Source organism: Atlantibacter sp., assembly GCF_032062175.1.
Taxonomy (GTDB): domain Bacteria; phylum Pseudomonadota; class Gammaproteobacteria; order Enterobacterales; family Enterobacteriaceae; genus Atlantibacter.
Map to the genome: position 1 here is coordinate 1 of NZ_DAMBQK010000004.1, position 115343 is coordinate 115343.

Here is a 115343-nt window from a genome sequence, read left to right on the forward strand (position 1 = left end):
GGCCACAGCGCTACGCGCTGCGGCCACCTTCAAAGCTTAACTGACAAGCATTAGGGCGTGGCCCCGGTTAGCTTGAGTGATCGTTTTACCCGGCAAACAACCCGGTCGCCACGCCTATTGCGGCGAGGATCAGCAACAGCAGCATGGCCTTAACGGGCGATACCCCGCGCTTCGCCATCAGATACCAGGTGCCCAGCACCACAATCAGCGGTAACAGTTGTGGGAAGATCCCATCGAGCATTTGCTGAACGTGGATATTAACCCCGTCGTTAGTCACGAACTCCAGTCCGGTGCCCAACTTCACATAGCTTGCCGCTACGCCGCCCATGACAAACACGCCGAGCAGCGACAGGGCTTCACGCAGGCGTGTCGAGCGGCTACTGACCAGCATTTCCACCGAGCCGGAGCCCATCTGGTAGCCTTTGAGAAACAGAAACCACGAGCCGGGGATAATAATCGCCAGCCACGCCACGGCATAAAACAGCGGGCCGAGCATACTGCCGCCCGCCGCCAGCGCCATGCCGATACTGAGCAAAATCGGGATCAGCATGCCGGGGATCATTGAATCGCCAATCCCGGCCAGCGGCCCCATCAGGCCGACTTTCAGGGTGTTAATGGTTTCGCCGTCGATAGGTTCGCCGTTGGCTTTTTTCTCTTCCAGGCCCAGCGCCATGCCGTTAACAATCGCGCCAATCTGCGGTTCGGTGTTATAGAACGACGCGTGACGGCGCAGCATCTCGGTACGCGCCGCCGCGTCCGGGTAAAGCTTGCGGGCGACCGGCAACATGCTGAGGCAAAAACCAAAGGACTCCAGCCGTTCAAAGCTCATGGAAGAGAGATTGTGCATCATCCACGCGCGCCAGCAGCGGCGCAGATCTTTACGGGTCAGTTTACGTTCTTCCATCAGAATTCATCCTCATCATCGGCAGGCGACGCGGCTTTCACCGTAGGCAGGGCTTCCGGCTTGTAGTTGTAATGGATCAGCGCCAGCAGCGCGCCCACGATCACCAGGGCGACCATGTTCAGCTTCAGGAACACGATGCAGACGAAACCGACCAGAAAATAGATCAACATGCTGTAATTTTTGATGATTTGCTTAAGCAGGATCGCGATACCCACCGCCGGTAAAATGCCACCCAGCACGTTCATGATCGACAGCACCATGCGGGGCAGGCTGTCCATAAATTCGCTGATGTACTGCGCGCCAAAGTAGACCGCGATAAAGGTCGGTACAAAGCGCAGCAGGAAGTTGGTGGCCTGTGGGAAGATAGCGCTGTTGAGATAAATGCCGCGCTCGTCGCCACGCTCCAGCGCCACATCGGCGCGGTGGTTCCAGAACGAGTTCAGCACCATCATGGCGTTAAACAAAATGGTCCCGGCGATACCAATCGTGGCGGCCAGCGCCACGGCGACCTCCGGCCCTTTGCCAGAGAGAATGCCCAGCGCAATGGCCGGAAAAGCGACGAAGTTGAGGTCGGCAGGCATGGAGCCGCCCGGCGTCACCATCGCGATATATACCGCCTGTACCGCCACGCCGATAATAATTCCGGTGGTCACATCGCTGAGGATCAGGCCGACCAGCATCCCGGAAACCAGCGGACGGGTGATCAAATACCAGCCGCCCGTCAGGCCAAACAGCCAGGGGCTGCTTAGCGCCCCGAGATAACACAGAATGCCAATCAATGTGGCTTCAATAATCATAATGCGCTCCTCATTTTATTTTTTGCCGGGCGTCCTGCCAGCTATAGCAACTGGCATCGGGAACCAGCCGAAACTCAATGGCGTGACCGTGGGCAACAAGCCAGTCGAAGGCGGCGGTTTCTTCAGCATTCACCGACTGGTTGGGGCCGATAGTGGTGGTACTGGCGCGGGCGCTCATGGGGCCGACATTGATCTTGCCGTTGGCGTTTTTCAGGCTGATGCCTGCCATTTCAATACGCTGGAGCGTTACGGGTGATTTGCCGATCACGAAATAACGCTTTTCGCTGGCAATCACCTTTGGCAATTTTTCGATGGCGGTGGCGGTATCGAATAACCACACTTTGGTGTCCTGCACCGCGCCCTTCATCACCGAGGAGAGCAGGGGATCGGCCGCGACGGCATCATCAATGGCGATGATGCCGTCACAGGGCAGCTCTTTGGCCCAGCGTGTCACGAGCTGCCCATGAATGACGCGGTCATCAATACGTACAAATGAGAGACTCATAGCGGGCTCCTTAAAAATCGTCAGAAGTGGATGAAGAAACGGGGGCGGCCTTAATCAGCGTCGGCTGCGTCATCTCCAGTAAAAGCGCGGCGGCGGCGTGAACGTCGGTCCCCCCGGAAACCTCGTCGCTGAGCAGCAGCATCGGGAAATTCACGCCGGCGACCACGGCAACCGGCGGCACGCAGTCGGGGGAAAAGGCGTACACACAGGCGACGTTCCACGGCGTGCCGCTTTGCATATCGCACAACACCAGCACGCCGTCGGCACCTTCGCGGGCAGCGTTCATCACCGCCGCGAAGTCCTGTTTAAACCCGTCAATGCCACGCTGTTCATTCAGCGTAACCGTCGATACGTGCGGCAGTTCGCCATACACCATGCGGCTGCTTTCCAGCAGCGCCTCGGCAAGCGGACCGTGGCTGGCGACAATAAAATGAATCATGATTACCCCCTTACCCAGGCTTTCACCGTCGCCAGGGTTTGCCCGACGCTTTCACCCCAGGGCGAAATACGGTATTCCCCCACGGCGGCGGGAACGATAAAGGTCTCGGCGTAATTCACCACGTAAGGTTCGAATGCGCCGGTTGGGCTGTCGACCAGAGCCTGCGCGCCTTCGACAAGATTGAGAACGTTAACGCCGCCATGGGTGAGATGGGTAACCGGCGCGCTAAACCAGTGGCGACGGGTTTCAATAAATTCCCGTTCGTGCAGGCCGGTACGCTCTTCACGCCAGCCTTCGCCCCGGGCGACCGGCTCGATCCGGTTCACCAGATGTTTTTCCACCCAGCGGGTATCGCGCTGCCAGTCGATCACCTGAGCGCCATGCTCCAGATGCACCGGGCGCGGCAGGCCGTCCAGGCCCAGGCGGCCCCAGTCCCACAGTTTGAAAGTGAAAATGTACGGCGTGGCGCTGATCTCCAGCACCATGGTGCCCTTACCGGAACAGTGCACGGTCCCGGCGGGGATCAGGAAGTGATCGTGCTTGCGTGCCGGGATTTGGTTCACGAAGCGCTGGTCATCAAACGGCTTTTCACCGCGCTGGGCGGCATGGAGATCGTCCAGCATCGCCTGCGGCTGCGTCCCGGTTTGCGTTCCCAGATACACCACTGCGCCCGGCTCCGCGTCGAGGATGTAATAGCTTTCATCCTGGGTGTAGTGCATGCCGAACTGCTGCTGGATGTATTCTGTGAGCGGATGCACCTGGAAACTGAGATTCTGGCCGTCCATGGTATCGAGAAAATCGAAGCGAATCGGGAATTCCGCCCCAAAACGGGCATGGACTTTTTCACCCAGCAGCTGACGCGGCTGTAATAACACTAAATCCTGAGAGGGGATCTCGATCCGCACCGCGCCGAAACGCAAGAACAGGCTGTTTTCCTCGGGCACACAGTCAAAACACCATGCGTAATTCGCCGCAGAGGGATCGAGATCGAATCGCTGTTTCATCCACTGGCCGCCCCATACGCCAGGGTCAAAGAAAGGCACCACGCGAAACGGCTGGCGCGTTGCCTGTACAAGGCCGGCGCGCAGCCCATCGCCGCTCACCATCGTTGGGTGATCCTGCCGGGTGGTATCCAGCACAAAATCTGCCCGCTTCAGCAGCGGCGTTTTATGGCGATCGAACACCCGCCATTCGATGAAGAAGGCACGTTTATAGCGGCGCAGCATGTCTTCGTGCTGGTTATCAACGCCCCAGTTGCCGAGTTCGCCGCTGCGCATCCGCTGCTGGATTTCCCAGCGCGCCAGATCGGCATACACCAGCACATCGCCCGGATGCACCAGCGCCGCGCCGGGGCCGTAAATCACCACCAGGCCTTGCTCAACGCGATCAACCTCGTGGCGCAGTTGCGCCAGGCGCTGCGGGGAGAAGAATTCAGGTAACTGATGACAGGAGAGCACGCCAAACACCCGATCGTCAGTGAGATTGCGGGCCAGCAGTTCATGCAAATGCTGTTCATCCAGCCGGGCGGTTTCCACGTTGAACGTAAACTGCGGCGTAAGCCGGGCCAGGAGCTGAGTTTCCAGCTCCGCAAGCCTGACGCCGGGGTAACAGTCAATCACCAGCACCGTTTTACCCTGGGCGGGACGTTTCGCATTTAGCGCGGCAGCGACGTCATCCCATCCTTGCCAGGCCTGGTTGTCAAAGCCCGAAACCGTGATTTCCGGGTATTTATCATAGGCTGTCTGTTTCATATGCTCTCCCTTAATCCTTGCTAAAAGATTAATCGATTAACCGCTTCAGGGAAGAGTGGTTAACGCGATTAACCCGCCATTTATGGCAATAAAGCGCCAGTTACAGGCGGTCTTGTGAAACGCCTCACAGGATAATGTGCAAAAAACAGGTTATTCGATTAATCTGTCTGGAAAAAAGGGAGGAACCATGACGACAGTGACGCTGGCGCAGGTCGCCGAACGTGCGGGCGTTTCCACCGCGACCGTTTCTATGGTGCTGCGCAACCGGGGACGGATATCACAGGCTACCCGCGAGCGGGTGCTAAAAGCGCTGGATGAATCCGGCTATGTCTACAACCAGACGGCGGCGAATTTACGCAACCGCAGCAGCAATCAGGTCGGGCTGCTGCTGCACGACATCACCAACCCGTTTTATAGCGAGATGACCGCCGGGCTGAGCCATGAAATGGAGCGCCACGATCTGCTGCTGTTTCTTGCCAACAGCGAAGAATCCGGCGAGCGCCAGCAGCGGTTTGTCGACTCGCTGATGCGCAACAATGCCTGCGGCATGGTGTTGTGCGCCGCGCGCGACACGCCGCAGGCTTTTTTTGATGGCCTGAAGCGGCGCAATATTCCGGTGATCCTCACGGTGCGCACCTTCGGGGATGCAGATTTTGATTACGTCGGCACCGATAACTTTTTCGGCACCCAACTGGCGACCGCGCATCTGTTAAAGCTGGGCCACAGGAACATTGCGTTTATCGGCGGCAGCCAAAATTCTGGTACTCGCGCCCAGCGTATCGGCGGTTTCACCAGCAAACTTATCGAGCATGGCCTGTCGCCAAAGCCGGAGTGGATTGTCACCTCCCAGGCCAGCCAGAGCGATGGTGCGCGTGTGGCGGAAGCGCTGTTTACCCGGTATCCGGATATCACCGCCGCTGTCTGCTATCAGGATATTGTGGCGCTCGGCGTAATGCAGGCGCTGCGCAAAATGGGCCGTACGCCCGGCAAGGATTTTGCGCTGGTGGGGTTTGACGACATCACCGAGGCAGCCCTGGTGCAACCGGCATTGACTACCGTGTCCGTGGCGGCGAAGGAGATAGGCCGTAAAGCGGGAGAGCTGTTGTACAGCCGTATTCAGGGCAATGATGAACCGCCCAAGCGGATTATTTTGCCGCCCGCGCTGGTGATCCGGGGATCTTGTGGATTCCATCAGGCCAGCGGGGCGGAATAAAACCGATCAGGCCACCAGTTCAATCAGGTTGCCATCGGGATCGCGGATCACCGCCTCGTAAAACCCATCGCCGGTGGTGCGAGGCGGGCTGACCAGAATGCCGGTCTGGTCGGCGCGATCCGCCAGGGCGTCCACGTCCTGTTTCGCGCCAACGTTGACGGCAATATGCGCCCAGCCCGTCAACTCCTGCCCGTTATGCCCGTCACCCAGTTCGGGTAGGGTCATTAACTCAATCGTCGGGCCTTCGGGCAGGCTGATAAAATACGACTGGAATCCCGGCCTGTTTTTACTGACGTACAGCGTATTGCTGACGCCGCCGAACATCTCACGCCAGAATGCCTGCTGCGCCGCCAGGTCGCGCGTCCAGAGCGCGATATGTGCAATTTTCATGCGTTCTCCGCCGTCACGGTTTTATAACCGAGGTTAAGGGTAAGGGATAGCGCGCCGACCATCAGCATTAGCACCATGATCAGCGAGAAGGCGAAAGAGAGGGAGCTGTAATGCGCCACGTAGCCGATAAACGCAGGCCCGCTGAGCACACCCAGATAGCCCAGGGTGGTGATGGCCGGCACCGCCGCTGTCTGGGGCATCACGGTCTGGCGGCCTACGGCTGAAAACATCACCGGAACAATATTGGCGCAGCCCGCGCCCACCAGCACATAGCCTGTGAGCGATAATTCCCATGAAGGAATATACGTCACCAGCGCCAGACCGATTGCCGCGACAATCGACCCACCCAACACGACGGGGAGGCGCCCCAGCCGGGCGATGATGCGGTCACCGGTTAATCTGAACAGGGTCATGGCGATGGCGAAACAGGTATAGCCCAGCCCGCCGAGAGTTTCCGGGATATTGCGCGCGTCGGTCAAATAGACGGCGCTCCAGTCCAGTACTGTCCCTTCGGTAAGGAACACGGCAAAACAGACGATCCCCAGCAGCAGCACTGCGCCCCGGGGAATGGCAAACGCCGGGCCTTCGGCGGGATTCGCATAGTTGAGCAACCCGGAACGGCTCATCATGGTCATCACAATTACCGCCAGAGTGACCAGCAGAGTGCCAGTAAAAATCGTCATCCCCAGCGTTAGCAGCAGCGTCAAAAAGCCCGCACCGGCAATCCCGCCGACGCTGTACATCCCGTGGAACCCGGACATCAGCGGCACCGGCGACGCTTTTTCCACCAGGATAGCCTGAATGTTCATGGCGCAGTCGGTCACGCCGACGCCGACGCCAAAAAGCAACAGAACGCCTGCGAGTAACAGAGGATCGGACACGATCGACAGCAGCGGGGTGGTCAGCACGATAAACCCGACGGCACAGAGGATCACGCGGCGGCAGCCGAATTTACTGGTCAGCAACCCGGTTACCGGCATCGCAATCAGCGCGCCCACGCCGAGGCACAGCAGCAGCGTGCCCAGGGTCGCCTCGTTGACGCCGGTATGACTGCGGGCGAACGGCACGATCACCGCCCAGGCCGCCGTGACGAATCCGGCAATAAAGAAAACAAGGCGAGTCGCAAAGGTGGATGAAACGCCGGAACGGTGTTGGGACATGGGGATCCTCTTCAAAATTTTATACCGGAGCAGGCATGGCGACGTTGACAGCCGCGCCTGGGTGCAGGAGTATGCTCACTATAGCTCGTTTGTGATGATTTAAGGATTTATATGCTCGATTATGCAGCTTTTCCGCAGCAGCGACAAGCGCTGATCCGCCAGATCCTGCAAGAGAATGGCCGGGTGATCTGTAGCGATCTTGCCTTGCAGTTAGCGGTGTCTGAACACACAATTCGCCGCGATCTGCATGAACTCAGCAAAGAGGGGATCTGCAAAAAAGTCTATGGCGGCGCAGTGCTGCAATTGCAGGACGAGGCAAGTTTTACCCATCGAAAAGAGCACAATCACGCAGAAAAGGGACTTTTGGCAAAGCGCTGTGCGCAACTGGTGAAAAACGGCACCTGCATCTTTATTGATACCGGCACCACGAATCTGGCGATGGCGTCGGCCTTCCCGGAGGATTTACCGATCACCGTGGTCACCAATGCGCCGGATATCGCCGCCGTGCTGTTAAAGCACCCGCTGATTGAGGTGATTATGCTGGGCGGGCAGATCCAGAAAAATATTGGCGGCTGCGTGGGCAGCACCGCGCTGGATCAGATCAGAAATATTATTTTCGACCAGGCGTTTATTGGCGGATGCGCCATGAGCCCGGAGTCGGGGTTGACCGGCTTTGACTTTGCCGACTGCGAGTTCAAGAAAGCGGCAATCCGCCAAAGTAATCAAACCATCGTAGCGATGACGGCGAATAAAATTCCCGGTATCGCTCGGTTTACCGTCGCGAGATGCAGTGAAATCGACGTGCTGGTGATTGAAGAGACGCTGAGCCGTGAGACGCGCAGCGCGTTTGAGGCCGAGGAGATCACCCTCCTCACGGTATAACAGCGCTGCGCTTATTCGCGCAGCGTGTCTTTCAGCGAGCCGCCAGGCTGACCAGCATTTTCAGGCTGGCGGAGTAGTAATCTTCCTGGGCGGTGATTTGCGGTTCGCCCTTCGGCAACTGCCCCAATGTGAAATCGCGTACCGCCAGAATGCCGCCGTCCATACTATACGGGGCGGGATCGTTGGTAGTCACGTTTACCCAGGCAGGCGTCTGGCTGCGGGAATACTGGCCCCAAAAGGCCTTGTACGGATCCAGCAATGGGCTTTGCGGCGCATACCATTTGATATACAGCGGAACGCGGATGGCGTCATAGCTAAAACGCGCAGGCCACTGTTTGGCGGGCATCATTCGCCCGTCGGCATACAGCGACACCCAGTCCGCCGGAAGCTGTCCGTTGCCAAAACGCATTTTTCCCAGCAGTTTCTGGCCGTCATTGATTAACTCTTTCCAGACCATCAAATGGCTGCGGTTGCCTAAATCGCGCCAGGCCGGGAACACGAAGTAAGACGGGTTCAGATTGATATTGCTGTTAAGATTGAACCCCTTCGCGCCGGGCAGCATCACTTTGTAACCCGCGTAGCTGATCACGTTGTAAGCGACAATCGCTTTGGCGATAGTGTCCGAGGCGCTGAGATAAGTATTATCGCCCCATTTCTCGCCCGCTTTTAACAGCGCCCAGGCAATAAACGTGTCGCCATCGGTGGCGTTGTTTTTATCGGTGATGGGCTGGGCTTCCACCGGGTTATAGCGCCAGTAAAACAGACCGTTATCCGGGTTCTTTAACGTTTTATTGGTCCATCCCCAAATTTTGTCGAAGCTGGCACGGTCATCGTTCATCACCGCCATCATCATGGCAAAACCCTGGCCTTCGGTGTGGCTGACGCTGTTATTGCCGGTATCGATAATGCGCCCGTCGGGCATTAAAAACCGCGCTTTATAGCTATCCCACGCGCTACCGGCCAGCGCGCACTGGCTGGTAAGCAACACCATCATGGCGACAAACAGCGTTTTGCATCGCTGCAACATTCATTCACCTCATCGGCTATTTTGATATCTGAATATGACCTCAGTGGCCGACGGCGCGGCTTCGCGCCATAACGACACCGTGGGTTTCCCCCCCTGAGACTGCAACCAGCGCGCATACAAACCCTCCAGAACCGCGCTCATCGCGCTGCTCCATGCCGCTTGTTTGGCGTGATCGGGGGGAGTGGGTAGCGCCCTGTGTCGAATAAGCAGGGCGGTTTCGCTGGCTTCGATATCAATATACCCCCAGTTGAAATCCGCAAGTTGCTTATTTATCGCGACTTCCAGTTCACCTACCGTATTTGATAGCGGCAGCGGAAATCCCTTGCCAACATCGTCGCCCATCTGCGTCAGAAAGGCGTGACTCTGCGTTTCGCCTACGTTCGCCACCATGTTTTCCACCATGATGTGGAGCAGGGCAAACCATCCTGACTGGGTTTGTTGATTCTGGAAATAGTGCAAAAGTTGTGCGTCATTCATATTAGTTATTTCCCAGCAGATAACGGAAGTAAAGCTGCGCGGAGCTTTCGTTGTAGTCGCCGAAGGTGTCGTAACCCACCTGTCCGCCGATGGTCATGTCCTTATTGATCTTATAATCGGCGGCGGCACGCAGGTTATAGCCCAGGCCATTTTCGCTGTTGCCGCTGTAGTACGCCTCTTTGGCGAACCCGTTGGCGACGTAATCTTCCAACTGCGACTGCAAGCGTTTGTCGCCAGGGAAGTAAGCGCTCTTATCCTGAGTGTAGGATTGATAACCCAGCGACGCGCCCACCGACATTTTCCAGTTGTCGAAAGTTTGAGAATAATCGACGGGGAAAGAGACGCTGACATAATCCTGCGGGCTGAAATAACCCCCCTGGCCGTAGCTGAAGTAGCTCAGGTTTTTCGAGAAATCCATATAGGTCATGCTGATACCGGTTTTCAGCTCGCGGTCATCGGCGCGTAAAGGCCGCAGATAGACCCCGGCAGACCCGGTGACGTTGCTATTGCTCGGCACGTTTTCGCCCAAATAGTTATACAGGCCGAACCCCGCGTAAAAACCAGCGTCACCGTTGTCATAGCTCAACTGGGCGCTGCCGCCGTTTTTGGTGACCTGGCCCCATTTCTTACCGCTGTATTTATCTTCCACGCCGACATACGAGAGCAGGCTGTCCACCACGGCGCGGCGCTCGCCGGTGAGGATCAGCTTCAGATAATCGGTCAACTGCGGCGACCACTGGATCCCGCCCACCACGGTATTCAAATCCTGGCCGAGCGGCGTCGAACCGACGTCGATTTTGTACTGATCGCCAGTGAGCGCCATGCCCACCTCCACCCCGGAGGCTTTTTGCGAACCCTGGGACGGTACGTCAAGGGTGTCGAGATTAGGCCGGGTCGGCGGCGTGGTGGTAGAGGCGTTGTAAATGCCCTGGGCCACTTCGCCCTGGATCAATGCACCGGTGCCGAAGCGGGTGCTGGCCTGGTCGGATGAACTTCCGGCGTTCAGGCTAATGGGCGTGACGTTAATATCAAAACGCGAATCGCCAAACGGCACCGTCGACCACTGGAGCGGTGATTTGATTTCGGTGAGTTTGCTAAGCCCACTTTCGCCATCGCGCCCGCGCACGGCCACCGAACCCCGCGTCCAGGTGGCGGTTTTCTCGGTGAGCTGCTCGATCATATTGTCTACCTGGCGCAGCGTGCCCGCCTGAACGCTCTCTACGGGGAGATCGCTACGCACGGCAGCGGGTGGCGCGGTTTGCGGATTACGCGCCAGTTGCGCCACCTGCCACGGCATCGCCTGTCCATAGACCGACGGGGAGGTCGCTTCGCCGCGGCTGGCGGTGGTGATAAACGGGTTATCCGCCAGCGCCAGGCCGCCGAGCATCGGTGAGGTTTCCCCGCCCGCGCCCTGCAAGCCTAACAGCTTGCCGCGCGCGGAGCGCAGGTAGCTCATCGCCTGCTGGTGGTTGCCTTGCGCTTCGGCGACGCGCGCCTGAAGCAGCAGCCGGTCCGGCGTGTCGTTGCTGCGCAGCCCTGCTGCCAGCTGGCGCGCGCGGTCGGTATTGCCTTCCGCCAGCGCCACGTCAATGGCCCCGACCCGGGCATCCTGCTGCGGCGTGTCGCGGGTCATCAGGTAGTCGTACACCACGCCCGCTTCTTTGTTCATCTTTCCGGACTGATACAGCCGCCCCATAGCGAACATCAGATCGGTATTTTGCGGATCGCTTTGCATGGCGCGGATCAGCTTGTCATACGCCGCCGCATAGTTGCCCTGTACCCGCAGCCGGTCGGCTTCGTTGATCACATAGCCCTGCTGAATATTCGCCAGCTGTGTCGGCGTACTGCGCGCCTGTAACTCCGGGTTTGCCAGCCAGGACTGCGCTTCGCTGCCTAAACCGGCCTGGTTCAGCACCGTAATTTGATCGGCATAGTCACCGGCGTTGCCCTGTACGCCGCGTCGCATGTTGTCGCGCACCACGGTTACCGCGCCGCCCACATCACCGGTTTCCGCCAACATCCGCGCCAGTTTGCCCGCATCGGCGGGGCTTTGCGGCGGACGGGAGGCCAGCGCTTTTAAGGTATTGGCGGCGGCAACCGTATCGCCCTGCGCCAGATACCGCTCGGCAGTGGTCATTTGCAGGTTGTAGTTCACCCGCTGGGCCAGTTCGCGCATATCGCTATTCTGGCTGGCGGCAGGAATACGCGACAGCAGGGTTTGCGCCTGCTGCCAGCCGTTGTTTTCGCTGGCAAACAGCGCGGCGGAGTAAAGCTGGGTATGGCTGGCACCGGGCCGGAACGCCGGGGCCATTAAGTTGGTGGCTTCGGCGCTGCGCCCCTGTTTTTGCAGTTGGCGGGCCAAATCGAGACGCAGCCACGGGTCGGAAGGATAGCGCGCCACGCCCTGCTCCAGCAGCAAAATGGCCCGCTGCGTATCGCCGCTGGCCACTGCCTGTTGCGCCTGGCGGCGGATCGGATCGGTGGGGTTGCCGCTGGAGACGCGCGGCTGCAAACGGGCCTGTAAGCTGGCGGGTAGGGTTTGCAGTACCGATTGCGCCTCAGCGGTTTTATTCTGCTCGCGCAGCACGTAAAAGAGGTTTTCTCGGGCCGGGGCGTTATCGGCCTGCTCGGCGAGCACGCCGCGCAGGGCTTGCTCCGCCTCGGCGTAATTTTTATTGCGGCGCAGCACGTCGGCGCGGAACAGCTTCGCCGCGATACCCTGTTCACCGCTTTGCTGGGCGAGCGGGGCGCTCAGGCTTAATGCCTGGTTGACGTTGCCCTGCTTTAGCGCGTCCTGGGCGGCGGCGAGCTGGCCGTAAAACGCCGCGTCTTCCGCCTGCTTTTTACGTTCAGCGGATTGTTCTCCGCCCAGGCTTGCCGCCCGGTTCAGGTATTGGGCGGCGGCGGCGTAATCGCCACGGCGTTGGGCGACATAGCCCATCCCCGCCAGCGCGTCGGCGTCTTCTGGATTTGCTTGCAACACCTGCTCGAACTGTCCGCGCGCAGCATCGGTATTGCCGGTGTTCAGGGCTTCGAAGCCCTGTCCTTTGGCAGCGCCGCCGATGTTGGTGCGGTAATAGTTCTGAACGTCGGTATCCTGCGGATGGCGCTGCAAAAAGGTTTGATAGTACGGTTCATCGCCCGCGCGCGGCCCCAGCCACAGCAGCGCCTGGCGCAACGCGGCGTCAGCGTCTTTGCTGCCGCTGGCCATGTTTTGCAGAATGTCGATCCCTTCCCGGCGCGTGGATTCCTGGTAGGTCAACACCTTGCCTAACGCGATGCGCGCCGCGTTATCCTGCGGATAGTGGGTGGTTATCTGGCGCAGGCCGCTGACCGCTTGTGGGTACAGCGACTTATCCCCGGCCATGGTCAGATAGTATTCCGGCGCAAGGCTTTGCGGCGGCTCGCCACCCTTAAACATCGTGTTCCAGGTGTTGAGCGCCGCCGGAATATTGCCGCTTCTGGCCTGCTGGCGCGCCAGATCCAACTGGCCGCGCGGCACTTGCTGGAGCTGTCTGGCGTTATCCAGCGCCTGGAGATTCGGGTCCTGCGGCGATACCGCCGCCAGCCGTTCGCGCCACTGGGCAGCGGTTTTCACGTCGCCCGCCTGCTGCGCCCATAGCGCCATCAGGTACATCGCCTGGGTGTTATTGGCGTCCACCATTAACACCTTGCGCAGCGATTCTTTCGCCAGGTCGTCGTGGGATTTTTCATGCCAGTAATTGGCCTGATCGAACAACGCCTTAAGGGCGGGATTATTGTCCGCCGCCTGGGCGGAGATCGCGCCTACGGTCAGCCCGCCGAACAGGCAGAGCGTCGTCCATGGTCTGGCGGTATTTTTATTGTGATTCATATTGTTACCACCTTTACTCACTGTCGTAATCCTGCGGATTAAGGCGTTTATGCGCACGTTTTTTCAGTAACGCGTACAGACTCAAACCAATCACGGTGGCGAACAGCAGGCCAATCAGCGCCAGCAGCGCCGAATGCTGGTTGGCGTACCACACCACCATCATGTACCAGGGCATCTGCCCGCTGGGGAACTGCTGGCCGACGCGGAAGCTGCGCACGCCGTTTTCCTCGGTGATGATGGCGACATCACCGCGAATACCGGCGTTAATGCGCGCCGAGTTCAGGTCACCAGACAGGCGGGAAAGCTGATCGCCATTGCTGCCAATCGCCATGACCACCAGCCGCGACGGGTTCCACTGGGAGCGGAAGCTCACAAACCCGCGCCAGGCTTCGTTAGACGAGAAGTAGCGGTCGGCGTCAACGCCCGATGCGGTCCAGTCGCCTTCGAGATAACGCTGGGCGGTCTGCCACATTGTCGGCTCGCGCACCCCAAAGGTATGTTCATTGGCGGTGAACGGCGATTGCGCCAGCACGGCGCGGTTGAAGGCGTTCTGGTCGATGGTAGAGACCGCCAGCACGTCACTTTGGCTCAGGTGCACCAGGTTGGCACCGCCGGAGGGCAGGCCAAACATCACGCGGTTATGGTACAGCGCGGTGCCGGTCGCAATACCGGAACGGGCTGCCAAATCCAGCAGGGTGCCGACTTCGCTATCCGCCGGGGTTTCCGGCAGCAGCAGCACGGTTTGCGAGAAATCCGCCAGCCGGGTGAACGGGAAGGACGCGCCCACGAAGTAGGAGAGATTCGGCAGCAGCGAGAAGTGCCGCGTCTTGCTCAAATCAATCCAGGAATCTTCGTCGATGCGGCTCTTGATGTTGTTATTCAGCAGCACACTACAGGGCGCGGCCTCTTTGGTTTCGATATTGAAATAGAGCGATAGCTGGTTATCGCCGTAAATCAGATACGGTTCCAGCGGCACCCGGGCGCTCTCCTGGCGCGCGTCGCCACCCAGTTTATGCCACAGCATCTCCAGCAGACCCTGTTTATTTACCGACAGATTGCGCAGGAAGGTGCCGTTGAAGGTCATGGAGAGGTAGGAACGCTCGTCATCGATCCAGCTTTCCGACGGGAACCGGTAGCCGATTTGCATCGGAATGGTTTCACCGTCCCACAGGAACAGATCCGGTGCGGCGCGGAACGCCACACGCAACGGCTCGTGCCAGATCCCCGACACCGTCAGGCTTTGATCCTGGCGCATCAGCTCCACCAGGCGCACCGGACGGTCGGTGGCGATCCAGCGCGGTGCGTCATAGGGTTTGCTGGTGGGGATGGTCTGTACGTCCACCGGCATAAACGGCGACTGCACGTTGAAATCGCCACGGGTTAAGCGCGATGCCGCCGCGCGCAGTTGCTGGTCGTTATTCCCGACAACCAGCAGCAGCTTGTACACCGGGTTGCCCGGGTTATCGACGATTTGCAGGATGGGCGTATTGGTTTCCGGCATGGTCAGGCCGCCGATGGTATCGCCGGGTTTGCCGAACAGGATGCCGTTTTTCTCCGGCAGCTTGTCGCGCATCGCGTCGAAATTGATCCCACGGTAGTCGGCCTGGATACCCAGCCACGACGCGACAATCGCCGCCGCGCTGACCTGTTCCGGCAGCAGTTTCGCCGGGAATGCGAAGGTGAGTGTGGTCGGCGTCATCTGCATTGAATCAAAGAACGGGCGCGGGAAATGGCTGAGATCCGCGCCGATATTCAACTGCTGGCCTTCCAGATCCAGCCGCGTGTCCGGCATGATCGTCACCTGATATTTATCAGAGAGATCGCGCAGACACAGCAGGGCATCGCCGTCGTTGATCTTAAAGCTAATGTTGTTGCTCGACACCACCAGCGCTGCCGGGATCTCCAGTTGATAATTCGAGATATTGCTGTCCGACGTACCGAGCGGCACGGTGCCTAACGGCTGGCCGTTCATCATCATTTGCAGGGTGGTATTACGCGCGGCCATATCCGGGGAGACTTTCAGGTTCAGGTTTAACTGCGCGCTGGTGATCACCTGGTCAGAGGGCAGGGTAAAGTTGATGCCTGCCTGCAACTGCCCGCCGCTCAGGATCACGCCTTGCGGCTGGCCCATCTGCGCCACCGTTACGCTAACCGCATTGCCGGGGATTAACTGCGGCGCGGCGGGTGGGTTATCAGTAGCCTGGGTCGGGGGCGGTAAATCTAACGGGATGGCGGGAACCGGCGTGGTTTCTGGCGCGTCGGTTTGCGGCGCGGCCCCTTCCGGGGAGAGTGTCGCGGGCATGTCAGACGGCATAGCGCCGTCCGGTGATGGCGTGGAGAACGGCTCCGGCGCTGCCTTATCCACTGGCGTCGCGGCGGGCGCAGTGAAATCTGGCGCGCCCGGCTGTTGCTCCTGCGCCGGTACGGTCCGTGTCAGTACGCATAACGCCAGCAAAACCTGGCAGGCTTTGACGGTCATCCTTTTCATGCAGCGGTGTCCTCAGCTTTGAGGCGGCGCGCCTCTTCCTCGCGCAGGCGGCGGTTTTCATGGCGTGATTTCCAGGTCAGCCAGAACAGGTCGAACACGCTGCGGATAATAATAAACAGCGAGCGGAATGGGTTATCCTGCGGCTTCGGCGGACGGATCCACGCGTCGGCGCGCGCCAGTACCACGCGCACCAGTTCGCGGCGGCGGGACAGCGGAATATCTTCGAACATCAGGCGGATAAACTCGTCATCAGTGCCGATCACATTGACCGGGATGCTGATAGCGCCGGACTGTAGCTGTAACTCGATTTCTTCAATCTCGTCGGTGAGATGACGGTTATCCGGCACCACGATACGGCAGCCGCCCATCGACAAGTCCTGGGTATGGGTGCGCGACGAGATGCCGCTGGCGTAATGAACGATCACCGGCACGTCGACGTCGATACGGATGGTTTTACGCGTCTGGCGTGTTTCCCGCGCCACGGCAATTGCCGCCAGCAGGAACACCAGGCTGTAAATCCCCCATCCCACGTTCAGCGCGATAACCTTCGGATCCACCGCAAAGTAGTCATGGGCAAAAGCCCTGACCAGACCCGCAATAATGCCGATGGCGAGTAAAATGGCGACAATCAGATGCGGGCGTACCACGCTGAAATCGAAATAGCCGATATTGAGCAGGCCGCCTTTGTCAGTCACGTTGAATTTGCCGCGTTTCGGGAAAATCATGGTGATCGCCGTCGGCAGGACCAGATGAAACGCCAACACGATATCGTACACTTCTCCCCAAAAACTGTAGCGATAACGCCCGTTCATGCGGGAGTTGAGATAAATACTTAGCAGCAGGTGGGGTAGGGCGTAAGCGAAAATTAACCCTGCCGAAGAGTGAATGATATTCAGGTTAAACAGCAGGTAGGCCAGCGGCGCGGTTAAGAACGCCACGCGCGGCAGGGCGAACTGGAAATAGAGCATGGCACTCAGATAGCAACAGCGCTGCTGCCAGGTCAGCCCCCGGCCAAACAGCGGGTTATCCATGCGGAATATCTGCGTCATACCGCGCGCCCAGCGGGTACGCTGGATCACGTGCAGCACCAGACGCTCGGTTGCTAAACCTGCCGCCAGCGGGATCGCCAGAAACGCTGACTTCCAGCCCAGACGCTGCATTTTCAGCGCTGTGTGAGCATCTTCGGTCACGGTTTCCACCGCGAAGCCGCCAATCTCTTCCAGCGCTGAACGGCGGATCACCGCACAGGAGCCGCAGAAGAAGGTGGCGTTCCAGTTATCGTTACCCTGCTGGATCGGGCCGTAAAACAGCGAACCTTCGTTCGGGATATTTTTACCCCCTGACAGGTTGCGCTCGAACGGGTCGGGAGAATAGAAATAGTGCGGCGTTTGCAGCAACGCCAGCTTTGGATCCTGCAAAAACGCGCCCACGGTGGCTTGCAGAAAAATACGCGTGGCGACGTGGTCACAGTCAAAGACGCAGATCAACTCGCCTTTTGTCAGCTTCATGGCGTGGTTAAGGTTGCCCGCTTTGGCGTGAAAATTATCGTTACGGGTGATATAGCCTACGCCAACATCGGCGGCGAACACCGCGAACTCCCGGCGCTTACCGTCATCCAGCAGGTAAATGTTGAGTTTATCGCGTGGATAATCAATACACTGCGCTGCCAGCACCGTGTCGCGCACCACTTCCAGGCTTTCGTTATAAGAAGGGATATAAATATCTACCGTCGGCCAGGTCGAGATGTCATCCGGCAGCGGGACAATCCCTCTTTTCAGCGGGAATACGGTTTGCAGGTAAGTGAGTAATAAGATGACCCAAATATAGAGTTCCGCCAGAAATAACCCGATGCCGAGTATGGCTTCAATCTCGGAATTAAAATGCAGGGTTTGGGTGGCGCGGAAATAAATATAGCGCGTCGACATCAGCGCGGAGACCACCATCATCACCACGGAAATGCTGTGTTTTTTACTGAACCCTAATAAAAAAAGAATGCCAAGGCTGACCAGACCGAAGATATATTGTTTCTGGCTATCCATGGGCGTAATGATGATCAGCACCGCTACTGGCGCAAGCACCAGTAGCAAGAGATAAAACAGGACCTTCTTCATAGGCCTTCCTGGTAATCGTCAGAAATGTGATGTTTTTAGATTGGCGTGAACCGCACCGTCGCCAATATTTATGCCGAGCAGGCCTGCTACTCTTTTACTGATTAATTCAATATCGAATGCCGCAGCGGAAGCAGGGCTGAAATCAAAAATGGACTGCTGCGAGGCATTCGCCTCCGATACGCTTTCATCGCGATTAATAATGCCTATAAGCTGCTCGCCCAGCCGCTGCTGCATGAATGCGGTGACGTCGCGGCTGATATTCCTGCGGTTATCGCTCTGGTTCAGCACAAAGTAATAACCCTGTTTGTGGTTCAGCGGTTCACCGATCAAACGGTGGTTTTCAATGTGTGGCAGCAGCGACAGGGAAGCGGTATCCGCCAGCAATGTCACCAAATGCAGATCCGCCAGGTGGGACATGGCTTTCAGCGCCGGGCTCGGCCCGGGCGGGAAATCGGCGATGATCACCAGACCGGGATAATTCAGCAGCGTGCTTAACCCGCGCATCAGGAAATGCGGGTCGCTGGCGAGGTGCTGTTCAAAGATCAGGCGTTGCTCTTCGGTCACGTCGCCATAGGGCAGCAGAAACACGTTGCCGCCCGCCGTCAGCACAAACTGGCTCCAGTCGGCGGATTCACCCGCTTTCGCCACATAGCCGCGCCCATCGGACAACGGCACGCCAAAATGCAAACGCAGGGCGTTTTGTACATCAAAATCAATCGCCAGGACTTTGCTGCCCGAGCGAGCCAGCGCGTACGCCAGATTGGCCGTAACGGTTGTTTTTCCTACACCGCCTTTAGGCGAACAAACACAAACTAACGGCATGACGCAATCGTCTCCAGCAACGTTTGTAAGGGGATATCTTTCGCGTTTTGCCCAGTTGGCGTTGCGCCTTTGGTGGCAAATAACTGATCAAATCGCACGGGTTGAGTTTGCCCGGACGCAGGGGCATTAACCGGTGCGGCAGGGTGTGATAAAGCGGGTTGTGCAGGCGTGGCAGCAGAGGCCGGCGGCGGCACCTGTGAGAGCAGCGGGGGCTGCGCGGGCGTTTGACGCAGCTCAGCCTGCCCGGGAGCAAGGCTGCCAAAGATAGACGACGCTTTGGCGACCGGGCTGGGTTCAGTTTGCGCGGGTTTTGTCAGGCTGGCCTCGAAGGTTCTGGCATCAACGGCCTGGGGAACCGGGGCGGACACGCTGCCTCCTTGCGCAAATAACGTTTGCTCGTCACCTTCGGACGACAGCTGTTTAATGATGGCCCAGTTGCCGTTGCTGTGCTGCTGGCTTTGCGCCGACATATCCTTGAAATCGATAGCGCCGGTGCGTGTCTTATCCTTGAAACGCTGCAAATCATCATAATTTTTCATAGAGAGGCTCATGATTTACAAGTAATTATTTCATCTTCCACGCACAGGGGAAGCATAACGGTTAATTCAGACAATAAGACAAAGGTCGCATTTCATCAAATCTGTGAGCGATCCTGATAAATATTTATTATTCCGCAAGAGGGATAATTACCCGGCTTATCATTTTGTTTGTCATTTATTACGTACTGAGACGATACAATTTATCGTTTTTTGCGTGTTTTCCGCCACCGTTTTGCCTTTTGCGATAACAGAAAATCGCAGTAACCGGGTGACCCTCCATGGATTTTTATTTCGCAATAATCAAAACGTTTGGTTTAAAAAAACAGTTTAGCCGACAGGTATGGGTCCTCGCCTTATCGACAGGTTTGTTAGCGAATTAAAATTTTATAAGAATGTGATCGTGGTCTGCAAAGTGTATCTGTGCTTAAAAGGAACGCCGTTACATAAGAAGCTGTAAACAAATGGACAGCAAATCCACATAATAAGTAGGGTGCAATGTCAAAAGTGAATTAACCCTGTCACTGAGTAAGGGATTAATGGCATTTACTGATATCACTATGCTTTTGACGTAAATTTCTAATCATCGGTATTTTAGGTTGGCAGCGCGTTCTTAGAGCCGTTAACCTGAAACTCAGTACCCGGTCATTTTTAAACATAAAGAGTAACGATATGCATGATGCACAGGTTCGCGTAGCTATCGCGGGAGCAGGCGGCCGTATGGGACGGCAGCTGATTCAGTCGGCGCTGCAAATGGAAGGGGTAGTTCTTGGCGCAGCGCTGGAGCGTGAGGGTTCTTCGCTGCTGGGTAGCGATGCCGGAGAGCTGGCAGGCGCAGGCAAAACAGGTGTGCTGGTTCAGTCCAGCCTTGAGTCTGTGGTTAACGATTTCGACGTATTTATCGATTTCACCCGTCCGGAAGGCACATTGCAGCACCTGGCATTTTGCCGCGCGCATCAAAAAGGTATGGTGATCGGCACCACGGGTTTTGATGAAGCGGGCAAGCAGGCGATCCGCGACGCCAGCACGGATATCGGCATCGTGTTCGCCGCCAACTTCAGCGTAGGCGTAAACGTGATGCTGAAACTGCTGGAGAAAGCGGCCAAAGTGATGGGCAACTACACCGACATTGAGATTATCGAAGCGCATCACCGCCATAAAGTGGATGCCCCTTCCGGCACTGCGTTAGCTATGGGTGAGGCGATTGCGGATGCGTTAAACAAAGATCTTAAGGATTGCGCGGTGTATACCCGTGAAGGCCATACCGGCGAACGCCAGCCTGGCACCATTGGATTCGCGACCGTGCGCGCAGGCGACATTATTGGCGAACATACGGCGATGTTTGCGGATATCGGCGAGCGCGTGGAGATTACACACAAGGCATCAAGTCGTATGACGTTTGCAAATGGTGCCATTCGCTCCGCATTGTGGGTCAATGCTGAGAAGAACGGCCTTTTTGATATGCGGGATGTACTGGACTTGAACAATTTATAGTATTTTTTACCCATCGTGATGTGGTTATTACAATCGTAGTGCATTGATTGAAAGGGTGATATTTTATCACCCTTTATTTTTTATAGTGTTTATGTATTTAAATTGCTGAGTTGGCTGTTTTTCAGGGTTATCTCGTGGTTTGGTGTTATTTTATTGTAAATTTTGACCATTCGGTCCACTTTTTAGTGGCATCTGATGCAGATTTAACATTTAATACGCTTGTTAATCGGTTTCGTGACCAGGTTTGATCGGTTTTTTAGCGCTTATCCCTCTTTATTTCTCTGTGGTTGACAAAAATACCTGAAAAATCCCGTTTTCAGGGTAGACTTTTGCCCATCCTCTCCTTAGAATGCCGCCGTTTGCCAAAAATTCACCGGGCAAGCGTATTTGCGTTGATTCATTCATACTAAATGAATTAATATGCAGATAAATTGACTGTTTATTCCCTGGAGGACGTTTTGATTAAGTCAGCGCTGTTGGTTCTGGAAGACGGAACCCAATTCTACGGTCGGGCCATAGGGGCATCAGGTACGGCAGTAGGGGAAGTCGTTTTCAATACTTCAATGACCGGTTATCAAGAAATCCTCACTGATCCTTCCTACTCCCGCCAGATTGTCACTCTCACTTATCCCCATATTGGTAATGTCGGTACTAACCCGGCAGATGAAGAATCCTCCCAGGTACATGCGCAAGGCCTCGTCATTCGTGACCTGCCGCTGATTGCCAGCAACTTCCGCAATACCGAAGACCTCTCTTCTTACCTGAAGCGCCACAATATCGTGGCCATCGCTGATGTGGATACCCGCAAGCTGACCCGCCTGCTGAGCGAGAAGGGCGCGCAGAACGGCTGCATTATTGCTGGCGACAATCTGGATGCCGCACTGGCGCTGGAGAAAGCCAAAGGCTTCCCGGGCCTGAGCGGAATGGATTTGGCGAAAGAAGTCACCACCAACGAGCCCTACCGTTGGACCCAGGGAAGCTGGGAACTGACAAACGGTTTGCCGGAAGCCAAAACCGACGAGGAACTGCCGTTCCACGTGGTGGCTTACGATTACGGCGTGAAGCGTAACATCCTGCGTATGCTGGTGGATCGCGGCTGCCGCCTGACGGTGGTGCCCGCGCAGACCCCGGCGGCTGACGTACTGAAGATGAACCCGGACGGGATTTTCCTCTCCAACGGCCCAGGCGACCCGGCTCCGTGCGACTACGCTATCGAGGCGATTAAAACCTTCCTGGAAACGGATATTCCGGTATTCGGCATCTGCCTGGGGCATCAGTTGCTGGCGCTGGCCAGCGGTGCGAAAACCGTGAAAATGAAGTTCGGCCACCACGGTGGCAACCACCCGGTGAAAAACGTTGAAAACAACACCGTGCTGATTACCGCGCAGAACCACGGCTTCGCAGTAGATGAAGCTACGTTGCCTGCCACGCTGCGCATCACCCACAAATCCCTGTTCGATGGCACGCTGCAAGGCATCCATCGCACCGATAAAGCGGCATTCAGCTTCCAGGGACACCCGGAAGCCAGCCCCGGCCCGCACGACGCCGCGCCGCTGTTTGACCATTTTATTGCGTTAATTGAGCAGTACCGCAAGAACGCCAAATAATCAGGAGAAAAGAGCCATGCCAAAACGTACAGACATAAAAAGCATCCTGATCCTTGGCGCTGGTCCGATTGTCATCGGCCAGGCCTGCGAATTTGACTACTCGGGTGCCCAGGCGTGTAAAGCGCTGCGCGAAGAGGGTTACCGCGTTATCCTGGTAAACTCCAACCCGGCAACCATCATGACCGACCCGGAAATGGCCGATGCGACCTATATCGAGCCGATTCACTGGGAAGTGGTGCGTAAAATCATCGAGAAAGAACGTCCGGATGCGGTGCTGCCAACCATGGGCGGCCAGACGGCGCTGAACTGCGCGCTGGAACTGGAGCGTCAGGGCGTGCTGGCGGAATTCGGCGTCACCATGATTGGCGCGACCGCAGATGCTATCGACAAAGCGGAAGACCGCCGTCGTTTTGACGTCGCCATGAAGAAAATTGGCCTCGACACCGCGCGTTCCGGTATTGCGCATACTATGGAAGAAGCGCTGGCGGTCGCGGCGGATGTGGGTTATCCGTGCATCATCCGTCCGTCCTTTACTATGGGCGGTACCGGCGGCGGTATCGCTTACAACCGCGAAGAGTTTGAAGAGATTTGCGAGCGTGGCCTGGATCTCTCTCCGACCAACGAACTGCTGATCGACGAATCGCTGATCGGCTGGAAAGAGTACGAGATGGAAGTGGTGCGCGATAAAAACGACAACTGCATCATTGTCTGCTCCATCGAAAACTTCGACGCCATGGGCATTCATACCGGTGACTCCATCACCGTCGCCCCGGCCCAGACCCTGACCGATAAGGAATACCAAATCATGCGTAACGCCTCAATGGCGGTACTGCGTGAAATCGGCGTGGAGACCGGCGGCTCCAACGTGCAGTTTGCGGTGAACCCGAAAAATGGTCGCCTGATTGTTATCGAAATGAACCCGCGTGTGTCGCGTTCTTCTGCGCTGGCCTCGAAAGCGACCGGTTTCCCGATTGCCAAAGTGGCAGCGAAACTGGCGGTGGGTTACACCCTGGACGAACTGATGAACGACATCACCGGCGGCCGTACTCCGGCGTCGTTTGAACCGTCTATCGATTATGTAGTCACCAAAATCCCGCGTTTTAACTTCGAAAAATTCGCGGGTGCTAACGACCGTCTGACGACTCAGATGAAATCGGTGGGCGAAGTGATGGCGATTGGCCGCACCCAGCAGGAGTCAATGCAGAAAGCGCTGCGCGGCCTGGAAGTGGGTGCAACCGGCTTTGACCCGAAAGTGAATCTGGATGAGCCGGACGCGCTGACCAAAATCCGCCGCGAGCTGAAAGACGCAGGCGCCGAGCGTATCTGGTACATTGCCGACGCCTTCCGCGCCGGTCTGTCGGTTGATGGCGTATTCAACCTGACCAACATTGATCGCTGGTTCCTGGTGCAAATCGAGGAACTGGTTCGCCTGGAAGAGCAGGTGGCGGATGTCGGCATCACCGGTCTGACGGCAGATTTTATGTGGACCCTGAAGCGCAAAGGCTTCGCCGACGCGCGCCTGGCAAAACTGGTCGGCGTACGTGAATCGGAAATCCGTAAGCTGCGTGAACAGTACAAGCTCCATCCGGTATACAAACGCGTGGATACCTGTGCGGCGGAGTTTTCCACCGATACCGCCTACATGTACTCCACCTATGAAGATGAATGCGAATCGCGCCCGAACCCGGATCGCGAAAAAATCATGGTGCTGGGCGGTGGGCCGAACCGTATCGGACAGGGCATCGAGTTTGACTACTGCTGCGTACACGCCTCGCTGGCGCTGCGTGAAGATGGTTATGAAACCATCATGGTTAACTGCAACCCGGAAACCGTCTCTACCGATTACGATACTTCTGACCGCCTTTACTTCGAACCGGTGACCCTGGAAGACGTGCTGGAAATCGTACGTATCGAGAAGCCGAAAGGCGTTATCGTTCAGTATGGCGGCCAGACTCCGCTGAAACTGGCGCGTGAATTAGAAGCTGCTGGCGTGCCGATTATCGGCACCAGCCCGGACGCCATTGACCGCGCGGAAGACCGTGAACGCTTCCAGCAGGCGGTGGATCGCCTGAAACTGAAACAGCCAGCCAACGCCACCGTGACTGCCATCGAGCAGGCGGTAGAGAAAGCCGCGCAAATCGGTTATCCGCTGGTGGTGCGTCCATCCTACGTGCTGGGCGGCCGTGCGATGGAAATCGTCTATGACGAATCCGACCTGCGTCGTTACTTCCTGACCGCGGTCAGCGTGTCCAACGATGCGCCGGTACTGCTGGACCGCTTCCTGGACGACGCGGTTGAAGTGGACGTGGACGCCATCTGCGACGGCGAAATGGTGCTGATTGGCGGCATCATGGAGCATATCGAGCAGGCGGGCGTCCACTCCGGCGACTCCGCCTGTTCGCTGCCGGCTTATACGCTGAGCCAGGATATTCAGAACGTGATGCGCCAGCAGGTGCAAAAACTGGCGATGGAGTTGCAGGTTCGCGGTCTGATGAACGTACAGTTCGCGGTGAAAGACAACGAAGTGTACCTGATTGAAGTGAACCCACGCGCCGCGCGTACCGTACCGTTCGTTTCCAAAGCTACCGGCGTGGCATTAGCGAAAGTGGCGGCGCGCGTGATGGCGGGCAAAACGCTGACTGAACAGGGCGTCACCAAAGAGATCATTCCGCCGTATTACTCGGTGAAAGAAGTGGTGCTGCCGTTCAACAAATTCCCGGGCGTTGACCCGCTGTTAGGGCCGGAAATGCGCTCTACCGGCGAAGTGATGGGCGTGGGCCGCACCTTCGCGGAAGCGTTCGCCAAAGCGCAACTGGGCAGTAACTCGACCATGAAGAAATCGGGTCGCGCGCTGCTGTCGGTTCGCGAAGGCGACAAAGAGCGCGTAGTGGACCTGGCTGCGAAACTGCTGAAGCAGGGCTTCGAACTGGATGCCACTCACGGTACTGCGATTGTGCTGGGCGAAGCAGGCATTAACCCGCGTCTGGTGAACAAAGTGCATGAAGGCCGTCCGCACATTCAGGACCGTATCAAGAATGGCGAATACACCTATATCATCAACACCACCGCAGGACGCCAGGCGATTGAGGATTCCAAACTGATTCGCCGCAGCGCGTTGCAGTATAAAGTGCACTACGACACCACGCTGAACGGCGGTTTCGCGACGGCGATGGCGTTGAATGCGGATGCGAAGGAAAAAGTGATTTCCGTACAGGAGATGCACGCGCAAATCACAAAATAAGTGAAACGGCGCAAGCCGCACCCCGGAGGTTAATTAATCGACGGGGTGCGTGTTAAACGCCGTGGAACGCAATATCAAAGCCCTGTTCCTGCCAGTGGGATAACTGTTCCTGCTGACGTAGCGACAGGGCTTTGCCTGTCCAGACAAAGATATGCTGACCGGGAAACAGTTCCGGGCGCGGGGCTTCCAGCGGTTCCGCCAGTACGTCGATATTCCATCCCCGTTGTGAAAGCCGCCAGGCTTCCAGCCACAGCCGGGTACGATCGTCGCAGTCCCAGCCAATCAGTAACGCTTCTTTTGCCGATTTTTTGCGTGACTCTGCCAGTGATGACACCGCGTAATCAATCAGCACGCCATCTAACATGCTGCAAATTGCACGGGCGGTATTTTGATCGAGCCGAAGCCGTTGGCGCACGGGAATAATAATGTGATCGATAAGCGCGTCGGCGGAGTGCTGACGGCCTGCCGCTAAGATTGCGGCGCGGATTTTTGCGGGACGGGCATGGCGCAACACGGCCATCATCTCTTCCTGATAGGATCCCCAGTTGTCATGCTCAATGTTCTGGCTTTCTTCTAGCAGCGCTTTGACTTTCCCTACAGGAACGCCGCTCTGTATCCAGCGCTTTATCTCTTCGATACGCTGAATATCTGTTTCATCAAATTGACGATGCCCACCTTCACTTCGCTGAGGTTTGAACAATCCATAGCGTCTCTGCCAGGCGCGCAGTGTGACAGGATTTATTCCGCATCGTTCAGCGACTTCGCCAATACTGTAAAAGGCCATTGAATCACTCATACTCAAATCGGGACGTCCATGTTCCAAACTAACTAATTTGTACATCTTGTACAAATCATTTTCTGTTGTATAACCTTGAACTCTATTCGCTATCACGAACCGCCTCAGGTGTTATGAAAATTGGCACTAAAGAGTGTAATAAGATTCCTCGCGTCTTGCTGATGATTATCCCAACAAATTTTTCCTTTCAGACCACAACGCGAGGTGAGTTATTCAAAAACCAGCTTTTTTCTCCGGCCATGCCACGGCGGGGATCCCTGCAAATGCTGGACGGGCAAACAGATGCCCCTGAAACAGCGAAATGCCTGCTGACTCCAGCCACATCCACTCTTCCGGTTTTTCAACGCCCACAGCGCACACTGAAATCTCCAGCGATGTACAACTTTTGATAATGCCTAAAATGATCGCCTGGCGCGGGCCGCTCTTATGAACGTCCTCGATCAGTTCGCGGTTGATCTTAATACGCTCCGGCTGAAAGCGGGCCAACAGCGACAGGCCAGCAAAGCCAGCGCCGAAATGGTCAATTGCCACGCGAATACCGGCGGCTTTCAACTGGCGGATAGCCCCAGTGAATTCTTCAAGACGCGAGATAATCTCTTGTTCGGTGAACTCGACGATAATCTGATCCGGCACCAGCCCGTGCTGATGAATTTCCTGAACCAGAAATTCCACCGCGCCGGGGATCTTCACTAATGTCATCGGCAGCAGGTTAACCGACAGGCTTTGTTTGCCGATATTCAAGGCAGCAGCCATCGCAAAGGCGACGGTTTTGCTTTCAAGATCCGCCTGGTAAACCTCATCGCCAGCCCGCTCTGCAAACCAGGCCTGCGGCGAACCGCCGTCCGGTGTACGCAGCAACGCTTCCAGCGAGACCACTTCCTGGGCAAGTGGGTCGATAATCGGCTGGAAGGCGAAACTGCAATTCTCCGTTTGCGCCGCCGGTGATTGCGCGGTTACAGCGCTGCCATCAGGGATAAAATCCCAGGAATCAGCGGCCGGAATTTCAAAATAGTTTTCTTTTTCCCTGGCCTCGACAAAGGTGCGGAAGAATTGCAACGCGCGATCATCGTAGGTTAACTGGTATTTAGAGGTGCCTTTATCCAGCACCGTCTGAAGCACCTGGTTACTGTCATGCTCTCGTAAATCAAACAGTTCCATCCCCGACTTACCAAAACGCCGCGCGGGCGCGTAATCCCGCAGCAGTTCCACCACGTTGTAATGGCGCACGTCTTCGCAAATATGACGATAGATTGTCAGCACACTTTCTTCTGGCCCTTCAAGCAATTGAAAAAAGTGCGTGCCGTTAAACAGCAGAATGCCGGTAATGTCGGCATGACCATTTTTGTTATTTGCTGCGTCGACCATTTCTTCCAGCGTTTTAACCGGAACGTTGTCGCAGATATGGCTGCGATAAATGATGGTGGTGAGCATGACAATTCCAGGTAGGTGTATGAAGCGCCACAGTATCAGATGACTCACGCGAGGTCTTGTCATGATTAAGGCTTATCTTAATCAACCGGGGCGGATGCGCGGCGCAAAATGGCTTCATTTCTGATAGCTCGCAGGCAGCCCGCTTTTTATAAACAAATTTCTTACATCTTAATTGGTTGGCAAGCTAATTGTTAAATATCCCTGGATAAGATACAGGATATATTTTGAAGCGAGCTTTGGGAGATGTATCGATTTTCACCGTATACAACGTTGTACAATCCGCTCATAGAAAAAAAGAGTGGTTTTATCTGATTGAATTTAAGGATTTTTAATAATTTCGCTAAAAAAGCCTTGTGTGTTTGTACAATTTCGATGTACAACTTTAGTCATCTTGTATACTTTCCTTAAACTTTACTGATTCTGAATATTACTGGAGTGACATATGCAACAGAACGGTTACCTTCCGGGAAGCGCTAATGCCATTGCCCGTTATTTCAATAAGGCGGCATTGCCATCCCAGCAGGAAACGCTCGGGCAGATTGCAGTGGAGATCCTTCGGGATGGCCGCAATTTGAGCCGGAAGGCTATCTGCACCAAATTACTTCGCCGGCTCGAACAGGCATCCGGGCCGGAAGAGGAAAGTCACTACCATACGTTGATTGGCCTGCTTTTTGAGCGCCATGACGAAACCGCCTAATAGCGACTGGTTACCTGGTTATTAAGTCAATTCTGGCGGGAGTAATACTCAGGTTACACAGAGGTCGGCCGACCTGGAGCTGACCTTCTTCCCCGGGTAACTGCCTCAATGCCGCGTATCCGACCGGAAGAATGCGGCAATCAGAGACGCAGTTATGAACAGAAGTGAAATTGAGCAACTGACAGATGAAATTATTGGTGAGGCAGTTCTCTTCCTGCTTAAGGAAAACCTGCCTGTCAATTTTCAAGCCCTCATCAGGATGCTGCGGGCAATGACGTCCGGTGAAACCGACGTTCAGCGACGCAAGTTAATTGTTAAGGTTATCGCTGAAGTGAGTAATACCGTGGTCACAACGCGGCACAAGCCAGTTCCTGATGAAAACGCGTTGGGCAGGGATGCCAGAAAAAGCACGGGTAACGTTTACCCGTTGTTCAGCGACAGCCCGCAGCCAGGCAACAGTAAAAAACACTGACTGCATCTCATCACTCATGCATAAGGATGTAAGTAAATGAGCCAGGTAATGATTAAACAATCAGATGCCTATACCAACGTGCCCGATACTGCGCTGTCCAACTATTTCCGTAACGCTGGGGAAATGCTGGCCGAAGAGTCTTTACTGCTCGGTACTGTGGTAAACAGTATTATCGCTTCGCAAGAGCTGCTCACTAATAAAACTATTATCGTGCGATTGATGGCGGCGCTGAAAACCACCGAGGACGCGGTGAAGGGCGACATCATTCGTAAGACCCTGGAAATTGTCGTTAATCATACTACTGAAGATATTTAAGACCGGTATGTGTCAGGCGAAACCTTCACCGCGAAGCGTTTATATTATTGAGCATCGTCGCGGTGAGGCGTGGTTTTCGCGTTACTGATTTCCCTTCGTTATTATTTCCCCTACCAAATATGATGGATTTCCGGTAGCCGATTATTCCTCGGCTAAAATTATCGTGCCCGCAGGAATGCACTTATTAAGGAGATCATTTTGCAACGTGCACTGGTAATCATGTCGTTTTCCCTGCTGCTCGCAGGCTGCGCCGAATTCTCTTCCTCCGTTACCAATACGATTGATGCGATGGGGATGACCCCCGAGTATGCAAAGGGGACCACGCAGAAAGATCTGCAAAATCATAAATTAGAAACACCCTCCATTTCGGTGGCGGACAACGTACCGGAAGGAAAACTGATTGAGCGTTATGATAACGGCAATAAAAAATTCGAAACCGTAGTAAAAAACCGCTGCTTTAACGAATACATCGATCTTTATTATCCCAACGGTCAATTACGCACCCATACGCCGCTGGTGAATTGCAAAGCGGAAGGCAAATCCCAGGGGTATACCCAGGATGGTAAATTACGCACGGTCATTAATTATAAAAATGGACTCGCTGAGGGTGAAGTCTCGGCCTATGACGCGAATGGGAAAATCACCAAAACCGTTATTTATAAAGACGGTTATCCGGCGGATAAATCCTGATAACGCAGCGTGGCGCGCTAAGAGTGTTCTGTTTCCGCGCCACCGTTTCGTTCGGGCAACTATAGTTAGAGGGTAAATACGATAAATACACTGCAATGCACGGGAGAAAACCATGCGAGCGAAAATCCTTATTACCCCTATTTTAGCCGCCAGCGCGCTGTTGTTTATTAGCGGTTGCTCTTCTAACCAGTCGGTTAAAACCACCGACGGCAGCACGATTGTTACCGATGGTAAACCTGAAGTGGATAGCGATACCGGGCTGGTCTCTTATGAAAATGCCGAAACCGGTAAAACCGAGCAGATTAACCGCGATCAGGTTAAATCTATGAGTGAACTGGATAACTAACCTGCAAGGCGTATGGCAACTTACTGGCCATACGCCTTTATCTCCTTAAACCCCTGCATTCTACGCTGTTACCTTCATCGTTATTCTCATAAATGCAGCCTGTATAACTCTAAAGCGGTATTTGTGACATTATTGTCGTACTATTATCCATGAATCCAATGTGGTTATGGGCGCGGGTTAGTTTTACTACCTGATAATTTCATGGTGTGACGATAAATATGTGATAACGGTGTTATTATGAGTGAAGAAATTGTAGGGAAACCGCTTTATTTGTTAATTGCTAATTGGGTCATGGCGCAAAATCGTTGGGTGAGTGCAAAGGAAATTGCCGGGGAGTTTGATATTCCTCAGTGCAAAGCGATAAATACAATTTCTTATATTCTTTCGCAGGTTGGGGAGATAATGTGTGAAACCAAGACTATCCCTAATCAGCTTGAGGGCCGAGGTTGCCAATGCCAGCGATTAGTGAAAGTCAAACATATCGATTCGCATATTCACACTCGCTTCCAAAACAGCCCACAAAATAAAGACGAATTGGCGGTTGCATTACCTCGACAATCAACTCGGGTTGGAGAGGAAATGAACCGGGAACAAAAGTGGCTAATGATGCTTTCAAAATCGCAGCGCCGTTAAACTGACATAGCTGAAAGAGCCTGAATGCCAGGCTCTTTTGAAGACTGATTTCATAACGCTGTGGGTTTTACGTCGGTGATGCCCTTTAAACGGCGGCGTTGAGGCTCCTGCTCCGTCAACGGTGTTGCCTCCTGTAATCCTGCCAAACACCGTTGCACTAAGTCCTGGTACTCTTTGGTGTTTAATCTCTTCCAGTAAAGCTCCCGCTCGGTCACGTCCCGTCGATAGCTGGCCGGGCTGCCTATCAGCATTTGGCGAGGTTCGCCGATAAAGCCTGCTTTCACAAAACTCATCGCCGCCACAATACTTTCTTCACCAATAACAGCGCCATCCATGATAACGCTGTTCATGCCCACCAGGGTGTCACGTCCAATAACGCAACCATGCAATACCGCACCATGCCCGATATGGCCACCTTCGTAGACGATGGTGTCCATATCGCAATATCCATGCATGATGCAGCAGTCCTGAATATTTGAACCGGCTTTAACAATAAGCCGCCCATAATCACCACGTAATGATGCATGGGGTCCAATATAGACATTTTTTTCTATAATCACGTCGCCGATAATAACAGCGCTGGGATGAACATATGCGTCTGGGTGTATTACTGGAGTTAATCCTTCAAATGAATAAATACTCACATTGCGCTCCTTTACATTGTTATTAGCGACCTTTCCACACCGGCGAACGTTTTTCAGCAAACGCGAGCGGGCCTTCGCTGGCATCTTCTGAATGCAATACGGCGGGATAATGATGTAATACACCGCTGCGAATATGTCGGTAACCCTGTTCTACTGATAATTCGCGGGTTTCGCGATAGATTTCTTTTAATGCAGCAACGGCGAGTGGTGCGCTTTCAATGATCCTGGAGGCCAACTCTCTTGCACTTGCCATTAATTCGCCAGCTTCAACGACGCGATTAACAATGCCCCAGCGCAGCGCTTCTTCGGCATCCATATGTCGCCCCGTCATGACCATTTCATTGACGATAGCCGGAGGAAGTATTTTAGGTAAGCGAAGTATGCCGCCGCTATCGGGCACAATGCCAAGACGCGACTCGGGTAAAGCAAAGCGGGCATTGCTGGCGCACACAATGAAATCTGCCGCCAGCGCTAGTTCAAATCCCCCTCCGAAAGCGTAGCCATTCACGGCAGCAATTACCGGTTTATCCAGATCGAATAACTCGGTAAGACCGGCAAAGCCGCCCGGACCAAAATCAGCGTCCGATGCTTCGCCGTCGGCTGCTGCTTTTAAATCCCAGCCCGCAGAAAAAAAACGCTCTCCTGCGCCGGTAATGATTGCTACGCGTAATTGCGGATCGTCCCGAAAGCGCATAAAGAGTTCACCCATGGCGAAGCTGGTCTTTGCGTCAATCGCATTGGCCTTGGGTCTGTCGAGAATAATTTCAAGAAGAGATCCGTTACGGATAATATGCAGTGATGAGTTCATAGGGTTTGATATCCTTATAGATATGGGATCCTGAGAGGGGACGCCGGACAGGCAAGCCAGCGATTATTTCAGGTATTTTCTGATGATTTTCCCCGTACAATTGCGCGGGAGATCGCTGCAAAACTCGACGGAAGTGGGCACCTTAAATTTTGCCATCGCGTTTTCGCAGAACAGGAAGAATTCACTCTCATTAAGCTTTTCGCCCTCATTAACCACAACGAAGGCTTTTAGTGCCTGGTCGCGTAAGGCATCGTGTATGCCAATGACCGCTACGTCCTGAATAATAGGATGGCTGGCGATAATATTTTCGATCTCCGTACAAGAGATATTTTCACCGCCACGCTTAATCATATTGCAGCTACGGTCGATAAAATAAAAAAATCCTTCCTCAGTGACATAACCAAAATCGCCGGTATGTAGCCAGCCACGGTTGTCGAAGGTGCGCGCTGTGGCGTCGGGATGGTTGTAATACTCTTTAAACAGCGTCTTTCCAGGCTCGCCCTTAATGCAGATTTCTCCCGTCTCACCGTAGGGGAGCGGCTGATTCTGGTTATCGCGGATTTCCACCTGATAGCCAAACCCTACCCGCCCGATAGATGGCCAGCATCGTTTGTCGCCAGGGCGATCGCCAATTACGCCGACGATGGTTTCGGTCATACCGTATGAGGTCAGCAGCCTGACATTAAACCGTTCGATAAAGGCGTCTTTCTCAGCAGCCGAAAGATGAAGATAAAAAAGTATGTCTCGCAGGCAATGATGGCGTTCTTCCGGAACCGAGGGTTGCATCATCAGCGTTCTGATCATCATTGGTATACATTCGGTGACGGTAGCCCGGTACCGGCAAACTTGTTTCCAGAACGCACGCGCACTGTATTTTTCCAGCAGAACAAAAGTTGCCCCCACAGAAAAGGCCGCCATTGCGGCGGTGCACTGGCAATCAATGTGAAATGCGGGCATTGAGGTCAGATAGATGTCATCCTCACGCAGAGCGCACTGCCAGGAAGAGTAATAGCCTGCAAAACGTAAGTTGTAATGGGTGATAACGACACCTTTAGGCCGGGAAGTGGTGCCAGAGGTAAATAATATTTCCGCCGTATCCTGCGGACTGAGCGGCGGCAGAGTAACCAATGCTGTGGGCTGGCCTTGACGCAGGCGGTGAAAATCAATGGTATCGTCGTCAACATCGCACAGCGTTTCGGCGATCAGGCAAATACGTTGCAGTGTGGTTTGCCGGGTTGCTTTAATTTGCCGATACATCGGGTAAAACGGAAGGGATGTGACAACCAGGCGCGCCAGGCAATTCTTCAGTAGCCAACTGCTCTCATCGCCCATCAGGCGCGCATTGATGGGAACAACGATCGCGCCAATCTTTGCCAACCCAAACCAGCAAAAAATAAATTCCGCGCAGTTATCCAGATGCAATGCCACCTTATCGCCTTTAACTATACCCAGCGTGGTAAACAGGTTAGCCGTGCGGTTAATTTCGTCATTAAGCACGGCGTAGCTGTATTGCATGGCCTTGCCCTCGCAGGACTCAACTATCAGCGCAGTTTTTTCCCTGTATGTACTTGCCAGGTCATCCCACATCTGACGTAAGTCTTGCTCGCCGATGATATCCATTGCATCCCGATCCCTGTTGTTATAAAGCCAGCACGGGCCTCCGGCGGCCCGGGTATCTGGCTATGGTTAAGCGTTTATTTTTGCCAAGCCTTTTTCAGCAAGCGCGACGATCTCGCTCTCGCTGTACCCGATATTTTTCAGAATAGCGGCGGTGTCCATGCCATGTGAAGGCATGCCGCGCCAAATCTGGCCGGGATTATTTTTAAATTTAGGCATGACATTTGGACCGCGGCAGCTTTTGCCATCCAGCGTTTGCCATTGGGTAAGCGACTCCCGGGCAAGATATTGCGGGTTATGCTCAAGTTCCGGGATGGCTAATACTTTCGCGCTGGCGATATTCAATTCAGCAAGGCGGCCCAATACGTGTTCTATTGTGTGGGAGGCAAGCCAGCCGTCGAGTTTTTCTTCAATCAATTCCCCAAAGGGGCACTCGATACGGTGTATTAACTGCGTCCCCGACGGAACTTCCGGGGTGCCCAGGAGATGCGCCAGGCCTATATCTTTAAAAATTTCTTCAACTTGCGTGATGCCGACAATTTCCATCACGATGTAACCGTCCTGACAGCGGTACAGACCACAACCGGCGTAGTAGGGATCCTTTCCTTTCGTCATCCGGGGGCAAACCTCGCCGCCATTAAAATAATCCATCATGAAATATTGACCCATACGCAACATGACTTCATACATTGCCACATCAATGCTTTCGCCAACGCCTGTCTCCCGGGCCTTGGACAGTGCGGCAAGGGAGGCGGTGGTCGCAGTCATGCCAGAAAAATAATCCGCTGTGTAGGGGAATGCGGGCATCGGTTGGTCTTTATCGCCGTTCTGGATCAGGTAGCCGCTAAAGGCCTGGGCGATGGTGTTATACGCGGGTAGATGCGTGTATTCCTCGGTGCCGTATTGGCCGAAACCCGATAAATGGGTAATGATCAACTTTTTGTTGCGTTGCCATAGCACCTCATCGGTAATTCCCCGGCGGGCGAATGCCGGACCTTTACTGGCTTCTATGAAAATATCCGTGGTTTCCATCAGCTTCAGAAAAGCTTCACGACCCTCGTCTTTAAAAATATTGAGCGACAGGGCATGTAAGTTTCTGCGTGACAGTTGAGGGTAGTGCGGCTGAACGCGGATAGTGTCCGCCCAGGCGACGTTTTCTATCCAGATCACTTCTGCACCCCATTCGGCAAACATCTGCCCGGCAAAAGGACCGGCGATTTCAATCCCGGAAAAAACCACCCGCACACCAGAAAGTGGGCCGAACTCAGGCATAGATAATTGAGAAGTCATAATATTTCCTTTGACATTCACTTTTAACGGCCTGGGTTGAGAGATACCCAAAGCCGTTAGCAAGGCAGATGATTAGCGATATTTTTTCAATACCGCGCGGCCCAGCGTCAGGATCTGCATCTCGTCAGAACCGCCGGAGACGCGGTCAACACGCAAATCACGCCAGAAGCGGGTGATGCGATGATTGCCTGCAATACCTACGCCGCCTAAAACTTGCATGGCGGAATCCACCACTTCAAAAGCGGCATTGGCGCAGTAAAATTTACACATTGCCGCATCGCCCGAGGTGATTAAGCCGTTATCACTTTTCCACGCGGTCTCCAGAAGCATGTTTTTCATCGCGTTCAGTTTGATCGCCATATGGGCAAATTTTTCCTGAATTAACTGGAAGCGGCCGATCGTTTCGCCAAACTGAACGCGCTGGTTGGCATAGCGCGCGGCGTCTTCGAAAGCGCACATCGCCGTGCCGTAGTTGGTCAACGCAACCAGGAAACGCTCATGGTCGAACTCTTCTTTAACGCGATTAAAACCGTTGCCTTCACGACCAAAGCAGTCTTTTTCTTCCAGTTCCACCTCCTCGAAGACCACTTCACAGCAACTGTCCATACGCAAACCCAGTTTTTCGAGCTTGTTCACTTTAATGCCGGGTTTGGTCATATCGACGCACCATTCCGTAAAGATGGCGTTTTCAGGCGAGGCGCCATCGCGTGCCATGACCACCAGAAAGGGGGTATAAGCGCTACTGGTAATAAAGCATTTATTCCCGGTTAGGTAGACTTTGCCGTTTTTACGGGTGTAGGTGGTTTGCAGGCTCCCCACATCGGAACCCGCGCCCGGTTCGGTGATAGCGGAATTCCACATTTGTTTGCCGGTGCCACGGAACGCCATAATGTTATCAATCTGCTCCTGAGAACCCTCGCGCAGGAAGGTATTGAATCCGCCAGGCAGTTGGTACAACACATAAGTTGGCGCGCCAAGGCGGCCCAGTTCCATCCAGACCGCCGCCAGGGTAACGAAACCGGCGTCTAACCCACCATGTTTTTCGGGGATTAATAAGCTGTCGATGCCCATCTCCGCCAGGGCTTTGACGAAGCGCTCTGGATACTGACTGTCGCGATCGCACTGCGCGAAATAGGCTTCCCAGTTTTCACTGGCCATTAATTCACGAATACCGGCGACAAACAGTTCCTGTTCATCATTCAACGAAAAATCCATCTTTAAACCTCTTCAGTGTGGAGTCATGGGGCAGTAAAAATCACTCTTTCCAGTGCACTTTGGCGTCTTTGATAAACGAAAGCGTGACAAGAATATTGACGAAAAATAGGGGACATCCGCCGGCAATGATGGCGGTTTGAATGGGTTTAAGCCCGCCCAGCGCCAGCAGAATGATGCCGATGATTCCTACCAGAATTGACCAGCCGATACGAACGAGCAGTGGCGGTTCTTCACCTTCTTTTACGGCACGGCAGGTGGACATCGCCAGCGTATAAGAGCAGGCATTGATCAGCGTAACGGTGGCGATAAAGCACAGCATAAAGAAACCCCACATGGTCGCGGTACGCATCGGTAACGCAGCCCAGGTCTCGATAATGGCGCGTGGTACGCCGTATTGTTCAATCAGATGGGGAATGTTGATGAGGTTTTGATCCATCAACAGCAAAGTGTTGCTCCCCAGAATGGTCCATAGCAGCCAGGTGGCGGCAGAAAGGCCAGCGACCATGCCAAGGCACAATTCGCGAACCGTGCGGCCTTTGGAAATGCGCGCCAGGAAAATGCTCATCTGGATGGCGTAAATGACCCACCATGCCCAGTAGAAGACGGTCCAGCCCTGCGGGAACCCACTTTTGCCGATCGGGTCGGTATAGAACAGCATTCGGGGCAGGTACATCAACAGCATCCCGATAGAATCGGTGAAGTAGTTAATCATAAAGCTGGCACCGCCAACAATGCACACCCAGCCAAGCATCAACAAGCTCAAGTAACTCCGCACATCGCTGGCGATCTTGATCCCTTTTTGCAATCCGCAGGCAACGCAAATGGCATTTAGCACGATCCAACAGGAGATAATTATTGCATCCAGCTCCAGCGTGTGCGGAACGCCGAACAGATACTGGATACATTCCGTCACCAGCGGCGCGGCCAGCCCAAGACTGGTCCCCATCGCAAAGATCAGCGCCACCAGATAAAAGTTGTCGATGACAACGCCAAATAATCCGCGAGCGTGCTTTTCACCCACGAGCGGCGTCAATGTAGAGCTTGGACGAATCACATCCATTTTGCGGACAAAGAAAAAGTAGGCGAATGCCACAGACAGGAAGCTATAGGTCGCCCAGGGCAGCGGGCCCCAGTGCAATAAGCTATAAGCCAGACCAAATTCTTTAGCGGCAGTGGAGTTTGGCGCCAGGCCAAAGGGTGGGCTGGAGATGTAATAGTAAATTTCGATGGAACCCCAGAACAGAACCGCTGCGGAGGTGCACGAGGCGAACATCATAAAAATCCAGCTGGCGGTGCTGAATTCCGGCGGCCCGTCGCCCAGACGTTTTTTCGCATACGGGCCGAATACCAGCCAGAACCAACCGGCGAACATCACAACCATATACCACTCGAACGCCCAACCCCACACCGATGTCACGTAACTGAATACGGCATTGATGACGTTATTTGCAGCATCCAGATCGCTTACCGTCAGCCAGCATAATATGCCGACGATTATTAAGGGTGGGAAAAAAACCTTAGGTTCAATTCCTGGCTTTTTCTTTTCATTGATCATATTTAAATTCCAATTTTATTACATATTGGCAATATTATTTGTCACGTGTTTCCCTTTCATTTGGCGTGACTGAGGCAATAAATAAAACTTTAGCGAGAACGGTATGGCCTGAGCTTTAAGATATTGCCGGAAAATAATGAATACAGGGCTTGGTTTATTCTGTTAAATGGATCACAGAGTCGCGGGGTGGGGAGCCGGGTGAGAGGGGGTGTTTTTAAATTATAAAAATAAAATCAACGATTTATTTGTTTTTCTGGTGCGAGTGATGGGTAGGAGTTTTCAATATTGGTGAGGTGCCAGGCAATACTGAAAATACATTATTTGAATGCTGAATGGTCTTCAGTATTGGTGATGTAGATTTTATTTTTAGCCTTCTTTGCATGTTATTTATTTATTGTATTGCCGATGTGTTCGATACTTAATGACTATTCTGGAGATGTAATGAAGATAATTACATGCTACAAGTGCGTGCCGGATGAGCAGGATATTGTAGTAAACCACGCGGATGGCTCATTGGATGTGAGCAAAGCTCAAACTAAAATAAGCCAGTATGATTTGAATGCTATTGAGGCTGGATGCCAACTGCGTCAACAGATCCCTGATGCGCAGATCGTTGCGTTAAGCGTTGGCGGTAATGCGCTGAATAATGCGAAAGGCCGTAAAGACGTGCTTTCTCGCGGTCCGGATGAATTAGTGGTAGTCATTGATGATGCGCTTGAACAGGTGCTTCCGCATCAAACAGCCTCCGTGTTAACCGCTGCTGCCCGGAAAATAGGCTTTGATTTAATCGTCTGCGGCGATGGCTCAGCCGATCTTTATGCTCAGCAGGTGGGCTTGCTACTTGGTGAAGCGCTCAATATTGTCGCTGTCAACGGCATTAGCCATATTCTCGCGCTAACGAATGACGCCATCACCGTCGAACGAGAACTGGAAGATGAGATTGAAACGCTTATCCTCCCGTTGCCTGCCGTTATTGCAGTATCAACAGATATAAACGCCCCGCAAATCCCATCGATGAAAGCCATTCTTGGCGCAGCGAAGAAACCTGTACATGCCTGGACACTGGCCGATCTCAGTATCGGTACGCCTGAGGCACGTTCGACGCAGTGCGTTAGCGCACCCACTCAGTGCCAACGTCAGCGCTTGATTATCGAAGGCGATGGTGATGACCAGATAGCAGCATTTGCCGAGCATGTGCGCAAAATTATTCATTAAGAGGGAGCAAAATGAGCAAGTTTTCAAGCTGTTGGGTATTTACAGATGCTGCGGCTCGTCTGGCGGAATTAATTGGCGGGGCGCAGCAACTGGCGGAGCAGGTTCATGTATTCGCATTGACACAGGCTGAGGCTGAAAGCGCTTTTGCACTCGGCGCGAGCGAAGTATGGATATTATCCGGGAAACCGCAGGACCGAATGATTGAAGATTACGCCGATGCCATGACAGAGACGGTACGCGCGTACAGCGACTCAGGGCTGGTGCTGCTTCCTACGACACGGCGCGGCAAGCTCCTTGCCGCCCGCCTTGGAGCCAGGCTTACGGCAGCGGTAGCGAACGATACCAGCATGTTAACTATTGAGAATGGCTGTGCGGTGGCGAAGCATATGGTTTTTGGCGGTCTGGCGATGGGTGACGAAACGCTGCTCTCCCCCTGGTCAGTGGTGACGTTAAGCGCAGGCGCGTTTGAGCCTGCATCGCTCAACGGTGGCGTCAGCGGCACTGCGAAAACAGTGATGTGGAAATCGCCGAAAACGGCGGTGATTTGCACTGCGTCGCAGGCGAAACAAAGTAACACCGTCGATCTGGATAAAGCGAAGCGTGTGGTGAGTGTAGGCCGGGGTATCGGCAATAAAGAGAATATCGCGCTGGCCTCAGCGCTTTGTCAGGCAATTGGCGCGGAGCTGGCCTGCTCACGGCCCGTGGCAGAAAACGAAAAGTGGATGGAGCACGAACGCTATGTCGGCATCTCAAATCTGATGCTCAAACCCGACCTGTATCTGGCGGTGGGGATCTCCGGGCAAATCCAACATATGGTGGGAGCCAATGGCGCACAGACGATTGTTGCGATTAATAAAGATAAAAACGCGCCGATTTTCCAGTATGCGGACTACGGCATCGTGGGCGACTTGTTCAAGGTATTGCCTGCGTTAACCGCAGCGTTATCACGTTGATTACCAAAACAGGGAACCCGGAGGGTTCCCTGTTCACTATAAGGTTCCGGAGAACGTATGTCCGAAGATAACTTCGATGCCATTATTGTCGGTGCAGGGCTGGCGGGAATAGTTGCTGCGCTGATTCTGGCCCGGGAAGGCGCGCAGGTGTTAGTCATTGAACGCGGTAATTACGCGGGGGCTAAAAATGTCACCGGCGGGCGCCTTTATGCTCACACGCTGGCGCGCATTATTCCTGGCTTTGCCGATCATGCTCCCTTAGAGCGACTTATTACACGGGAAAAGCTGGCTTTTTTGACGGATACCGCTGCCGTCAGTATGGATTATCTAAACGGTGAGTCCGTCGATCCGGCCCAAGCCTCCTGGTCGGTATTGCGCGCCAAATTTGATCCCTGGCTAATGGAGCAAGCGGAAGCTGCTGGCGCGCAATTTATCAGCGGGGTCCGCGTCGATAACATCATTCAACGCGACGGCAAGGTTGTCGGCGTCGAGGCGGATGGTGATGTGCTGGAGGCCAGCGTAGTGATCCTCGCGGACGGGGTGAACTCTTTACTGGTGGAGCAGTTGGGCATGGCGCAGCGGGTAACGTCCAGGGACGTCGCCGTGGGTGTGAAAGAGCTCATCGAACTCCCTGAGGCAACGATCCGCGAGCGTTTTAATCTGCAAGGCAATGAAGGCGTTGCCTGCCTGTTTGCCGGTGCGCCAACAGATGGCCTGATGGGCGGCGGCTTTTTATATACCAACCGTACAACCTTATCCCTGGGCCTGGTTTGCGGCCTGCACCATATCAGCGCCTCATCAAAATCTGTTCCGCAAATGCTGGAAGATTTCAAACGCCATCCTGCCATCGCGCCATTAATTGCCGACGGCAAGATGATTGAGTATGCCGCCCATGTCGTGCCTGAGGCAGGTATCACTATGCTGCCGACGCTAACGGGTGACGGCGTATTGATTGCAGGCGATGCGGCAGGCATGTGTATGAATCTGGGCTTTACCATCCGGGGTATGGATTTGGCGATGAGCTCTGGCGAAGCGGCGGCCAAAGCGGTTCTAAGCGCAATGCGCAGTGGCGATTTCAACCAGCAGGGGCTGGCTGATTATCAGCGCCATCTTGATAACAGCGTGCTGCGAGATATGCGCGCTTATCAGCGTTTACCAGCGTTTCTTGATAATCCGCGAATGTTTACCGCTTACCCTGCCATGGCTGCTGGCGTGATGCATTCTCTGTTTACTGTTGATGGCAAATCGCCAGTGCCGCTACGTAAAACCCTCTGGGGGCACGCGAAACATATCGGACTCATCAATCTGGTTAAGGATGGCATTAAAGGAGTGAAGGCCCTATGAACGCCCCCGTTAATGTGGACGTCAAACTTGGCGTCAATAAATTCAATGTCGATGAAGCGCATCCTCACATCGTTATCAAAGGGCAACCGGATAACGCCGTGTTGGATCTCCTGACCCGCGCTTGTCCGGCCGGGCTATATAAAAAGCAGGAGGATGGTTCGGTACGCTTTGACTACGCTGGCTGCCTGGAGTGTGGAACCTGCCGGATCCTGGGACTGGATAGCGCCCTGGAAAGCTGGGAATACCCGCGCGGTACGTTTGGTATTGAGTACCGGTACGGTTAAGCCCAACCGCTCACCACTCGCTGATAATAACAGGACAACGCGATGCAACAGCCCAGAAATTTTGATGATATGCAATTTTCAGCCATCCACCGCCGTATCATGCTGTGGGGCAGTGGTGGCCCCTTTCTGGATGGCTATGTACTGGTAATGATTGGAGTGGCGCTTGAGCAACTGACGCCTCTACTGCATCTGGACGCGACATGGATTGGCATGTTGGGTGCCGCCACGTTGGCCGGGCTGTTTATCGGCACGTCTTTATTTGGCTATATTTCCGATCGGGTTGGGCGTAGGAAAATGTTTCTGGCCGATATTATCGCTATCGGCCTGATTTCTGTCGCCACGATGTTTGTTTCATCGCCTGTGGAGTTGTTGGTTATGCGGGTTTTAATTGGCATCGTTATCGGTGCCGATTATCCGATAGCCACCTCAATGATTACCGAATTTTCCAGTACCCGCCAACGCGCCTTCGCCGTCGGATTTATTGCGACCATGTGGTACGTCGGGGCCACTTGCGCCAATCTGATTGGCTGGTGCCTTTATGATATTGAAGGCGGCTGGCGTTGGATGCTGGGTAGCGCATTTATTCCTTGCGTCATTATCCTGATTGGACGGTTTGATTTACCGGAATCCCCACGCTGGCTGATTCGTAAAGGGCGGGTCGCGGAGTGTCAGCAGATGATGGAGAAAATTTTCGGCGAACCGGTGATGTTTGATGAAGAACCCCCGCAGCAGACACGATTTCTTCAGTTATTCAATAAACGCCATTTTCCCTTTGTGCTTTTTGTCGCCATTATCTGGACCTGTCAGGTGATCCCAATGTTTGCAATTTACACCTATGGGCCACAAATTGTCGGATTATTAGGCTGGGATCAGGGCAAGAGTGCGGCGTTAGGTAATGTTGTCATTAGTCTGTTTTTTATGTTGGGCTGTTTACCGGCCATGTACTGGCTGAACAGTATTGGGCGACGCCCGTTATTAATTGGCAGTTTCGCCATGATGACGCTGGCGCTAGCGTTGCTGGGTCTAATCCCTGATTTAACGATGTGGCTGGTGGTGCTGGCTTTCGCGATATACGCCTTTTTTTCTGGCGGACCGGGGATTTTACAGTGGTTGTATCCGAATGAATTATTTCCTACCGATATTCGCGCCTCGGCGGTGGGCGTCATTATGTCGCTTAGCCGGATCGGCACCATTATTTCCACCTGGCTACTGCCGTTATTTATCGCACAGTATGGAGTAAACCGCGCGATGTTGATAGGCGCGTTGATCTCCCTGATTGGTCTGGTCGTTTCTGTGATTCTGGCACCTGAAACCCGGGGGTTGTCATTACTGAAAACCGCGAATATGACCATATTAAAAAATAAACCCTAAATGAAGTGTGCTTTAGTGTTCATGTCGTTTTCTTTAAAAATCGCTTATCGTTATTGGATGCATTAGCGAAACGAGAACGACATGATTTTAATTATTTATGCCCATCCTTATCCGCAGCATTCCCATGCCAATAAGCGGATGATTGAGCAGGTGGAGGCGCTGGACGGCGTCGAAATCCGCTCGTTGTACCAACTTTACCCTGACTTCACTATTGATATCGCTGCCGAACAGCAGGCGCTGGCGCGGGCCGATCTGATTGTGTTGCAGCACCCGATGCAGTGGTACAGCATTCCGCCCTTACTCAAACTGTGGGTCGATAAAGTGCTTTCGCACGGCTGGGCCTACGGGCACGACGCCTGCGCGCTAAAAGGCAAAACCCTGATGTGGGCCGTCACCACAGGTGGTGGAAACAATCATTTCGACATTGGCGATCACCCCGGTTTTGACGTGCTGGCGCAACCGCTTCAGGCCACGGCGCTCTATTGCGGGATGCGCTGGCTGCCGCCGTTCGCCATGCACTGCACCTTTATCTGCGATGACGAGACCATTGCGGCTCAGGCGCGACACTATAAACAGCGGTTAATCGACTGGCAGGAGACGCATCATGGATAGCCATACCCTGATTCAGGCGCTGATCTATCTGGGTTCCGCCGCGCTGATTGTGCCGATTGCCGTGCGCCTGGGGCTTGGATCGGTGCTGGGTTATCTTATCGCTGGCTGCCTGATTGGCCCGTGGGGATTGCGGTTGGTGACCGATGCAGAGTCAATTCTGCACTTCGCGGAAATCGGTGTGGTGCTGATGCTGTTTGTGATCGGCCTGGAACTCGATCCGCAGCGCCTGTGGAAACTGCGTGCCTCGGTATTCGGCGGCGGCGTATTGCAAATGGCGGCGTGCGGGTTGGCGCTCGGCGGCTTTTGCGTGGCGCTGGGGCTTTCCTGGAAAATTGCCGTACTGATTGGCCTGACGCTGGCGCTTTCCTCTACCGCCATTGCGATGCAGGCGATGAACGAACGCAACCTCACGGTTTCCCAGCTTGGACGCAGCACCTTTGCCGTGCTGCTCTTCCAGGATATCGCCGCCATTCCGCTGGTAGCAATGATCCCGCTATTAGCCAGCAGCGGGGCCGCCACCACGCTCGGCGCGTTTACCCTGTCGGCATTAAAGGTGGTGGGCGCGCTGGCGCTGGTAGTGCTGTTAGGGCGCTATGTGGCGCGTCCGGCGCTGCGCTTTGTGGCGCGATCCGGTTTACGCGAAGTATTCAGCGCCGTGGCGCTGTTCCTGGTATTCGGCTTTGGTTTGCTGCTCGAAGAAGCCGGGCTGTCGATGGCGATGGGCGCGTTTTTAGCGGGCGTTCTGCTGGCGAGCTCGGAATACCGCCATGCACTGGAAAGCGATATCGAGCCGTTTAAAGGGCTGCTGCTGGGGCTGTTCTTTATTGGCGTCGGCATGTCTATCGACTTCGGTACGCTGATCGACAACCCGCTGCGCATCCTGGTGCTGTTAGTTGGCTTCCTGGTCATTAAGGCCGTAATGCTATGGCTTATCGCCCGGCCGTTGGGGGTGCCGCGCAAACAGTACCGCTGGTTTGCCGTGCTGCTGGGGCAAGGGAGTGAATTTGCCTTTGTGATTTTTGGCGCGGCGCAAACCGCGCAGGTGCTGGATGTGACCTGGGCGAAATCCCTGACGCTGGCGGTGGCGCTCTCAATGGCCGCAACGCCGATATTGCTGGTTCTGCTGACGCGGCTGGAGAAAAACGATTCGGCGCAGGCGCGCGAAGCCGACGAAATCGATGAAGAACAACCGAGAGTGATTGTCGCGGGGTTCGGGCGCTTCGGGCAGATCTCGGGCCGTTTGCTGTTATCCAGCGGTGTAAAAATGGTGGTACTCGATCACGACCCAGACCATATCGAAACGCTGCGTAAATTCGGCATGAAGGTGTTTTACGGCGATGCCACGCGGGTAGATTTGCTGGAATCCGCTGGCGCAGCGAAGGCGGAAGTGATCATCAACGCCATCGATGACCCGCAGGCCAGCCTGCAATTAACCGAGCTGGTAAAAGAGCATTTTCCAAAACTGCAAATCATCGCCAGGGCGCGCGATGTGGATCATTACATTCGCTTACGCGAAGCGGGCGTAACGCTGCCGGAACGTGAAACCTTCGAAGGTGCATTAAAAGTTGGTCGCCTGGCGCTGGAACAGCTTGGCGTGGGGCCGTATGAAGCGCGTGAGCGAGCCGATCTGTTTCGCCGCTATAACACCCAGATGGTGGAAGAGATGGCGCAGGGCGCGCACGACACGGCGGCGCGGGCTGACGTGTACAAGCGCACCAGCGCCATGCTGACAGAGATCATCAGCGAGGACCGCGCGCATCTGTCGGTGATCCAGCGCCATGGCTGGCAGGGCACCAAAGAGGGTAAACACACCGGGAACCCGGATGATGCGCCGGACAGCCAGCCGACACCGTAATTAAAAACGCCCCGGCATGCCGGGGCGTTAGAACGTCGTTTTAGCTCAGGGCGACTTTAATACCCAGCGCCAGCAGCATCCCGCCGAGCAGTTTATCGATAATCTTCTGCGCTTTCGCCAGGCCGCGGCGTACCGGCGCGCTCTGGATCAGCATCACCAGCGCAGGCCAGTAAACTACCGATAAGCCCACGATAATCCCGGCATACCACAGTTTTTCCATCAGGCCGGAATTGACGTTCAGTACCTGGGTGAACATCGCCAGGAAGAACAGGGTGGCTTTCGGGTTCAGCAAGTTGCACATATAGCCCTGGATAAATGCTTTCTTCAGCGATGCCCGTTGCGGTTCGGCGCTGGCGACGTCCATCTTGCTGCCGCCGCGTGACAGTAGCGCGTTCAGACCGAGCCACACCAGGTAGGCTGCGCCAACGTATTTCAGCATCTGGAACAGCCAGGGCGTGGTGGTAATGACAACGGCGATACCCGCTACACAATAGGCCATATGGGTCATCACACCTAAAATCACGCCCAGCGCCGTCATGAGCGCCGCACTACGCTGATAGATAGCGGCATTTTTGATAACCAGAAAGAAATCCGGTCCCGGTGAAAGCATGCCGAGGGCGGCGATAGTGGCGACAAACAGCGTAGTTTCAAGCATGGGGAAATCTCGTGAACCAATAATTTGTGAACTATAACTTAAACCAATACTGCGATCACACCGAAGATAAACGACGACAAAAACACGCTTTCAGGAAATTTTAGATAAACTATTGTTTTAAAATATGTTGGTAACACCTCTGTCCAGTTGGCGACGTGGCCCAGGCAACAGATCGTAAATAATTCATCACTCGCTGCCTGACGCCAGTCGACTAAAGAATGCGCTTTCCGTATAGTGGCGGCAATTTTTTTTACCCGGGAAAATTTCAATGATCAGTCTGATTGCGGCGCTCGCGGTGGATCGCGTTATCGGTATGGAAAATGCCATGCCCTGGACGCTCCCCGCCGATCTCGCCTGGTTTAAACGTAACACCCTGAATAAACCGGTCATTATGGGCCGTTTAACGTGGGAATCTATTGGCCGTCCGCTGCCGGGACGTAAAAATATCGTCGTCAGCAGCAAGCCGGGCACCGACGATCGCGTTGAGTGGGTGACATCGATTGAGGCGGCGCTTAGCGCCTGTGGTGATGCAGAAGAAATCATGGTGATTGGCGGCGGTCGTATCTACGAACAGCTGTTGCCGAAGGCCCAGAAACTCTATCTCACCCATATTGACGCCGAAGTGGAAGGGGATACCCATTTCCCGGACTACGAACCGGACGAATGGCAATCGGTATTCAGTGAGTTCCACGACGCGGATGAGAGCAACTCTCATAGCTATTGCTTCGAGATCCTCGAGCGTCGTTAAGCGCTTTCGCCCTCATCGTTGAGAAAAGGGCGAACGCGACGGGTCAGGAGGCGACAGCGGTGGCTTCGCCTTCACCCAAATCAAGTTGACGGTTAGACGGTTGTACAAACCAGGCTTTATCTTCCCAGCGCAGGCAGGTTAGTGTCCCGCCCCAGCAACAGCCGGTATCCAGCGCGTAAATCCCTTCTGGCGTGCCTTTCCCTTCCAGTGAGGCCCAGTGCCCAAAAGCAATGCTGTACTCGCGTGAAACCGGGCCAGGAATGGCAAACCAGGGTTTTAACGGCGCGGGCGCGCTTTCCGGGTTGTCTTTGCTAAACATATCCAGTTGCCCGTTCGGGAAGCAGTAGCGCATGCGGGTGAACGCATTGGTGATAAAGCGCAGTCGCGCCAGACCGGACAGTTCCGTGGACCAGTTGTTCGGCATATCACCGTACATCGCATCCAGAAACAGCGGATAGCTGTCGCTGGACAGCACGGCTTCGACATCGCGGGCGCAGCTTTTCGCTGTCGCCAGATCCCACTGCGGCGTAATGCCGGCATGGGCCATCACCAGCTTTTTCTCTTCATCCACTTGTAACAGCGGCTGGCGGCGCAGCCAGTTAATCAGCTCGTCGGCGTCGTGGGCTTCAAGCAGGGGATTAAGCCGATCTTTGGGTTTGTTGCGGCTGATGCCTGCGTAAACCGCCAGCAGATGGAGATCGTGGTTGCCTAACACCATGCGCACGCTCTCGCCGAGAGAACGCACCAGACGCAGCACGTCCAGCGAGCCAGGGCCCCGGGCGACCAGATCGCCGGTCAGCCACAGCGTATCGTTGGCCGGATTGAATTCAATATGCTTTAACAGCGCTTGCAGTTCATCGTAACAACCATGAACGTCGCCAATCAGGTAAGTAGACATGTTATCAATGAATGAGTGTTGGAACGCAGAGACGGAAAACGGGTATGGCGACGCTGAACGTATTGCCTTGCTCATCCACCATATGATAATGGCCTTCCATGGTGCCCAGCGGCGTTTCGATGACCGCGCCGCTGGTGTACTGATATTCGCTTCCCGGCGCGATATGGGGCTGTTCGCCGACAACCCCTTCGCCCTGAACTTCAGTTTCCCGTCCGTTGCCGTTGGTAATTAGCCAGTAACGACCTAACAACTGGACAGGCGATCGCCCCAGGTTGCGGATGGTCACGGTATAAGCAAACACGAAACGTTCTTCATCAGGAGACGATTGCGATTCGATGTAAACGCTCTGAACCTGCACACAAACACGGGGCGAATTTAACATAGCTTAGCTCTCCTTCGAGGGCGGATTATCAGCTAAATAATTGGCCAACTGACAATATTGCGCGACCGAAATGTTTTCCGCACGCAGCGCCGGGTCGATACCCAGGCTTTCCAGCGCGTCGAGGCTGAACACATTACCCAGGCTGTTGCGGATGGTTTTACGGCGTTGGTTAAACGCTTCGGTGGTAATACGGCTCAGCAGACGGATCTCTTTTACCGGGTGCGGCAACGTGGTGTAAGGCACCAGGCGCACCACGGCGGAGTCGACTTTGGGCGGTGGAGTAAACGCCGTCGGCGGCACTTCCAGCACCGGGATAATCTGGCAGTAGTACTGCGCCATCACGCTTAAACGACCATACGCTTTACTGTTCGGCCCTGCAACCAAGCGATTGACCACTTCTTTTTGCAACATAAAGTGCATATCGGCAATCGCATCAGTATAGCTAAAGAGATGGAACATCAGCGGCGTGGAAATGTTGTACGGCAGGTTGCCGAACACGCGCAGCGGCTGGCCCAGCGTACGGGACAACTCGCCGAAATCCATGGTCATGGCGTCCTGCTGATAAATGGTCAGCTTCGGTGCCAGGAACGGATGGGTTTGCAGGCGCGCCGCCAGATCGCGGTCAAGTTCGATGACCGTCATCTTATCCAGACGTTCGCCTACCGGCTCGGTTAATGCGCCAAGACCTGGGCCGATTTCGACCATCGCCTGGCCTTTTTGCGGATGAATGGCCGAGACAATGCTCTCAATAACAAATTGATCGTTAAGAAAGTTTTGCCCAAAACGTTTGCGGGCTAAATGACCCTGGTGAACTCGATTATTCATTGATTATTACTGTTAAAAACCATGCTGGTGGCGAGATTAAGCGCCGTGATAAAACTGCCCACGTCGGCAGTCCCCTGGCCGGCCAGTTCAAGCGCGGTGCCGTGGTCGACCGAGGTACGAATAAAGGGTAGACCGAGCGTGATATTCACCGCGCGGCCAAAGCCCTGGTATTTTAGCACGGGCAGGCCCTGATCGTGGTACATCGCGAGCACCGCGTCGGCATGATCGAGATATTTGGGCTGGAAAAGCGTATCTGCCGGGAGTGGCCCGGTAAGATTCATGCCTTTGGCGCGCATTTCGGTCAGCACCGGGATCAGGGTGTCGATCTCTTCGGTGCCCATGTGTCCGCCTTCGCCCGCATGGGGATTCAGGCCGCACACCAGAATATGCGGTTGCGGGATGCCGAATTTGGTCTGCAAATCGCTGTGCAAAATAGTGATGATTTCACGCAGCAGCGCGGGGGTGATGGCGTCTGCAATCGCGCGCAGCGGCAGGTGCGTGGTGGCCAGCGCCACGCGCAGCGTATCGGTCGCCAGCATCATCACCACTTTATGGCTGTGGGCGCGCTCTTCGAAAAATTCTGTATGGCCGGTAAACGGGATACCGGCATCATTGATAATGCCTTTATGCACCGGGCCGGTGATCAGCGCGGCGAACTCGCCGTTGATGCAACCGTCGCAGGCGCGGGCTAAGGTTTCCACCACGTAATGGCTGTTCTCCACTTCCAGTTGCCCGGCGACGGACGGCGCGCGCAGAGATACCGGCAGCACGGTCAGTGATCCTTTTTGCTGGGGGCGCGGTGGCGTATCGGGCTGGAAGGGATGGAGCGTGAGGGGGAGATTAAGCAGGCTGGCGCGAGCCAGGAGAAGTTGCGGGTCGGCGCAGACCACCAGTTCGACGGGCCAGTCGCGCTGCGCAAGCATCGCGACCAGCTCGGGACCAATCCCGGCGGGTTCGCCGGGAGTGATTACCACACGCCAGGTGTTGGTCATTAGTTGCTCAGAACTTTGACGTAAGCGCTGGCGCGCTGTTCCTGCATCCACGTCGCTGCTTCTTCCGAGAACTTACGGTTGAACAGCATCCGGTAAGCACGATCTTTTTGCGCCGCATCGGTCTTATCGACGTTGCGGGTATCCATCAGCTCAATCAGGTGCCAGCCGAAGGAAGAGTGCACTGGTGAGCTGATCTGGCCTTTTTGCAGTTTCATCAGCGCATCGCGGAAGGCCGGATCGTAAACGTCAGGTGAAGACCAACCCATATCGCCGCCCTGGTTGGCAGAGCCCGGATCCTGGGAGAACTCACGCGCAGCAGCGGCAAAACTGGTTTTCCCGCTCTTGATATCAGCGGCGATCTGTTCCAGCTTCACGCGCGCCTGATCGTCAGTCATGATCGGCGACGGACGCAGCAGAATATGGCGCGCATGCACTTCGGTCACCGAAATGCTTTGCGACTGGCCGCGCAGATCGTTCACTTTTAGAATGTGGAAGCCCACGCCTGAACGGATTGGGCCGACAACATCGCCTTTTTTGGCGGTGCTCAGCGCCTGACCAAAGATGGACGGCAGCTCCTGAATACGTCCCCAGCCCATCTGGCCGCCTTTCAGCGCCTGTTGGTCTGCGGAGTAAGCAATGGCTAATTTACCGAAATCACCACCGTTTTTCGCCTGGTCGACAATAGAGCGCGCCTGGCTTTCCGCTTCGCCGACTTGATCCGCCGTCGGGTTTTCCGGCAGCGGGATCAGGATGTGGCTCAGGTTCAATTCGGTGCTGGCGTCGTTTTGGTTGCCCACCTGCTGCGCAAGGGATTCGACTTCCTGCGGCAGAATGGTCACGCGACGGCGTACTTCGTTATTACGCACTTCGGAAATCGTCATCTCTTTACGAATCTGACTCCGGTAGGTGTTGTAATTGAGACCATCGTAGGCCAGACGGCTACGCATCTGGTCCAGGGTCATGTTGTTCTGCTTCGCGATATTCGCGATGGCCTGATCGAGCTGCTCATCGCTAATTTTGACGCCCATTTTCTGGCCCATTTGCAGGATAATCTGGTCCATGATCAGACGTTCCAGAATTTGATGACGCAGGGTCACGTCATCTGGAAGCTGTTGGCCAGCCTGGCCCGCGTTGAGCTTCACGGACTGCATCAGACCATCAACGTCACTTTCCAGCACCACGCCGTTATTCACGACGGCGGCGACTTTATCGACAACCTGCGGCGCAGCGAAACTGGCATTCACCACCAGGGTGAGACCAAGAAGCAGCGTTTTCCAGTTCTTCATACCTTTTCCATTATGATTAATCGCAAAGCGGAGTATATACATCAAGGCTTACAGCGAGCTTTGATACGGCAGAATGTTCGAACGCAACATCTGCTGGGTGCCGAGACCGTAGTTCGAGCTCAGGCCACGCAGTTCAACGTTGAAGCCAAACACATTGTCATATTTGCTCTGGTCATTTTCCCAACCGTTAATTTTCCGCTCATAACCCACGCGGATGGCATAACAGCAGGAGCTATACTGCACGCCAAGCATCTGATCGGCCGGCTTTTTCGCATTGGTGTCGTAGTAGTACGCGCCCACTACGGACCAGCGATCGACGATCGGCCAACTTGCCGTGACGCCAACCTGAGAGATGCCGTCTTTATACTGGGTAGCTTCAGAGAACGAAGGCAATGTCGCCTGGATATATTCCGGGCTGGCATAGCGATAGTTCAACTGCATCAAACGGTCTTCGTCGCGGCGGTATTCAATGGCGCTACTGCCGGTGGCGACATTATCCAGACGGGTATCGTACTGAACGCCGCCGCGCAGGCCCCAACGATCGGAGATGCGCCAGTAGGTGTCCGCCGCCCACAGGATAGAGCCGGTTTTCTTGTCTTTTTCCCAGTTGATATCTTCATCACCGGTACGGGACTCGGTGAAATAGTAGATTTGACCAACGGAAACGTTAAAACGTTCAATCGCTTCTTGATCATAAATACGCGATGTCACACCAGTCGTGACCTGATTAGCCGAAGCGATACGGTCAAGGCCGCCATAGGTCCGATCGCGGAACAGGCCGGAGTAGTCTGACTGCAACAGAGAGGAGTCGAAGTTATTGATACTGCTCTGATCGCGATAGGGCACATACAGGTATTGCGCGCGCGGTTCCAGCGTCTGGGAGTAGCCTTCCGCCCAGTTCATGTCCCGCTCAAACACCATTTTGCCGTCAATTTTGAACTGCGGCAGAGTACGGCTTACCGATTCTTTAAGCTTGTTAGCCGCTTCATTATTGCCGCCCAGGTAATTCTGGAAGTGCTCGATATTATCCTGCTGATAGTGCGTAGCCAGCAGTTTTGCCTCGGTATTGATGCTACCCCACTGATTCGACAGTGGCAGGCTGATGGTTGGCTCAATGTGTACGCGGGTCGCTTCAGGGTAGTTTTCGTTTACGTTAACGAATCTCACCGCCTGGCCATAAATACGGGTATCAAACGGACCGACATTGTTCTGGTACCAGTTCACATCCAACTGCGGCTCGGCACCGTAGGTATTGCCTGCCTGGGTATTAAATACCTGGAATTTTTTGCTGGATACGGTGGCGTCAAAGTTCTCGTTGGCATAACCGGCGCTGAATTTCTGCGTGGCGTAGCCGTCGGTGCTGGAACCGTAGGTTGAGCTAAAGTCGTTAAAATAATACGGATCGCTGACTTTGGTGTAGTCAACGTTAAAGCGCCAAACCTGATTCATCACCCCGCTATGGTTCCAGTAATAGAGCCAGCGGTGCTTGTCGCTTTCCTGCGGGTGATCGTCCTGGAACTGGTCGTCGGAACCGAGATAATCAAACTCCATCAAACCGGCACCCGCCTGGGTCAGATAGCGGAATTCGTTCTGCCACTGGGTACCACGTTTCTCCATGTAGTTCGGCGTGATGGTGGCATCGAAGTTCGGCGCGATGTTCCAGTAATAAGGCAGCGAGAACTGAATACCGTTATTAGTACTGTATTTGGCATTGGGGATCAAAAAACCGGAGCGGCGCTTATCGCCCACCGGAAGCTGCAAATACGGGCTATAAAAAACCGGCACCGGGCCCAGTTTAAACCGGGCATTCCAGATCTCCGCGACCTGCTCTTCACGGTCGTGGATCACTTCGCTGCCCACCACGCTCCAGGTATCTGAACCCGGCAGGCACGAAGTAAAGGTGCCGTTTTCCAGGATGGTGTAGCGGTTTTCGCCGCGCTGCTTCATGACGTCTGCCTTTCCGCGGCCCTGACGTCCTACCATCTGGTAATCGCCTTCCCAGACGTTGGTATCTTTGGTGTTCAGGTTCGACCAGGCTTTCGGCCCTTTGAGGATCACCTGGTTATCGTCGTAGTGAACGTTACCCAGGGCATCGACGGTGCGTACCGGATCCGGCTGGCCTTCGACCTGTTTTTGATGCAACTGAACTTCATCCGCCTGTAAGCGGCTGTTGCCCTGTTGGATATCCACATTACCGCCAAACACGGCGTTATCGGGATAATCGCCTTTCGCGCTATCCGCGTTAATTGTCACGGGCTGGCTGTTGGGTTCCCCTTCTACCAGAGGACGGTTGTAGCTGGGCACGCCAAGCATACACTGTGAAGCGAGGTCTGCAGCCATACCGTGTTGGCTATAGAGGGCTGCGCCAATCATGGTGGCCAGCAAGGTGGGAATACGTTTTTTCATACGTGTTATTCGTTGTTCCGTCATCAGTGGCCTGTCCCCGTCATCGTTCAGGATCAAGAATGCATCATGCGCCTGGTCGCACGTGAGCATAGATGCAACCTGAAAGAATCAAAAGGGTATAGCGCTGGCAAACGGTCAGAGACTAACTGACTCATTACCACAGCGCTAGTGTTAATCCTGCCCGCTTTCGAGCCTGTTTGTTAGGCACGGCTTTGAATGACGGGTATGATAAAGCAAATTATAGGCGATGTCCCGCAGTTGACCGTGGCGTCAACGCCGGGCTAAAAGGCCCTGATACCGCGTAAAACGCGCGCAAAAAGGGAATATCGCCTGTCCAGCAGCCTGACGATTTGGGGAGTCTATGCAGTATTGGGGAAAAATAGTTGGCGTGGCGATGGCCCTGATGATGGGCGGTGGCTTTTGGGGCGTCGTGTTAGGTTTGCTGATCGGTCACTTTTTTGACAAAGCGCGCAGTCGGCGGATGGCGTTTTTTAGTACGCAACAACAGCGGCAATCGCTGTTTTTCACCACCACATTTGAAGTGATGGGGCATCTCACTAAATCAAAAGGGCGTGTGACTCAGGCAGATATCCATATGGCGTCGCTGTTTATGGACCGGATGGATTTGCATGGTAATTCGCGCATCGCCGCGCAGAACGCGTTTCGCGTGGGCAAAGAGCCGGGTTACCCGTTGCGCGAAAAAATGCGCCAGTTGCGCGGCATCTGTTTTGGTCGTTTCGATTTAATTCGGATGTTTCTGGAAATTCAGATCCAGACGGCGTTCGCCGACGGCTCCCTGCATCCCAATGAGCGCGAAGTGCTGTACATCATTGCCGAAGAGTTGGGGATTTCCCGCACCCAGTTCGACCAGTTCCTGCGCATGATGCAGGGCGGCGCGCAGTTCAGCGGTGGCGGGCAGCAGGGGCATCAGCAAGGACCGTGGCAGCAAGCGCCACAGGGCCCGACGCTGGAAGACGCCTGTAACGTGCTGGGCGTAAAACCGACGGATGAACCCACCACCATTAAGCGTGCGTATCGCAAGCTGATGAGCGAACACCATCCCGATAAGCTGGTTGCCAAAGGGTTACCGCCGGAAATGATGCAAATGGCGAAGCAGAAAGCGCAGGAAATTCAAAAAGCTTACGATCTGATTAAAACGACGAAAGGCTTTAAATAACCAGGAACGTTGCCTTCAGGCTGAAGGCAACGGTGCAGGTTCAGAAGTCGACGGGCGCGCGGAACGTCATCGCACTGTCGAATTTCGGATGGGTGATGGTCAGCGTCTGGGCGTGCAGCAGCAGGCGCGGCGCCAGCACTAAGGCTTCCGGGGTAGCGTAGAAACGATCCCCTAAAATCGGATGACCCAGCGCCAGCATATGTACGCGCAACTGGTGAGAGCGCCCGGTAATCGGCTTTAGCAGCACCCGAGCGGTATTATCCTCGCCGTACTCCAGCACTTCATACTCGGTTTGCGCCGCTTTGCCGGTTTCATAACACACCTTCTGCTTTGGCCGGTTCGGCCAGTCGCAAATCAGCGGTAAATCCACCAGGCCTTTTTCCGGCGGATGTCCCCACACCCGGGCGACGTACTGCTTGCTCGGTTCGCGTTCGCGAAACTGGCGCTTCAGTTCGCGCTCGGCGGCTTTGGTGAGTGCCACCACGATCACGCCGCTGGTCGCCATATCCAGACGATGCACCGATTCCGCCTGCGGATAATCGCGCTGTATACGCGTCATCACGCTGTCTTTGTGCTCTTCGAGCCGGCCGGGGACAGAGAGCAGCCCGCTCGGCTTATTGACCACCATGATATGGTCGTCCTGATACAGGACGACCAGCCAGGGATCGGTTGCAGGATGATAGGCTTCCAGCATAGTGTTTCCCGATTACTGATGCGTAACGACGATCAGGCGCAGCGCGTCCAGCCGCCAGCTTGCTTCATTAAGGCTTGCCAGCACCTGATCACGGTTGCTCTCAATTGCCGCGAGTTCATCATCACGGATATTGGGGTTGACCGCTCTCAGGGCTTCAAGACGCGACAGTTCAGCAGACAGTTTTTCATCGGCTTCTTCGCGCGCCGTCTTAATTAACGCCTGCGCCGCGCTTTCTACCTTGCTTTCCGCCAGTTGCAGAATGGCATGCACGTCCTGCTGTACCGCGTTCACCAGTTTGCTGCTGGTGTGGCGGTTCACCGCGCTGAGTTGGCGGTTGAAGCTTTCAAACTCTACCTGCGCCGCGAGGTTAGTGCCGTTTTTATCCACCAGCATGCGGATCGGCGTTGACGGCAGGAAGCGGTTGAGCTGCAACTGCTTCGGCGCTTTGGCTTCCACCACATAAATCAGTTCAAGCAACAGCGTACCCACCGGCAGCGCTTTGTTTTTCAGCAGCGACAGGGCGCAACTGCCGGTATCGCCGGACAGGATCAGATCCAGGCCGTTGCGGATCAGCGGATGTTCCCAGGTGATGAACTGCGCATCTTCGCGAGACAACGCCACATCGCGGTTAAAGGTGATGGTGCACCCGTCTTCCGGCAGGCCCGGGAAATCCGGCACCAGCATATGGTCGGACGGGGTCAGCACGATCATATGCTCGCCGCGATCGTCCTGATTGATGCCGATGATATCGAACAGGTTCATGGCGAAGTTCACCAGACCGGTATCGTTATCCTGTTCAGCGATGGATTCCGCTAACGCCTGCGCCTGCTCGCCGCCGTTGGAGTTGATTTCCAGCAGGCGGTCGCGGCCCTGTTCCAGTTGCGCTTTTAAGGCATCATGCTGGTCGCGGCACGACTTAATCAGTTCATCAAAGCCTTCGGTTTCTTCCGGCGCGGCCAGATAGTTGATCAGCTCGTTATAAACGCTGTCATAAATAGTACGGCCCGTCGGGCAGGTATGCTCGAATGCGTCCAGCCCTTCGTGATACCAGCGCACCAGCACCGACTGCGCGGTTTTTTCCAGCCACGGCACCAGGATCTGAATATCGTGCGCCTGGCCGATACGGTCGAGACGGCCAATACGCTGTTCCAGCAAGTCCGGGTTGAACGGCAGGTCGAACATCACCAGATGGCTGGCGAACTGGAAGTTACGGCCTTCGGAGCCGATTTCAGAACACAGTAGCACCTGCGCGCCGGTATCCTCTTCAGAGAACCACGCCGCCGCGCGGTCGCGCTCGACAATAGACATCCCTTCATGGAACACCGCCGCACGAATACCTTCACGCTCGCGCAGCACCTGCTCAAGCTGCAACGCGGTGGTGGCTTTGGCGCAGATCACCAGCACTTTCTGCGAGCGATGGCTGGTGAGATAGCCCATCAACCAGTCAACGCGCGGGTCGAAGTTCCACCAGGTTCCGGTATCGCCTTCAAACTCCTGATAAATCTGTTCCGGATACAGCATGTCGCGGGCGCGCTCTTCGGCAGATTTACGCGCGCCCATAATCCCGGAGACTTTAATCGCCGTCTGGTACTGGGTCGGCAGCGGCAGTTTAACGGTATGCAACTCGCGCTTCGGAAAGCCTTTCACGCCGTTACGGGTGTTGCGGAACAGCACGCGGCTGGTGCCGTGGCGGTCCAACAGCATGGAAATCAGTTCCTGACGCGCCGCGCCCGCGCCATCGCGGGTGCTGTTAGCGGTTTGCAGCAGCGGTTCGATATCCTGCTCGCCAATCAGTTCGCTCAGGGTATTCAGTTCGTCATTGGAAAGATGTTTGCCCGCCAGCAGCATGGCGACGGCATCCGCGACCGGGCGGTAATTTTGTTGTTCTTCAACAAACTGCTCGAAATCGTGGAAGCGGTTCGGATCCAGCAGGCGCAAACGGGCGAAGTGGCTTTCCAGGCCCAGCTGTTCCGGGGTTGCGGTCAACAGCAGCACGCCGGGAACCTGCGCCGCCAACTGTTCAATCGCCAGATATTCACGGCTCGGCGCGGCTTCGCTCCACACCAGATGGTGGGCTTCATCCACCACCATCAAATCCCATTCGGCTTCGCACAGGTGCTCAAGGCGCTGTTTATTGCGGCGCACGAAATCCAGCGAGCAGATCACCAGTTGCTCGGTCTCGAACGGGTTATCGGCATCGTGCTGGGCTTCGGCGTAGCGATCGTCGTCAAACAGCGCGAAGCGTAGATTAAAGCGGCGCAGCATTTCCACCAGCCACTGGTGTTGCAGGGTTTCCGGCACCACGATCAGCACGCGTTCCGCCGCGCCCGCCAGCAGTTGCTGATGAATAATCATGCCCGCTTCGATGGTTTTACCGAGACCCACTTCATCTGCCAGCAATACGCGCGGCGCATGGCGGCGGCCCACGTCATTAGCAATGTGCAACTGATGTGGGATCAGGTTAGTGCGCTGGCCGCGCAGGCCGCTCCACGGCATACGGTACTGCTCGCTCTGGTAGCGGCGGGCGCGAAAGCGCAGGGCGAAGCGATCCATTCGGTCGATTTGCCCGGCAAACAGGCGGTCCTGCGGTTTACTGAACACCAGCTTGCTGTCGAGGAACACTTCACGCAGGGTGACGTTCTCCTCCTGGGTATCGAGCCGGGTTCCGGTATAGGCGAGCAGCCCATTTTCTTCGGCGACATCGTCCACTTTTAACTGCCAGCCGTCGTGGCTGGTAATAGTGTCGCCGGGGTTAAACATCACGCGGGTGATGGGGGAATCATTACGGGCATACAGACGGTTTTCGCCGGTAGCAGGGAAAAGCAAAGTGACCATACGCGCATCCAGCGCTACCACGGTTCCTAGTCCAAGTTCGCTTTCCGTGTCGCTAATCCAACGTTGACCAAGTGTAAAAGGCATATCTGTTCGGCTCTGGTTAATAATTTGCAGGCAATAGTATGTCCACCGCAAAAAGCTGCGCGGTGCAGTAAATGGGATTCAGAATAGGAAAGGGCGCTATGGTACTGGATGGTAACGCGTTCGTCACCTGTCAAAATAACCCCAGTTGCCCTGTCATCAGTGTAGCAAAGTCATCCTTCATGAAAGGTAAAATTCCATCTGCCACCGGCTGGAGCTGGCGTGTCAGGTAATGATCGTAATCCAGCGGCGAACGCTGATAGTCGCGAGGTTCCGGCCCGTTCATGGTCCAGACATATTTGATCGTACCGCGATTCTGGTACTGGGCAGGCCTGCCGAGCCGGGCGTTTTCTTCATCCGCCAGCCGCGCGGCACGCACATGGGGCGGCACGTTGCGCTGATACTCTTTTAACGGGCGGCGCAGGCGTTTGCGGTAAACCAGTTGGTCGTCGAGTTCGCCGTTCAGCAGTTTGGCGATGGTCTCGCGTACAAAATCCTGGTACGGCTCGCGGCGAAATATTTTTAGATACAGCGCCTGCTGGAAATTTTGCGCCAGCGGCGTCCAGTCGGTGCGTACCGTCTCGAGCCCTTTAAACACCATACGCTGCTCGCCGTCTTGCTCTATCAACCCGGCATAGCGTTTCTTGCTGCCCATCTCTGCGCCGCGGATGGTGGGCATTAAAAAGCGCGTAAAATGGGTTTCGAACTCCAGCTCCAGCGCGCTTTCCACGTTCAGGGTTTGTTTCAGATGCTCGCGCCACCACTGGTTGACTTTGGCGATCAGGGCGTTGCCGATTTCGCTGGCCTGGGCGTTATCATACGGCTTTTTTAGCCACACGAAGGTCGAGTCGGTATCGCCGTAAATCACGTCGTAGCCCTCCGCCTCAATGAGCGCTTTGGTCTGGCGCATGATGTCATGTCCACGCAGCGTAATGGAGGACGCCAGGCGCGGGTCGAAGAACCGGCATGCGCTGGTGCCCAACACGCCGTAAAAGGCATTCATGATAATTTTCAGCGCCTGGGAGAGCGGTTTGTTGCCGTGCTTTTTGGCCTCTTCACGTCCCAGCCAGATTTGCGAAACGATCCCCGGTAAGCAGTGGTTAGTACGCGAGAAACGGGCATTAAGATAGCCTTCCACGCTGTGCTCTTCATCGGGCTGCGCCAGGCCTTCTATCAGGCCCACCGGGTCGATCAAAAAAGTGCGGATAATCGACGGGTAAAGGCTTTTGTAGTCGAGCACCAGTACCGAATCGTACAGTCCTGGACGCGAATCCATCACATAACCGCCTGGGCTCGCCTGGGGCGGTACATCGCCCAGATTCGGGGCCACAAAACCGGCGCGGTGCATACGCGGAAAATAAAGGTGGCTGAACGATGCCACCGACCCGCCGTGACGATCCGCCGGCAGCCCGTTGACCGTCGAGCGCTCCAGCAGAAACGGCATGATCTCGGTTTTGTGGAAGATGCGCGTGACCAGCTCGCAATCTTTCAGGTTATAGGTCGCCAGCGCCGGTTTATCTTCAGCAAAGCGGCGGTCGATTTCTGCCATCCGGTCCCAGGGGGTGTCGATAGCTTTCCCTTCACCCAATAGCTCCTGCGATACTGCTTCCAGCGAGAAAGAAGAAAAGCTCCAGAACGCCGATTTCAGCGCATCGATGCCGTCAATCATCAACCGGCCCGGCGCCTGGGCGAAAAATACCCCGGCTTTAAAACCGTGCTCGCGCCACTCGATTTCCTGGTTGTTGCGCCCGAGACGCAGCGGGATGCCATAGCGTTCGGCGTGTTTTTGCAGCATTTTTAAATCGAACTGGATCACGTTCCAGCCGATCAGCACATCGGGATCGAATTCGGCAAACCAGGCGTTAAGTTTTTCCAGCAGTTGCGGACGGCTGGCAACGTATTCGAGTTTGAAGTCCAGCCCGGTTGCGTCGCCGTTTTCCGGCCCGAGCATGTACACGGTGCGCTCACCGCAACCTTCAAGGCCGATGCAGTAGAGTTCCCCATGGCGGTTAGTTTCGATATCCAGCGAGACCCATTTTAGCGCTGGGCGGTACGCCGGGTTCGGCTTCATCTTCGTGTCACGCAGCCCGCCGCCGCGCATCTCGCCGCTGACCCAGACCGGCGCGGTGATAAACCGCTCCATCAGGTAGCGCTCGGGCGGACGGACATCGGCTTCATAGACCGTGACGCCCGCTTCGCGCAGCAGTTTCTCGCAGCGCATGAGTTGACGATGCTGACGGAAATAGAGGCCGCATACCGGCTGCTGATGAAAATCACGCAGGGAAAGAGGTTCAAGACGATACGATTCGCCCGCCAGCACACGTTCCACGCGGGTGCGCTGAGCGTGTGGGATGAACGCGACGGACTCCTGCGCAGGCAACGTCACGCACAGCGGCCCCTGGTCGGTCGCCAGCCAGAATTGCACTTCAGTGCCCTGTGGCGTATCCCGCCAGTGTCGGGTCAGAACAAACCCCTGCCGCGTCTCTGCCACGCTCATTTCCCGCTAAAAAACCAGGCCTGATTATAGCCTGAATTTCATTATGACGCTGGTGTTTTGTACAGTACTGGCAGGGTTAAAGTACGCGATAAACACGATACAGGGAGTACCAGAAGGTCTCACGCAACAGGAACGTGGTTTTAGCGCTAAATGAGCGAAAGCGGCTGGTTTGCGTAGGCGATGTCCAGGCCTCGATCCTTTCATCCTGGGCAATCAACATAATTCGCTTCATATGCAGCGGATCGCTGACGATCAGCGCATTATGCAGTTGATTCAACGCCATGATCCCTTTGGCATAGCGCAGGTTTTCGCGGGTAACCTGAGAGCGATCTTCCACCAGAATCGCCTGGTCAGGCACGTTTTGCGCCAGCAAATAGCGACGGGCGACGGCAGCATCGGATAGCGCGTTATCATGTGAATAACCGCCAGTGACAATCAGCGTTTTGACATAGCCATCGCGGTATAACGCTACTGCATGGTTAAGCCGCTCCTGGAAAACGGGGGAGGGACGATCGTCCGTCACCGCCGCGCCTGCGACGATAGCGCAGTCGGCAGTATGGGTTTCGTCACGCAGACTGTATTGGTAGATTGAGAGGGCGTTGATGGCGAACAGGGCAACTAATGTAAATAACAAAATTATCAAAAATATCCTGGTGATTTTCATGCTGGCGCTCTCAAAAATAAAGATAATCAGCGACTCTATAATGATTACAAAGAGAGCGGAATATATGATTTCTGAAAAAGCCAGTTTATCCACTGGCTTTCAGCCATGCTTATAAATAGCTTCCAACGGTTTCTTTAAGTTGTTCAGTATAGTTATAGATATCGTCAATGCTTGAGATAGGATGTCGTACTTCATTTTTTTCGGAGTCAATAATCCCTATATATTTTTGAGCACGATTAAAATGCAATCTACAAACGGGCTTGCGGTTATTATCATCGATTAAAATGCCAAAGTAGCTTTTTGTATCTCTTTGAGATATACGGGTAGGATCAATAATAGTACGAATAATCCCTTTAACAATGTAAAACCCTTCCAGCTCCTCTTCAGTGGTTATAATCTCATTTTCCTGGTTAGCATCAGCCGGTCTTTCCTGGGGTTCGCCTGGTTTTTCTGTTGTGCTTGAGATTGCGGATTTAAGTCTTTCATTAACCTGATCGGTAATAAACTGCGTTGTAGCTTTCTTAGTCAGTACGGCGAAAGTTTCCTTTACTTTAGGTGTGAGCATACCGTCATAAACGCGGGATGCAAAGAACTTAACAAAATCTTCTTCAGGATTATTTAACTGGGAGGACAGCACTTTTTTAATCTGACTTACATACTTTAATTCACCTGCCGCGCTGATGATAGAATCGATATCAAATGCGGATTTTGTTAATTTTTTTAGTTCAGGGATCAAGTTATCTTCAATATTTAACAGATCAAATTCAAGAAAGGGTTTCTCATCCATTTTATTTGGTGCGTCAAGATCGGTAAAAAACTGATAGACTTGCCCATTAGTGAGAATTGAGATGCGCGCGTTAGTAACATGAAAGTATCTAAACAGCTGAGATGCGTGATTAATATTAAGAGGGTCGCCGATTTTCTTACATTCAATGAGTACCTGAATTTCACCATCTTTTATAATGGCATAATCTATTTTTTCGCCTTTTTTTGTTCCAACGTCACAAATGAATTCAGGTTTAACTTCTGTGGGGTCAAAAACGTCGTAACCAAGGATGTTATGTATAAAGGGCATAACAAAGGCATTCTTTGTCGCTTCTTCAGTGTCGATAACGTCTTTTTGTTGTCTAAGCTTATTCGCTAAGTTTATGATTCTTTCGAGAAAATCCATGTCGGCAACTCCAGTTGAAATGATCATATTGACGTTATTTAACTGGAGGTTTTTAAACAGTGATCAACGTCATTTATTTAAAAAGTAAACTACAAAAAAGTTAATTTCATCAGGCGGTTGTGTAATAAAAAACAATAAAGAGCAGAACAAGCTGCTCTTTATTAAATTACTGCCCGTAATACGCCTTCGCCCCATGCTTACGCAGATAGTGCTTATCCAGCAGCGTTTGCTGCATCGGCGGCAGATCGGGAGTGAGCTGGCGGCAGAAGATACCCATATAGGCCACTTCTTCCATCACAATCGCATTATGCACCGCATCCATTGCGTCTTTACCCCAGGCAAAGGGACCGTGGGAATGCACCAGTACGCCAGGCATCTGTTTAGCTTCAATACCCAGCTCGCGGAAGGTTTCGACGATCACCGTGCCGGTATCCCACTCATACTCGCCGTTAATTTCCGCATCGGTCATTTTGCGGGTGCAGGGGATTGCGCCGTAGAAATAGTCGGCATGGGTGGTACCGGTCGCCGGAATGCTTTTCCCGGCCTGTGCCCAGATAGTGGCGTGGCGGGAATGGGTGTGCACAATACCGCCGATATCGGGGAACTGTTGATACAGCAGGCGGTGGGTCGGCGTGTCCGAAGAAGGCTTTTTAGTGCCTTCCACTACCTCGCCAGTCTCAATGCTGACCACTACCATATCCTCGGCGGTCATCACCGAGTAATCCACGCCCGACGGTTTGATGATAAACACGCCCTGCTCGCGACAGACGGCGCTGACATTACCCCAGGTTAGGGTAACCAGATTGTGGGCCGGTAGCGCAAGGTTGGCTTCCAGCACCTGACGTTTCAGATCTTCTAACATCGTTGTCCTCCGCTAAAAAAGGGGCCAGCCACCTGGGCTGGCCAAAGGTTCCCCTGTGATTAGCGTTTAAAGCCGTAGTAAACCTCATTCCAGCGCAGCGCATCTTTGAACGCTGGCAGGCGGGTGTCGTTGTCGATAACCGTCAGTTCGATGTCGTTCAGTTCTGCGAACAGGCGCATATCGTCGAGGGTTAACGCGTGGCTGAATACGGTATGGTGTGCCCCGCCCGCCAGAATCCAGGCTTCGGAAGCGGTAGTCAGATCCGGTTGCGCTTTCCACAGCGCGTTCGCTACCGGCAGTTTCGGCAGTGCGTGAGGCGCTTCAACGGTATCCACGCAGTTAACCAGCAGGCGGAAACGATCGCCCAGATCGATCAGGCTGGCGTTCAGGCCCGGACCGGTTTTGCTGGAGAAGATCAGGCGCGCTGGATCGTCTTTACCGCCAATGCCCAGGTATTGCACATCAAGGATCGGTTTTTCATCGGTGGCGATAGACGGGCACACTTCCAGCATATGGGATCCCAGCACCATGTCGTTGCCGGATTCGAAGTTGTAGGTGTAGTCCTCCATAAACGAGGTGCCGCCGTTAAGCCCGCCGGACATCACTTTCATGATGCGCAGCAGCGCCGCGGTTTTCCAGTCGCCTTCGCCCGCGAAGCCGTAGCCTTGTTGCATCAGACGTTGTACTGCCAGGCCTGGCAGTTGCTTCAGGCCGTGCAGGTCTTCAAACGTGGTGGTGAAGGCATGGAAACCGCCCTGCTCGAGGAAGCGCTTCATGCCAAGTTCGATACGCGCCGCGTCGATCACGTTCTGGCGTTTGTCGCCGTTGACCTGCGCCGCCGCCGTCAGGCGGTAGCTGCTTTCATATTCGTCGACCAGCGCGCTGACGTCGCCGTTGCTGATTTCGTTAACTACCGCAACCAGATCGCCCACGCCCCAGGTGTTCACCGAGAAGCCGAATTTGATTTGTGCCGCGACTTTATCGCCGTCGGTGACTGCCACTTCACGCATGTTATCGCCGAAACGCACCACTTTCAGATGGCGAGTTTCCTGTTTAGATACCGCCTGGCGCATCCAGGAGCCGATGCGCTGGTGGGCTTGAGGATCTTTCCAGTAACCGGTCACGACGCTGTGCTGTTGACGCATACGCGCGCCGATAAAGCCGAACTCGCGGCCGCCGTGCGCGGTCTGGTTCAGGTTCATAAAGTCCATATCAATGCTGTCCCACGGGATCTGGGCATTGAACTGGGTATGGAATTGCAGCAGCGGCTTGTTAAGGATGCTCAGGCCGTTGATCCACATTTTGGCCGGGGAGAAAGTGTGCAGCCATACCATCATCCCGGCGCAGTTATCGTGATAGTTCGCGTCGCGGCAGATGGCGGTGATTTCATCCGGCGAGGTGCCGAGCGGTTTCAGCACCAGTTTGCAGGGCAGCCTGGCTTCGCTGTTCAGGGAATCCACCACCTGCTGTGCATGTTGCGTCACCTGGCGCAGCGTTTCCGGGCCATAAAGATGTTGGCTGCCGATTACAAACCATACTTCGTATTTACTAAAGGCTGTCATTGTCTTGTCCTTAAAGCGTCAGGGCTGCACGGTCTGCATCAGAAGGCTGGGCCGTGTCAGAGGGGGAATAGTGAAGTTCGGCGCTCTCACACCAGCGTTGATAGCGGCGATACAGTTCTTCGAAGCGGGCGGCGGTGGCCGGGTCCGGCTGGAGCGTTTTTTCCATCTCGCTCGCCATGGCCTGCTGCGCCTGGGGAATATCGTCATACACGCCAGCGGCGACGGCGGCGAAAATAGCCGCGCCCAGCGCGCAACATTGATCGGAGCCGACAATCTGTAGCGGGCGGTTCAGCACATCGCAGCACACCTGCATGATGACCTGGTTTTTACGGGCGATCCCGCCCAGCGCCACCACTTCGTTAACCGGGATGCCCTGGTCGGTGAAGCACTCCATAATGGCGCGCGCGCCAAAGGCGGTGGAGGCGATCAGCCCGCCGAAAAGCAGCGGGGCGTCGGTGGCAAGGTTCACATCGGTGATCACCCCTTTCAGACGCTGGTTGGCGAACGGTGTACGGCGGCCGTTAAACCAGTCGAGGATCACCGGCAAGTGATCGAGCGACGGCTGTTTCGCCCAGTCAGCGGTGAGCGCAGGTAACAGCGCTTTTTTGCTTTCGCTGATTTGGGTTTTCAGTTCTGGATGCTGTTCGGCAAGCCGATCCAGCGGCCAGCTCAGCACGCGGCCAAACCAGGCGTACATATCGCCAAATGCCGACTGTCCTGCTTCCATACCGATAAAATCAGGCACTACGCTGCCGTCCACTTGTCCGCAGATACCCTTAACGGCGCGGTCGCCGACGGTGTCTTTATCGGCAATCAGGATGTCGCAGGTGGAGGTGCCGATCACTTTCACCAGGGTATTCGGTTGGGCGTTCGCGCCGACCGCGCCCATATGGCAGTCAAACGCGCCGCCGCTGATCACCACGCTTTCTGGCAGGCCGAGGCGTGCAGCCCAGTCCGCTGTCAGCGTGCCCACCGGTACGTCTGCGGTCCAGGTATCGGTAAACAGCGGGAGTTCGAGGTTCTGGCTGATGATCGGATCGAGTTCGTCGAAGAAGCTGGCAGGCGGCAATCCCCCCCAGCTCTCATGCCACAAAGATTTATGCCCTGCGCTACAGCGTCCGCGACGAATGGCCGCCGGGGCAGTCGTGCCGGATAGCAGCGCCGGGATCCAGTCGCACAGTTCAATCCACGAGGCAGCGGCTTTGGCGACTGAGGCGTCCTGACGGGTAATGTGCAGGATTTTGGCCCAGAACCATTCGCTGGAGTACACGCCGCCGATATAGCGCGAATAATCGATTTTATCCGGCTGGTGGCACAGGCGAGTGATGGCCTCGGCTTCTTCGACCGCCGTGTGATCTTTCCACAATACGAACATGGCGTTCGGGTTATCGGCAAAGCCCGGATTAAGCGCCAGCACATTGCCCTTTTCATCGACAGGCGCAGGCGTAGAGCCCGTAGTGTCAACGCCGATTCCCACCACCTGCTGGCGTTTTTCAGGGCCCAGTTGGTCAAGCACGCTTTTTAATGCGGCTTCCATGGATTCAATGTAATCAAGGGGATGGTGGCGGAATTGGTTACGTGCGGCGTTACAGTACTGCCCGGCCTGCCAGCGCGGATACCATTCCACACTGGTGGCAAGTTCAGCGCCCGAGGTGCAATCAACCGCTAAGGCGCGAACCGAGTCGCTGCCAAAGTCGAGTCCCAGCGCAATGGCCATTTTTTCACTCCATGGATAAACAAACATGCAGTGACATTAGATTTCCGGGGAAAAAAGAGTCAGGTGTATTTGGCTTATCTTATGGATTAAAGTGCTATGCCTTGCTGATTTGTGACCTCACGCAAATAATAGATGTGGACAATTCTGTCGCGGTTATAGACACTTTGGTTATCAAGCGAAAAGCCTGATGTGAGCGGTTATCTCGATGAGTTTTTAGGTTCAAATCCAGTGGGGAAGTGGGTTATTGTGGTTCATGGCTTCGGTTATTCCCAATTTTCAGGGGTGTCGTAAGATATGGACAAATGGTCTCTTCCCACCGATGGTGGAGCACGATTTACTATGGCTGAAACGCAAAACGATCCCCTGTTGCCGGGGTATTCATTTAATGCGCATCTGGTCGCGGGATTAACGCCCATCGACGCCGAGGGCCACCTCGATTTCTTTATCGATCGTCCCCTTGGCATGAAAGGCTACATCCTGAACTTCACCCTTCGCGGGGAAGGGGTCGTCAAGAACAACGGTAAAGAGTTCATCTGCAAGCCAGGGGATATGCTGCTGTTCCCGCCGGGCGAAATTCATCACTATGGCCGCAGCCCGCAGGCCAAAGAGTGGTATCACCAGTGGGTGTACTTCCGTCCGCGCGCCTACTGGCAGGAGTGGTTAAGCTGGCCGTCGATATTCGCCCAGACCGGCTACTATCGGCCTGCTGAAGGCGAGCAGGACGCCTTTTCCGCGTTGTTCCAGCAAATCATTGAGGCCTCCCAGCGTGAAGGGCGTTATTCCGAGCTACTGGCGATTAATTTGCTGGAACAGCTCTTTTTGCGCCGCGTTGAGGCGATCAGCGAGTCAATGAAAGCGCCGCTTGATAACCGGGTGAGGGATGCCTGCCAGTACATCAGCGACCATTTAGCCGACAGCCATTTCGATATTGCCGGCGTCGCGCAGCACGTTTGTCTGTCGCAGTCGCGCCTGTCGCACCTGTTCCGCCAGCAACTGGGGGTCAGCGTTCTAAGCTGGCGAGAGGATCAGCGCATCAGCCAGGCGAAGCTGTTGCTGAGCACCACCCGGATGCCTATCGCCACCGTAGGGCGCAATGTCGGCTTTGAGGATCAGCTTTATTTTTCCCGGGTATTCAAGAAATGCACCGGTGCCAGCCCGAGCGAGTTTCGCGCCGGGTGCGAGTCGGGCTAACCATCCTTCATTTATCCAGGGTAAAAACTTAATGATTCTGTGAATGTCATAACCGGTAGGCTATACAGAGTAATGATGTCTTGACGATAGTCAGGGTGCCAGGGAGAATCGCTCCCTCGTTATTTTACCGGAACCTTTATGGAAGCATTCCTGGATCATTTTATTACCCAATCAGTCACTTATTCTCTGATTGCGGTGGCGCTGGTGGCGTTTCTGGAATCGCTGGCGCTGGTGGGGTTGCTGCTGCCGGGCACGGTGATGATGGCCGGTTTAGGCGCGCTAATCGGCAGTGGTGAAGTGAATTTTTATCAGGCCTGGGCGGCAGGGATTGTCGGCTGTATGCTGGGCGACTGGATCTCGTTCTGGCTGGGCTGGCGCTTTAAAAAGCCGCTGCACCGCTGGTCATTCCTTAAGAAAAACAAAGCGCTGCTGGATAAAACCGAGCACGCGCTGCATCAGCACAGTATGTTCACCATTCTTGTGGGGCGCTTTGTCGGGCCGACGCGCCCGCTGGTGCCGATGGTCGCCGGAATGTTGGATCTCCCGGCGATCAAATTCCTCCCACCGAACCTGATTGGCTGTCTGTTCTGGCCGCCGTGTTATTTCCTGCCCGGCATTCTCGCCGGTGCCGCCATTGATATCCCGGCGGATCAGCAAAGCGGGGCATTTAAGTGGATGCTGCTTGGCGTGGCGTTGCTGCTCTGGCTGGCAGCATGGCTGTGCTGGCGATTATGGCGCAGCGCGAAAGCCAATCCTGGCGAGAAACTGGTGCAGTGGCTGCCGCGCGGCAGATTATTGTGGTTAGCGCCGTTGGTCAGCGTGGCGGGGATAGGCGCGTTAATCGCCATCCTGAATCACCCGCTGATGCCGGTGTACCGAGCCATTCTCTGGAAGGTAGTCTCCGGTTTTTAACGCGGGATGCCCAGCAAGGCGGAGGCGTCGCTGTTCCCTTCCAGTAACGTGGCGGTGGCCCCATCCCAGATGATGCGCCCATCGCGTACCACCAGGCTGCGTGGGGCGATGCTCAACGCATCTTCCAGGCTGTGCGAAACCATCAGCAACGTCATATTGCGCTCGCGGCATAGGGTGCGCAGAAGCCGGAGCATTTCCTGGCGCAGCGCCGGATCCAGCGCCGAAAAGGGTTCGTCCAGCAGCAAAATCGGCTGCTGGCGGATCAAACAGCGCGCCAGTGCCGCCCGTTGACGCTGGCCGCCCGACAGTTCACCCGGCAGGCGATCCAGCAGTTCGGTTAAGCCCATTTTCCCCGCCAGCGTAGTGATCTCATCACGCTGCGCATCGTTAAGTTTCAGCCCCGGATGCAATCCCAGCCCGATATTCTGGCGCACCGTTAAGTGGTTAAAAAGATTGTTTTCCTGGAACAGCATCGACACCGGGCGCTTCGCGGGTGGCGTGCGGGTATGATCGCCGCCGTTGAGCGCAATGCGCCCGCTCGCCGGGCTCAGGAATCCGGCAATCAAATTCAGCAGGGTGCTTTTCCCGGCACCGCTTGGCCCAAGAATGGCGATCCGTTCACCCGCATCGGCGTGAAACGAAAAACGCATCGGCAGATGGTGGTAAAGCCAGGTTACATCAGTGAGCGTTAGCATGTCGTCCCGCCAGTTTTTCAATGACCGTAAAAAGCGCAAAGCAGAGTAACAGCAGCAGCAGCGCGGTCACCGCGCCGTCGTCGCTGCGATATGCGCCAATCTGCTGGTACAGGTAATAAGGCAGCGTGCGGAAGTTATCATTACCGAACAGCGCCACCACCCCGAAATCGCCAATCGACAACACGCTGGCAAAGGCCATCGCCTGGGCGATCGGTTTTTTCAGCGCCCGCAGTTCGATAATCTTCAGGCGGTTCAGTCCCTGAATATCCAGCGACTGGCACAGCGGCCCGTAACGCAACGCGATGTCGCGCATCGGGTTATCCAGCACTTTCTGGGCATAGGGCACCGCCATCAGTGCGTTAGTGAAAATCACGATGCCGTCCGCCGATTCCGGCAATCCGATGGTGTTATTGAGCAGCAGGAAGAAACCCGTCGCCAGCACAATGCCCGGCATGGCCAGAATCAACATGCCGCTAAGCTCCAGGCTTTGCGCCGCCAGCCGCCGCTGGCGCAGATACAGTTCGCGCCCGCTCCACAGCAACATCATGGTCAGCGTCACGCACAGCAGCCCGGCGCCCAGCGCGATGCGCAGCGAGGTCCAGAGCGCATCCCAGAGAATGGGTTGCGATAGCACCCGCAGGATGTCGCCCTGCAGGCCGTCAATGATTACCGCCATCAGCGGCGGCAGCATCAGGATCAGCGCCAGGCCGATCAGCAGCCCATCGGTCAGCTTGCTGCGCCAGCTATCCTGCGGATCGCGCCAGCCGTGGATTTGATTAACGCCCGGCGCAATGGCTTTGCCTAAGCGCTGGCTCAGCAGTACCAGCCCCAGACAGCAGGTCATCTGGATCAGCGCCAGCAGTGCGGCGCGCGCCGGATCGTAATCGAAACTCAGTGCCTGGTAGATGGCCAGTTCGATGGTGGTCGCCTGCGGCCCGCCGCCCAGCGAGAGTACCGTGGCGAAGCTGGCGAAGCAGAGCATAAAGATCAGCGCCGCCACCGATGGCAATTGGCGGCGGATCCACGGCCACTCCACCAGCCGGAAAAAGTGCCCGCCGCGCATACCCAGTTGGGCGGCAATCTGGCGCTGTTCGCCGGGGATTTGCTCAAGGGTTTGTAGCAGCAGACGGGTCGCCATCGGCATATTAAAGAACACATGGGCCAGCAAAATGCCCTGTAAGCCGTACGGGGAGAAGGTCCACTCCAGGCCCAGTTTAGCCCACAGCGCCGCCAGCCAGCCGGTGCGCCCGTAAACGCTGAGCAGGCCGAAAACCGCCACCAGCACCGGCAGAATTAACGTCATCGCGCACAGGCGTAGCAGCGCCTGGCGGCCAGGAAAACGCCGCCGGTACAGGGCGCGGGCAAGGGGAATGGCGGGGATAACCGACAGCAGCGCGGACAGCAGCGCCTGCCAGAATGAGAAGCGCACCACATGCCAGAGATAGCTGTCCTGCCAGAAGCCTGCGCCATCCGTTTGCGGTGCGTTGAACCACAGCGCGCTAAAGGCCGCCAGCGCCACCGCCACCATGATCAGCGCGGCGATGACACCCGGCCACAGCCAGCCCGGAATTAGCGACTGACGGCGCGCAGCCATGTATTAATCCAGTTTGCGCGCTGGGACGCGACTTCCTGCGGCGTGAACTGCAAGGTGGTTTGCGGTTTGGTGAGCAGCTCAAAGCCCTGCGGCAGGGCGACGTCTGTGACCGGATACATCCAGTTGCCGGTGGCGATGGTGTTCTGGAACGCTGGTGAGACCATAAAGGTCAGGAACTTTTGCGCCAGTTCCGGCTGCTTGCTGCTGGCCAGACGCCCGGCGACTTCCACCTGCAAGTAGTGTCCTTCGCTGAAGTTGGCGGCGGCGTATTGATCCTTTTTCTCTTCGATGATGTGGTACGCCGGAGAGGTGGTATAGCTCAGCACCAGATCGCTTTCGCCTTTCTGGAACAGGCCATAGGCTTCGCTCCAGCCTTTAGTGACCGTGACGGTTTTCGCCGCCAGCTTTTTCCAGGCATCCGGCGCGTTATCGCCATACACTTTTTGCATCCACAGCAGCAGGCCCAGGCCCGGCGTACTGGTACGCGGGTCCTGGTAAATCACCCGCCATTTCTGGTCGCTTTCCACCAGCTCCTTCAGGCTTTTCGGCGGGTTCGCCAGTTTGGTTTTGTCGTACACAAATGCGAAATAGCCGTAATCAAACGGCACGAAGGTGTCATTTTGCCAGCCACCCGGCACGTTTACGGTATCGCTTTTTACGTCGCTTTTGGCGAACAGGCCGGTTTGGGTTGCCGCTTCCAGCAAGTTGTTGTCCAGCCCGAGGATCACATCGGCTTTGCTGTTTTTGCCTTCCATCCTCAGACGATTCAGCAGCGAGACGCCGTCTTCCAGCGCCACGAACTTGAGTTCGCAGCCGCACTCTTTTTCAAACGCGGCTTTGACTTTCGGGCCTGGGCCCCAGTCAGCAGAGAAAGAGTCGTAGGTATACACGGTAAGCGCAGGCTTCGCGAAAACCGGAGCGGCCGCGAGGGCCAGTAATGGGAGAAATTTTTTGAACACTTTGCACCTCAAAAGGAAGTGGCAAAGGATTTTGAGCAGGCAGCCTCAAATCCCTTCGCCGGCGTTATCCGGATCAGGTTCGACGGGTATTATCTCAGCGCGCAGTTTGCTGCGGCACCCCGTTGAGAACGAACTGTATTGTAATGATTTAATAAATGTTTAAAAGGATTATGGCTCCGGCGGCGCAAACCAGGCGGATTTAAAATCAAACCAGCCGAGGGTGTTCATCCGCACACCGCGCATACTGCGCTGGCCCTGGATCATCAGCCAGTGGTGGATCAGCGGCAAAATGGCCTGTTGCTCAAGCAGTTGCTGGCACCACGCCGCATGATTCAGTTCGCCTGCCTGCCAGCGTTGCGCATCCACCTGCCAGTCGACAGGCACGCAGTGCTGCATCAGCGGCGTTTCAAACAGATGCGCGAACAGGGAAAACTCCAGCGGCAGGGTGAAGTTGGCGCTGTTCAGCCAGATATCGCTGACAATTTCTCCCCGATGCCACTCATCGTAGTCCACTTCCTCGATCACCAGCCTGACGTGGTGCTCCGCCAGAATGGACGACATGATCTCGGCGATCACCCGGTGTTCGATATGTTCGCGATAAAAAGTCAGCGTCAGGGTTTCCAGCCCGGCAGGTTTCTCACTGGCGGTGGAGGGGTGGGTGTGGTGCCAGCGCGGCAGCAGACCGTATGCCGGGAACCAGTAGCGCTGGTGCTGTTCGCTGGCCCGCCACAGCACATTCACTGGCGACAGCACGTGGCTGAGCCAGTTTTTCACCTGCGGCAGTGCGCCGCGCGGGGAGCGCTGGTCGTAAAGCAAATAGTAGCAGCCCTCTTCGAGGCGGCTTTCCACCGCTTTTTCCTCGCCTTCGGCAGAAGATTCCAGATGCACGCCGCTGCTCAGTTCATCCCCGAGATCCGGCAGCACCCAGAAATTGACTTCGTCGATCAGCGCCCGGTAGCCGAAGTAATCATCAAAGGCGTGGATCTTAAGCTGGTTGTTATTGTTGCGCACCACGGCGTAGGGGCCAGTGCCCACCGGGCGGCTGGAGAAGTTATTCATCGACGGCCATTCGCGCGGCAGGATCATCGCCGCGACGCTGCCCATCAGCCACGGCAGCCAGCGATCCGGCTGGGCGAGATGAATATCCAGCGTCCAGGCGGTAGGGGATTCGATCCGGGTGATATGGGCATACAGCGGCAAGGTATTGATGCGCTGTAGCGAGCTAATCACATCCAGCATATCCAGCTCGCGGCCATGATGAAAATGAATGCCGGGCCGCAAAAAGAAACGCCAGTGCAGCGGGCCAAGCTGTTGCCAGTGGTGGGCGATATCGGCTTCGATTTCCCCATTTTCCTCATTTATGCGCGTCAGGCCGCTAAAGATCTGCCGGACGATATGGGTCTCTGAACGGCGGAGCGCGCTGCCCGGAAGCAGGTTTTTTAATGGCCGATAATAGAGGATGCGTAAGATATGGCGCCCCTGGCGGAAGCTGCGTCCGAGGTGGGAAATCAGCATCTGGCGTACGGCGGCTTTATCGCCAACGATCTGCACCAGTTGATCGATGCGATCCTGCTCCAGCAGGTCTTCGGCGCGCTGTTGCTGGAGCGCGAGGCCGGTATACAGGAACGCCAGTTTCGAGCGTTTACCCCGGCCCGCTTCCGCGTCCCACGTTAGCCAGCCCTTTTGCTGCATCGCGTTTAGCAGCGTTCGCATATGGCGGCGCGAGCAGTTTAGTAGCTCGGCCAGTTCATTCAGTGTGGTCTCCTGCGGCTTCCCATCACAGCATTGCCACAGACGAATAAATTGTTGTTGGAGCCGGGCAGAAGACATAAAAGGGGAACTCCTGTAGCGAAACACATCAATTTTTCTTTCCCTATATTAAGCCAATAATTTGTATTGATGAAAGTGATGATTCCGCCGTGATGAGCGCGGTTTTAGGGGAGAAGCGTTGTGGTATGGCCGCTGGCCCGTGGCACTACCACAAGGTCCTGAAGCGCGATCGGTTGTTCCCGGCGCATTGCAGGCATCAAGTGTGACTGAGTATTGGTATTTTTCACCTGCCAGCGGTTTTTTAACTGCTGGCTTTTTTCGTTATACACGTCATCATTCAAACCGCCTCTTCGTTGGCCGCCTTCACTCACCCCAGTCACTTACTTATGTAAGCTCCTGGGGCTTCGCTCAGTTGCCGCCTCGATGCAGTTCGAATGATTTAGTGTATAAGCTTTTCTTTCATGAAAGGATGCACCTTATGCAGTGGTTTTTAACGCGCAGTCGCCGGTTGAACGGGGTCTATATGGCGTTTATGGGCGTCGCCTTTATGGTGGGCGTTGCCAGCGCATTGCAGGCCCCGACGTTGAGCCTGTTTTTAAGCCGGGAAGTGGATGTGCGCCCGTTCTGGGTAGGGCTGTTTTACACCGTCAACGCCCTGGCCGGGATTGTGGTGAGCCTGTGGCTGGCGAAGCGTTCCGATGCCCAGGGCGACCGGCGCAAACTGATTATGTTCTGCTGCCTGATGGCCATTGCCAACTGTGTGCTGTTTGCCTTTACCCGCCATTACCTGACGCTGATCACCGCCGGGGTGCTGCTGTCTGCGCTGGCGAATACCACCATGCCGCAGCTATTTGCCCTGGCGCGGGAATACGCCGACAGCTCGGCGCGCGAAGCGGTGATGTTCAGTTCGGTGATGCGTGCGCAGTTGTCGCTGGCGTGGGTCATCGGGCCGCCGCTGGCGTTTTTGCTGGCGCTCAATTACGGCTTTACCACTATGTTCCTGTTTGCCGGGTTGATCTTTTTTCTGAGCCTCATCGTGATTGCGCTGGCGCTGCCGTCGGTCCCGCGCGAAACGCTGCAAACCGATATGGCGTTAACCCAGGTGAGCGGCTGGCAGGATAAAAACGTGCGGCTGCTGTTTATCGCCTCGGTGCTGATGTGGACCTGCAACACCATGTATTTTATCGATATGCCGCTGTGGATCAGCAGCGAGCTGGGGTTGCCGGATAAGCTGGCGGGCGTACTGATGGGCACCGCCGCCGGGCTGGAAATCCCGGTGATGCTGCTGGCGGGCTATTACGTGAAGCGCGTCGGTAAGCGGAGGATCATGCTGCTGGCGGTGGTTTCCGCCATTCTGTTCTATATCGGCCTGCTGTTGTTCCAGAGCCAGCAGGCGCTGCTGATGCTGCAAATTTTTAACGCGGTGTTTATCGGGATTATCGCGGCGATCGGCATGATCTGGTTTCAGGACCTGATGCCGGGGAGGGCGGGCTCGGCGACCACGCTGTTCACCAATAGCATCTCAACCGGGGTGATCCTGGCGGGGGTGATTCAGGGCGCGCTGGTGGAAAGCTTCGGGCACTATGCGGTGTACTGGGCGGTGGCGGGGATGGGCATTTTTACCCTACTGATCACGTCGCGGGTAAAAGACGTCTAAAAAATGCCGGGCAGTGCGCCCGGCATTGTTTATTAGTTCATAAACGCCGGCTGGCGCTGCTCGTATGCGGAAATCGCGTCTTCATGCTGCAAGGTCAGGCCGATGCTGTCCAGCCCGTTCAACATGCAGTGACGACGAAACGCATCCAGCGTGAAGGCATACCGCTTGTCGCCTGCTTTCACTTCCTGCGCTTGCAGATCCACTTCAAAACAAATGCCCGGATTAGCCTGCACCAGCGCAAACAGCTCATCGACTTCTTCATCGCTCAGCTTCACCGGCAGCAACTGGTTGTTAAAGCTGTTGCCGTAGAAAATGTCCGCGAAGCTTGGGGCGATCACCACTTTAAAACCGTAATCGGTCAACGCCCACGGCGCGTGTTCACGCGAGGAACCGCAGCCGAAGTTTTCCCGCGCCAGCAGAATCGACGCGCCCTGATATTCCGGGAAGTTAAGCACAAACTCCGGGTTTGGCACTTCGCCTTTATCGTCGAGAAAACGCCAGTCGTTAAACAGGTGTGCACCAAAGCCGGTGCGGGTGACCTTTTGCAGAAACTGCTTCGGGATAATCGCGTCGGTATCAACGTTGGCCGCATCCAGTGGAACCACCAGGCCGGTATGTTGAGTAAATTTTTCTGCCATGGTGATGCTCCTTATTTCAGTGTGCGGATATCGGCGAAATGACCGGTTACCGCCGCTGCTGCCGCCATCGCCGGGCTGACCAGGTGAGTGCGGCCGCCACGGCCCTGACGGCCTTCGAAGTTACGGTTGCTGGTAGAAGCGCAGCGCTCGCCCGGGTTCAGACGGTCGTTGTTCATCGCCAGGCACATGGAGCAGCCCGGTAAACGCCATTCAAAACCGGCTTCGATAAAGATTTTATCCAGACCTTCTGCTTCCGCCTGGGCCTTAACCGGACCGGAACCCGGCACCACTAACGCCTGAACGCCCGGCGCGACTTTGCGACCTTTGGCGATTTCCGCCGCGGCGCGCAGATCTTCAATCCGCGAGTTGGTGCAGGAGCCGATAAACACTTTATCAATCGCCACTTCGGTCAACGGTACGCCAGGCTGCAGGCCCATATAGGCCAGTGCTTTTTCAGCCGAGGCGCGCTCTACCGGGTCGGCAAAGGAAGCCGGTTCCGGCACGCGATCGGTAACAGAGATCACCTGGCCGGGGTTAGTGCCCCAGGTGACCTGCGGCGCGATGTCGGCGGCGTCCAGAGTGACCACCGTATCGAACACCGCGTCGGGATCGGTTTTAAAGGTTTTCCAGTACTCGACGGCATCGTCAAAGTCTTTGCCTTTCGGCGCGTGCAGACGGCCCTTCACATAGTTGAAGGTGATGTCATCCGGCGCGACCAGGCCCGCTTTGGCGCCCATCTCAATCGCCATATTGCACAGGGTCATACGGCCTTCCATGCTCAACGCCGCAATCGCGTCGCCGCAGAATTCCACTACATGGCCCGTACCGCCTGCGCTACCGGTTTTACCGATAATCGCCAGTACGATGTCTTTGGCGGTGATGCCCGGCGCGGCGGTGCCTTTGACTTCAATCTTCATGGTTTTGGCGCGGCCCTGCTTCAGGGTCTGGGTCGCCAGCACGTGTTCCACTTCCGAGGTGCCAATACCAAACGCCAGCGCGCCGAACGCGCCGTGAGTGGCGGTATGGGAGTCGCCGCAGACGATGGTCATACCGGGCAGGGTGATGCCTTGCTCCGGGCCCATCACGTGCACAATGCCCTGATACGGGTGGTTCAGGTCATACAGTTCGACGCCGAATTCGTTGCAGTTCTTAATCAGCTCCTGCATCTGGATGCGCGCCATTTCGCCTGAGGCGTTGATATCTTTGGTCTGCGTCGAGACGTTGTGATCCATGGTGGCGAAGGTTTTACGCGGCTGGCGCACCGGGCGACCGTGAGCGCGCAAGCCGTCAAACGCCTGCGGGGAGGTGACTTCATGCACCAGATGGCGGTCGATATACAGCAACGGCGTTTCGTCCTTTGCTTCATACACCACGTGGGCATCGAATAATTTTTGGTACAACGTGCTGGCCATGATTACACCCCTTCGGCGACATAGCGGGCAATGATATCGCCCATTTCATCAGTACTGGTTGCCTTGTCGTCGCGCGCCAGGTCGCTGGTGCGGACACCTTCTTCCAGGGCACGGTTAATGGCGCGTTCAATGGCGTCGGCGGCATCGCCCGCGTTCAGGCTGTAACGCAGCAGCAGCGCCAGCGACAGGATCTGGGCGATCGGGTTGGCGATGTTTTTCCCGGCGATATCCGGTGCCGAGCCGCCCGCCGGTTCATACAGGCCGAAACCCTGCTCGTTCAGGCTGGCGGAAGGCAGCATCCCCATTGAGCCGGTGATCATCGCGCATTCGTCAGACAGGATGTCGCCGAACAGGTTGGAGCACAGCAATACGTCAAACTGGGACGGATCTTTAATCAACTGCATGGTGGCGTTGTCGATATACATGTGCGACAGCGACACGTCCGGGTAATCATTGGCGATTTCGTTGACGATCTCGCGCCACAGCAGTGAAGTCTGCAACACATTGGCTTTATCAATCGAAGTCACTTTTTTACGGCGCTTGCGGGCCGATTCAAAGGCGATACGCGCGATGCGTTCGATCTCAAAACGGTGGTACACCTCGGTATCAAACGCTTTTTCGTGCATGCCCTGGCCTTCGCGGCCTTTCGGCTGGCCGAAGTAGATGCCGCCGGTTAATTCACGCACGCACAGGATGTCGAAGCCGTTGGCGGCGATATCGGCGCGCAGCGGGCAAAATTCTTCCAGACCCTGGTACAGTTTCGCCGGACGCAGGTTGCTGAACAGCTTAAAGTGCTTACGCAGCGGCAGCAGCGCGCCGCGCTCCGGCTGCTGGGCAGGGGGCAGATGCTCCCATTTCGGGCCGCCCACCGAGCCGAATAAGATCGCATCGGCCTGCTCGCAGCCTTCTACCGTGGCCTGCGGCAGCGGATTACCGTGACGGTCAATCGCCACGCCGCCCACGTCGTAGTGGCTGGTGGAGATACGCATATCGAAACGGCTACGAACGGCTTCCAGTACTTTCAGGGCTTGCGCCATCACTTCCGGGCCAATACCGTCGCCCGGCAAAACAGCAATATGATAATTTTTCGACATCACACGGTTTCCTGATTGTGTTCTTTGTTATGAGCTTTGCGTTGTAATTCTTTTTCGACTTCGGCGGCGCGCCAGATGTTGTTCAGGACGTGCACCATCGCTTTAGCAGAGGATTCGACGATATCCGTCGCCAGGCCTACGCCGTGGAAGCGGCGGCCATTGTAGGTCACCACGATATCCACCTGGCCCAGCGCGTTTTTGCCCTGACCTTTGGCACCCAACTGGTAGTTCACCAGTTCGATGTCGTATTCGGTGATACGGTTAATCGCCTGGTAGACGGCGTCTACCGGACCGTTGCCGTTAGCGGCTTCGGCTTTCTCTTCCTCACCGCAAATCAACTTCACGGATGCGGTTGCCATGGCGTTTGAACCGGACTGCACGCTGAAGTAATCCAGACGGTAATGCTCCGGCTCTTCCTGCTGCTTATTAATGAACGCCAGCGCTTCTAAGTCGTAATCAAATACCTGGCCTTTCTTGTCCGCCAGTTTCAGGAAGGCGTCGTACAGGTTATCCAGGTTGTAATCCCCTTCGTGATAGCCCATCTCTTCCATACGGTGTTTCACGGCGGCGCGGCCAGAGCGGGAAGTCAGGTTCAACTGGATCTGGTTCAGGCCAATCGACTCCGGGGTCATGATTTCGTAGTTTTCGCGGTTCTTCAGCACGCCATCCTGGTGGATACCGGAGGAGTGCGCGAATGCGCCGCTGCCGACAACGGCTTTGTTGGCCGGGATGGGCATGTTACAGATTTGGCTGACGGTCTGGCTGGTACGCCAGATCTCCTGATGATGGATATGGGTATGCACGTTCAGCAGGTTCTGGCGCAGTTTGATCCCCATGATGACTTCTTCCAGCGCACAGTTGCCCGCGCGCTCGCCGATGCCGTTCAGGGTGCCTTCTACCTGGCGTGCGCCCGCGTTCACGGCTGCCAGCGCGTTGCCGACCGCCATGCCTAAATCGTCGTGGGTATGAACGGAAATAATGGCTTTATCAATGTTCGGTACGCGCTCGTACAGGCCGGTAATAATGTTGCTGAATTCAAAAGGCAGGGTGTAACCCACGGTGTCGGGAATGTTAATGGTTTTCGCACCAGCGTTGATAGCGGCTTCTACCACGCGGGCCAGATCGTCAATTGGCGTGCGACCCGCATCTTCACAGGAAAACTCAACGTCGTCAGTATAGTTGCGCGCACGTTTCACCATATAGACCGCGCGCTCAATCACTTCATCCAGCGTACTGCGCAGTTTAGTGGCGATATGCATCGGCGATGTGGCAATAAAGGTATGAATGCGGAATGCTTCGGCCACGCGCAGAGATTCTGCCGCCACATCTATGTCTTTTTCTACACAGCGTGCCAGTGCACAGACCCGGCTGTTTTTCACATTACGGGCGATGGTCTGGACGGATTCAAAGTCGCCCGGCGAGGAAACCGGAAAACCAACTTCCATTACATCAATACCCATACGTTCCAGGGCCAGTGCGATTTGCAGCTTCTCTTTCACGCTCAGGCTGGCCTGCAGCGCTTGTTCACCATCACGTAATGTTGTATCGAAAATAATGACTTGCTGGCTCATGAATACGGTCCTTATTTCAGTTTTCTGCGCCTGCGACGAGCATAAAAAAACCCGCGCAGTGCGCGGGTTCGTTTTCTCTTGTGGCCTGATCCAACCTATCGCTGAATGCCGCCCAACAGTCTACCGCGCAGAGATGCGTTGAGTAGTAGTAGACCGAGTAGGCGAACAGTGCGAATCATCAATCAGACTCCAGAATTCGTTAAGATGCTTTTAGTGGTACTTGATTCATAAAGAAGTGTCAACCTTTCTTTGACAGGGTCGGAAGTGCAGGTTGAGAAATTCATAAAATTTATATTTAGCGTAATGTGCTAAAAAACACAAAAAACCACAATCGATTATTTTGCAGGTGGAGGGCGCGTGAAAATCTTTTTTTGTGACACAGGATGCTTATCTAACCTGCGAGGAAATAAGAATTTTTATTAGTGATAGAGCCGGGTTATTACGAACTTATTATATTTTAAGATATTTCCAACGCCACCGGGCGAGTTGTTTGTTAATGCCTTGTGTGAAACGGAGAGGATTAATGAATGCGATATTTTAATATTCCTAAAATGATAATTCACCCGGTGAATTATTGAGAATTTTCATAGATTATGTTTTGATTATCGCTCGTGACAAAACGATCCATGAGTAGAAAACTGGACTGAGAGTGGAATTTTGTACTCTGTGCGTAAATGTTGAAGGTTACCCACGGGAATTGTACAAATAAACCTGTCACTGCATTATTTATAAGTTGTCACTGTTTTTTCCTGAATGCGCAACAGAGTGCGTTCCAATAAGGTTGCCAGGAAGGGCAACAATGTATCATTGGAGTGGTTTATGCCTGATAATCATATTGAACATTTTCCCGTAACTGAGGGATTAAAACCGCAATTGCGCTCGGTAGACCTCAATTTATTGACCGTTTTCGACGCCGTTATGCAGGAACAGAATATCACCCGTGCAGCGCACCTGCTGGGGATGTCACAGCCAGCGGTCAGTAATGCGGTGTCCCGTCTTAAGGTGATGTTTAATGACGAACTTTTTGTGCGTTATGGGCGCGGCATTCAGCCAACTATGCGCGCGTGCCAGCTTTTCGGTTCCATCCGCCAGGCGTTGCAGTTAGTGCAAAATGAACTGCCAGGGTCCGGTTTCGAACCGCTAAGCAGCGAACGCTTATTTAACCTCTGCGTATGCAGCCCGTTAGATAATCTCTTAACGTCAATTATTTATAATAGTGTGACGAATATTGCTCCTAATATTCATTTGGCATTTAAATCATCCCTGAATCAAAATATCGAGCATCAGTTGCGCTATCAGGAAACGGAATTTGTTATTAGCTATGATGTTTTCCGGCGACCAGAGTTTTCCTGCGTACCGTTATTTGAGGATGAGATGGTTTTGGTGTGCAGTAAATCACATCCCCGGAAAAAAGATTTTACGAATGAACAGGGCGTGTACCGTGAACAACATGCGGTTGTCGCGCTAGAGCGTTTTGGTTCATTTAGCGCGCCCTGGTATGACACCACCGAAAAACAGGGCGTTATCGCTTATCAGGGAATGGCAATGACCAGCGTCCTGAATGTGGTTTCGCAAACCAATCTGGTCGCTATTGCGCCTCGTTGGCTGGCAGAAGAATTTATTGCAACCCTGAGCCTGGATATTCTGACGCTGCCCTTAGAACTCAATCGCCGTACCTGCTATCTGTCCTGGCATGAAGCGGCGGGGCGCGACAAAGGACATCAGTGGATGGAAGAGTTGCTGATCAGAATCTGTAAGAAATAAGATTATTAATAAAGGCCGAATGGGAAACCATTCGGTTTTCCTGTTTTTTAACGCAATTCTGGTTATTTATCCTGTCGTGCCTTGAGGCCGTTTTCTCTTGCCGTTTTACTTGATCTCTCGCTGTAATCCTCAACACTTATAAAATATCCCGCCATAACATTCGCTTCTTCCAGAGCTTTCTCGCAATTGCGCGTGATTTGCCCGCTAAACCGAAAAAAAGCGTTACGGCGACCGCAATGGCGGCTCAATTGCCTGCCCGATCCCGAGCGGTTATGTTATGAGAGATCATAAAGCGCATCGCAACGGCGAGAACATGATTTCCGCCGTTGAAAGAAAACAAAAGCCTGGAGGCAAATGATGGAGATGTTGTCTGGAGCCGAGATGGTGGTTCAATCGCTGATCGACCAGGGCGTGAAACAGGTTTTCGGCTACCCCGGCGGGGCCGTGCTGGATATCTATGACGCGCTGCATACGATTGGCGGGATTGACCATATACTGGTGCGGCATGAGCAAGCTGCCGTACACATGGCGGATGGTCTGGCTCGCGCCACTGGTGAGGTGGGCGTGGTGCTGGTGACCTCTGGTCCTGGGGCGACCAACGCCATTACCGGCATCGCCACTGCTTATATGGATTCGATTCCACTCGTTGTGCTCTCCGGCCAGGTGGCGACATCGCTGATTGGCTATGACTCATTCCAGGAATGCGACATGGTGGGGATTTCCCGCCCGGTGGTGAAGCACAGCTTCCTTGTGAAGCAAACCGAAGACATCCCGACCGTGCTGAAGAAAGCCTTTTGGCTGGCCGCCAGCGGCCGTCCAGGCCCGGTCGTGGTCGATTTGCCGAAAGATATTCTTAACCCCGCGAAAAAGATGCCGTACGTCTGGCCCGACTCCGTCAGCATGCGTTCTTATAATCCCACCACCCAGGGGCATAAGGGCCAAATCAAACGCGCGCTCCAGACGCTGCTCGCCGCGAAAAAACCGGTTCTGTATGTGGGCGGCGGCGCGATCAATTCGGGTTGTGACGCGCAGCTGCGCCGCCTGGTTGAAAAGCTCAACCTGCCGGTCGCCTCTTCTTTAATGGGGTTGGGCGCGTTTCCCGGCTCGCATCGTCAGTCGTTAGGCATGTTGGGCATGCACGGTACTTACGAAGCCAATATGACGATGCACCACTCCGATGTCATTTTTGCCGTTGGCGTGCGCTTTGACGACCGCACCACCAACAATCTGGCGAAGTACTGCCCGAATGCCACGGTGCTGCATATCGATATCGACCCGGCGTCTATTTCTAAAACAGTGTCTGCGGATATTCCCATCGTGGGCGACGCGGGGCTGGTGCTGGAACAGATGCTGGAATTGCTGGAGCAGGAAGAAAGTGCGCAGGCGCTGGATGATATCCGCGACTGGTGGCAGCAAATTGAAGTCTGGCGTGCGCGCAAATGTCTGGGCTATAGCACCGCCGGTGAAAGCATTAAACCTCAGGCGGTGATTGAAACCATTCACCGTTTAACTCACGGCGATGCGTATGTTACGTCTGACGTTGGGCAGCATCAGATGTTTGCTGCACTTTATTATGCATTCGATAAACCGCGTCGTTGGATAAACTCCGGCGGCCTCGGCACCATGGGATTTGGTTTGCCTGCGGCGCTGGGCGTCAAGCTGGCCCTGCCGAATGAAACGGTGATTTGCGTGACCGGGGATGGCAGCATCCAAATGAACATTCAGGAACTGTCCACCGCGCTGCAATATGAGCTACCGGTGCTGGTGCTAAACCTGAACAACCGCTATCTCGGCATGGTGAAGCAGTGGCAGGACATGATTTATTCCGGCCGCCATTCGCAGTCTTATATGGAATCACTGCCGGACTTCGCTCGCCTGGCGCAGGCTTACGGGCACATCGGCATCAACATTACCCGCCCTGATGAACTGGAAAGCAAATTAAGCGAAGCCCTGGAGCAGGTGCGCAATAACCGCCTGGTGTTTGTCGATGTCACCGTGGACGGCACTGAGCACGTTTACCCGATGCATATTCGTGGCGGCGGGATGGATGAAATGTGGTTAAGCAAAACGGAGAGGACATAAGCATGCGCCGGATACTATCTGTGTTACTGGAAAACGAATCGGGCGCATTGTCACGGGTGATTGGCTTGTTCTCCCAGCGCGGCTATAACATCGAAAGCCTTACCGTTGCGCCGACAGAAGATCCTACGCTGTCGCGCATGACCATCCAGACGGTGGGCGATGCCAAAGTTCTTGAGCAGATCGAAAAGCAGCTGCACAAGCTGGTTGATGTGCTGCGCGTGAACGAACTGGGGCAGGGCGCTCACGTCGAACGTGAAATCATGTTGGTGAAGATTCAGGCCAGCGGCTATGGCCGCGATGAAGTCAAACGCAACACCGAGATCTTCCGTGGTTCTATTATTGATGTGACGCCATCGATGTATACCGTACAGTTGGCTGGCACCAGCGATAAACTGGACGCGTTCCTCGCGACCATCCGCGATGTGGCGAAAATCGTCGAGGTGGCGCGTTCCGGTGTTGTCGGGCTGTCGCGCGGTGATAAGATTATGCGGTAACGCGAAACATAAATGAATAAACGGGCCCGGCATGACTCACCGGGCTTTTTTTTGCCTGAATGCCAGCAAGAGCGCGCAAAAGCAGTTGCTCAGGGTATTATTCTGCGTTTAGATGTTATGGATTTTGCTATAACCCTAATAAGGCTATGGAGTATGTCATTCACTAAGGGGCAATTGTGAAACTGGATGAAATCGCGCGACTGGCAGGGGTATCGCGCACAACGGCGAGCTACGTCATTAATGGAAAAGCCCGACAGTATCGTGTGAGCGATAAAACTGTCGAAAAAGTGATGGCGGTCGTGCGTGAGCATAACTACCACCCAAACGCGGTGGCGGCGGGATTGCGCGCAGGCAGGACGCGCTCGATCGGCTTAGTGATCCCCGATCTTGAAAACACCAGCTATACGCGAATTGCCAATTATCTCGAACGCCAGGCCCGGCAGCGTGGCTATCAACTGCTGATCGCCTGTTCTGAAGATCAGCCCGATAACGAGATGCGCTGTATAGAGCATCTTTTACAGCGCCAGGTTGACGCCATTATCGTTTCTACCTCCTTACCGCCTGAACACCCGTTCTATCAACGCTGGGCGAATAATTCATTCCCCATCGTCGCGCTGGATCGCGCCCTGGATCGCGAGCACTTTACCAGCGTAGTGGGCGCCGATCAGGACGATGCAGAAATGCTGGCGGGCGAATTACGTAAATTCCCGGCGCAAACCGTATTGTATATGGGGGCGCTGCCGGAACTGTCGGTCAGCTTTTTACGCGAGCAGGGGTTTCGCACCGCGTGGAAAGACGATCCCCGGGAGGTGCATTACCTGTATGCCAACAGCTATGAAAGAGAAGCCGCTGGGCAGCTTTTCGAGAAATGGCTGGAAACCCATCCAATGCCGCAGGCGCTGTTCACGACGTCATTTGCCCTGCTGCAAGGCGTCATGGATGTGACGTTGAAACGCGAAGGCCGTTTGCCGACCGATCTGGCCATCGCCACCTTCGGGGATAATGAACTGCTCGATTTCCTGCAATGTCCGGTACTGGCCGTGGCGCAACGTCATCGTGATGTGGCCGAGCGTGTCCTTGAACTGGTGCTGGCAAGCCTTGATGAGCCGCGCAAACCAAAACCGGGTCTCACGCGGATAAAGCGTAATCTGTTTAAACGCGGCAGTCTAAGCCGTCGTTAATTTTCTGATAAAGGCAGCCCAGGCTGCCTTTTTTAATATTCGGATTATTCCGTACTTAAAGTACGTATTTCTTAAATTATTAAATAACGGCTTCAAACGAAGGATTAATATTCGATAAGCAGTAAATTAATATTTCCTTTGAATCATTTTGTAACATGTGGAGAACAATAAGCGGCGGTAAAATAACTTTATTCTTACCGCGATCCAGAATGATTCACACAGCCGAACGGCAGGAGTCGCTGTTCAGCCCACGCGATTTGCCTTAAAATGCCGCTCGCGTCGCAAACTCGGCACTTTGTATTTTTTTTGTACGTAAATAGTCGATTTTACCCCACCCGGTTTATTCGTCGTTTTTCTTACAAATATTCATGACGTTAATTTTGCCTCGCTTTAAACGCAGCTTTTTAAATTAGCTCTTCTCCTCCTTTGGAACGGATAATTTGTTAATTCCAGCCCTGGTGCTGGCTTGACAAGCTTTTCCTCCGCTCCGTAAACTCCCTAAGGTGGGAATTTGTGGGATATTGTGGTGGAAAGGGGCTTAACAGGGTGAGGCTGGCATGTTCCGTGGCGCTTCGTTAGTAAACCTCGACAGTAAAGGGCGGTTATCCGTGCCTACCCGCTATAGGGAACAACTGATCGAGACCGCTGCCGGTCAGATGGTTTGCACCATCGACATCCATCACCCCTGCCTGCTGCTTTATACGCTTCCTGAATGGGAAGTGATTGAACAAAAGCTATCGCGTCTGTCGAGCATGAACCCCAACGAGCGCCGTGTGCAACGGCTGCTGTTAGGGCATGCCAGTGAATGTCAGATGGACAGTGCCGGACGTCTGCTGTTAACCCCTGTGTTAAGGCAGCATGCCGGACTTACCAAAGAAGTGATGCTGGTCGGGCAGTTCAATAAATTTGAGCTGTGGGACGAAACGACCTGGTATCAACGGGTCAAGGAAGACATAGACGCAGAGCAGTCCTCTACTGAAGTGATGTCAGAGAGGTTGCAGGATTTGTCCTTATAAAAAATGATGGAAAATTATAAACATAAAACGGTGCTGCTCGACGAGGCCGTTAACGGCCTGAATATTCGTCCTGATGGCATCTACATCGATGGCACATTTGGTCGCGGTGGTCACTCGCGTTTGATTTTGTCCCAGCTTGGGCCGGAAGGCAGGCTGATGGCGATCGATCGCGATCCTCAGGCTATTGAAGCCGCAAACGCGATCGACGATCCGCGCTTTTCTATTGTGCATGGTCCGTTTTCTGCGCTGGCGGACTACGTACGTGACCGCGATCTTCAGGGGAAGATCGACGGCATCCTTCTCGATCTTGGCGTTTCTTCACCGCAGCTTGACGACGCAGAGCGCGGTTTCTCCTTTATGCGCGACGGGCCGCTGGATATGCGTATGGACCCGACACGCGGCCAATCTGCCGCCGAATGGCTGCTCTCAGCAGAAGAGAGCGACATCACCTGGGTACTGAAAGCCTATGGCGAAGAGCGTTTCGCGAAACGCATCGCGCGCGCCATCGTTGAGCGCAATCGTGAACAGCCGATGACCCGCACCAAAGAATTAGCCGAAGTGGTTGCCGCAGCGACCCCGGTAAAAGACAAATTTAAGCACCCGGCGACCCGCACGTTTCAGGCGGTACGTATTTGGGTGAACAGTGAACTCGAGGAGATCGAGCTGGCGCTAAAAGGCTCGCTTGACGTACTGGCTCCGGGAGGACGCCTTTCTGTCATCAGTTTCCACTCGCTGGAGGATCGGCTGGTCAAACGCTTTATGCGCGAGCAAAGCCGTGGCCCCCAGGTGCCCGCAGGACTTCCGATGACAGAAGCGCAACTCAGTAAACTGGGCGGTCGTTATTTACGAGCATTAGGCAAGTTGATGCCGGGCGAAGAAGAAGTGGCGGAAAATCCACGTGCCCGTAGTTCAGTGCTGCGTATAGCAGAAAGGACGAACGCATGATCGGCAGAGTGACGGAGACCCTCAGCAAAGTTACCGGATCGTTAGGAAGCAACGAGCGCCATGCCTTGCCTGGCGTGATCGGCAGCGATCTGTTGCGACACGGGAAACTGCCACTCTGCCTGTTCATTATTATTATCGTCACCGCAATTTCCGTGGTGACCACCGCTCACCACACCCGTCTTCTGACGGCGCAGCGTGAGCAACTGGTACTGGAACGTGATGCGCTGGACATCGAATGGCGCAACCTGATCCTTGAAGAAAACGCACTCGGCGACCACAGCCGGGTTGAGCGGATCGCCACCGAAAAGCTGCAACTGCAGCATGTCGATCCATCCCAGGAAAATATCGTGGTTCAGAAATAAGGACTTACAACAGGCATGAGAGCAGCGGCAAAAACGCTTAAACCGAAACGCCAGGAAGAACAGGCCAACTTTATAGGTTGGCGTTTTGCGTTGCTCTGCGGGTGTATTTTGCTGGCGCTCTCTTTACTGCTGGCGCGCGTCGCCTGGCTGCAGATCATTGCGCCCGACATGCTGGTGCGCCAGGGCGATATGCGCTCGCTGCGCGTACAGGAAGTGGCGACCTCGCGCGGCCTGATTACCGACCGCTCCGGTCGCCCACTCGCGGTCAGCGTGCCGGTAAGAGCGGTATGGGCCGATCCTAAAGAGCTGCACGACGCAGGCGGCATTACCCTCGATAACCGCTGGAAAGCGCTGTCCGATGCCCTGAAATTGCCGCTGGACCAGCTGGCCTCACGAATTAACGCCAACCCGAAAGGACGCTTTATTTACCTTGCCCGCCAGGTCAACCCGGACATCGGCGATTACATCAAAAAACTTAAACTGCCCGGCATCCACCTGCGCGATGAATCTCGTCGTTACTATCCTTCCGGCGAAGTGACCGCTCATCTCATTGGTTTTACCAACGTGGATAGCCAGGGGATTGAAGGCGTTGAAAAAAGCTTCGATAAATGGCTTACCGGCCAGCCGGGTGAGCGTATTGTGCGTAAAGATCGCTATGGCCGCGTCATTGAAGATATCTCTTCTACCGACAGCCAGGCGGCGCACAACCTGGCGCTAAGTATCGATGAGCGCTTACAGGCGCTGGTTTACCGTGAACTGAACAACGCCGTGGCGTTCAACAAAGCCGAATCCGGGAGCGCCGTGCTGGTGGACGTGAACACCGGTGAAGTGCTGGCCATGGCCAACAGCCCCTCTTATAACCCGAATAACATCTCGGGCACGCCGAAAGATATTATGCGTAACCGCACCATTACTGACGTTTTCGAACCGGGTTCCACGGTGAAGCCGATGGTGGTGATGACGGCGTTACAGCGCGGCGTGGTCAATGAAAATACCGTACTAAATACTGTGCCGTACCGCATCAATGGTCATGAGATCAAAGACGTGGCGCGCTATAGCGAATTAACCCTGACCGGGGTGTTACAGAAGTCGAGTAACGTCGGTGTTTCAAAGCTGGCGTTAGCGATGCCGTCCTCAGCGTTGGTAGATACTTACTCACGTTTTGGACTGGGTAAAGCGACCAATTTGGGGTTGGTCGGAGAACGCAGTGGCTTATATCCTCAAAAACAACGGTGGTCTGACATAGAGAGGGCCACCTTCTCTTTCGGCTACGGGCTAATGGTAACCCCGTTACAGTTAGCGCGAGTCTACGCGACGATTGGCAGCTATGGTGTTTATCGCCCGCTGTCGATCACCAAAGTCGACCCGCCGGTTCCCGGCGAGCGCATCTTTAATGAATCAGTCGTGCGTACCGTGGTGCATATGATGGAAAGCGTGGCGCTGCCTGGCGGCGGCGGCGTGAAAGCGGCGATCAAAGGTTATCGCATTGCCATCAAGACCGGTACGGCGAAAAAAGTCGGCCCGGACGGGCGCTATATCAACAAATACATTGCTTACACCGCGGGCGTCGCACCGGCGAGCCATCCGCGCTTTGCGCTGGTGGTGGTCATCAACGACCCGCAGGCAGGTAAATATTACGGTGGTGCCGTATCTGCACCGGTGTTCGGAGCCATTATGGGCGGCGTATTACGCACCATGAATATCGAACCAGATGCCCTGGCGACGGGCGAAAAAAGTGAATTTGTAATCAATCAAGCAGAGGGAACAGGTGGCAGATCGTAATTTGCGCGACCTTCTTGCGCCGTGGGTAACGGGTTTACCCGCGCGCGCGCTACGAGAAATGACGCTCGACAGCCGTGTGGCTGCCGCGGGTGACCTTTTTGTAGCTGTGGTCGGTCATCAGGCGGACGGGCGTCGGTTTATCCCGCAGGCGATAGCGCAAGGTGTAGCTGCCATTGTGGCGGAAGCGAAAGGCGAAGCCACTGACGGTGAAGTCCGTGAAATCCACGGCGTTCCGGTTATCTTTCTCGAACAGTTAAATGAGCGGCTGTCTGCGTTGGCGGGCCGTTTTTACCATGAGCCAAGCCAGCAACTGCGCCTGGTTGGCGTAACGGGCACCAACGGCAAAACCACCACGACGCAATTGCTGGCGCAGTGGAGCCAACTGCTGGGCGAAACCAGCGCCGTAATGGGCACCGTGGGTAATGGCCTGTTGGGTAAAGTCAGCCCGACGGAAAACACCACCGGCTCTGCGGTGGATGTTCAGCAGGTACTGGGCGGCCTGGCGGACCAGGGCGCGACGTTTGCTGCGATGGAAGTCTCTTCCCACGGCCTGGTGCAGCACCGCGTTGCGGCGCTGACGTTTGCGGCCTCGGTGTTTACTAATTTAAGCCGAGATCATCTCGATTATCACGGCGATATGGAGAGCTACGAAGCCGCGAAATGGCTGCTGTTCTCCTCTCATTATTACGGTCAGTCCATCATCAATGCCGATGATGAAGTAGGTCGCCGCTGGCTGGCGAAACTGCCAGACGCCGTTGCGGTCTCGATGGAAGACAATATCAACCCGGCCTGCCGTGGCCGCTGGCTGAAAGCCAGCGAAGTGCACTATCACGACAGCGGGGCGACGATCCGCTTTGACTCCTCCTGGGGCAACGGTGAAATCGAAAGCCGCCTGATGGGCGCGTTTAACGTCAGCAACCTGTTGCTGGCGCTGGGAACCCTGTTGGCGCTGGATTATCCGCTTCCGGCTCTGCTGGAAACCGCATCCCGCCTACAGCCGGTGTGTGGTCGTATGGAAGTGTTCAGCGCGCCGAACAAGCCTACCGTGGTCGTGGATTACGCCCATACCCCTGATGCGCTGGAAAAAGCGTTGCAGGCCGCGCGGTTACACTGCGCCGGTAAACTGTGGTGCGTCTTCGGCTGCGGCGGCGATCGCGATAAAGGCAAACGTCCGCTGATGGGTGCGATTGCCGAGCAGTTCGCCGATGTGGTTGTGGTCACCGATGACAACCCGCGTACCGAAGATCCCAAAGCGATTATCACCGATATCCTGGCGGGCATGCTGGATGCCGGTCGCGCGCGCGCCGTAGAAGGCCGTGCCGAAGCGGTGACTAACGCCATTATGCAGGCTAAAGAAAACGATGTGGTGCTGATTGCCGGTAAAGGGCATGAAGATTATCAAATCGTTGGCACTCGTCGTCTGGACTATTCAGATCGTGTGACCGCTGCGCGTCTGTTGGGAGTGGTGGCATGATCCCGGTTTCTCTCGAAAAACTCGCCACGCTGCTGGGCGGCGAGTTGCGCGGCGGCGATCGCATTATTGATGCGGTAACCACCGATACCCGCAAACTCACGCCAGGCTGCCTGTTTGTGGCGCTCAAAGGCGAACGTTTTGACGCCCATGATTTTGCGCAAACCGCGCAGCAGGGCGGGGCAGGCGCGTTGCTGGTCAGCCGCCCGGTCGATGCGGCACTGCCACAGATTATCGTTAACGATACGCGCCTCGCTTTCGGCGAACTGGCGGCGTGGGTGCGCTCGCAGGTACCGGCGCGCATCGTGGCATTAACCGGCTCATCGGGCAAAACCTCGGTTAAAGAGATGACGGCAGCCATCCTCAGCGAATGCGGCAACACGCTTTTTACTGCGGGCAATCTAAATAATGACATCGGCGTGCCGATGACATTGCTGCGTCTGACGCCGGAGCATCAGTATGCGGTGATTGAACTGGGCGCTAACCACCAGGGCGAGATCGCCTGGACCGTTGGGCTTACCCGTCCGGAAGCGGCGCTGGTGAATAATCTCGCCGCCGCGCATCTGGAAGGCTTTGGCTCGCTGGCAGGCGTTGCAAAAGCGAAAGGGGAGATTTTCTCCGGCCTGACCGCAGACGGCATCGCGATCCTGAACGCGGATAACAACGACTGGCTTAACTGGCAGGAAATTATCGGCGATCGCAAAGTGTGGCGTTTTTCACCCAATGCAGCCGGAAGTGATTTCAGCGCCACCAATATTCATATCACCAGCCACGGCACCGAGCTGACGATTGTCACCCCGACGGGCGATGTGGATGTGCTGCTGCCGTTGCCTGGCCGTCACAATATCGCCAATGCCCTCGCGGCGAGCGCGCTGGCGACAGCGGTGGGCGCAGGCCATGACGCCATAAAAGCCGGTCTGGCGAAATTAAAAGCCGTACCGGGCCGTCTGTTCCCGGTCCAGCTGGCTGAAAACCAGTTGCTGCTGGACGACAGCTACAACGCTAACGTCGGTTCGATGACCGCAGCCGCGCAGGTGCTGAGCGAAATGCCGGGCTACCGGGTAATGGTGGTGGGTGATATGGCGGAGTTGGGCGCGGAGTCCGACGCCTGTCATCGCGAAGTGGGCGAAGCGGCGAAAGCGGCCAACATCGATAAAGTACTCAGCGTCGGCAACGCCAGCGAAATTTTGAGCCAGGCCAGCGGTGTGGGTGAACATTACCAGGATAAAAAATCCGTGATCGAACGTCTCAGGGCGTTACGCGCGGAACATACCATTATGACGATTTTAGTGAAGGGTTCACGCAGCTCTGCCATGGAAGAGGTGGTTCGCGCATTACAGGAGAACGCGACATGTTAGTTTGGCTGGCCGAGCATTTGGTCAAATATTATTCCGGCTTCAACGTCTTTTCCTATCTGACGTTTCGCGCCATTGTCAGCCTGCTGACCGCTCTGTTCATTTCATTATGGATGGGGCCGCGCATGATTGCGCATCTGCAAAAATTGTCCTTCGGCCAGGTCGTGCGTAACGATGGCCCGGAGTCACACTTCAGCAAGCGCGGCACGCCGACCATGGGCGGGATCATGATCCTGACCTCCATCGTGGTTTCCGTGCTGCTGTGGGCCTATCCTTCCAACCCTTACGTCTGGTGCGTACTGTTCGTGCTGGTGGGTTATGGCGCGGTCGGCTTTGTGGATGATTACCGCAAAGTGGTGCGTAAAGACACTAAGGGCCTGATTGCCCGCTGGAAATACTTCTGGATGTCGGTGATTGCGCTGACCGTGGCGTTTGCCCTGTATATGGTGGGCAAAGACACGCCAGCCACTGAACTGGTGGTGCCGTTCTTTAAAGACGTGATGCCGCAGTTGGGCATCTTCTACGTGATCCTCGCCTATTTCGTGATTGTCGGTACTGGTAACGCGGTCAACCTGACCGACGGCCTGGACGGGCTGGCGATTATGCCGACCGTATTCGTGGCGGCGGGTTTCGCGCTGGTGGCCTGGGCAACGGGTAACATGAATTTCGCCAGCTATCTGCATATCCCTTACTTACGGCATGCGGGCGAATTAGTGATTGTCTGTACGGCGATTGTCGGCGCGGGGCTTGGCTTCCTGTGGTTCAACACCTATCCGGCGCAGGTCTTTATGGGCGACGTCGGTTCCCTGGCCCTGGGCGGTGCGCTGGGCATTATCGCGGTGCTGCTGCGCCAGGAATTCCTGCTGGTGATCATGGGCGGCGTGTTTGTGGTGGAGACCCTGTCGGTGATCCTCCAGGTTGGATCGTTCAAACTGCGCGGGCAACGTATTTTCCGCATGGCACCGATTCACCATCACTATGAACTGAAAGGCTGGCCAGAACCGCGCGTGATTGTGCGCTTCTGGATTATTTCGCTGATGCTGGTGCTGATTGGCCTGGCGACGCTGAAGGTACGTTAATCATGGCAGATTATCAGGGTAAGAACGTCGTCATCATTGGTCTCGGATTAACCGGGCTTTCCTGCGTGGACTTCTTCCTGGCGCGCGGCGTCACGCCGCGCGTGATGGATACCCGCCAGGCGCCGCCGGGTCTTGATAATCTTCCTGAAACTGTCGAACGCCATCTCGGCTCGTTGAACGATGAGTGGCTGCTGAATGCAGATCTGCTCGTCGCCAGTCCCGGTATGGCATTGGCGCATCCTTCCCTGAGCGCGGCGGCGGACGCAGGCGTAGAGATCATCGGCGATATTGAACTGTTCTGCCGTGAAGCGCAGGCACCGATTGTTGCCATCACCGGTTCGAACGGCAAAAGCACCGTCACCACCCTGGTGGGTGAAATGGCGAAAGCGGCGGGCGTCAGCGTGGGCGTGGGCGGCAATATCGGCCTGCCAGCGTTGATGCTGCTGGATGCGGAAAAAGAACTGTATGTACTGGAGCTTTCCAGCTTCCAACTGGAAACCACGTACAGCCTGCGAGCCAAAGCCGCTACGGTGCTCAACGTGACTGAAGATCATATGGATCGCTATCCCTTTGGTCTTCAGCAATACCGCGCCGCCAAACTGAAGATTTACGAGAATGCCGAAGTCTGCGTGGTCAACGCCGACGATGCCCTGACGATGCCAGTGCGCGGAGCGGACGAGCGCTGCGTGAGTTTCGGCATCGACGTCGGGGATTACCATCTGAACTATCAGCAGGGTGATACCTGGCTGCGGGTGAAAGGCGAGAAGATCCTCAATGCCAAAGAGATGAAAATCGTCGGGCGTCACAACTACACCAATGCCCTGGCGGCGCTGGCGTTAGCCGATGCCGTCGGTCTGCCGCGCTCCAGCAGCCTGAAAGCGCTGACCACCTTTACCGGCCTGGCGCACCGCTTCCAGATGGCTTACGAGCATAACGGCGTGCGCTGGATCAACGATTCCAAAGCCACCAACGTCGGCAGTACCGAAGCGGCGCTGAACGGTTTGCATATTGACGGCACCCTGCATCTGCTGCTGGGCGGCGACGGCAAATCCGCTGACTTTTCTCCGCTCAATCGCTATTTGCAGGGCGATCGTATTCGGCTTTACTGCTTTGGCCGCGATGGTGCGGAACTGGCGGCGCTGCGCCCGGAAGTGGCGGAGCAAACTGCCACCATGGAAGACGCCATGCGCATTATTGCCGGCAAGGTGCAGCCAGGAGATATGGTGCTGCTGTCACCGGCCTGCGCCAGCCTGGATCAGTTTAAAAACTTTGAACAACGCGGCGATGTGTTTACTCGCCTGGCGAAGGAGTTAGGCTGATGCGGTTGTCTTTTCCTCGCCTGCGCGTTCCACGCTTCCCGGGATTCGGTATCCTGGCATGGCTGTTTGTGGCGCTGAAAGGCTGGGTAATGGGGTCCAGGGATAAAGACGCCAATAGCCTCGTGATGTACGACCGCACGCTGCTGTGGTTGACGCTGGGCCTGGCGGCGGTGGGCTTTATTATGGTGACCTCGGCGTCAATGCCCGTTGGGCAACGGCTGGCGGACGATCCGTTCCTGTTCGCCAAGCGTGACGCTATCTATATCTTCCTGGCGTTTATGCTGGCGATGGTCACGCTGCGGATGCCGATGGAAGTCTGGCAGCGCTACAGTGCCGCGCTGCTGATCGCCTCTATCGTGATGCTGCTGATTGTACTGGTCGTGGGTAGCTCGGTTAACGGTGCGTCGCGCTGGATTGCTCTTGGCCCGCTGCGTATCCAGCCCGCGGAATTTTCCAAGCTGTCGCTGTTTTGTTATCTGTCCAACTACCTGGTGCGCAAGGTAGATGAAGTCCGAAACAACCTGCGCGGATTCTTAAAACCGATGGGCGTGATTCTGGTGATGGCGGTGCTGCTGCTTGCTCAGCCTGACCTCGGTACGGTAGTGGTGCTGTTTGTGACTACCCTGGCGATGCTGTTTCTCGCGGGTGCCAAGCTCTGGCAGTTCATCGCCATTATCGGCATGGGTATATCAGCGGTGGTGCTGCTGATCCTCGCGGAGCCTTACCGTATTCGGCGTGTGACCTCGTTCTGGAACCCGTGGGAAGATCCGTTTGGCAGCGGCTATCAGCTAACGCAATCGCTGATGGCGTTTGGCCGTGGCGAACTTTGGGGGCAAGGGTTAGGCAATTCGGTACAAAAACTGGAGTATCTGCCGGAAGCGCACACCGACTTTATCTTCTCGATCATCGGCGAAGAGCTGGGGTATATCGGTGTAGTACTGGCCCTTTTGATGGTATTCTTCGTCGCTTTTCGCGCCATGTCGATTGGCCGCCGCGCTCTGGAGATCGACCAACGTTTTTCCGGGTTCCTGGCGTGTTCCATCGGCATTTGGTTTAGCTTCCAGGCGCTGGTCAACGTCGGGGCGGCGGCGGGGATGTTGCCGACCAAAGGCCTGACGCTGCCGCTGATCAGTTACGGTGGTTCCAGCTTAATTATTATGTCGACCGCGATCATGCTGTTGTTACGGATTGACTACGAAACGCGTCTGGAAAAGGCGCAGGCGTTTACAAGGAGTGCCCGATGAGCGGCCAGACGAAACGGTTAATGGTGATGGCTGGCGGCACCGGGGGACATGTGTTCCCGGGACTGGCCGTGGCGCACCATTTAATGGCCCAGGGCTGGCAGGTGCGTTGGCTGGGAACGGCTGACCGGATGGAAGCGGATTTGGTGCCACGTCACGGCATCGAGATCGATTTTATCCGCATCTCCGGGTTGCGCGGCAAAGGCGTAAAAGCGCTACTACTGGCACCGATGCGTATCTTTAACGCCTGGCGTCAGGCGCGCGCCATCATGAAACGCTATCAGCCGGACGTGGTATTGGGCATGGGCGGTTATGTTTCCGGGCCTGGTGGCCTGGCAGCCTGGTCGCTGGGCATTCCGGTTGTGCTGCACGAGCAGAACGGCATTGCCGGGCTGACCAACAAATGGCTGGCGAAAATTGCCCGCAAAGTGATGCAGGCGTTCCCCGGCGCATTCCCCAATGCGGATGTGGTGGGTAATCCGGTACGTACCGACGTATTGGCGCTGCCGGAGCCGGAACAGCGGCTGGCTGGCCGCGAAGGTCCGGTGCGGGTGTTAGTGGTGGGCGGGTCTCAGGGCGCGCGTATTCTCAACCAGACTATGCCGCAGGTGGCAGGGCGTCTGGGTGAGAAAATCACGCTCTGGCACCAGTGCGGTAAAGGCGCGTTGAACGAGGTGCAGCAGGCTTACGCCGCAGCCGGTCAACCGCAGCATAAAGTAACCGAATTTATTGATGATATGGCGGCGGCCTATAGCTGGGCCGACGTGGTGGTATGCCGCTCCGGGGCATTAACCGTGAGCGAGCTCGCCGCAGCTGGTCTGCCCGCGCTGTTTGTGCCTTTCCAGCACAAAGATCGCCAACAGTACTGGAATGCGCTTCCCCTAGAGAAAGCCGGGGCGGCGAAGATTTTCGAACAGCCACAATTTACCGTCGATGCGGTGAGCGAAACGCTGGCGGGATGGGATCGTCCAACCCTGCTGGCGATGGCAAAGCGGGCGCGCGGTGCGGCCATTGTGGATGCTACTGAACGGGTAGCCAATGAAGTACGCGCCGTTACACAGGCGTAATTCTTGCGGACAACTTTTTGATCCGCGTGATGTTGAGATGTTAAGGCGTTGATGCCAAAGGCTTTAGAAGAATGAATACACAACAACTGGCGAAACTGCGTTCTATCGTGCCCGAGATGCGTCGCGTCCGGCACATTCATTTTGTCGGCATCGGCGGTGCTGGCATGGGCGGTATTGCCGAAGTGCTGGCGAATGAAGGGTATCAAATTAGCGGGTCCGACCTGGCACCCAACCCGGTAACCCAGCAACTGGCTGATTTAGGCGCCACGATTTATTTCAACCATCGCCCCGAAAACGTCAGCGACGCCAGCGTGGTGGTGGTCTCAAGCGCGATTTCCGCGGATAACCCGGAAATCGTCGCGGCCCATGAAGCGCGTATCCCGGTGATCCGCCGCGCGGAAATGCTGGCCGAATTAATGCGTTTTCGTCACGGCATCGCCATTGCCGGGACACACGGTAAAACCACGACCACGGCAATGGTATCCAGTATTTACGCGGAAGCAGGCCTGGACCCGACGTTTGTCAACGGCGGCCTGGTGAAAGCGGCGGGCGTACACGCGCGCCTGGGCCACAGCCGTTACCTGATTGCTGAAGCGGATGAGAGCGACGCGTCGTTCCTGCATCTTCAACCGATGGTCTCTATTGTGACCAATATCGAAGCCGACCATATGGATACCTACCAGGGTGACTTCGAGAACTTAAAACAGACCTTTATTAACTTCCTGCACAACCTGCCGTTTTATGGCCGTGCGGTGATGTGCGTTGACGACCCGGTGATCCGCGAGCTGTTGCCGCGCGTTGGGCGTCAGACCACCACGTATGGCTTTAGCGAAGATGCCGACGTGCGCGTTGAGCAGTATGTGCAGAAAGGCCCGCAGGGCAACTTTATTATCATTCGCCAGGATAAACCGGAGCTGCACGTTACGCTGAATGCGCCGGGCCGCCATAACGCGCTCAACGCCGCCGCAGCGGTGGCGGTTGCGACCGAAGAAGGCATTGAGGATGACGCCATCCTGCGGGCGCTGGAAAGCTTCCAGGGCACCGGTCGTCGCTTTGATTTCCTGGGCGAATTCCCGCTGGCGGCCGTGAACGAGAAACCGGGCACCGCGATGCTGGTGGATGATTACGGTCATCACCCAACAGAAGTGGACGCCACTATTAAAGCGGCGCGGGCAGGCTGGCCGGATAAAAACCTGGTCATGATTTTTCAGCCGCACCGTTATACCCGTACCCGCGATCTGTATGACGACTTCGCCAACGTGCTGTCGCAGGTCGACGCGCTGTTAATGCTGGATGTGTATTCCGCAGGCGAGGCGGCGATCCCCGGTGCGGATAGCCGTTCGCTGTGCCGCACTATTCGTGGGCGCGGCAAAATCGACCCGATTCTGGTTTCCGAGCCGAAACAGGTCGCTGAAATGCTGGCGCCGGTGTTAACCGGCAACGATTTAATTCTGGTGCAGGGCGCCGGGAACATCGGCAAGATTGCTCGCCACCTGGCTGAAGTAAAGTTGCAGCCGCAAACGCGTGAGGATGAGCAACATGGCTGAGAAAATTGCAGTGCTGCTTGGCGGCTTTTCCGCCGAGCGTGAGGTCTCTTTACAGTCCGGCGCAGCGGTGCTGAAAGGGCTGCGCGAAGGTGGCGTTGATGCCTATGCGGTCGATCCGCGCGACACACCGGTTACTACCCTGAAAGAAGAAGGCTTCGATAAAGTCTTTATCGCCCTGCATGGCCGGGGCGGTGAAGACGGGACGTTGCAGGGGCTGCTGGAGTTTATGGATCTGCCGTATACCGGCAGCGGCGTGATGGCTTCGGCGATCACCATGGACAAACAGCGCACAAAATTGCTCTGGAAAGGTGCGGGACTGCCGGTCGCGCCCTGGGTCGGGTTAACGCGTAAAGCGTTCAGCGCTGGGCTTGATGGCGCTACGTGCCAGGCGATTGCGGAACTCGGTTTGCCGTTAATCGTTAAGCCCAGCCGTGAAGGCTCCAGCGTGGGCATGTCGAAAGTCGACACGTCAGAAACCTTGGATGCCGCACTGGCTTTAGCGTTCGAACATGACGAAGAAGTGCTGGTTGAGAAGTGGCTGAGTGGCCCGGAATTTACGGTGGCGATCCTCGGTGAAGAAATTTTACCGTCGATTCGTATTCAACCCGCTGGAACCTTCTATGATTATGAGGCCAAGTATCTCTCTGATGATACTCAATATTTCTGCCCGTCAGGCTTGGAAGCCGATCGTGAAAGTGCGCTGAACGCGCTGGTGCTTCAGGCCTGGAACGCGCTGGGTTGCCAGGGTTGGGGACGGGTTGACGTGATGCTGGATAGCGATGGCGCGTTTTATTTACTGGAAGTGAATACCGCGCCGGGAATGACCAGCCACAGTCTTGTTCCCATGGCGGCGCGCCAGGCGGGACTGAGTTTTTCACAGTTAGTTGTCCGTATTCTGGCATTGGCGGAGTGATATGTCGCAGGCGGCGCTAAACACCCGAAACCGGCCTGAGGAAGTCACGACCTCGAGCCGCAATAATGGAACGCGACTTGCAGGAATATTGTTTCTGCTGGCCGTGTTATGTACCGTGTTTTTTGGCGGTTGGGTGGTATTGGGCTGGATGGAAGACGCGCAGCGTCTTCCTTTATCAAAGCTGGTAGTGACCGGAGACCGGCACTACACGCGCAATGATGATATTCGTCAGTCGATTCTGGCCTTAGGTTCGCCAGGAACGTTTATGACCCAGGACGTCAATATCATTCAGCAGCAAATCGAACGTTTGCCATGGATCAAGCAGGCGAGCGTAAGAAAGCAGTGGCCGGACGAATTGAAGATTCATCTGGTTGAATATGTGCCCATAGCACGTTGGAATGACCAGCACATGATTGACGCGCAGGGAAATGCGTTCAGCGTGCCGGCTTCGCGAACCAGCAAACAGATTTTACCGATGCTGTATGGCCCGGAAGGCAGTGAAAACGAAGTGCTGCAGGGTTATCGCGATATGGGACAAGTGCTGGCGAAGGACAGGTTCACGGTTAAGGAAGCGGCGATGACCGCTCGTCGCTCCTGGCAATTGACGCTGACAAATGACATCAAGCTCAATCTGGGCAGAGGCGATACGATGAAACGTCTGGCGCGGTTTGTAGAACTTTACCCGGTTCTGCAACAGCAGTCGCAGGCTGACGCAAAACGAATCAGTTATGTCGACTTGCGCTACGACTCAGGCGCGGCGGTGGGTTGGATACCCGCGCCAGTTGAAGAACCTAATCAGCAACAGAATCAGGCACAGGCAGAACAACAATGATCAAGGCGACGGACAGAAAACTGGTAGTTGGACTAGAGATCGGGACCGCAAAGGTCGCCGCTTTAGTAGGGGAAGTTCTGCCCGACGGTATGGTCAATATTATTGGCGTCGGGAGTTGCCCCTCCCGTGGCATGGACAAAGGCGGGGTAAACGATCTGGAGTCGGTGGTGAAATGCGTACAGCGCGCCATCGACCAGGCAGAACTGATGGCGGATTGCCAGATTTCTTCGGTGTATCTGGCGCTATCGGGTAAGCACATCAGTTGCCAGAACGAAATCGGTATGGTGCCGATTTCGGAAGAGGAAGTGACCCAGGAAGACGTTGAGAACGTCGTCCATACGGCCAAATCGGTGCGTGTGCGCGATGAACACCGCGTTCTGCATGTCATTCCCCAGGAATATGCCATCGATTATCAGGAAGGCATTAAAAATCCGGTCGGGTTATCGGGCGTACGCATGCAGGCTAAGGTACATTTGATCACCTGCCACAACGATATGGCAAAAAACATTGTCAAAGCGGTTGAACGATGTGGCCTTAAAGTTGACCAACTCATTTTCGCCGGTCTTGCGGCGAGCTATTCGGTGCTGACCGAGGATGAACGTGAACTTGGCGTCTGTGTCGTGGATATCGGCGGTGGTACAATGGATATCGCCGTATATACCGGCGGTGCGCTGCGTCATACCAAAGTGATCCCGTATGCCGGGAACGTGGTGACCAGCGATATCGCCTACGCCTTCGGCACGCCGCCGAGCGATGCCGAGGCGATTAAAGTGCGCCACGGCTGCGCGCTGGGATCGATTGTCGGTAAAGACGAAAGCGTCGAAGTGCCAAGCGTGGGCGGGCGTCCGCCGCGCAGTTTACAGCGTCAAACGCTTGCCGAGGTGATAGAGCCGCGTTATACCGAGTTGCTCAACCTCGTGAATGAAGAAATTTTGCAATTGCAGGAGCAGTTGCGTCAGCAAGGGGTGAAACACCATCTTGCGGCTGGCATCGTCTTAACCGGCGGCGCAGCACAAATTGAAGGCCTCGCCGCCTGTGCGCAACGCGTATTCCATACGCAGGTGCGCATCGGGCAGCCATTGAATATTACCGGTCTTACTGACTATGCTCAGGAGCCTTACTATTCGACGGCGGTAGGCCTGTTGCACTACGGGAAAGAAACCCATCTCAGTGGTGAAACAGAAACGGAAAAACGGACTTCAGTCGGCTCGTGGATTAAACGACTCAACGGTTGGCTGCGAAAAGAGTTTTAATTTTAAAAGAGACTGCTGAGTTTGCGGTCTCAGGCGACAGGCACAAAACGGAGAGAAACTATGTTTGAACCTATGGAACTGACCAATGACGCGGTGATTAAAGTCATCGGCGTCGGCGGTGGCGGTGGTAATGCCGTCGAACACATGGTGCGCGAGCGCATCGAAGGTGTGGAATTCTTCGCGGTAAATACCGATGCCCAGGCATTGCGTAAGACCGCAGTAGGACAGACTATCCAGATTGGTAGCGGGATCACCAAGGGCCTTGGCGCGGGTGCGAATCCTGAAGTGGGCCGTAATGCTGCGGATGAAGACCGCGAAGCGCTGCGCGCTGCCCTGGATGGCGCAGACATGGTGTTTATCGCGGCTGGTATGGGCGGTGGTACGGGTACGGGCGCTGCGCCAGTGGTGGCTGAAGTCGCCAAAGACCTCGGCATTCTGACCGTTGCGGTTGTGACAAAACCATTCAACTTCGAAGGCAAGAAGCGTATGGCCTTCGCAGAGCAGGGGATCACCGAGCTGTCCAAGCACGTGGACTCGCTGATCACTATCCCTAACGACAAATTACTGAAAGTGCTTGGCCGCGGCATCTCTCTGCTGGACGCGTTTGGCGCAGCTAACGATGTACTGAAAGGTGCAGTCCAGGGCATCGCGGAACTGATCACCCGTCCGGGCCTGATGAACGTCGACTTTGCCGACGTGCGTACCGTGATGTCTGAAATGGGTTACGCCATGATGGGCTCCGGCGTGGCAAGCGGTGAAGACCGTGCGGAAGAAGCAGCCGAAATGGCGATCTCCTCTCCGCTGCTGGAAGATATCGATCTGTCCGGCGCACGCGGCGTTCTGGTTAACATCACCGCGGGCTTCGACCTGCGTCTGGATGAGTTTGAAACCGTGGGTAACACCATTCGTGCGTTTGCGTCTGATAACGCCACCGTGGTTATCGGTACGTCCCTTGACCCGGATATGAATGACGAACTGCGCGTAACCGTTGTTGCGACCGGTATCGGCATGGATAAACGCCCGGAAATCACCCTGGTGACTAACAAGCAGACCCAGCAGCCGGTAATGGATCGTTACCAGCAGCACGGTATGGCACCGCTGCAGCAGGAACAAAAACCAGCAGCGAAAGCGGTTAACGACACCACGCCGCAAGTGGCTAAAGAACCGGATTATTTAGATATTCCGGCGTTTTTGCGTAAACAGGCTGACTAAGAATAAACCGGAAGTTGGGGTTCAGCGCTCTTTGTGCTAAACTGCGCTGCCGATTGTGATATACACTCTCGGTTGTATAGGTTATTTGGCGAGATTATACGATGATCAAACAAAGGACTCTTAAACGTATCGTTCAGGCGACTGGCGTCGGTTTACATACCGGCAAGAAAGTCACGCTGACGTTACGCCCTGCGCCGGCAAATACCGGGGTCATCTATCGTCGCACCGACTTGAATCCTCCGGTAGATTTCCCGGCTGATGCCAAATCTGTGCGTGATACCATGCTCTGTACTTGCCTGGTCAACGAGCATGACGTACGGATTTCTACCGTTGAGCACCTGAACGCCGCTTTAGCGGGCCTGGGAATCGACAACATCGTTATCGAAGTTGACGCCCCGGAAATCCCGATTATGGATGGTAGTGCTGCGCCGTTCGTCTATCTACTGCTTGATGCCGGTATCGATGAACTTAAAGTGGCCAAGAAATTTGTTCGCATCAAAGAAACCGTTCGCGTGGAAGACGGTGACAAATGGGCTGAATTCAAGCCGTACAATGGTTTTTCGTTGGACTTCACCATCGATTTTAACCATCCGGCAATTGATGCCAGCACCCAGCGTTACCAGATGAACTTCTCCGCTGATGCGTTTATGCGTCAAATCAGCCGCGCGCGCACCTTTGGTTTTATGCGTGATATCGAGTATCTGCAATCCCGTGGTTTGTGCCTGGGTGGCAGCTTCGATTGTGCCATCGTTGTTGATGATTATCGCGTACTGAACGAAGACGGCCTGCGTTTTGAAGACGAATTTGTTCGTCACAAAATGCTGGATGCCATCGGTGACCTGTTTATGTGCGGCCACAATATTATCGGCGCGTTCACGGCCTATAAATCAGGCCATGCACTGAACAACAAGCTGTTGCAGGCTGTGCTGGCTAAACAGGAAGCGTGGGAATTTGTGACTTTCGAAGACGAAGCAGAAATGCCGCTCGCTTTCAAAGCGCCTTCCATCGTTCTGGCGTAAGACGCACTTCATAATACGGCTGGTTTTTTCTGGTACTCTCTCCGATCAGAAAAGCTGGCCGTTTTTTTATTGTCCTTTTCAAAAAATCTTTTCCGGCTCAATGGGTTTAACTGCCGATTTCTTGTCCGATTCTCTTGCCTTAGCGTCTGATTAGTGCTGTCTGGCTGCGAGAATGATGATAATATTTGTGCGCAAATTTAATGATTAACGAACGACGGAAACATTTCGTCTGTTCTGGTGGGTAACGTGTCTGGACTTTTGACCTGTTGGCGACAAATTGGCAGACGTTTTTTTTGGCCGCATCTCTTGTTGGGGATGGTCGCGGCAAGCCTTGGGCTGCCTGCGTTAAATAACAGCGCCGAACCAGAATTACCCGCTAAAGCCTCGACCCGCAATATTGATAATCAGCAGCCGTTTAATTTTGATACCCTGGCGTTGCAGCAGACGGTTCGTCGCCCTTCGTTTTCCGTGGATTACTGGCATCAACATGCCATTCGCACCGTAATTCGCCACCTGACTTTCGCCATGGCACCGCAAACACTGCCGGTCGCGGAAGAGGTAAAAATCCCCCTTCAGGCACAGCAACTCGCTCTGCTTGATACTCTAAGTACGCTTCTCACGCATGAAACCCAGCCTGCGCGGGTCCTCAGCCTGCTTCCAGCCCAGGCCTGTGCCGATCGGCATTTCGCTGTCAGCCACTGGATAAGCCAGGTTAAAGGCATTCGTGCCGGTCCTCAACGCCTCAGCTAATTCTTCTATACTTCCCTTTTTTTATTTCTTCGCACAGGCGAGGCGTTTGAGATTTTATTATGCTAATCAAATTATTAACTAAAGTTTTCGGTAGCCGTAACGACCGTTCTCTGCGCCGTATGCGCAAAGCCGTCGCAGCAATCAACGCAATGGAACCCGCACTGGAAAAGCTTTCTGATGATGAACTGAAAGCCAAAACCGTTGAATTTCGTGCACGCCTGGAAAAAGGCGAAACCGTTGAAAGCCTGCTGCCTGAAGCCTTCGCGGTAGTGCGCGAAGCCAGTAAGCGCGTATTCGGCATGCGTCACTTCGATGTACAGCTGATGGGCGGCATGGTGCTGAACGATCGCTGCATCGCAGAAATGCGTACCGGTGAAGGTAAAACCCTGACCGCGACCCTGCCTGCTTACCTGAACGCGTTAAGCGGTAAAGGGGTTCACGTGGTCACGGTGAACGACTACCTGGCCCAGCGTGATGCTGAAAATAACCGTCCGCTGTTTGAGTTCCTCGGAATGACCGTTGGCATCAACCTGCCGGGCATGCCGGCCCCGGCGAAACGTGAAGCGTACGCAGCGGATATCACCTACGGCACCAACAATGAATACGGCTTCGACTATCTGCGTGACAACATGGCGTTCAGCCCTGAAGAACGCGTACAACGCAAACTGCACTATGCGCTGGTGGATGAGGTGGACTCCATCCTGATCGATGAAGCGCGTACCCCGCTGATCATCTCCGGCCCGGCGGAAGACAGTTCCGAGCTGTACAAAAAAGTGAACAAAATCATCCCGCATCTGGTGCGTCAGGAAAAAGAAGACTCCGACACTTTCCAGGGCGAAGGCCATTTCTCTGTTGATGAGAAAGCGCGCCAGGTCAACCTGACCGAGCGCGGCCTGGTGCTGATTGAAGAGCTGCTGGTGAATCAGGGCATTATGGAAGAGGGCGAATCACTTTACTCGCCGACCAACATTATGCTGATGCACCACGTGACGGCAGCCCTGCGCGCTCACGCACTCTTTACCCGCGATGTGGACTACATCGTGAAAGACGGTGAAGTCATCATTGTTGATGAGCATACCGGCCGTACTATGCAAGGCCGTCGCTGGTCTGATGGCCTGCATCAGGCGGTAGAAGCCAAAGAAGGCGTGGACATCCAGAACGAGAACCAGACGCTGGCGTCCATCACTTTCCAGAACTACTTCCGTCTGTATGAAAAACTGGCAGGTATGACCGGTACTGCGGATACCGAAGCCTTTGAATTCCGTTCTATCTACAAACTCGACACTATTGTGGTGCCGACTAACCGTCCGATGATCCGTAAGGATATGCCTGACCTGGTCTACATGACCGAGATGGACAAAATCGCCGCGATTATCGAAGACATTAAAGAACGTACCGCTAACGGCCAGCCGGTGCTGGTGGGGACGATTTCGATTGAAAAATCAGAAGTGGTTTCTAACGAATTGACCAAAGCGGGCATCGCGCATAACGTGCTGAACGCCAAATTCCACGCCAACGAAGCGGCCATCGTCGCGCAGGCCGGTTACCCGGCTGCCGTGACCATCGCCACTAACATGGCGGGCCGTGGTACTGATATCGTGCTGGGCGGCAGTTGGCAGGCAGAAGTTGCCGAGCTGGAAGACCCAACGCCGGAACAAATCGCCCAGATTAAAGCCGACTGGCAGGTGCGCCACGAAGCCGTACTGGCGTCCGGCGGTCTGCATATTATCGGTACTGAGCGCCATGAATCCCGTCGTATCGATAACCAGCTGCGCGGCCGTTCTGGCCGTCAGGGCGATGCCGGTTCTTCCCGTTTCTATCTCTCCATGGAAGATGCGCTGATGCGTATTTTCGCCTCGGATCGCGTGTCCGGGATGATGCGTAAACTGGGCATGAAACCGGGCGAAGCCATCGAGCACCCGTGGGTGACTAAAGCTATCGCCAACGCCCAGCGCAAAGTGGAAAGCCGCAACTTTGATATTCGTAAGCAACTGCTGGAATACGATGACGTAGCCAACGATCAGCGCCGTGCGATCTACACCCAGCGTAACGAACTGCTGGATGTATCCGACATCAGCGAAACCGTGAACAGCATCCGTGAAGACGTGTTCAAAGCGACTATCGATGCCCACATCCCGCCGCAGTCTCTGGAAGAGATGTGGGATATCCCGGGTCTCCAGGAACGCCTGAAAAACGACTTCGATCTCGATCTGCCGATTGCCGAGTGGCTGGATAAAGAGCCAGAACTGCACGAAGAAACGCTGCGCGAGCGTATTCTGCAGAGCGCCATCGAGGTTTATCACCGTAAAGAAGAAGTGGTTGGCGCTGAGATGATGCGTCACTTCGAAAAAGGCGTGATGCTGCAAACGCTGGACTCCCTGTGGAAAGAGCACCTGGCGGCGATGGACTACCTGCGTCAGGGCATCCATCTGCGTGGTTATGCGCAAAAAGATCCGAAGCAGGAGTACAAACGCGAGTCGTTCGCGATGTTCGCGACCATGCTGGAATCCCTGAAATATGAAGTCATCAGCACCCTGAGCAAAGTCCAGGTGCGGATGCCGGAAGAAGTGGAAGCAATGGAACAGCAGCGTCGTGAAGAAGCTGAGCGCCTGGCGCAGATGCAGCAGCTCAGCCATCAGGACGATGAAAGCGCGGCGGCAGCAGCGCTGGCGGAACAGAGCGGCGAGCGTAAAGTGGGCCGTAACGATCCGTGCCCGTGCGGCTCCGGTAAGAAATACAAACAGTGTCATGGTCGCCTGAGCTAAATCGGCAACGGCACTAAAACCAAAAGCCCTCGCTGTGAAGCGGGGGCTTTTTTATGAGGCGTTAACCAAGATCAGTCAGCAAGAAACAGCTCAAGCAGGGAATTCAGGAATAGCTTTCCATGCTCGGTGATTTGCCAATATTCCGGCGTCTCCACTAAATAACCGAGGCTCAGCGCCCGATCGATTTGCGGGCGAATGATGTCTTCGTTTAGTCCAGTATAGAGCGTGAATTCCGCGCGCGGTGCGGCTTCCAGCAGCCGGAAGCGGTTCATAAAGAACTCAAACGGCTTATCTGCGTCTTCAACGTGATGCTGCCTGTCGAGATAAGTGCCCTGCATATAGCCGCGCGGATGACGGGTTTTCGCGGTACGTAAAATCCTGCCGTCCGGGAAGGTAATTTTCCCGTGCGCGCCGCAGCCGATCCCTAAGTAATCGCCGAAGCGCCAGTAGTTAAGGTTGTGCTGGCACTGATAGCCCGGCTTCGCATAGGCCGAGGTTTCATACTGCTGATAGCCCGCCGCGCTAAGCAACTGATGCCCCTGCTCGAAGATATCCCACAGGGCGTCGTCGTCCGGTAATACCGGCGGGCGCGAACCAAACATGGTGTTCGGCTCAATAGTCAGTTGGTACCAGGAGAGGTGCGGCGGATTGAGCGCGATGGCCTGACGCAAATCGTCTAACGCCTCATCCAGCGACTGATCCGGCAACCCATGCATCAAATCCAGATTAAAACTGCGCAACCCCAGAGAACTGGCCAGATGCGCGGCACGCTTCGCCTCTTCGGGGCCGTGGATACGCCCCAGACGGGTGAGTTTGGTCTGTTCAAAACTCTGCACGCCGATAGAAATACGGTTCACCCCGGCGCGTTGATAATCGACGAAACGATCCGCCTCCACGGTGCCTGGGTTGGCTTCCATGGTGATTTCCGCATCGGCGCGTAAATCTACGCGCGCCCGCACCCCGTCCAGCAACGTTTGCATCGCCGGGCCGGAGAGCAGGCTGGGCGTACCACCGCCAATGAAAATGGTACTAATTGCCCGTCCCTGAGCCATTGCCGTATCGTTATCCAGATCGGCTAAAAGATGCTGTACATAATCATCGTGCGGCACTTCGCCCTTGAGCGCGTGGGAATTGAAATCGCAGTAAGGGCATTTCTGCACGCACCAGGGAATATGAATATACAGGCTCAGAGGTGGCAAATTAGCCATGTCGCATTGCTTCCAGTAACTGTTTCAACGCCTGTCCACGATGGGAAATGGCGCTTTTTTCTTCGCGGGTCAATTCTGCGGCAGTTTTGCCTTCAGAGGGAACATAAAAAATCGGGTCGTAGCCAAAGCCGCCTTCACCGGCTGGCGCGTGGGTGATTTCGCCCGGCCAGACACCGTGGAACACCAGCGGCGTCGGGTCATCGGCGTGGCGCAGATAAACCAGCACGCAGTGGAACTGCGCCTGACGCTGCCCGTCAGGCACGTCTTTTAACGCTGCCAGCAGCTTTTCCAGGTTCTGGCGATCGCTGGCGTCTACACCCGCATAGCGCGCAGAGTAGATGCCCGGCGCGCCGCCCAACGCGTTTACCGCCAGCCCAGAATCATCGGCGATAGCCGGTAAACCGGTAATGGCCGCCGCATGGCGGGCTTTCAGTATGGCGTTTTCGATAAAGGTCAGGCCGGTTTCTTCCGCTGACTCAACGCCTAACTCGGTCTGCGCGACGATATCCAGGCCAAAATCGCGCAACAACGACGCGAGTTCACGCACTTTACCGGCGTTTCCGGTAGCTAGGACAACTTTTTGCATAGTGAAATCCTGTGATTAAAGCAGTGCCGCTATGGCAGGCGGGATCTGTTGCGGTTCAATAATCATGATGTGTTTGTGACGGCCGGCTTCGCCTTTTTCAATCATCACCTGGCTTTTCGGGACGCGAAACTGTTTGGCGAGGAATTTTACCAGATGCGCATTGGCCTGGCCGTCAACCGGTGGGGCAGTGATGGCGATTTTTAATTCATCGCCATGCAGTCCAACAATTGCGTCGCGGCTGGCCTTCGGCTGAATATACAGCCGAAGCGTTAGCCGGTCCGCAGTGCGTTCCACGGCACTCATAGCGCCATCCACAGCCCCGGCAGCAGCATATTTCCGGTGCTTTGCAGCAGCTCCATCATGCCCATATTCAGCACATACAGAAGTAGTACTAATACCATCGGCGAGAAGTCAATCCCACCCATCGCAGGCAGCATACGGCGGATTGGCGAGAGCAGCGGCTCGGTCAACTGCATTAATACGTACTCGACAGGGCTACGGCCACGGCTGACCCAACTCATTAACGCCATCACCAGCAGCACCCAGAAAACCAGCAGGCCGATGGTTTTAATCAGAATCAGTAGCGCGGCAATCCAGATAATCGGCTGGAAAGTGATGACCATAAACAGCACCATCGACTTAATCAGGCTCAGCACGAACGCCATCACTAATGACGCCGTATCAATCGGGCCCATTGACGGGAGAATACGGCGTAACGGCCCGACGATCGGTTGCGTGGCTTTCACAACAAACTGAGCGAGGGGATTGTAGAAATCGCAACGCGCCCACTGCATCCAGATGCGTAACAGCATCACCATGGTATACAGCTCAAGCGCGGTGGAGATCAGGAAAGTCAACGTCTTCATGGCATTCCTCTGTGGTTATTGTCCTTGATGTGCCTGGTAATTGCGCGCGCCGAAAATGGCGGTGCCGATGCGCACCATCGTGCTACCGGCAGCAATCGCCGCATCCATATCGTCACTCATTCCCAGAGAAAGGGTATCGACGTCAGGGTAGCGATTTTTAAGCGCGTTAAATGCTACAGCCATTTGCTGTGCCACGGCAAACTGCCTTTCATAACTTGACTCAGGCGCGGGGATCGCCATCAGGCCGCGCAGCGTCAGGCCGGGTAATCTCGCCACCTGGCTTGCCAGTTCGTCCAGCTCGGCAAGAGCGATCCCGGATTTACTGTTCTCATCACTAATATTGATTTGAATCAGCACGTTAAGCGGCGGCATTGCTTTTGGGCGCTGGTCGCTGAGCCGGGTGGCGATGCGCAACCTGTCGATGGTATGGCACCAGTCAAAGTGCTCGGCCACCAGGCGGCTTTTGTTGGACTGCAACGGCCCGATAAAATGCCACTGCAACCCGGACACGCCTGCCTCGGCGAAGTGGCGGATTTTCTCCACCCCTTCCTGCACGTAGTTTTCACCAAATGCCCGCTGACCAGCGGCAATGGCTTCTTCGATATCACTCGCAGGTTTTGTTTTACTGACTGCAAGCAACGTAACTTCTTCTGAAGATCTGCCGCAGCGTAACGCAGCCGCTGAGATCTTTGCTTTTATCTGCGCTAAGTTGCGCGCTATGTCACTCATGATCGTCGGGAAGCTGTATGGAAATGGAAGAAATGGTGGCCCTTAGTGTAAAGCATAATGTTTCGGATCTACACCTGTGCAGCGACTTACCGGCGCGATGGCGGCGTAAAGGCGAGCTGGAATGCGCGCCGGAGGGCGCGCCACCGCCCCAGACGCTGCTTCATCAGTGGCTATCGGCTGAGCAGCAGCAGGAATTTACGCGACGGGGCCAGTTAGATTTTGCAGTAACGCTGGCGAACGGCGCACGTTTACGCGCAAATGCGTTCCAACAATCTCAGGGTATTTCGCTGGCGCTGCGTATTCTGCCGCGGTCAGCGCCGGAACTTGACGCTCTCGGCGCGCCGCCGCGCCTGCGAGAATTGCTGGGTACGCAGGATGGGCTGATTTTAGTGACGGGTGCCACAGGCAGTGGCAAATCCACTACCCTGGCGGCGATGGTCAACGAACTTAACAGAACGCTGAGCGGGCATATTCTGACGCTGGAAGATCCCATCGAATATCTCTACGCCAGTGAGAAATGCCTGATCCAACAACGTGAAGTCGGTACCCATTGCGACAGCTTTAGCGCCGGGCTGCGCGGTGCGCTGCGGGAAGATCCTGACGTGATCCTGTTGGGTGAATTGCGTGACAGTGAAACTATCCGGCTGGCATTAACCGCCGCCGAAACCGGCCACCTGGTACTGGCGACGCTGCATACCCGGGGGGCCAGCCAGGCGGTTGAACGGCTGGTGGATGTATTTAGCGCCGAAGAGAAAAACATGATCCGTAGCCAGTTAGCCGGGAGCCTGAAAGCGGTGCTGGCACAAAAGCTGATCCTGACAGCGCAGGGCTCGCGGGCGGCACTGTTTGAACTGCTGATCAATACCTCTGCCGTCGCGAATCTGATCCGCGAAGGCAAAACCCATCAACTGCCCGGCGTGTTACAGACCGGGCAGCAGTATGGAATGCAAACTTTTGAACAGAGCCTGCAAAAGCTGACGACAATGCAGGCATAGAGCGGGAAGCGTTAGCCGTGATTCTCGAAGTAGCTTTCCAGAATAATCACGGCGGAGGCGGAATCGACGCTGCCTTTGTTCAGCGCCCGGAAGCCGCCGCGCTCGAACAAGCCCGCGCGCGCTTCCACGGTGCTCAGGCGCTCGTCCTGCAATTCGACCTTAACACCGAAACGGCCATGCAGGCGGTTGGCGAATTTACGCGCCCGGTCGGTAAGCGGTTGGCTAGTGCCATCCATATTTAACGGCAATCCGACCACCACCAGCTCAGGCTGCCACTCTTTAAGCAGTTTTTCGAGCCGCGTCCAGTCAGGCGTGCCGTCGTTGGCTTTTATCGCCGTGAGCGGGCGCGCGGTGCCGGTGATACGCTGTCCGATAGCCACGCCGATACTTTTGGTGCCGAAGTCAAAGGCCAGTAAGGTTCCGCTCATCAGGCATGCCCCGCCGTACCCGGCATGGTGTGGATATCAATGCCGATAAGCTTCGCCGCCTCGCGCCATCGGTCGGCAATCGGGGTGCGGAACAGAATGTTCATGTCCGCCGGGGCGGTCAGCCAGGAGTTCTCGAGGATCTCGCGCTCCAGTTGGCCTTTTTCCCAGGAGGAGTAGCCCAGCGCGACGATCACTTCTTCAGGCTGGGAATCCGTGCCCAGCGTTTCCAGCACATCACGGGAGGTGGTGATAATGGTGTTATCAGAAATCCGGATGCTGGAATTAAATTTATCCGGCGGCGTGTGGAGAATAAAACCGCGATCTTCGGCCAGCGGTCCGCCGACGAATACCGGTTTATCCAGACGAATCGCCGGGTCGCGCGGTTCGGGAATGATTTTGAGTTTCTGCAGAACGCCGTCCACCTTCAAGTTTTCCAGCGGCTTATTGATGATGAGCCCCATAGCGCCGTCCTCGTTATATTCGCAAATATAAACGACGGCACGGCGGAACAGCGGGTCCTGCAGGCCTGGCATGGCAATAAGAAAGTGATGCTGTAAATTCATATCAGCGGTCTGAATCCCTGGTTAAAAAAACATCTTCGCCCAGTATGCGGGGAAAGTAGTAGTCTGTCACTCCTCGGAGGAGAGCATTACAGAATAGATAAAAAAGGGTGATGCGGGGTCCCTCCCGCACGGGAAATTACTTCGCCAGACGTTTTTCGATGGCGTCCATTAGCATACCGGTAATAGAAATGGGGAACTGCGCTTCGATTTCCCGGATACAGGTTGGGCTGGTGACGTTAATCTCGGTCAGGCGATCGCCGATAATATCTAAACCGACAAAAATCAGCCCCTTAGCTTTGAGCGTTGGGCCGACGCGGCGGGCGATTTCCCAGTCGCTTTCGGTTAACGGACGCGGTTCACCACGGCCGCCCGCCGCCAGGTTGCCACGCGTTTCGCCGCCCTGCGGAATGCGCGCCAGGCAATACGGGACCGGTTCGCCGTCGACAACCAGCACACGCTTATCACCGTCGACAATGGCAGGCAGATAGTTCTGCGCCATGCAGTAGCGGGTGCCCAGTTGGGTCAGCGTTTCAGCAATCACCGACAGGTTCGGGTCGCCTTCTTTTACGCGAAAAATGGAAGTGCCGCCCATGCCGTCGAGCGGTTTCAGAATGATGTCGCCGTGCTCCTGCCAAAAGGTTTTCAGTTGCGCCTTATTGCGGGTCACGAGGGTTTGCGGCGTCAGGTCCGGGAACCAGGCAGTAAACAGCTTCTCGTTACAGTCGCGCAGGCTCTGCGGCTTATTGACGATCAGCGTGCCCTGTTCTTCGGCGCGTTCCAGAATATAGGTGGCGTAGATGAATTCGGTATCGAACGGCGGATCTTTACGCATCAGCACCACGTCCAGATCCGCCAGCGCGATGTCCTGCTCGCCGGTGAAGGCGTACCATTTGTCGTAATTTTGCTCAACGCTCAGCAGACGGGTACGGGCGCGTCCCTGGCCGTTGATCAGATACAGATCGGCCATTTCCATATAATGCAGTTCATAGCCGCGACGTTGGGCTTCCAGAAGCATAGCGAAGCTGCTGTCTTTCTTGATGTTGATGGTTGCGATGGGGTCCATCACAATGCCGAGCTTAATCATTATGTTCTCCTGTGAAGCTGACGCTGAAGGTGTTTGCGAACCTCAACGCCAGGTTTTAACCCAGATCGCCAAAACGCACCTGTAGCGCGGTGATAGCGGTGAGCGCGGTAGTTTCAGTGCGTAAAACGCGTGGTCCCAACAGAATATCAGTAAATTGATGCTCTGCGGTCATGGCAATTTCATCGGCGCTCAACCCGCCTTCAGGGCCGATCAATAACCGCACGCGCTGTACCGGCAGGGGCAGGGTATTGATGCTCTGGCTGGCGCGCGGGTGCAAATTCAGTTTTAGACCGTCGTCAGGTTCGGCGCACCAGGCGTCGAGATCCATCGCCGGACGGATTTCCGGCACCCGATTGCGCCCGCACTGCTCGCAGGCGGCGATGGCGATTTTCTGCCACTGTTGGATTTTTTTGGTTAACCTTTCAGCGTCCAGTTTGACACCGCAGCGCTCGGAAAACAGCGGAGTGATGACGTTAACGCCCAGCTCGATGGATTTCTGGATGGTAAATTCCATCTTCTCGCCGCGCGACAAGACCTGCCCTAAATGCAGATGCAGCGGCGATTCACGGTCATCTTCGGTAGCGTTGAGCACCTGGACCCGTACGCTTTTCTTATCGGCGTGAGTAATGCGGGCGTCGAAAATCTGATTA

The 115343-nt window shown here is 55.2% G+C and carries 101 protein-coding genes and 1 riboswitch (1 of these 102 running past the window's edge); of the genes, 46 read left to right on the forward strand and 55 right to left on the reverse strand.

The features are described from left to right. Nucleotides 1-85: 85 nt before the first annotated feature. The 5 genes from RT120_RS05465 to RT120_RS05485 are packed head-to-tail and all read right to left on the reverse strand — an operon-like array spanning nt 86 to nt 4396. A complete protein-coding gene (locus RT120_RS05465) occupies nt 86-904 on the reverse strand; it encodes a PTS system mannose/fructose/sorbose family transporter subunit IID (protein ID WP_312980430.1) in 819 nt (272 codons plus the stop codon). Next, nucleotides 904-1701 (reverse strand): PTS sugar transporter subunit IIC, encoded by a 798-nt coding sequence (locus tag RT120_RS05470; protein WP_312980432.1) that lies wholly within the window; start codon nt 1699-1701, stop codon nt 904-906. The genes RT120_RS05465 and RT120_RS05470 overlap by 1 nt, the downstream gene beginning before the upstream one ends. A 10-nt stretch (nt 1702-1711) precedes the next feature. Beyond that, the gene (locus RT120_RS05475; RefSeq protein ID WP_312980433.1) at nt 1712-2206 is read right to left on the reverse strand and encodes a PTS sugar transporter subunit IIB; all 495 of its coding nucleotides are present in this window, start codon (nt 2204-2206) and stop codon (nt 1712-1714) included. 10 nt (nt 2207-2216) lie between these two features. After that, on the reverse strand, nt 2217-2645 hold the full coding sequence (locus RT120_RS05480) for a PTS fructose transporter subunit IIA (protein WP_312980436.1): 429 nt from the start codon (nt 2643-2645) through the stop codon (nt 2217-2219). Nucleotides 2646-2647: 2 nt separating this feature from the next. Further along, complete coding sequence (locus RT120_RS05485; RefSeq protein ID WP_312980438.1) at nt 2648-4396, reverse strand: class I mannose-6-phosphate isomerase; 1749 nt, start codon at nt 4394-4396, stop codon at nt 2648-2650. A gap of 187 nt (nt 4397-4583) precedes the next feature. Between RT120_RS05485 and RT120_RS05490 the strand changes: the two genes are divergently transcribed. Then, nucleotides 4584-5609: a LacI family DNA-binding transcriptional regulator gene (locus tag RT120_RS05490; protein ID WP_312980439.1), complete on the forward strand. Its 1026-nt coding sequence runs from the start codon at nt 4584-4586 to the stop codon at nt 5607-5609. A 6-nt stretch (nt 5610-5615) separates the two neighbouring features. Here the strand turns inward: RT120_RS05490 and RT120_RS05495 are convergent, their stop codons facing one another. Continuing rightward, nucleotides 5616-5999 (reverse strand): VOC family protein, encoded by a 384-nt coding sequence (locus RT120_RS05495; RefSeq protein WP_312980440.1) that lies wholly within the window; start codon nt 5997-5999, stop codon nt 5616-5618. Beyond that, the gene (locus RT120_RS05500; protein WP_312980442.1) at nt 5996-7159 is read right to left on the reverse strand and encodes an MFS transporter; all 1164 of its coding nucleotides are present in this window, start codon (nt 7157-7159) and stop codon (nt 5996-5998) included. The genes RT120_RS05495 and RT120_RS05500 overlap by 4 nt, the downstream gene beginning before the upstream one ends. A 111-nt stretch (nt 7160-7270) precedes the next feature. Between RT120_RS05500 and RT120_RS05505 the strand changes: the two genes are divergently transcribed. After that, the gene (locus RT120_RS05505) at nt 7271-8041 is read left to right on the forward strand and encodes a DeoR/GlpR family DNA-binding transcription regulator (protein ID WP_312980445.1); all 771 of its coding nucleotides are present in this window, start codon (nt 7271-7273) and stop codon (nt 8039-8041) included. A 31-nt stretch (nt 8042-8072) separates the two neighbouring features. Here the strand turns inward: RT120_RS05505 and RT120_RS05510 are convergent, their stop codons facing one another. From RT120_RS05510 to bcsO, 7 genes are read right to left on the reverse strand one after another with little or no spacing between them, the layout of a single operon-like run. Further along, nucleotides 8073-9068 carry a glycosyl hydrolase family 8 gene (locus RT120_RS05510; protein WP_312980447.1) on the reverse strand — a complete coding sequence of 332 codons (996 nt, stop codon included), beginning with the start codon at nt 9066-9068 and terminating at the stop codon, nt 8073-8075. A 9-nt stretch (nt 9069-9077) separates the two neighbouring features. Further along, on the reverse strand, nt 9078-9545 hold the full coding sequence (gene bcsD, locus RT120_RS05515; RefSeq protein ID WP_312980450.1) for a cellulose biosynthesis protein BcsD: 468 nt from the start codon (nt 9543-9545) through the stop codon (nt 9078-9080). Between the two features lies 1 nt (nt 9546). Beyond that, nucleotides 9547-13398: a cellulose synthase subunit BcsC-related outer membrane protein gene (locus RT120_RS05520; protein ID WP_312980453.1), complete on the reverse strand. Its 3852-nt coding sequence runs from the start codon at nt 13396-13398 to the stop codon at nt 9547-9549. Between the two features lie 13 nt (nt 13399-13411). Beyond that, entirely contained in the window at nt 13412-15886 is a 2475-nt protein-coding gene (gene bcsB / locus RT120_RS05525; RefSeq protein WP_312980456.1) for a cellulose biosynthesis cyclic di-GMP-binding regulatory protein BcsB, read from the reverse strand. After that, nucleotides 15883-17997 carry a UDP-forming cellulose synthase catalytic subunit gene (bcsA, locus tag RT120_RS05530; protein WP_312980459.1) on the reverse strand — a complete coding sequence of 705 codons (2115 nt, stop codon included), beginning with the start codon at nt 17995-17997 and terminating at the stop codon, nt 15883-15885. The genes bcsB and bcsA overlap by 4 nt, the downstream gene beginning before the upstream one ends. Before the next feature lie 18 nt (nt 17998-18015). Continuing rightward, the gene (gene bcsQ / locus RT120_RS05535) at nt 18016-18819 is read right to left on the reverse strand and encodes a cellulose biosynthesis protein BcsQ (protein ID WP_312980462.1); all 804 of its coding nucleotides are present in this window, start codon (nt 18817-18819) and stop codon (nt 18016-18018) included. Further along, nucleotides 18810-19358 carry a cellulose biosynthesis protein BcsO gene (bcsO, locus tag RT120_RS05540; protein ID WP_312980465.1) on the reverse strand — a complete coding sequence of 183 codons (549 nt, stop codon included), beginning with the start codon at nt 19356-19358 and terminating at the stop codon, nt 18810-18812. The genes bcsQ and bcsO overlap by 10 nt, the downstream gene beginning before the upstream one ends. Nucleotides 19359-20027: 669 nt before the next feature. Between bcsO and dapB the strand changes: the two genes are divergently transcribed. The 3 genes from dapB to carB all read left to right on the forward strand — a co-directional run bounded on the left by dapB (nt 20028) and on the right by carB (nt 25697). Further along, a complete protein-coding gene (gene dapB, locus RT120_RS05545; protein ID WP_312980468.1) occupies nt 20028-20849 on the forward strand; it encodes a 4-hydroxy-tetrahydrodipicolinate reductase in 822 nt (273 codons plus the stop codon). A gap of 458 nt (nt 20850-21307) precedes the next feature. Further along, the gene (gene carA / locus RT120_RS05550; protein WP_312980472.1) at nt 21308-22456 is read left to right on the forward strand and encodes a glutamine-hydrolyzing carbamoyl-phosphate synthase small subunit; all 1149 of its coding nucleotides are present in this window, start codon (nt 21308-21310) and stop codon (nt 22454-22456) included. 16 nt (nt 22457-22472) lie between these two features. Then, the gene (gene carB / locus RT120_RS05555; RefSeq protein WP_312980476.1) at nt 22473-25697 is read left to right on the forward strand and encodes a carbamoyl-phosphate synthase large subunit; all 3225 of its coding nucleotides are present in this window, start codon (nt 22473-22475) and stop codon (nt 25695-25697) included. Between the two features lie 52 nt (nt 25698-25749). Here the strand turns inward: carB and RT120_RS05560 are convergent, their stop codons facing one another. Continuing rightward, the gene (locus RT120_RS05560; RefSeq protein WP_312980919.1) at nt 25750-26481 is read right to left on the reverse strand and encodes a MerR family transcriptional regulator; all 732 of its coding nucleotides are present in this window, start codon (nt 26479-26481) and stop codon (nt 25750-25752) included. A gap of 225 nt (nt 26482-26706) precedes the next feature. Continuing rightward, on the reverse strand, nt 26707-27924 hold the full coding sequence (locus RT120_RS05565) for a diguanylate phosphodiesterase (protein WP_312980479.1): 1218 nt from the start codon (nt 27922-27924) through the stop codon (nt 26707-26709). A gap of 442 nt (nt 27925-28366) precedes the next feature. Between RT120_RS05565 and ycgZ the strand changes: the two genes are divergently transcribed. The 6 genes from ycgZ to caiF all read left to right on the forward strand — a co-directional run bounded on the left by ycgZ (nt 28367) and on the right by caiF (nt 31077). Then, on the forward strand, nt 28367-28621 hold the full coding sequence (gene ycgZ / locus RT120_RS05570; RefSeq protein WP_312980481.1) for a regulatory protein YcgZ: 255 nt from the start codon (nt 28367-28369) through the stop codon (nt 28619-28621). 154 nt (nt 28622-28775) lie between these two features. Further along, nucleotides 28776-29093, forward strand: a complete 318-nt coding sequence (locus RT120_RS05575) for a hypothetical protein (RefSeq protein ID WP_312980484.1) — start codon at nt 28776-28778, stop codon at nt 29091-29093. 48 nt (nt 29094-29141) lie between these two features. Next, entirely contained in the window at nt 29142-29408 is a 267-nt protein-coding gene (locus RT120_RS05580) for a biofilm development regulator YmgB/AriR family protein (protein WP_312980487.1), read from the forward strand. Between the two features lie 198 nt (nt 29409-29606). Further along, nucleotides 29607-30098, forward strand: a complete 492-nt coding sequence (locus RT120_RS05585; protein ID WP_312980490.1) for a toxin-antitoxin system YwqK family antitoxin — start codon at nt 29607-29609, stop codon at nt 30096-30098. 112 nt (nt 30099-30210) lie between these two features. Continuing rightward, the gene (locus RT120_RS05590) at nt 30211-30444 is read left to right on the forward strand and encodes a YgdI/YgdR family lipoprotein (protein ID WP_312980493.1); all 234 of its coding nucleotides are present in this window, start codon (nt 30211-30213) and stop codon (nt 30442-30444) included. 291 nt (nt 30445-30735) lie between these two features. Then, nucleotides 30736-31077 (forward strand): carnitine metabolism transcriptional regulator CaiF, encoded by a 342-nt coding sequence (caiF, locus tag RT120_RS05595; RefSeq protein ID WP_409515029.1) that lies wholly within the window; start codon nt 30736-30738, stop codon nt 31075-31077. Between the two features lie 50 nt (nt 31078-31127). Here caiF and caiE read toward each other — a convergent pair whose 3' ends face one another. From caiE to caiT, 6 genes are all read right to left on the reverse strand, one after another. Then, complete coding sequence (gene caiE, locus RT120_RS05600) at nt 31128-31721, reverse strand: carnitine operon protein CaiE (RefSeq protein WP_312980499.1); 594 nt, start codon at nt 31719-31721, stop codon at nt 31128-31130. Between the two features lie 22 nt (nt 31722-31743). Further along, a complete protein-coding gene (caiD, locus tag RT120_RS05605; protein WP_312980502.1) occupies nt 31744-32529 on the reverse strand; it encodes a crotonobetainyl-CoA hydratase in 786 nt (261 codons plus the stop codon). A 63-nt stretch (nt 32530-32592) separates the two neighbouring features. Then, complete coding sequence (caiC, locus tag RT120_RS05610) at nt 32593-34149, reverse strand: crotonobetaine/carnitine-CoA ligase (RefSeq protein WP_312980505.1); 1557 nt, start codon at nt 34147-34149, stop codon at nt 32593-32595. Nucleotides 34150-34215: 66 nt separating this feature from the next. Beyond that, a complete protein-coding gene (caiB, locus tag RT120_RS05615; RefSeq protein WP_409515026.1) occupies nt 34216-35436 on the reverse strand; it encodes an L-carnitine CoA-transferase in 1221 nt (406 codons plus the stop codon). Between the two features lie 72 nt (nt 35437-35508). Continuing rightward, nucleotides 35509-36651 (reverse strand): crotonobetainyl-CoA dehydrogenase, encoded by a 1143-nt coding sequence (caiA, locus tag RT120_RS05620; RefSeq protein ID WP_312980507.1) that lies wholly within the window; start codon nt 36649-36651, stop codon nt 35509-35511. A 40-nt stretch (nt 36652-36691) separates the two neighbouring features. After that, entirely contained in the window at nt 36692-38206 is a 1515-nt protein-coding gene (caiT, locus tag RT120_RS05625) for an L-carnitine/gamma-butyrobetaine antiporter (protein WP_312980509.1), read from the reverse strand. Nucleotides 38207-38647: 441 nt separating this feature from the next. Here caiT and RT120_RS05630 point away from each other — a divergent pair, with 441 nt between their 5' ends. The 7 genes from RT120_RS05630 (at nt 38648) to kefC (ending at nt 45840) form a co-directional block, all read left to right on the forward strand. Beyond that, on the forward strand, nt 38648-39421 hold the full coding sequence (locus RT120_RS05630; RefSeq protein ID WP_312980512.1) for an electron transfer flavoprotein FixA: 774 nt from the start codon (nt 38648-38650) through the stop codon (nt 39419-39421). 11 nt (nt 39422-39432) lie between these two features. Further along, nucleotides 39433-40374 carry an FAD-binding protein gene (locus tag RT120_RS05635; RefSeq protein ID WP_312980515.1) on the forward strand — a complete coding sequence of 314 codons (942 nt, stop codon included), beginning with the start codon at nt 39433-39435 and terminating at the stop codon, nt 40372-40374. A 57-nt stretch (nt 40375-40431) separates the two neighbouring features. Next, nucleotides 40432-41718 (forward strand): FAD-dependent oxidoreductase FixC, encoded by a 1287-nt coding sequence (fixC, locus tag RT120_RS05640; protein WP_312980517.1) that lies wholly within the window; start codon nt 40432-40434, stop codon nt 41716-41718. Further along, complete coding sequence (fixX, locus tag RT120_RS05645; protein ID WP_312980521.1) at nt 41715-42002, forward strand: ferredoxin-like protein FixX; 288 nt, start codon at nt 41715-41717, stop codon at nt 42000-42002. Before fixC ends, fixX begins: the two co-directional genes overlap by 4 nt. Nucleotides 42003-42044: 42 nt before the next feature. Then, nucleotides 42045-43373: an MFS transporter gene (locus tag RT120_RS05650; RefSeq protein WP_312980524.1), complete on the forward strand. Its 1329-nt coding sequence runs from the start codon at nt 42045-42047 to the stop codon at nt 43371-43373. Between the two features lie 81 nt (nt 43374-43454). Further along, a complete protein-coding gene (kefF, locus tag RT120_RS05655; RefSeq protein ID WP_312980526.1) occupies nt 43455-43985 on the forward strand; it encodes a glutathione-regulated potassium-efflux system oxidoreductase KefF in 531 nt (176 codons plus the stop codon). Next, nucleotides 43978-45840, forward strand: coding sequence for a glutathione-regulated potassium-efflux system protein KefC (gene kefC, locus RT120_RS05660; RefSeq protein ID WP_312980528.1), 1863 nt, complete (start codon nt 43978-43980; stop codon nt 45838-45840). Before kefF ends, kefC begins: the two co-directional genes overlap by 8 nt. Nucleotides 45841-45880: 40 nt before the next feature. On the opposite strand, the gene RT120_RS05665 is transcribed toward kefC, so the two are convergent. Continuing rightward, the gene (locus RT120_RS05665) at nt 45881-46495 is read right to left on the reverse strand and encodes a LysE family translocator (RefSeq protein ID WP_312980530.1); all 615 of its coding nucleotides are present in this window, start codon (nt 46493-46495) and stop codon (nt 45881-45883) included. A 268-nt stretch (nt 46496-46763) separates the two neighbouring features. On the opposite strand from RT120_RS05665, the gene folA reads away from it, so the two are divergent. Then, nucleotides 46764-47243 carry a type 3 dihydrofolate reductase gene (gene folA / locus RT120_RS05670; protein WP_312980532.1) on the forward strand — a complete coding sequence of 160 codons (480 nt, stop codon included), beginning with the start codon at nt 46764-46766 and terminating at the stop codon, nt 47241-47243. A 43-nt stretch (nt 47244-47286) separates the two neighbouring features. On the opposite strand, the gene apaH is transcribed toward folA, so the two are convergent. Genes apaH through lptD form a run of 6 tightly spaced genes read right to left on the reverse strand, consistent with a single transcriptional unit; the run spans nt 47287 to nt 54032 of the window. Next, nucleotides 47287-48141, reverse strand: coding sequence for a bis(5'-nucleosyl)-tetraphosphatase (symmetrical) ApaH (gene apaH, locus RT120_RS05675; protein ID WP_312980534.1), 855 nt, complete (start codon nt 48139-48141; stop codon nt 47287-47289). Nucleotides 48142-48145: 4 nt separating this feature from the next. Next, the gene (apaG, locus tag RT120_RS05680) at nt 48146-48523 is read right to left on the reverse strand and encodes a Co2+/Mg2+ efflux protein ApaG (protein ID WP_312980537.1); all 378 of its coding nucleotides are present in this window, start codon (nt 48521-48523) and stop codon (nt 48146-48148) included. A gap of 3 nt (nt 48524-48526) precedes the next feature. Then, nucleotides 48527-49348 (reverse strand): 16S rRNA (adenine(1518)-N(6)/adenine(1519)-N(6))-dimethyltransferase RsmA, encoded by an 822-nt coding sequence (gene rsmA / locus RT120_RS05685; RefSeq protein ID WP_312980539.1) that lies wholly within the window; start codon nt 49346-49348, stop codon nt 48527-48529. Further along, entirely contained in the window at nt 49345-50340 is a 996-nt protein-coding gene (pdxA, locus tag RT120_RS05690) for a 4-hydroxythreonine-4-phosphate dehydrogenase PdxA (protein ID WP_312980541.1), read from the reverse strand. The genes rsmA and pdxA overlap by 4 nt, the downstream gene beginning before the upstream one ends. Continuing rightward, entirely contained in the window at nt 50340-51626 is a 1287-nt protein-coding gene (surA, locus tag RT120_RS05695) for a peptidylprolyl isomerase SurA (protein ID WP_312980543.1), read from the reverse strand. Before surA ends, pdxA begins: the two co-directional genes overlap by 1 nt. Nucleotides 51627-51674: 48 nt before the next feature. Next, nucleotides 51675-54032 (reverse strand): LPS assembly protein LptD, encoded by a 2358-nt coding sequence (gene lptD, locus RT120_RS05700; protein ID WP_312980545.1) that lies wholly within the window; start codon nt 54030-54032, stop codon nt 51675-51677. A 361-nt stretch (nt 54033-54393) separates the two neighbouring features. Between lptD and djlA the strand changes: the two genes are divergently transcribed. Continuing rightward, nucleotides 54394-55209 (forward strand): co-chaperone DjlA, encoded by an 816-nt coding sequence (djlA, locus tag RT120_RS05705; protein ID WP_312980546.1) that lies wholly within the window; start codon nt 54394-54396, stop codon nt 55207-55209. A gap of 40 nt (nt 55210-55249) precedes the next feature. On the opposite strand, the gene rluA is transcribed toward djlA, so the two are convergent. The 8 genes from rluA to araB all read right to left on the reverse strand — a co-directional run bounded on the left by rluA (nt 55250) and on the right by araB (nt 67292). Continuing rightward, nucleotides 55250-55903 carry a bifunctional tRNA pseudouridine(32) synthase/23S rRNA pseudouridine(746) synthase RluA gene (gene rluA, locus RT120_RS05710; protein WP_312980547.1) on the reverse strand — a complete coding sequence of 218 codons (654 nt, stop codon included), beginning with the start codon at nt 55901-55903 and terminating at the stop codon, nt 55250-55252. A 12-nt stretch (nt 55904-55915) separates the two neighbouring features. Then, on the reverse strand, nt 55916-58822 hold the full coding sequence (rapA, locus tag RT120_RS05715) for an RNA polymerase-associated protein RapA (RefSeq protein ID WP_312980549.1): 2907 nt from the start codon (nt 58820-58822) through the stop codon (nt 55916-55918). A gap of 130 nt (nt 58823-58952) precedes the next feature. Further along, complete coding sequence (gene polB / locus RT120_RS05720; protein ID WP_312980551.1) at nt 58953-61310, reverse strand: DNA polymerase II; 2358 nt, start codon at nt 61308-61310, stop codon at nt 58953-58955. Nucleotides 61311-61392: 82 nt separating this feature from the next. Further along, nucleotides 61393-61959: a YdcF family protein gene (locus RT120_RS05725; protein ID WP_312980554.1), complete on the reverse strand. Its 567-nt coding sequence runs from the start codon at nt 61957-61959 to the stop codon at nt 61393-61395. A 130-nt stretch (nt 61960-62089) separates the two neighbouring features. Further along, nucleotides 62090-63151, reverse strand: a complete 1062-nt coding sequence (locus RT120_RS05730) for a type I restriction endonuclease (protein WP_312980557.1) — start codon at nt 63149-63151, stop codon at nt 62090-62092. A gap of 166 nt (nt 63152-63317) precedes the next feature. Beyond that, complete coding sequence (araD, locus tag RT120_RS05735) at nt 63318-64013, reverse strand: L-ribulose-5-phosphate 4-epimerase (protein ID WP_312980560.1); 696 nt, start codon at nt 64011-64013, stop codon at nt 63318-63320. A 59-nt stretch (nt 64014-64072) separates the two neighbouring features. Beyond that, nucleotides 64073-65575, reverse strand: a complete 1503-nt coding sequence (gene araA / locus RT120_RS05740) for an L-arabinose isomerase (RefSeq protein WP_312980563.1) — start codon at nt 65573-65575, stop codon at nt 64073-64075. A gap of 10 nt (nt 65576-65585) precedes the next feature. Next, nucleotides 65586-67292: a ribulokinase gene (gene araB, locus RT120_RS05745; RefSeq protein WP_312980566.1), complete on the reverse strand. Its 1707-nt coding sequence runs from the start codon at nt 67290-67292 to the stop codon at nt 65586-65588. Nucleotides 67293-67631: 339 nt separating this feature from the next. On the opposite strand from araB, the gene araC reads away from it, so the two are divergent. Both araC and RT120_RS05755 read left to right on the forward strand, forming a co-directional pair. Continuing rightward, nucleotides 67632-68483, forward strand: a complete 852-nt coding sequence (gene araC / locus RT120_RS05750) for an arabinose operon transcriptional regulator AraC (protein WP_312980569.1) — start codon at nt 67632-67634, stop codon at nt 68481-68483. Nucleotides 68484-68621: 138 nt separating this feature from the next. Next, the gene (locus RT120_RS05755) at nt 68622-69395 is read left to right on the forward strand and encodes a DedA family protein (protein WP_312980571.1); all 774 of its coding nucleotides are present in this window, start codon (nt 68622-68624) and stop codon (nt 69393-69395) included. Here RT120_RS05755 and thiQ read toward each other — a convergent pair. The 4 genes from thiQ to sgrR form a co-directional block, all read right to left on the reverse strand. Further along, nucleotides 69392-70090, reverse strand: coding sequence for a thiamine ABC transporter ATP-binding protein ThiQ (thiQ, locus tag RT120_RS05760; RefSeq protein ID WP_312980573.1), 699 nt, complete (start codon nt 70088-70090; stop codon nt 69392-69394). The two genes, RT120_RS05755 and thiQ, sit on opposite strands and share 4 nt — an antisense overlap. Beyond that, nucleotides 70074-71684 (reverse strand): thiamine/thiamine pyrophosphate ABC transporter permease ThiP, encoded by a 1611-nt coding sequence (gene thiP, locus RT120_RS05765; protein WP_312980575.1) that lies wholly within the window; start codon nt 71682-71684, stop codon nt 70074-70076. The genes thiQ and thiP overlap by 17 nt, the downstream gene beginning before the upstream one ends. Then, nucleotides 71660-72643, reverse strand: a complete 984-nt coding sequence (gene thiB / locus RT120_RS05770; RefSeq protein ID WP_312980578.1) for a thiamine ABC transporter substrate binding subunit — start codon at nt 72641-72643, stop codon at nt 71660-71662. Before thiB ends, thiP begins: the two co-directional genes overlap by 25 nt. A 32-nt stretch (nt 72644-72675) precedes the next feature. Further along, a riboswitch (TPP riboswitch) is annotated at nt 72676-72775 on the reverse strand. A gap of 36 nt (nt 72776-72811) precedes the next feature. Beyond that, the gene (gene sgrR / locus RT120_RS05775; RefSeq protein ID WP_312980581.1) at nt 72812-74473 is read right to left on the reverse strand and encodes an HTH-type transcriptional regulator SgrR; all 1662 of its coding nucleotides are present in this window, start codon (nt 74471-74473) and stop codon (nt 72812-72814) included. Between the two features lie 418 nt (nt 74474-74891). Here sgrR and RT120_RS05780 point away from each other — a divergent pair, with 418 nt between their 5' ends. Continuing rightward, complete coding sequence (locus RT120_RS05780; protein ID WP_312980584.1) at nt 74892-76070, forward strand: sugar efflux transporter; 1179 nt, start codon at nt 74892-74894, stop codon at nt 76068-76070. 32 nt (nt 76071-76102) lie between these two features. Here RT120_RS05780 and leuD read toward each other — a convergent pair whose 3' ends face one another. From leuD to leuL, 5 genes are all read right to left on the reverse strand, one after another. Next, entirely contained in the window at nt 76103-76708 is a 606-nt protein-coding gene (gene leuD, locus RT120_RS05785; RefSeq protein ID WP_312980587.1) for a 3-isopropylmalate dehydratase small subunit, read from the reverse strand. Between the two features lie 11 nt (nt 76709-76719). Then, nucleotides 76720-78120, reverse strand: coding sequence for a 3-isopropylmalate dehydratase large subunit (leuC, locus tag RT120_RS05790; RefSeq protein WP_312980590.1), 1401 nt, complete (start codon nt 78118-78120; stop codon nt 76720-76722). A gap of 2 nt (nt 78121-78122) precedes the next feature. Further along, nucleotides 78123-79214, reverse strand: a complete 1092-nt coding sequence (leuB, locus tag RT120_RS05795) for a 3-isopropylmalate dehydrogenase (RefSeq protein WP_312980593.1) — start codon at nt 79212-79214, stop codon at nt 78123-78125. After that, a complete protein-coding gene (gene leuA, locus RT120_RS05800; RefSeq protein WP_312980596.1) occupies nt 79214-80785 on the reverse strand; it encodes a 2-isopropylmalate synthase in 1572 nt (523 codons plus the stop codon). The genes leuB and leuA overlap by 1 nt, the downstream gene beginning before the upstream one ends. A gap of 95 nt (nt 80786-80880) precedes the next feature. After that, nucleotides 80881-80964 (reverse strand): leu operon leader peptide, encoded by an 84-nt coding sequence (gene leuL / locus RT120_RS21745; protein WP_121497546.1) that lies wholly within the window; start codon nt 80962-80964, stop codon nt 80881-80883. A 640-nt stretch (nt 80965-81604) separates the two neighbouring features. On the opposite strand from leuL, the gene leuO reads away from it, so the two are divergent. From leuO to secA, 22 genes are all read left to right on the forward strand, one after another. Continuing rightward, nucleotides 81605-82549 (forward strand): transcriptional regulator LeuO, encoded by a 945-nt coding sequence (leuO, locus tag RT120_RS05805; RefSeq protein ID WP_312980925.1) that lies wholly within the window; start codon nt 81605-81607, stop codon nt 82547-82549. A gap of 357 nt (nt 82550-82906) precedes the next feature. Continuing rightward, nucleotides 82907-84631, forward strand: a complete 1725-nt coding sequence (gene ilvI / locus RT120_RS05810; RefSeq protein ID WP_312980928.1) for an acetolactate synthase 3 large subunit — start codon at nt 82907-82909, stop codon at nt 84629-84631. Nucleotides 84632-84633: 2 nt separating this feature from the next. Beyond that, nucleotides 84634-85125, forward strand: a complete 492-nt coding sequence (gene ilvN, locus RT120_RS05815; RefSeq protein WP_125293200.1) for an acetolactate synthase small subunit — start codon at nt 84634-84636, stop codon at nt 85123-85125. 176 nt (nt 85126-85301) lie between these two features. Continuing rightward, nucleotides 85302-86306, forward strand: a complete 1005-nt coding sequence (gene cra / locus RT120_RS05820) for a catabolite repressor/activator (protein WP_312980599.1) — start codon at nt 85302-85304, stop codon at nt 86304-86306. A gap of 557 nt (nt 86307-86863) precedes the next feature. Next, entirely contained in the window at nt 86864-87322 is a 459-nt protein-coding gene (gene mraZ / locus RT120_RS05825) for a division/cell wall cluster transcriptional repressor MraZ (protein ID WP_312980602.1), read from the forward strand. A gap of 3 nt (nt 87323-87325) precedes the next feature. Next, a complete protein-coding gene (gene rsmH, locus RT120_RS05830; protein WP_312980604.1) occupies nt 87326-88267 on the forward strand; it encodes a 16S rRNA (cytosine(1402)-N(4))-methyltransferase RsmH in 942 nt (313 codons plus the stop codon). Next, on the forward strand, nt 88264-88629 hold the full coding sequence (gene ftsL / locus RT120_RS05835; RefSeq protein ID WP_183170203.1) for a cell division protein FtsL: 366 nt from the start codon (nt 88264-88266) through the stop codon (nt 88627-88629). Before rsmH ends, ftsL begins: the two co-directional genes overlap by 4 nt. A 15-nt stretch (nt 88630-88644) precedes the next feature. Then, a complete protein-coding gene (locus tag RT120_RS05840; protein ID WP_312980607.1) occupies nt 88645-90411 on the forward strand; it encodes a peptidoglycan glycosyltransferase FtsI in 1767 nt (588 codons plus the stop codon). Beyond that, nucleotides 90398-91885, forward strand: coding sequence for a UDP-N-acetylmuramoyl-L-alanyl-D-glutamate--2,6-diaminopimelate ligase (murE, locus tag RT120_RS05845; protein ID WP_312980609.1), 1488 nt, complete (start codon nt 90398-90400; stop codon nt 91883-91885). Before RT120_RS05840 ends, murE begins: the two co-directional genes overlap by 14 nt. Beyond that, nucleotides 91882-93240: a UDP-N-acetylmuramoyl-tripeptide--D-alanyl-D-alanine ligase gene (murF, locus tag RT120_RS05850; RefSeq protein WP_312980612.1), complete on the forward strand. Its 1359-nt coding sequence runs from the start codon at nt 91882-91884 to the stop codon at nt 93238-93240. The genes murE and murF overlap by 4 nt, the downstream gene beginning before the upstream one ends. After that, entirely contained in the window at nt 93234-94316 is a 1083-nt protein-coding gene (mraY, locus tag RT120_RS05855; protein WP_312980615.1) for a phospho-N-acetylmuramoyl-pentapeptide-transferase, read from the forward strand. Before murF ends, mraY begins: the two co-directional genes overlap by 7 nt. Nucleotides 94317-94318: 2 nt before the next feature. After that, nucleotides 94319-95635, forward strand: coding sequence for a UDP-N-acetylmuramoyl-L-alanine--D-glutamate ligase (murD, locus tag RT120_RS05860; protein WP_312980618.1), 1317 nt, complete (start codon nt 94319-94321; stop codon nt 95633-95635). Then, on the forward strand, nt 95635-96879 hold the full coding sequence (ftsW, locus tag RT120_RS05865) for a cell division protein FtsW (protein WP_312980620.1): 1245 nt from the start codon (nt 95635-95637) through the stop codon (nt 96877-96879). Before murD ends, ftsW begins: the two co-directional genes overlap by 1 nt. Next, complete coding sequence (gene murG / locus RT120_RS05870) at nt 96876-97943, forward strand: undecaprenyldiphospho-muramoylpentapeptide beta-N-acetylglucosaminyltransferase (RefSeq protein WP_312980622.1); 1068 nt, start codon at nt 96876-96878, stop codon at nt 97941-97943. The genes ftsW and murG overlap by 4 nt, the downstream gene beginning before the upstream one ends. 71 nt (nt 97944-98014) lie before the next feature. Beyond that, nucleotides 98015-99490 (forward strand): UDP-N-acetylmuramate--L-alanine ligase, encoded by a 1476-nt coding sequence (gene murC / locus RT120_RS05875; protein ID WP_312980625.1) that lies wholly within the window; start codon nt 98015-98017, stop codon nt 99488-99490. After that, complete coding sequence (locus tag RT120_RS05880; RefSeq protein WP_312980627.1) at nt 99483-100403, forward strand: D-alanine--D-alanine ligase; 921 nt, start codon at nt 99483-99485, stop codon at nt 100401-100403. Before murC ends, RT120_RS05880 begins: the two co-directional genes overlap by 8 nt. 1 nt (nt 100404) lies before the next feature. Then, nucleotides 100405-101235 (forward strand): cell division protein FtsQ, encoded by an 831-nt coding sequence (gene ftsQ / locus RT120_RS05885; protein WP_312980630.1) that lies wholly within the window; start codon nt 100405-100407, stop codon nt 101233-101235. After that, nucleotides 101232-102488: a cell division protein FtsA gene (gene ftsA / locus RT120_RS05890; RefSeq protein WP_002434382.1), complete on the forward strand. Its 1257-nt coding sequence runs from the start codon at nt 101232-101234 to the stop codon at nt 102486-102488. Before ftsQ ends, ftsA begins: the two co-directional genes overlap by 4 nt. 60 nt (nt 102489-102548) lie before the next feature. Next, nucleotides 102549-103700, forward strand: coding sequence for a cell division protein FtsZ (gene ftsZ / locus RT120_RS05895; RefSeq protein ID WP_002434383.1), 1152 nt, complete (start codon nt 102549-102551; stop codon nt 103698-103700). Nucleotides 103701-103801: 101 nt separating this feature from the next. Continuing rightward, nucleotides 103802-104719 carry a UDP-3-O-acyl-N-acetylglucosamine deacetylase gene (lpxC, locus tag RT120_RS05900; RefSeq protein ID WP_125293215.1) on the forward strand — a complete coding sequence of 306 codons (918 nt, stop codon included), beginning with the start codon at nt 103802-103804 and terminating at the stop codon, nt 104717-104719. A 246-nt stretch (nt 104720-104965) separates the two neighbouring features. Continuing rightward, entirely contained in the window at nt 104966-105469 is a 504-nt protein-coding gene (gene secM, locus RT120_RS05905) for a secA translation cis-regulator SecM (protein ID WP_312980632.1), read from the forward strand. Nucleotides 105470-105528: 59 nt separating this feature from the next. Beyond that, nucleotides 105529-108234, forward strand: a complete 2706-nt coding sequence (gene secA / locus RT120_RS05910; protein WP_312980634.1) for a preprotein translocase subunit SecA — start codon at nt 105529-105531, stop codon at nt 108232-108234. Between the two features lie 71 nt (nt 108235-108305). Here the strand turns inward: secA and hemW are convergent, their stop codons facing one another. Genes hemW through RT120_RS05935 form a run of 5 tightly spaced genes read right to left on the reverse strand, consistent with a single transcriptional unit; the run spans nt 108306 to nt 111623 of the window. After that, entirely contained in the window at nt 108306-109442 is a 1137-nt protein-coding gene (gene hemW, locus RT120_RS05915; protein ID WP_312980637.1) for a radical SAM family heme chaperone HemW, read from the reverse strand. Continuing rightward, nucleotides 109435-110028 carry an XTP/dITP diphosphatase gene (locus RT120_RS05920; RefSeq protein WP_312980640.1) on the reverse strand — a complete coding sequence of 198 codons (594 nt, stop codon included), beginning with the start codon at nt 110026-110028 and terminating at the stop codon, nt 109435-109437. The genes hemW and RT120_RS05920 overlap by 8 nt, the downstream gene beginning before the upstream one ends. Before the next feature lie 15 nt (nt 110029-110043). Next, nucleotides 110044-110331, reverse strand: a complete 288-nt coding sequence (gene yggU / locus RT120_RS05925) for a DUF167 family protein YggU (RefSeq protein ID WP_312980642.1) — start codon at nt 110329-110331, stop codon at nt 110044-110046. Further along, a complete protein-coding gene (locus tag RT120_RS05930; RefSeq protein WP_002434390.1) occupies nt 110328-110894 on the reverse strand; it encodes a YggT family protein in 567 nt (188 codons plus the stop codon). Before RT120_RS05930 ends, yggU begins: the two co-directional genes overlap by 4 nt. Nucleotides 110895-110909: 15 nt before the next feature. Further along, the gene (locus RT120_RS05935; RefSeq protein WP_312980645.1) at nt 110910-111623 is read right to left on the reverse strand and encodes a YggS family pyridoxal phosphate-dependent enzyme; all 714 of its coding nucleotides are present in this window, start codon (nt 111621-111623) and stop codon (nt 110910-110912) included. Nucleotides 111624-111640: 17 nt separating this feature from the next. Here RT120_RS05935 and RT120_RS05940 point away from each other — a divergent pair, with 17 nt between their 5' ends. Then, the gene (locus RT120_RS05940; protein ID WP_312980647.1) at nt 111641-112618 is read left to right on the forward strand and encodes a type IV pilus twitching motility protein PilT; all 978 of its coding nucleotides are present in this window, start codon (nt 111641-111643) and stop codon (nt 112616-112618) included. Between the two features lie 11 nt (nt 112619-112629). Here RT120_RS05940 and ruvX read toward each other — a convergent pair whose 3' ends face one another. From ruvX to rsmE, 4 genes are all read right to left on the reverse strand, one after another. Continuing rightward, nucleotides 112630-113046 (reverse strand): Holliday junction resolvase RuvX, encoded by a 417-nt coding sequence (gene ruvX, locus RT120_RS05945; RefSeq protein ID WP_312980650.1) that lies wholly within the window; start codon nt 113044-113046, stop codon nt 112630-112632. Next, complete coding sequence (locus RT120_RS05950; protein WP_125293225.1) at nt 113046-113609, reverse strand: YqgE/AlgH family protein; 564 nt, start codon at nt 113607-113609, stop codon at nt 113046-113048. The genes ruvX and RT120_RS05950 overlap by 1 nt, the downstream gene beginning before the upstream one ends. A 136-nt stretch (nt 113610-113745) precedes the next feature. Then, nucleotides 113746-114693, reverse strand: coding sequence for a glutathione synthase (gene gshB, locus RT120_RS05955; protein ID WP_312980652.1), 948 nt, complete (start codon nt 114691-114693; stop codon nt 113746-113748). A gap of 55 nt (nt 114694-114748) precedes the next feature. Next, nucleotides 114749-115343, reverse strand: the 3' portion of a protein-coding gene (gene rsmE, locus RT120_RS05960; RefSeq protein ID WP_312980655.1) for a 16S rRNA (uracil(1498)-N(3))-methyltransferase. Its footprint extends 137 nt past the window's final position; only the last 595 of its 732 coding nucleotides appear in the window; the start codon falls outside the window, past its right edge; it ends in the stop codon at nt 114749-114751.

What these genes read in the sequence shown, in the direction of transcription:
- RT120_RS05465 (WP_312980430.1), bottom strand. Translation starts at nt 904, where the DNA reads ATGGAAGAACGTAAACTGACCCGTAAAGATCTGCGCCGCTGCTGGCGC.
- RT120_RS05470 (WP_312980432.1), bottom strand. Translation starts at nt 1,701, where the DNA reads ATGATTATTGAAGCCACATTGATTGGCATTCTGTGTTATCTCGGGGCG.
- RT120_RS05475 (WP_312980433.1), bottom strand. Translation starts at nt 2,206, where the DNA reads ATGAGTCTCTCATTTGTACGTATTGATGACCGCGTCATTCATGGGCAG.
- RT120_RS05480 (WP_312980436.1), bottom strand. Translation starts at nt 2,645, where the DNA reads ATGATTCATTTTATTGTCGCCAGCCACGGTCCGCTTGCCGAGGCGCTG.
- RT120_RS05485 (WP_312980438.1), bottom strand. Translation starts at nt 4,396, where the DNA reads ATGAAACAGACAGCCTATGATAAATACCCGGAAATCACGGTTTCGGGC.
- RT120_RS05490 (WP_312980439.1), top strand. Translation starts at nt 4,584, where the DNA reads ATGACGACAGTGACGCTGGCGCAGGTCGCCGAACGTGCGGGCGTTTCC.
- RT120_RS05495 (WP_312980440.1), bottom strand. Translation starts at nt 5,999, where the DNA reads ATGAAAATTGCACATATCGCGCTCTGGACGCGCGACCTGGCGGCGCAG.
- RT120_RS05500 (WP_312980442.1), bottom strand. Translation starts at nt 7,159, where the DNA reads ATGTCCCAACACCGTTCCGGCGTTTCATCCACCTTTGCGACTCGCCTT.
- RT120_RS05505 (WP_312980445.1), top strand. Translation starts at nt 7,271, where the DNA reads ATGCTCGATTATGCAGCTTTTCCGCAGCAGCGACAAGCGCTGATCCGC.
- RT120_RS05510 (WP_312980447.1), bottom strand. Translation starts at nt 9,068, where the DNA reads ATGTTGCAGCGATGCAAAACGCTGTTTGTCGCCATGATGGTGTTGCTT.
- bcsD (WP_312980450.1), bottom strand. Translation starts at nt 9,545, where the DNA reads ATGAATGACGCACAACTTTTGCACTATTTCCAGAATCAACAAACCCAG.
- RT120_RS05520 (WP_312980453.1), bottom strand. Translation starts at nt 13,398, where the DNA reads ATGAATCACAATAAAAATACCGCCAGACCATGGACGACGCTCTGCCTG.
- bcsB (WP_312980456.1), bottom strand. Translation starts at nt 15,886, where the DNA reads ATGAAAAGGATGACCGTCAAAGCCTGCCAGGTTTTGCTGGCGTTATGC.
- bcsA (WP_312980459.1), bottom strand. Translation starts at nt 17,997, where the DNA reads ATGAAGAAGGTCCTGTTTTATCTCTTGCTACTGGTGCTTGCGCCAGTA.
- bcsQ (WP_312980462.1), bottom strand. Translation starts at nt 18,819, where the DNA reads ATGCCGTTAGTTTGTGTTTGTTCGCCTAAAGGCGGTGTAGGAAAAACA.
- bcsO (WP_312980465.1), bottom strand. Translation starts at nt 19,358, where the DNA reads ATGAAAAATTATGATGATTTGCAGCGTTTCAAGGATAAGACACGCACC.
- dapB (WP_312980468.1), top strand. Translation starts at nt 20,028, where the DNA reads ATGCATGATGCACAGGTTCGCGTAGCTATCGCGGGAGCAGGCGGCCGT.
- carB (WP_312980476.1), top strand. Translation starts at nt 22,473, where the DNA reads ATGCCAAAACGTACAGACATAAAAAGCATCCTGATCCTTGGCGCTGGT.
- RT120_RS05560 (WP_312980919.1), bottom strand. Translation starts at nt 26,481, where the DNA reads ATGGCCTTTTACAGTATTGGCGAAGTCGCTGAACGATGCGGAATAAAT.
- RT120_RS05565 (WP_312980479.1), bottom strand. Translation starts at nt 27,924, where the DNA reads ATGCTCACCACCATCATTTATCGCAGCCATATCTGCGACAACGTTCCG.
- ycgZ (WP_312980481.1), top strand. Translation starts at nt 28,367, where the DNA reads ATGCAACAGAACGGTTACCTTCCGGGAAGCGCTAATGCCATTGCCCGT.
- RT120_RS05575 (WP_312980484.1), top strand. Translation starts at nt 28,776, where the DNA reads ATGAACAGAAGTGAAATTGAGCAACTGACAGATGAAATTATTGGTGAG.
- RT120_RS05580 (WP_312980487.1), top strand. Translation starts at nt 29,142, where the DNA reads ATGATTAAACAATCAGATGCCTATACCAACGTGCCCGATACTGCGCTG.
- RT120_RS05590 (WP_312980493.1), top strand. Translation starts at nt 30,211, where the DNA reads ATGCGAGCGAAAATCCTTATTACCCCTATTTTAGCCGCCAGCGCGCTG.
- caiF (WP_409515029.1), top strand. Translation starts at nt 30,736, where the DNA reads ATGGCGCAAAATCGTTGGGTGAGTGCAAAGGAAATTGCCGGGGAGTTT.
- caiD (WP_312980502.1), bottom strand. Translation starts at nt 32,529, where the DNA reads ATGAACTCATCACTGCATATTATCCGTAACGGATCTCTTCTTGAAATT.
- caiC (WP_312980505.1), bottom strand. Translation starts at nt 34,149, where the DNA reads ATGGATATCATCGGCGAGCAAGACTTACGTCAGATGTGGGATGACCTG.
- caiB (WP_409515026.1), bottom strand. Translation starts at nt 35,436, where the DNA reads ATGACTTCTCAATTATCTATGCCTGAGTTCGGCCCACTTTCTGGTGTG.
- caiA (WP_312980507.1), bottom strand. Translation starts at nt 36,651, where the DNA reads ATGGATTTTTCGTTGAATGATGAACAGGAACTGTTTGTCGCCGGTATT.
- caiT (WP_312980509.1), bottom strand. Translation starts at nt 38,206, where the DNA reads ATGATCAATGAAAAGAAAAAGCCAGGAATTGAACCTAAGGTTTTTTTC.
- RT120_RS05630 (WP_312980512.1), top strand. Translation starts at nt 38,648, where the DNA reads ATGAAGATAATTACATGCTACAAGTGCGTGCCGGATGAGCAGGATATT.
- RT120_RS05635 (WP_312980515.1), top strand. Translation starts at nt 39,433, where the DNA reads ATGAGCAAGTTTTCAAGCTGTTGGGTATTTACAGATGCTGCGGCTCGT.
- fixC (WP_312980517.1), top strand. Translation starts at nt 40,432, where the DNA reads ATGTCCGAAGATAACTTCGATGCCATTATTGTCGGTGCAGGGCTGGCG.
- fixX (WP_312980521.1), top strand. Translation starts at nt 41,715, where the DNA reads ATGAACGCCCCCGTTAATGTGGACGTCAAACTTGGCGTCAATAAATTC.
- RT120_RS05650 (WP_312980524.1), top strand. Translation starts at nt 42,045, where the DNA reads ATGCAACAGCCCAGAAATTTTGATGATATGCAATTTTCAGCCATCCAC.
- kefF (WP_312980526.1), top strand. Translation starts at nt 43,455, where the DNA reads ATGATTTTAATTATTTATGCCCATCCTTATCCGCAGCATTCCCATGCC.
- kefC (WP_312980528.1), top strand. Translation starts at nt 43,978, where the DNA reads ATGGATAGCCATACCCTGATTCAGGCGCTGATCTATCTGGGTTCCGCC.
- RT120_RS05665 (WP_312980530.1), bottom strand. Translation starts at nt 46,495, where the DNA reads ATGCTTGAAACTACGCTGTTTGTCGCCACTATCGCCGCCCTCGGCATG.
- folA (WP_312980532.1), top strand. Translation starts at nt 46,764, where the DNA reads ATGATCAGTCTGATTGCGGCGCTCGCGGTGGATCGCGTTATCGGTATG.
- apaH (WP_312980534.1), bottom strand. Translation starts at nt 48,141, where the DNA reads ATGTCTACTTACCTGATTGGCGACGTTCATGGTTGTTACGATGAACTG.
- apaG (WP_312980537.1), bottom strand. Translation starts at nt 48,523, where the DNA reads ATGTTAAATTCGCCCCGTGTTTGTGTGCAGGTTCAGAGCGTTTACATC.
- rsmA (WP_312980539.1), bottom strand. Translation starts at nt 49,348, where the DNA reads ATGAATAATCGAGTTCACCAGGGTCATTTAGCCCGCAAACGTTTTGGG.
- pdxA (WP_312980541.1), bottom strand. Translation starts at nt 50,340, where the DNA reads ATGACCAACACCTGGCGTGTGGTAATCACTCCCGGCGAACCCGCCGGG.
- surA (WP_312980543.1), bottom strand. Translation starts at nt 51,626, where the DNA reads ATGAAGAACTGGAAAACGCTGCTTCTTGGTCTCACCCTGGTGGTGAAT.
- lptD (WP_312980545.1), bottom strand. Translation starts at nt 54,032, where the DNA reads ATGAAAAAACGTATTCCCACCTTGCTGGCCACCATGATTGGCGCAGCC.
- djlA (WP_312980546.1), top strand. Translation starts at nt 54,394, where the DNA reads ATGCAGTATTGGGGAAAAATAGTTGGCGTGGCGATGGCCCTGATGATG.
- rluA (WP_312980547.1), bottom strand. Translation starts at nt 55,903, where the DNA reads ATGCTGGAAGCCTATCATCCTGCAACCGATCCCTGGCTGGTCGTCCTG.
- rapA (WP_312980549.1), bottom strand. Translation starts at nt 58,822, where the DNA reads ATGCCTTTTACACTTGGTCAACGTTGGATTAGCGACACGGAAAGCGAA.
- RT120_RS05730 (WP_312980557.1), bottom strand. Translation starts at nt 63,151, where the DNA reads ATGGATTTTCTCGAAAGAATCATAAACTTAGCGAATAAGCTTAGACAA.
- araD (WP_312980560.1), bottom strand. Translation starts at nt 64,013, where the DNA reads ATGTTAGAAGATCTGAAACGTCAGGTGCTGGAAGCCAACCTTGCGCTA.
- araA (WP_312980563.1), bottom strand. Translation starts at nt 65,575, where the DNA reads ATGACAGCCTTTAGTAAATACGAAGTATGGTTTGTAATCGGCAGCCAA.
- araB (WP_312980566.1), bottom strand. Translation starts at nt 67,292, where the DNA reads ATGGCCATTGCGCTGGGACTCGACTTTGGCAGCGACTCGGTTCGCGCC.
- araC (WP_312980569.1), top strand. Translation starts at nt 67,632, where the DNA reads ATGGCTGAAACGCAAAACGATCCCCTGTTGCCGGGGTATTCATTTAAT.
- RT120_RS05755 (WP_312980571.1), top strand. Translation starts at nt 68,622, where the DNA reads ATGGAAGCATTCCTGGATCATTTTATTACCCAATCAGTCACTTATTCT.
- thiQ (WP_312980573.1), bottom strand. Translation starts at nt 70,090, where the DNA reads ATGCTAACGCTCACTGATGTAACCTGGCTTTACCACCATCTGCCGATG.
- thiP (WP_312980575.1), bottom strand. Translation starts at nt 71,684, where the DNA reads ATGGCTGCGCGCCGTCAGTCGCTAATTCCGGGCTGGCTGTGGCCGGGT.
- sgrR (WP_312980581.1), bottom strand. Translation starts at nt 74,473, where the DNA reads ATGTCTTCTGCCCGGCTCCAACAACAATTTATTCGTCTGTGGCAATGC.
- RT120_RS05780 (WP_312980584.1), top strand. Translation starts at nt 74,892, where the DNA reads ATGCAGTGGTTTTTAACGCGCAGTCGCCGGTTGAACGGGGTCTATATG.
- leuD (WP_312980587.1), bottom strand. Translation starts at nt 76,708, where the DNA reads ATGGCAGAAAAATTTACTCAACATACCGGCCTGGTGGTTCCACTGGAT.
- leuC (WP_312980590.1), bottom strand. Translation starts at nt 78,120, where the DNA reads ATGGCCAGCACGTTGTACCAAAAATTATTCGATGCCCACGTGGTGTAT.
- leuB (WP_312980593.1), bottom strand. Translation starts at nt 79,214, where the DNA reads ATGTCGAAAAATTATCATATTGCTGTTTTGCCGGGCGACGGTATTGGC.
- leuA (WP_312980596.1), bottom strand. Translation starts at nt 80,785, where the DNA reads ATGAGCCAGCAAGTCATTATTTTCGATACAACATTACGTGATGGTGAA.
- leuL (WP_121497546.1), bottom strand. Translation starts at nt 80,964, where the DNA reads ATGATTCGCACTGTTCGCCTACTCGGTCTACTACTACTCAACGCATCT.
- leuO (WP_312980925.1), top strand. Translation starts at nt 81,605, where the DNA reads ATGCCTGATAATCATATTGAACATTTTCCCGTAACTGAGGGATTAAAA.
- ilvI (WP_312980928.1), top strand. Translation starts at nt 82,907, where the DNA reads ATGGAGATGTTGTCTGGAGCCGAGATGGTGGTTCAATCGCTGATCGAC.
- ilvN (WP_125293200.1), top strand. Translation starts at nt 84,634, where the DNA reads ATGCGCCGGATACTATCTGTGTTACTGGAAAACGAATCGGGCGCATTG.
- mraZ (WP_312980602.1), top strand. Translation starts at nt 86,864, where the DNA reads ATGTTCCGTGGCGCTTCGTTAGTAAACCTCGACAGTAAAGGGCGGTTA.
- rsmH (WP_312980604.1), top strand. Translation starts at nt 87,326, where the DNA reads ATGATGGAAAATTATAAACATAAAACGGTGCTGCTCGACGAGGCCGTT.
- ftsL (WP_183170203.1), top strand. Translation starts at nt 88,264, where the DNA reads ATGATCGGCAGAGTGACGGAGACCCTCAGCAAAGTTACCGGATCGTTA.
- RT120_RS05840 (WP_312980607.1), top strand. Translation starts at nt 88,645, where the DNA reads ATGAGAGCAGCGGCAAAAACGCTTAAACCGAAACGCCAGGAAGAACAG.
- murF (WP_312980612.1), top strand. Translation starts at nt 91,882, where the DNA reads ATGATCCCGGTTTCTCTCGAAAAACTCGCCACGCTGCTGGGCGGCGAG.
- mraY (WP_312980615.1), top strand. Translation starts at nt 93,234, where the DNA reads ATGTTAGTTTGGCTGGCCGAGCATTTGGTCAAATATTATTCCGGCTTC.
- murD (WP_312980618.1), top strand. Translation starts at nt 94,319, where the DNA reads ATGGCAGATTATCAGGGTAAGAACGTCGTCATCATTGGTCTCGGATTA.
- ftsW (WP_312980620.1), top strand. Translation starts at nt 95,635, where the DNA reads ATGCGGTTGTCTTTTCCTCGCCTGCGCGTTCCACGCTTCCCGGGATTC.
- murG (WP_312980622.1), top strand. Translation starts at nt 96,876, where the DNA reads ATGAGCGGCCAGACGAAACGGTTAATGGTGATGGCTGGCGGCACCGGG.
- murC (WP_312980625.1), top strand. Translation starts at nt 98,015, where the DNA reads ATGAATACACAACAACTGGCGAAACTGCGTTCTATCGTGCCCGAGATG.
- RT120_RS05880 (WP_312980627.1), top strand. Translation starts at nt 99,483, where the DNA reads ATGGCTGAGAAAATTGCAGTGCTGCTTGGCGGCTTTTCCGCCGAGCGT.
- ftsQ (WP_312980630.1), top strand. Translation starts at nt 100,405, where the DNA reads ATGTCGCAGGCGGCGCTAAACACCCGAAACCGGCCTGAGGAAGTCACG.
- ftsA (WP_002434382.1), top strand. Translation starts at nt 101,232, where the DNA reads ATGATCAAGGCGACGGACAGAAAACTGGTAGTTGGACTAGAGATCGGG.
- ftsZ (WP_002434383.1), top strand. Translation starts at nt 102,549, where the DNA reads ATGTTTGAACCTATGGAACTGACCAATGACGCGGTGATTAAAGTCATC.
- lpxC (WP_125293215.1), top strand. Translation starts at nt 103,802, where the DNA reads ATGATCAAACAAAGGACTCTTAAACGTATCGTTCAGGCGACTGGCGTC.
- secA (WP_312980634.1), top strand. Translation starts at nt 105,529, where the DNA reads ATGCTAATCAAATTATTAACTAAAGTTTTCGGTAGCCGTAACGACCGT.
- hemW (WP_312980637.1), bottom strand. Translation starts at nt 109,442, where the DNA reads ATGGCTAATTTGCCACCTCTGAGCCTGTATATTCATATTCCCTGGTGC.
- RT120_RS05920 (WP_312980640.1), bottom strand. Translation starts at nt 110,028, where the DNA reads ATGCAAAAAGTTGTCCTAGCTACCGGAAACGCCGGTAAAGTGCGTGAA.
- yggU (WP_312980642.1), bottom strand. Translation starts at nt 110,331, where the DNA reads ATGAGTGCCGTGGAACGCACTGCGGACCGGCTAACGCTTCGGCTGTAT.
- RT120_RS05930 (WP_002434390.1), bottom strand. Translation starts at nt 110,894, where the DNA reads ATGAAGACGTTGACTTTCCTGATCTCCACCGCGCTTGAGCTGTATACC.
- RT120_RS05935 (WP_312980645.1), bottom strand. Translation starts at nt 111,623, where the DNA reads ATGAGTGACATAGCGCGCAACTTAGCGCAGATAAAAGCAAAGATCTCA.
- RT120_RS05940 (WP_312980647.1), top strand. Translation starts at nt 111,641, where the DNA reads ATGGAAATGGAAGAAATGGTGGCCCTTAGTGTAAAGCATAATGTTTCG.
- ruvX (WP_312980650.1), bottom strand. Translation starts at nt 113,046, where the DNA reads ATGAGCGGAACCTTACTGGCCTTTGACTTCGGCACCAAAAGTATCGGC.
- RT120_RS05950 (WP_125293225.1), bottom strand. Translation starts at nt 113,609, where the DNA reads ATGAATTTACAGCATCACTTTCTTATTGCCATGCCAGGCCTGCAGGAC.
- gshB (WP_312980652.1), bottom strand. Translation starts at nt 114,693, where the DNA reads ATGATTAAGCTCGGCATTGTGATGGACCCCATCGCAACCATCAACATC.